The sequence below is a fragment of the Xanthomonas sp. NCPPB 1068 genome (assembly GCF_041479385.2).
Lineage (GTDB): Bacteria > Pseudomonadota > Gammaproteobacteria > Xanthomonadales > Xanthomonadaceae > Xanthomonas > Xanthomonas cannabis.
On sequence record NZ_CM192986.1, the window covers coordinates 3614103 to 3729445 of the forward strand.

A 115343-nucleotide genomic window follows, 5' to 3' on the forward strand; every position below is an offset into this window, starting at 1 on the left:
GCGCCGGGATGCTGGCTGCGGATCTCGCGAATGAAGACCGCAATCGCGCGCGCATCCACTTCCTGCTTCTTGCCGACCGTCATCGTCGGCATGTCGAGGATCGGGCCGGCCTCACCATCGACCAGCGCGGCCACGGCGCCGGACATGCCGGGATCGATGCCAAACGTCACGCGCAGGGTCATCGGGCACCCGTCTTCAGCGCGTACGCCTTCTGTGCGCGGGCGCGCGTGCTGGCAAAAGCCTTCTGCTTCCCGGCGGCGACGCGGCGCTCCACCTGGGCGATGGTTTCCGCGCCGTCGCGAATGGCCTCGATGCAGCGCGCATATGCCGGAAATGCGGTGGCGAACTCCGCCACGCTATCGAAAACCCTGCCTTCGAATCGGATCGGCGTGGTACTCATGCGGCCTGCTTCCGGCTTTCGTTCTCGGCATCCCAGCCCTCGCGCCATGCATCGCGCTGCAGCTGGCCATCTTTGCCCATGCCATACATCGGCGATTGATCGCGCTTCTTGCCGGCCTGGCGCGCGCGGCGGCCGGTGTCCACTGCCTGTTCGTATTGGTGCTGGTTCATGCCGCCCTCGTGATGTTGAGTAGTTGGTCCTGGTAGTCCTGCCAGGCTTCAGTGCCGCGTCCGCCCAGGACGTCGAACGTCCAGGCGCGGAACTCGCGGGCGTGGTGCTTGAAACTGGGTCCGAAGACCTCGCGCATGCGATCGCGGGTCATGCCGGGCATCTGGTCGCCGTCGTGGTGCCATGCGCCCAGCGCGACGACTGCGTGCTGGCCGATCTGCTTCTGGCCATGCAGGTCGCCGAGATTCCTGTGATGGACCTGCGTGTGACCGCACTGGATGGCGCGCTGCAGGCCGGCTGCGATGCGCCAGCGGCAGACGACGCAGCCGAGTGCGCGCGCGGCGTCCTGGTAGGCCTGCTCGGCGCGCGTTGCTGGCTTGATCGCGCGCTTCATGCCACGGCCTGCTGGCGCTTCGCGCGCGCCTCGGCAAGCACCTGCGCATATGCCTCCGGATGCTGCACATCGAAGGCCGGCATCTTGCCGCGGCCCCAGCGACCGCCGCCGAGCTGTTCCAACCAGCCATCGCTGGCGCAGAACCGGCGCGCATCCACTCCGCAGTCGCGGACCGACTTCGCCGTTACGAAGCCCTCTACCTCCAAATGCGCCAGCACGCGCAGCGCGCCGATCTTCCATGGCGTCAGCCGCAGCGGCGCCGGCACTCCGCACCGCACCGCTGGCACGATCTCTGGCAGCGTGCAGCGCCTCGCCGGGTTCCAGTCGTGCCAGGCCATGTCCCACTCGTTGAGCGGGCCGGCCTCAGTGTCGTAGGCACGCCGGTCATGGCGCGCGCCGCTGTAGCGGTCTAGGCAGCGTTCGAAATTCCACCCACGGCTGTAGCCCGGTTCCGGCGCCCACACCATCACGCCCAAGATGCCGAGCATCTTCGCGATCCCAGCCGACGCGTCGGTTATGGCCGGGACGACGACTGCACGGAAGTCCGGCCCTTCACACCCCTCGTTGCTATACCCCATGTAGTGATCCGGCAGGATCTGGTCGGCGACCTTCGCGTTCAGCGCCAGCTTTGCCTCGATGCCGAGCTGGTGGCCGGTGGCGTCGTACACCGCAAGGATGTCGAATCCGGCGGTCTCCGGGTACGCGGTCCAGCCGCCAACCTTGCGAAGGCTGGCCAGGAAGCAGTCGCACAGCGACGCCTCGGTCGGGAATGCTGCCTTGATCTCCGCGGCCTTCATGCAGCCCTCCGCGCCAGCGCCGGCTGCTCTCGTCCGTTGGCCATCAACCAGAACTCGGCCAGCACCTCGTCAAGCATCACGTGCGCGTAGTGCGCGCCGATGTGCCGGGTGATGCCTTCGAACAGCCGGCGGAACTCGTCCTCATCCATCGAATCGAATGCCAACGAACGCGCCACGGTGACTGGGATCGTTTCGATCTTCGGCAGCACCTCGCGCAGCAGCTTCGCCGCGCCTGGGCCGAAGGCTGCATCTGAGGCGGCAAGCACTGCGGCGACCACCGGCGTGGCGTCCATGTCGATCTGCTCGCAGCAGACGTTCGCCTCGCGCTGCAGCTGCTTGATCGCCTCGTGGCTGTCCAGTCCTTCCCACCCCTCAACGTTCTCGACCATCAGCTGGCCGATCTTGTGCAGCAGCCGGTGGCGCCAGGCGTCACGCGGCGCCTTGATCTCCAGCCGCACCTCCTGGCCGCGCCGATAGCCGCGCTGCTTCATCAGCTCGCGGTCGACCGGGTGCTCGGCGAGCATGGCCAGCCGCTCCTCACCGGTGTCCATCACCACCACGTGCTCGATCAGCGCATAGATCGGACGCGATGCCCTTTTGGCCCGGATTTTCTTTGCTGCGGCGGTCATGGTCATGCATCGACGTCCTGCCGCGGCGCGCGCGGCTTGAGTGTGCGGAAACCGCGCGGGCGCGGGACCGGCTTGCCGTCGTCACTTTCAATCGGCGCCGGCTCCCAGTACTCGGGCAGGTTCTGGAACTTGAAGCGCTCCGGCATGTAGAGCACGCGCACCTCGCCAGGCGGGCCACTGCGCTGCAGCGGCACCAGCAGCTCGGCGGTGCCCTTCCAGCGGCTGTCTCGGTGGTACACCTCGTCGCGGTAGATGAAGATCACCGCATCGGCGTCCTGCTCGATCGATCCGGAGTCACGCAGATCCGCAGGCTGCGGGCGCTTGTCGGGGCGGTCCTCCAGCTTGCGATTGAGCTGCGACAGCAGCAGGACCGGCACGCCGAGCTCACCGGCGAGCAGCTTCAGGCCGCGGCTGATATCGCCCACGCCGTTGGCGCGGTTGTCGCCCTGAATCTCCATCAGCTGCAGGTAGTCGATGACGATCAGGCCCAGCGGCTTACGGGCGTGCTGCCGACGTGCCTGCGAGCTGACGTGCTCGACGCGTGCGCGGCGCGGCCGGCTGACGAAGATGTCTGCGGCGCGCAGCTTGCGCATCGCGCTGGTGACGTTCGTCCAGTCCACGTCGTCCAGGTCGCCGGAGCGGATCCGGTTGCCATCGATGCCGCCGACCGATGCCAGCATGCGATCGCCCAGTTCCTCGGCCTGCATCTCGAAACTGAAGACCGCAACCGCTTTGCGCAGATGCAGTGCGACGTGCTCGGCGATGTTCTGCGCCAGGGTGGTTTTTCCCATCTTCGGGCGCGCCGCCAGGACGTACAGGCCGCCCGGCTTCAGGCCACCCAGCAGCGTGTCCAGGTCGTCGATGCTGGTGGTGATGCCGTGGATGCCGCCGCCGTCACGGGAGCGCTCGCCCAGGCGCTCGAACACGCGATCCATCACCGGTGCGACGGATTCCAACTCGCACGGCTGGCTGTCCATCAGCGCGCCGATGCGTGACTGCGCGGCGCCGATCAGCTCGATGCTGCTTTGCCCCTCTGGATTGAAGCCGGCGTTGGCGATGTCGGTGCCGACCTGGATCAGGCGGCGCAACCGCGCCTTGTCCGCGACGATCTCAGCGTATGCGCGGATGTTGGCCGCCGACGGCGTCGTGTTGGCGAGCTCGATCAGATACGCGCCCTCGCCGACCTGGTCGAGCAGCCCCTGGGCCTCGAACCAATCGCCCAGCGTCACAACGTCGAAGGGGCGGCGCGGGTTTGCGGTCGCCATCTCGCGGATAGCGCGGAAGATCAGCACATGGTCGCGGCGGTAGAAGTCGCCTTCCTCCACCAGGTCGGCAATGTCATCCCATGCGCGGTTGACCAGCATCAGGCCACCGAGGACAGCCTGCTCGGCTTCCACGCTGTGCGGAGGCAACCGCAACGCATCCGATGGCCGGCCGTGCCACATAGACGCGCTCTCGGCGCGCTCGGCGGCAAGCTGGTCGAGAAATTGCGACTCGTCTGCGTGGTGGTCGTAGTCGTGGACCGTGCTCATGCGGCTACCTGCCCTGCTTGCGCCTCAGCGTCGCGCACACGCCGGTACTGCTCGCCGATGGTGGTCAGCGTGTAGCCGGTCGCCGGGTGCAGGAACCAGATCTTCTGCCAGTTGCCGCGCACCGCGTTGCGGAAGACTGCGCGCCAATCGGCATATCGCTTTGCTGCACCGCTGTAGCGGTCGGCGAACGACAGCCAGGCCAGCTCGATGAACTCCTCCGGAATCGCTGCCTTCTCCGCCCAGGCGAACACCGGGTCATCAGCACGGATCGCATCTTCGTCACCGAGCGACGCGTTCCAGCTGTCGAAAGTCTGCATGCGGGTCTTCGGCGAAGCACTGGCGGTTGCTTCGCTGTTGTTGCTTTTAGGTTCTTTACGGTTAGACCGCAGCTGCTGCGGGGGTGACTGCGGCATTTGCGGTGGTTTGTGCAAATTTTGCGGGGGTTCCACCGCAGCAGCTGCGGGGGTGCAGCCACTGCGGGGGTGCAGCTGCTGCGGGGGTTGGTAGGCGTCCGGAGTGATGACGTACCGCGTGTGCCGGCCGTTCGCGCGGTCAGCGGTGACCAGGCCGACCGACTCCAGCCAGCGGATGGCGCCGTGCACTGTTCGCTCGCTCAGACAGGTGCGCTCGCAAATGGTCGGAATCGACGGCCAGCAGTGGCCCTGATCGTTCGCGTTGTCGGCAAGCGAGATGAGCACCGCCTTGGGCGACGGCGGCATGGTCATCGGCCAGCACTGGGACATGATCAGCGTGCTCATGCCAGGCGCCCTGCCCGCTCCATGCGCTTCACCTGGCCGGTGCTGCGGCTTTCGCATTCGCGCTTCATGTCCAGCCAGTACGCGCGCGCGACGGCCTTCTTGCCGGCCCCCTGCGCCTGCCGCAGCAGCTCCGCCAAGCGGCGGATGCGACGCTCGCGGCGCCAGTCTTCGAGCAGCTGCAGGATCATGCTGCGGCCCTCTGGTTCGCCGCCGACCAAGCCTGCTGTGCAATCTCGGCCACCATCGCCTGCAGGTCGCCGCAGAGCTCGGCGATGCCCTTCGCCTCGTTCGGGGTCATACGGCCGTCTTCCATGGCCTTGCAGATCAGCGCAGATAGCATGCCCTTCAGCGAGGACGCCTTCAGCAGCGCAGCGATGACGTCGCCGGCGGCCGGCGCGTCGGCACGCTGCACGATGAAGTCGTGCTCGGCGGCCAACGCGTGCAGGATCCGATAGTCGCCCGTCAGCCCCATGATCTCGCTGGCCTCGGCCAGGGTCAGGTGGTGCGTGCGAGTATTCGGGTTGACCTTGCTGCGAAGTACTGCAGCCGACATCGGTTTCTCTTCGCCGCGGTCATTGGTGGAGATGAGGCGGGTGGCCAGGGCCACGCTGCCACCGGGATAGTCCAGAACGGTTTTGTGTGCTGCGTCAGCGATGTTCACGGGCGGGATACCTGAACGTGGTTTGGGACACCTGCCCTGGCCAGGATGTGCGCCATGGACGCACTACAGAAACGGCTCAGAGCAGCGAGGAAACGGGCGCCGAATGTCACGACGATCATTCGGTGGAAGGGCAGCGTCTTTGCGCTGCGGTGGGTCAACGAACGGATGGACGTTCGACTGCTACGGAAGGGAACTTAGGTGGGCGTCCGCCACCGGTACGATGCGAGGTGCCAACCATCACATCGACCGGAGAGGGACCTATGAACTGGATTGCGACACTCGGCACCGCTTGCCTCGGAGTGGCGGGTCTCTTGCTCCCGCTCGCAATGAACAAACCTCGGGTGTGCATCCGTGTGGCCGAGTTTTTCCAACCCCTGTGTCTCGGGGCAGCGTTCGCCGGCGCTTCCGCGCTGCTGGGATTTGTTGCTGCACGGGCGATCGTCGCGGGGGCGATTGAGCAACACCGCGCCGCTTTGGCCGTAGGTGGTGAAAAGGCGGTTGAAGCCGTGCGCACCAGCCTCGACTCTGGGCTTCCGATATGGGGTGGCTACGCGTTCGCACCCATGGTGCTCTACGGGATCATGCTGGCCGCTTCTCGGCTGTCCGAAATGATCTTGAGCGATGCTGCCAACGGCGACGCCGCCAAAGAACGTGGTCATGGCCAGGAATAGCGCTACACCCTGGTCTGATCTGCGCTCAAGAACCATCTCAGGCGGCCTCCTGCCGGGAGGCAGCATCGGCCACCTCCCCTGCGGGGCTGGCGGGCGGCGGGCCGAAGACGTCCGGGCGCAGGTCGTGGCGAGAGACCCCGGTGGCTGCCTCGATTGGTCGACAAAACTCAGCGGGAACAGGCAGTGGACGATTAATCCATGCCCAGACGTGGCCCTGTCTAACGACGCGCTCGGCGGTCGAGAGGGTCCGAGCCAGGGCGCTCTGTCCGCCGGCTGCTGCTACTGCGCGCTCAAGGGGGGTCATGTCCATGCGAGCAGAATACAACTCTAGTTGTATTAGTCAACAACCAATGTTGTTTGCCGGCTACAACGCTCGTTGTCAGGCTCTGGGCATGGACCTTCATGCTCGAATCGCAGCCGCAATGCGCCACAGTGGCGACACGCAAGACTCTCTAGCTAAACGTGTTGGCATCAGTCAGCAAGCTGTCGCCAAGCTTCTGTCGGGCAAATCTCAGACTTCGCGACGCCTCACAGAAATTGCACTCGCGTGTGGAGTTCGGCCCGAATGGCTTGCTGCCGGTGATGGCCCAATGGTTGCGGGTGTGCAGTCAGGCGGTGAATCTCAGCCTGAGAGATCGATCCGCGACACGATCGCGGCAGCGGTCGCTATTGCCCGCCGAGTCCAGGACATGGCTATTGAGCCGATCGAGGGGGAGCGCTTTATCAAGCTTCTTACTGAAGCGGCCTTGATCTACCAGGAACACGGTTCGGAGCAACCCCTCAGTGCAGCGTCTCTAGATGACGCAGCGAGGGAGGTCGCCGCCAGACTTCGTTCCATAGGGTGATCGCAAAGGCATGACATTTAACAGGCAGCAGTTGGAAGCAATGGCGCGGCAGGTTGCCGCCAGCATGGGAATCGAGACAAGCGAGCCGCCGCGTAGGCTAACTATTGTGGGCAAGGCGCCGCTTCATAATTCTGCGAGTTTAAATTCTCTGCAGCGCGACTCGATGTACGCGCGAATTCGCGATTTGGGGTCTATGTATCAGCTGAACTGGCTCATCCGACAAGAGTGCCTGGAGTGCAACGGCATCATGGAGTGTCTGACTGACGAAGCCCTATGTGAACTCCTGCGGAAAATGGACCGGGCAGTAGAGGCCATCCATGACGGCGTTCCATTCGCAGAGGTGGGCATCGTCAAAGGCGCATCCCTAAACTGGATTGCATAGCCCACGGCCCTCGTAACCACAACGGAATCACCGATGAAGCGAGCACTCATTGCATTACCACTTTTTACCCTGATGGCCGCTTGCGCCAGTGCTCCCGAGTCTGCAGAAAAATCGGACTCTCAGGTGCTTGAATCGGACGTCGACTACAAGCAAGCCTACCGAATTATCAGCCGTCAGTTCACTGCGTGTAAGCGCGTGATAGGAGTCTTTGGCAACGGCTACGACGTGCAGTCTGATTTGGACACTGACGCGCAGGAAGGCCGAATCGACTACTACTCGCAGGGCCTGACAGGCGTGCATGAAAATGCGGCTGCAGCCACCCAAATGGTTGTCAAGCCGAGTAGTAACGGTGGATCGGTCATCCGCGTTACCGGAACCAGTGCGAGGCATGTGTACGCCGACTCCCAAAGCATAAAGAACTGGCTCAATGGTGATCTGAAGTGTGGCCGTTAACGAAAAGCTATCGATACGCGCACGGCAATTCATAAAATTGATTAGTGAACAACAACTTTGGTTGTTGCCATTCCACAACCTTAGTTGTATCGTCTCTCCATCGCATCGACCTACCCGGATCCCGCCGGGGACGTGCGACGGAGAACGTAGATGTCCAGCACCTGCCGCCACCCGTACCACCCGCAATGCGGCTGCGCGACCTGCAGCCGGCATGAGCTGTCGGACGAGCGCGCCGACGTCCTGGCCGGTGCCCTGCACCGCTCTGGCTTTGTCCTGAGCGAAGCGCTGGGCGAGCTAACGACCGAGCAGCTGGCCCTCATGGCCGGCCACATCGCCGACGGCAACGACGCCGCGGCTGCCGAAATCCTGCGCACCGCCATCGCCGACTACCTGTCGCAGCTGATCACCGGCCGCATGGATGACGTGGACTGCTCGCGCATCGAGGCGGTGCAGCACTACCTCACCGTGTACGAGGCCAAGCCGGCGCCGGTCGCCGTGATGCCGTGGCAGGTGGCCGCATGAGCGCCCTTGTCGATGTGCTGGCGGTTATTCGTCGGTTCGACGTCGCGCACCACACCACGTTGTGCGCATACCCCACAGCCGATGAGTGCCAAGCCGCCCACGCCGCCGTGGCCGAACTTGCCGACTTTGTTCGGGCTTTGCCCTGCTACTGCTCCGTCTCCACGCAGCTGAGCAATGGCGCGAGCTTGCCCGCTGTCACCTGCACACGCTGCGAGCTTCTCACCCGCGCCGGCTGTGCCGCATGAGCGCCGTCATCCCCTTCCCCACGGCTGCGCGCGGCGCCGACCTGGTGCGCGACATCGCGCTTGATCGTGGCTACGGCGCGATCACCGTGGCGCAGCTGGTGCGCACCTTCCAGCCCGACAGCGTGCGCCCTCTGCGCGTGCAGGCATCGCAGCACGTGCGCGATCCGGACGAGTCGGCAACGACTTACTTCGACGGCCCGGAGGCTGCGTGATGGACCAGATGGACGAGAAAGAATTTCAGCGCCACATGCTGCGCGAGGACGTGCCGTTCGCCCTGATCTGCATGGTCATCGGCGCGGTTCTGACGTTGCTGGCCCAGGTGGTGTTCTCGTGACCGGCCGCAGCTACGCCGGCTTTGCCTGGCTGTGTGCGTCAGTGCTGTTCCTGGCTGCGCTGGCGCTATTCGCCTACGTCCGGAGCGCGCACGGCATCTGCTCGGCGGTGCTGGTTGTCGGCTTCGTTCTGTCGCTGCACCTGCGCCAGAGCTGGAGCAATGCCCGAGCACGTGCGCACCGCGCTGAGCCGCCGCCGGCTGTCGATCCCTCCATTTCCTTTCCCGAACAGCCGCGCCGCGGCGTCCGTTGATCCCCGCCGGCGCGCCGGCACCACCCGACGAGGTTCCAATGTTCCAGCTACAAGATGCCACCGCGAAGGTGGTCAAGTTCAACCCGACTTCTGAGAAGCACGGACCGGAGATCGTGCCCGGTGGCTCTATCACCCTTGAAGTGGTCGCCAGCAGCGAAGTGCTCAACGACTTCCAGCCCGGTTTGCGTGAAGCACTGTACCGCGCGCCCACGTCCGGTGATCAGGGCTCTCTGCTACAGGCCAGCAAAAAGGATGACCTGACCGCCGTTCGCTTCTCCCACCTGGAGACATCGTGGTCAGGCGAGTATCCGGGTTACGAGGCACACATCAGCAATGGCCTCGGCTTGGAGGATCCGATCGTCTTGGTCGACGCGAAGCTCAAGAACATCGGCTTCAAGTTGCTGGATGGCGGCAGCGTGGGAATCAAGTTCACGCTTATCGCTCATCCGGACACCGATGAATCCGGGCTGCTGTGCCACATGCAGCGTCGCGAGGTGCAGATTTCCATCGTCCCGCCTACTCGCCAGGCCACGGATGAAGACCTCAGCGAAGGCAGCGACACGCTCGACGCGCAGGACTCGGCAGATGCCGCCGCCGAACTCGCACGCCTGGCCGAAGCCGGCCAGAAGGCTGCGGCATGAACGCGCCCGCCCGCATTCCGCTGATCGATGTCGAGAGCCGCCAGATCGCGGCGATCGGCCACGACGCAGACACCCAAACCCTCGCGGTGCGCTTCAAGAACTGGAAGGGCGAAGTCACCTCGCTCTACCACTACGACAACGTGACCGCCGAGGACTTCGCCGCGCTGCAGGCGGCCGAGTCGAAGGGTGGCCACTTCAACAAGGTGATCAAGGCCGACCCGGTGCGCTGGCCCTACCGCAAGGTCGAAGACCGCCCGCTCGCCGACGCGGCCTGATCCCGAACCCTGATCCATGGCAGGTGTCCACGGACGCGATCGCACCGCGCATTGACTCTCGAAGGTCAGACGTTAAAGGCAGGAAGGGAACCGCCCGCACCGCCGATACGTGCGCAAGAAGGAGCGGAAGGCGAAAGCCTATGCAGCCGGGAAAGACCGGCCCCAGCGAAAGCTCATGGGTGAACGAGTGGTGCGGATGCAACGCCGCTGACCGCCGGGAAAGACCGGCCTCTATCCATAGCGGAGCGGCTTGCGATCAACGAGCGTTCTTGTCTGTCGTATCGACGACCAGGCCGCTCCGCTATGGAGGGAATGCGCAGTGGTGATGCGCGAATGCCTAGGCAACTGGGAGCGCCCAAAGCGGGACACCGCCCATGGGAAAGAAGGTTCCGGCCTTCCGTCAAAAACCGGGAAACAGGCGACCTGCCGGCCGGAGACGTGCGCATCAACCTAGCCGGGCGCACGCGGTAATCGGAGCCACAGCATGCGGTAGCAAGCCGGGATTACACCGCCGGCCCCTCCACCCATCGACAACACGCCGGCGCTGCCGGCAGGAGATTGCAGTGAACGCAGTTGCACAGATCAAGCCCTCCGGCGGCCAGCTGGTTACCGCAGAACAGGCCGAGGCGATTCGTACCGCGTTGAAGACCAGCCTGTACCCGGGCGCCACCGACGAATCGGTCGACATGGTGCTGGCGTACTGCCGCGCCGGCGCGTTGGACCCGATGACAAAGCCCGTGCACATCGTCCCGATGTGGGTGCCGGAGAAGAAGCAAGGCAACCGCCTGATCAGTCCCGCGGGCATGCGCGATGTGATCATGCCCGGCATCGAGCTGTATCGCACCAAGGCGCACCGCACCGGCGAATACGCAGGCCAGGATGAAGCAACGTTCGGACCCACCATTGAAGAAACCCTAGGCGGCGTCCGCGTGCGTTACCCGGAGTGGTGCAGCGTCGCGGTCTACCGCCTCGTCGCCGGCAATCCGGTGCGCTACTCGGCCAAGGCTTACTGGCTCGAAAGCTACGCCACGCAGAAGCGCGATAGCGATGCCCCCAACGCGATGTGGAAGAAGCGCCCTTTCGGTCAGCTCGAAAAGTGCGCCGAGGCGCTGGCGCTACGCAAAGCGTTTCCGGAAGCCGTCGGCGCGCAGCCCACTGCCGAAGAAATGGAAGGCCGCGTCTTGGAAGGCGAAGCGACGGCAGTCCGCCAAGAGCAGGCGCCCAAGCAGATCGCCACCGAGCTGGCCGCTTACCCGGCCGACAAGTTCGCTGAGAACCTGCCTGCATGGGGTGAGCTGATCAAGGCCGGCAAGAAGACGGCCAGCCAGATCATCAACATGGTGAAGACCAAGGGCTCGCTCACCGAAGAGCAGATGATCGCGATCGAGGCGTTCGACCAGGCTGAAGACGTCGCCGACGAATCCACTGAAGTCGGCGCAGACGCCGATGCAGGTCCTATCGATTGGGATGCCCCAGGGCAAGGAGAGAAAGCATGAATACTGTCGACCTGATACAGGGTTCTGCCGAGTGGCACTCGCACCGCGCAACCCACCTCAACGCCAGTGAGGCGCCGGTGATGCTGGGCGAGTTTCCGTCCGTCACTCGCAGCGAGCTCCTCAAGGTCCGCGCGACCGGCGTTGAATCGGAGATCAGCTGGTTTCTGCAGCAGATCTTCGATGATGGCCATCGCTTCGAGGCGCTCGCGCGACCGCTGGCAGAGGCGATTGTGGGCGAAGACCTGTACCCGTGCGTCGGCGTGGATGGGAAGCTATCCGCGTCGTTTGACGGACTCACGCTGCTTGGCGACGTGCTCTTCGAGCACAAGATGTTGAACGCCACGCTGCGCGCGTGCATGACCGAAGGCTGCACCGGCACCGACCTGCCGATCTATCACCAGATCCAGATGGAGCAGCAGCTGATGGTATCCGGCGGCGAGCGGGTGCTGTTCATGGCATCGGAATGGGACGCCGATGGCAACCTGGTTGAAGAGCGCCACTGCTGGTACACGCCCAACCTGGAACATCGTGAGCGCGTCGTCGCTGGCTGGGATCAGTTCGAGCGGGACGTCTGCTCCTACGAAGACAAGCCGGCCATTGCGCCTGCCGTCGGCCGCGCTCCCCAACATCTCCCCGCGCTGCACATCGCGGTGACCGGCATGGTCACGGCCTCCAACCTGGCCGAGTTCCGTGGCTCGGCGATGTCTGTGCTTTCGCGCATCAACCGCGATCTGCAGACGGATGAGGACTTCGCCGACGCCGAGCAGACGGTGAAGTGGTGCAAGGGCGTCGAGGATCGGCTGGAGGCCACCAAGCAGCAGATCCTCGGCCAGACCGCCGACATCGACGCGGTGTTCCGCACGATGGACGACATCTCCTCCGAAACTCGCCGAGTCCGCCTGGAGCTGCACAACCTGGTCAAGGTCGAGAAGGACAACCGCCGCGGCCAGATCGTCGCGAATGGCGTGCAGTCGGTGCGGGATCACTATGCGTCGATCAATGCGGGACTCGATGCGCATGCGCTGGCGGTACCGGCAACGCTGGCGGCCGACATCGGCGCGGTGATCAAGGGCAAGAAGTCGATTAGCAGCATGCAGGACGCCGTGGGCACCGCTGCCGCCAACGCCAAGATCGCCGCCAGCCAGCAGGCCGAGCGCGTGCGCGCCAATGTGCGCGTGCTGGAAATGGAGATGGGCACCTTCGCCGGCCTGTTCCATGACCGCGTGCAGCTGTGCGCCACGAAGTCGCCGGAGGATCTGCGCAACCTGATCACCGCGCGCATCAACGAACAGCAGCGCGTCGATGAGCAGCGGCTGGAAGCGCAGCGCGAGAAGATCCGCCAGGAAGAAGCCGACAAGCTGGCGCGCGAGCAGGAGGAGCGCGAGGCAGCGCCGCGCCGCGCCGATGCCCAGGCCGAGGCAGCTCATGTCGCTGCCTCTGCACCTGCGTCCGCTGCTCGCGCGCCGTCGGCACCGGTGGCGGTTGCTCCTGCTGCCCTCTCCCCCGCTCTCTCACAGGCGGTGAAGTCTCTGGCCGCGCCAGCGCCAGCCCAGGTGGTGCGCATCAAGCTCGGCGACATCAACGCCAAGATTGCCCCGCTGACGATCACCGCCGACGGCCTGGCGCAGCTGGGCTTCCTGCCGGTGACCATCGAACGTGCCTCGAAGCTGTACGACGCCGCGCAGCTGCCGGCGATGTTCGCCGCCATGCAGCAGGTGTTCGCGCGCGCCGCCACCGACAGCTACCAGCAGGCCGCCTGATGTTGCGCACCTGCACAAGCTGCGCGCGCCGCCTGCGCGAAAGCCAGTTCCCAAGGCAGGGCGGTCGCGTCGTCAGCGTCTGCGCGCCCTGCCGGAACGACATCAAGCGGGCGCAGGCCAAGCTCGCACCGATCCGCCGTGATCCCGAGCAGATCCGGCTCAACAACGTCGCTGCGCTGTGGCACGGCCCGGTGCGGCGCACTCACCTGCTGAGGTATGCGGCATGAGCGAGCTTTCCCGATACACGAAAGCGATGATCTCGGGCGATATCGACGCCTGTATGCGCATCGAACAACTGCACGACCTCCACGGATATCCGCCTGAAATGGTGACGGTTGGGCTGCGCGCAGCAGACAACGGAGAAGATCCCGTTATTGCGGTCGAAACCTACATTGAGGACCAGGCCTGATGTCTCGCTTCCTCACCCGCCGCACGCCGAAGCGCAAACGCGGTCTGTGCTGGGGCCGCGCGCCCAACGACAACGGGACCGTCGTGACCTGGCAGCTGTTCCGCCGCGACCACCGCGGCGCGATCCATATGTCCTCGCTGCAGTTCACCAACGCCGAACCGCGCGCCTATATCGCGCAGCGCCTGCGCAACGCGTGCCGGAACCTGCGCGACCGCGTGGACGAGATCGACCTGGCCGCCATGGGAGTTACCGCATGACCATGCATCCGAACGACCGCCTCGCTGCTCTGGAATGGGCGCTGGCCCGTGCCCGCGAGGCCGGCAAGACCGACGAGCTGGTGCGGTTGACGCACGTGCCCGCCCTGCAGGAACTGCGCGACGAAGCGCAGCGGGAGGCTCGCGGTGGCTGACGGCTCGCACTCCTTCAACTTCCCCGCTCCGCAGGTCTCGTGCCTGCGCCCGGGCGAGATCGTGGTCGACTTGTTCGCCGGCGGCGGCGGCGCCAGCGAGGCGCTAAAGCAGGCGCTGGGTGTCGATCCCGCACTGGCCTACAACCACGACGAGTGGGCGATTGGCATGCATGCGGCGAACCACCCGCTGACGATCCACCACCGCGAAGACATCTGGCACGCCGACCCGCGCAAGGACGTGGCCGGCCGCCCGATCGGCTGGTTCCACGCCTCGCCGGACTGCACGCACTTCAGCCAGGCCAAGGGCGGCCAGCCGCGCAGCCACAAGACGCGGGCGCTCTCATGGGTCGCGCTGAAGTGGATCGGCCAGCTGCTACGCGCCGACTTGCGAGACGGCACGAACACCGCGCCGCGCATTCTTTCGTTGGAAAACGTGTGGCAGATCCTGACCTGGGGTCCGCTGGTGGCCAAGCGCTGCAAGGCGACCGGCCGCGTCCTGAAGATGGACGGCACGGTGGCAGCACGTGGCGAGCGCGTGCCGGTGGCGAATCAGCAGCTGGTGCCGGACAAGCGCCACAGCGGCCGCACCTGGCGTCAGTTCGTGGCGGCGCTGGAGTCGAAGGGTTACCGCGCGGAGTGGCGCAAGCTGAACGCCAGCGACTACGGCGCCGGCACCAGCCGCGAGCGACTGTTCTTGCTGGCGCGGCGCGACGGCGAGCCGATCGTATGGCCGGCGCCGACGCACGGCACCGCACCCGGCCAGCAGCCGCGCGTGCGCGCAGCCGATTGCCTGGACTTCTCCCTGCCCTGCCCATCCATCTTTACCCGCAAGCGGCCGCTCGCTGACGCCACGCTGCGCCGCATCGCCAAGGGCGTCATGCGCCACGTGCTGCAGTCGGCCGATCCTTTCATCGTGCCGGCCACGCACCAGGGCTCGGACCGGGTCAACGACGTGCAGGCGCCGCTGCCGACGATCACCGCCGCCCACCGCGGCGAGCTGATGCTGGTCGCGCCGGAGCTGGCGCCATTCATCACCGAGCACTCCAATGCCAGCAATCAGCGCACCATGCGCACCGACGAGCCGCTGCGCACAATCTGCGCCGGGGTGAAGGGCGGCCATTTCTCGGCAGCGGCGCCGGTGCTGGCGAAATTTCGCGGCGACAGCGACGGACGCCCGGTCACCGACCCGGTACCGACGATCACTGCCGGCGGCGGCGCCAAGCGCCCTGCAGGTGCCGCGCACGCATTAGGCCTGATCGCGCCGACCCTGGTGCAGACCGGCTATGGCGAGCGAGAGGGACAAGCACCGCGTGCACTGGACCTGCAGCAACCGCTCGGCACCGTCGTTGCCGGCGGCGTGAAGCACGCCGTTGCCGCACCGTGCCTCGTGCAGATGGGCCATGGCGAGGGGAAGACGCCCGGCAAGCGCTTCAGCCACGGCATCAACGATATCCAGGGTCCGATCGGCACCATCGTCGCCAGCGGCGGCGGGCAAGGCCTGATGACCGCATTTCTTGAGCAGGCGAACGGCGGCTTCTACGAAGGTGGGGGCCGCGATGCGCGCGAGCCCATGAGCACGATCACCGCGACCGGCAGCCAGCAGCAGCTCGCCACGGCGCACGTGGTGACGATGCGCAACAACACCCATGGGCGGGCAGCAGACGAGCCGCTGGGCACGGTGTGCGCCAGCACCGTGCACCACGGCATGATCGAGTGCACGCTGAGCGCCGAGCAGCAGGCCGGCGCGCTGCAGGTGGCCGCGTTCCTCGTGAAGTACTACGGGACAGGCGCCAACGTGCCGTCCCTGGCCGACCCGCTGGACACGGTCACTACCAAGGACCGGCTGGCGCTGGTCACCGTCGTGATCCAGGGCACGCCCTACGTCATCGTCGATATCGGCCTGCGCATGCTCAAGCCGCACGAGCTGTTCCGCGCGCAGGGCTTCCCCACCAGCTACCGGATCACGCACACCGCCGACGGCCGGGCGATCAGCACCAGTGCTGCGGTGCGCATGTGCGGCAACAGCGTCAGCCCGCCGCCGTTGGTCGCGCTGGCGCGGGCAAACCTCGACACGAAGCCGCTGCCGCTGCAGGTGGCCGCATGACTGACCCCTATCGCGAGTTCCTCAAGCGCAAGGTGCGCGTCGCGCCGTCGCTTGGGTTCGACGTCTCGCCCGATGATGTGCACCCGATTCTCAAGCCGCACCAGCGCGACAGCGTGGTTTGGGCATGCTCCGGCGGGCGTCGCGCCCTCTTCCAGCGCTTCGGCCTCGGCAAGAGCATGCAGCAACTGGAGATCATGCGGCTGGCGCGCGCACATGCCGGCGGCGCCGTTGGCATCGTGGTGCCGCTCGGCGTGCGCCAGGAGTTCCGCCGCGACGCCGGCAAGCTCGGGCTGGACACGCGTTTCGTGCGCACCAGCGCCGAGGTGGATCCGGACTTCGACGGCATTCACCTGACCAACTACGAGAGCGTGCGAGACGGCAAGCTCGATCCCAACCTCTTCACCGCCGCGAGCCTGGACGAGGCGTCGCTGCTGCGCAGCTTCGGGTCGAAGACCTACCAGCAGTTCCTCACCCTGTTCGATGAGGTCCGGTACCGCTTCGTCGCCACGGCAACGCCCAGCCCGAACCGCTACAAAGAGCTGATCCATTACGCCGGCTTCCTGGGCGTCATGGATACCGGCCAGGCGCTTACCCGCTGGTTCAAGCGCGACAGCACTCAGGCCAACAACCTGACGCTGTACCCGCACAAGGAACGTGAGTTCTGGCTATGGGTGGCCAGCTGGGCGCTGTTCCTGCAGAAACCGTCGGACCTGGGCTACAGCGACGAAGGCTATGACCTGCCTGAACTGTCTGTCCGATATTCAGAGGTAGCCGTCGATCACAAGAGTGCAGGCGCTGATCGGGACGGACAGGGCAACTTATTTCGGGATTCGGCCATTGGCCTTCAAAACGCTGCGCGCGAGAAGCGCGATACGCTGCCGGCGCGGCTCACCCAGCTCATGGAAATCGTCAATGCCACACAGCAAGCCAGCGGAACGGAAGGCATACTCGAAGGACTACTACTGTCGAAACCGAGCCGCGGCACTGGAGAGCCAGAAAGCCCGCGATGCGATGAGGGATCCGGAAGCTCAGAAGGCCTACCGTCGACAGTACTACGCAGCCAACCGGGAACGGTTGCTGGAGCAGCAGCGAGCGAGGAGCAGAGCAAATTACGAAGCGAACAAACAGCGCTACAACGAGCGGCAGCGAGTGAACGCGCTGAGGTCGAAGTTCGGTCTGACGCCGGTAGCTTATGCGGAGATGCTGGCGGCACAGGCCGGAGCGTGCGCGATATGTGGAACGCAGCCCAAACCGGGGGAGAAGCGATTCCCAGTGGACCATTGCCACAAGACGGATCAGGTGCGGGGGATCCTCTGCGGCCGCTGCAATCGGGCGCTGGGATTGTTTCAGGACGACCCGGAGATATTGGCTCGGGCGGCGTCGTATCTGACCAGATCATCATCTGGTGCGACCTAAACGAAGAGCAGGACGCAATCGAGGCTGCGCTGCAGAAAGCAGGCTTGACCTATTCCTCGATTCACGGCGGCAATGAGGTCGAGGAAAACGAAGGACGCATGGCCGAGTGGCGCGCGAAGCATACCTACGCGCTGATCGGCAAGCCGGTGATGCTGGGACAGGGAGTGAACCTGCAGCAGTGCAACAAAGCCGTCTTTATCGGCATCACCTACAAATTTAACGACCTAATCCAGGCAATGCATCGCATCCAGCGATATGGCCAGGAACGACCCTGCGTGGCCCACATCATCTACGCCGAGAGCGAGCGCGAGGTGCTGGCCAGCCTGCAGGCGAAGTGGACGCGCCACGAGGAGATGGTAGAGAAAATGAGCGAGATCATCAGGGAATACGGCTTGAGCAAGGCCGCCATGGCACAGGTGCTGCAGCGCTCGATCGGCGTGGAGCGGATCGAGGCCAGCGGTACCGGCTGGACCGTCGCGAACAACGACTGCGTGGTGGAGACGCGCGGCATGGCCGATGACAGCGTCGACCTGATCGTGACATCGATTCCGTTCGCGAACCACTACGAGTACAGCCCGAGCTACAACGACTTCGGACACACCGACGACAACGCGCACTTCTGGGCGCAGATGGACCACCTCAGCACGCAGCTGCTGCGGATCCTCAAGCCCGGCCGCATCGCCGCCATCCACGTGAAAGACCGGATCCAGTTCGGCGCGGTGACCGGCGCCGGCGTACCGACCGTCAGCCCGTTCCACGCCGAGGCGATCTTCCACTACCGCTCGCACGGCTTCGACTACATGGGCCTCATCACGGTCGTGACCGACGTAGTGCGCGAGAACAACCAGACCTACCGCCTGGGCTGGTCGGAGCAGTGCAAAGACGGCACGAAGATGGGCGTGGGCTCGCCGGAGTACATCGTGTTGCTGCACAAGCCGCAGACCGATCGCAGCCGCGGCTATGCCGACGAGCCGGTGCGCAAGCAGAAGGCGGATTACACGCGTGCACGCTGGCAGGTGGACGCGCATGCGTTCTGGCGCTCGAGCGGCCGCCGGCAGCTGACGGCCGACGAGCTGGCGCAGCTGGGCCCGCACAAGCTGGCCAAGCTGTTCACCGAGTACTCGCTACGCGAGGTCTACGACTACGAGACCCACGTGCGCATCGGCGAGGAGCTGGAGGCGCGCGGCGCGCTCCCGTCCACGTTCATGTCGCTGGCGCCGGGCAGCCATGACCCGGACGTGTGGCACGACGTCAACCGCATGCTGACGCTCAACGGCGAGCAGACACGGCGCGGCCTGGAAAACCACATCTGCCCGCTGCAGTTCGACATCGTCGACCGCCTGATCCAGCGCTTCAGCAATGCCGGCGAGCTCGTGTTCGATCCGTTCGGCGGCCTGTTCACCGTGCCGTATCGGGCACTGAAGCTGGGCCGCCAGGGCCGCGCCGCCGAGCTGTCCACGTCCTATTTCATGGACGGGGTGAAATACCTGCAGGCCGCCGAGCGAGAAATGGCGATGCCGGATCTGTTCGCGACGATGGAGCCGCAGGCGCAGGACCAGGCCGCATGAAGCCGCAGCTGTTCCCGCGTGAGCCGCGGCGGATGAAGCAGCCGGCCAAGGATCTGCTCCGGCAGCAGCTGGCCATGGCCGCCGACCACATCGAGCGGGTCACCGCCGAGAACCAGGCTTTGCGCGCCATCTGCGCGGATGCCATCAACACCTGCCAGGGCAGCGCCGATCAGATGCGCGCTGCCCTGGCGAAACAGGAGACCGAATAACCATGAACGCTGATGCCACGGAATCCATGCGCCTGCCCGAAATCATTGCCTCGATGCTCAACTACGCGGGAGTGGCGGACACGTGCGAGGTCACCCAGGGACACGCACCGGTCGCAATCCGCAATTGGGCGGAGATGCTCGAGCAGCTGACCGCGCCGGCTGCTGTGCCGGTGGATGGATTGCTGCGTGAGCTGACGGAAACTGCAAACTCTCTGCAGAAGATGGCCGCCAACGACCGCGAGACGGCCGACGAAATCGAACAGGGCATCGAAGATAGCGCCGGGTATACCGCCGACGAGCCTACCGACGTTGCCGCCGGCCTGCACCACGGAGCAGACATGGCTGACAGCCATGCCCTGCTGATGCTGAGGGCAGGCGCCGCCCTTGCCACCCTTGCAGCCCACCCCCAGCCGGCAGCGGCGAAGGAGCAGGACGATGCGTGAGCGCACGATCCTTTTCAACGGCGCCATGGTGCGCGCCATCCTGTCCGGCGCGAAGTCGCAGACGCGGCGCGCGGTGAAGCCCCGCTATCCGTGCGAGATCGAGGAGCGCGACGATGGATCGCTTTGGCCCTGGTTTCCCGACTACGTCACCGGCGGCGAATGGGATGGCTGGGTGCCCTGCCCATTCGGCCAGCCAGGCGACCGGTTGTGGGTGCGGGAGACGTGGGCCGACCTCACTGCCACACACGGCAGGCCATGGGAGAAAAAGAACCCGACCACCGGCCTTTACGAGAGAGGGCTGCGCCCTTTCCTGTGGTACGCAGCCGATGGCGATCAGCCGGATATGGGCGGCGGCGAGATCAATCGGGAGCCTTGGCGCTCCAGCACGAGCATGCCGCGCTCGGCGTGCCGCCTGGTGCTGGAGGTCACCGACGTGCGCGTCGAGCGGCTGCAGGCGATCAGCGAGGCTGACGCACAGCGCGAGGGCGCCGGCGACAACGTGGATTACACGCGCAACCGCACCTACCGCGACGACTTCCGCGACATCTGGACCAGCACCGGCGGCGACTGGGACGCCAACCCCTGGGTGTGGGTCATCGGTTTCAAGGTGATCGACCAGCAGGCCAAGCCGGAGGTGGGAAATGCCTGAGCTTTGCCTATCCCGCGACGAAGTGGCCGAGCTGTGCCGCACAACGCATCGAGCCAAGCAAGCCCGATTCCTGCAGCAGAACGGTGTGCGGCACTACCTCGATGCGCACGGCTGGCCGGTGGTGCTGCGCAGCGCGATCGACCCGTCCGAGAAGAAGGCCGGCACGGTCGCGGCCTGGTCGCCCAATAAGGCCGCATGATGGGTAGGAAGCCAAGTAGGCCGGGCGCGGTGCCGCGGTTGCGCGCCCGCAAGCAGAAGTCGGGCGTGGTGCATTACTACTACGACCACGGCGGCAAGCCGCGCAAGGAGACGCCGCTGGGTGCCGACTATGGCGCGGCTATCAAGCGCTGGGCGGAAATCGAGCATGCGCGCGTGATCCCCGCGCATGCGCAGCTGACCCTTCGACACGTCGCCGACCGCTACCGCGCCGAGGTGATCCCGACCAAGGCGCCGGGCACGCAGCGGCTGCACAACCTTTGTCTGACCTGGCTGCTGACGTTCTTCGACGATCCGCCCGCGCCATTCGAGGCGATCAAGCCCCTGCACATCCGGAAATATCTCGATTGGCGCGCCTCCAAGGTGATCGCGAATCGTGAAGTCGCCCTGTTCTCCCATCTGTGGAACTGGGCGCGCGGCAAGGGTCTGACCGACCTTCCCAACCCCTGCGAGGGCATCCGCCGGAACAAGGAAACCGGCCGGGACGTGTACGTGGACGATGCCACCTTCCGCGCCGTCTACGAACGCGGCGACCAGACCTTGCGCGATGCCTTGGACCTGGCCTACCTCACCGGGCAGCGCGTGGGCGACGTGTGGTCGATGGACGAGCGGCAGCTGAGCGCGGGCGAGCTGGTGGTGCGGCAGGCCAAGACCGGGACCAAGCTGACGATGGCCGTCACCGGCGAGCTGGCGGCGCTGCTGGATCGGATCGCTGCGCGCAAGCGAGGGCTGACCCTGCGCAGCACGCGCTTCATCGTAGATGCGGACGGGCTGGCGATCGGCCGGGCTGCGCTGCGCTACCGATTCGACCAGGCGCGCAAGGCCGCCGGCGTGGACAAGGGAGACTTTCAGTTTCGGGATCTGCGCGCCAAGGCGGGCACGGACAAGGCCGATTCGGCCGGCGATATCCGACAAGCTCAGGCCCAGCTGGGGCATGCGTCGGTTGCGATGACCGAGCACTATGTGCGGAAGCGCAAAGGCGCGAAGACGACGCCGACGAGGTGAATTGCGGAGCGCACCGGATATTGCGGAGCGGCCCGAATCGCTGAAAGCCTTACGGCACATGGAGCGGGCGATGGGAATCGAACCCACGTCAGTAGCTTGGGAAGCTACAGCTCTACCATTGAGCTACGCCCGCACGGCGTTGGGAGAGTTTAGGCGGGTGTAGGCATCGGGCGCAATGCGCAGACGTGACGAGGGCCGGTTGCCCGGCCCTCGTGTCTTGCAAGGTGCTGCCTGCAGCGGTTCGGCGTGGCTCAGAAATTGCCGCTGAAGTTCACGAACAGCGTCGCATCGCGGGCACTGCGCTGGGCGGTGGTGGTGCTCAGGCCGATGTTGCTCTGCAGGCCCCACAGGCCGGTGCGGGCGCCCAGCACCACGGTGGCGTAGTTGCGGTCGAAGTTCTGGCCCGGGACGGTGTACATGCCCACTTCCGGCATCGACTGCAGCCAGGCGCTGGCTTCGCCACCGTCCTTGAACTCGTGGTCGTAGGTCGCCTGCAGGTACGGCTTGATCGCGGCGCCGTCCAGGCGCACCTGGAAGCCGACGCGGCCGACCAGCGAGTCGATATCCTGGTCGGCATAGCCCAGCGCGGTGGCACTGGCGTCGCTTTCGGTGTAGCCGTCGAGCTTGATCTTCTGCCAGGTCAGGCCGGCCACCGGGCCGTACTTGACGTTGCCTTCGCCCAGCGAATAGCCGGCGTTGAGCGCGGCGGTGAGATTGCTGCCGTCCGGCGAGCCGCTGTGCACGCGGGTCGCTGGCCCCAGTTGCACTTCACGGTCCACGTCGTAGCTCAGCCAGCTGTAGCTGACCTGGGCGTTGACCCACACCGGGCCGGTGTACCAGCCGAAGAAGCCACCCAGGGTGGTGTCGTCCTGCTTGAAGCTGCCGTTGCGGTTGCCGAAGTCCGCGTCCATGCGGCCGAAGCCGGCAAAGCCGCCGAACACCAGGTCGCCGGCCGTCCAATCCACGCCGAACAGGCCGGCCGGGGCCATGCCGTCGTACAGGTCGGCGTGGTCGTAGCGCTGCATGTCACCGCGCACGCTGCCCCACCAGCGCAGCCCGTCGGCGTCCGGCTTGCCGTCCAGATGCCAGGCCACCTGATCGGCACGGGCGCGACCACCGGCCTGCGCCGAGTGCGTCAGCACCTGCTGCAGGCGCGGCGCTTCCAGCAGCGAAATCGCGTACTCGCCCAGGATCTGGTGCACCGCCGTGGTCGGATGGATGCCGTCGGCGAAGACGTAGGTGGTCGGTGCGTTGGCGGCGACCAGGCTGGTCGGGTTGCAGGCCGGCAGTGGCAGTGCAGGGTTGCAGGCGGTGTTGGTGACGTTGGTGAAGCCGAAGGTGCCCGGCGCGGCGACGATTTCCTGCAGCATGTGGAAGGTGTCGAGCGGGATCACGCGCAGGCCGGCCGATTGCAGGCCGTTGAACAGCGCGGTGTTGTAGGTGGTGGCCGCTGCGGTGCCCTGGGCCATGGCGGCTGCGCCGCCGGCGCGGAAGCGCGGGGTGATGCCGATATCGGGAATGGTCGGCACCATCACGTAGCGCGCGCCGGCAGTCTGCAGCGTGGCCACGGCGCCCACCTGGGCGGTGACCGCGCTGCCAATGATGGCCTGTGCCTGCGCCGGCACGGTGGCCGCGGCCAACAGGTCGTTGGCGCCACCCCACACGCTGTACAGCGCGTTCGGGTTGGCGCGGCCGCCATTGGCGGTGAGATAGGTGTTGATCTGGCTGGTCACCGACGGCGCGGCGCCGAGTGCGCTGACCGAGCTGGCCTGGATGCGCGCGCCGCCGGCAGCGTAGTTGTCGCCGGTCTGGCCATTGCCGTTGGGCGCAGCGTTGGTGCCGAAGTGGTCGCCGACATATTCGGCCCACACCCAACCCGGGTTGGTGGTGAACTTGCCGGTGACCGGGCGCGAAGCAGCCGGCAGCAACGGAGTGTAGTAGCCGCTGTCGGTGAGGCTGTCACCGAAGAACACGGTCTGGTCGAAGGCCTGCTCGGCCATGGCCGGGGTGGCCGCGATAGCGATGGCGACCGCCATCAGGGAGCGGATCGGGCGAAGTGTTGAAGCCATGGGAGTGCCTGCTTGAAAGTGGATGGGACCGGACCGGCCTGCATACGTACGCCGGCGAATGGCAATGGTTTCACCCTCGCCGCCCGCGCTCACGCTGCATCGCCGCATAACGCAAAAACGCGCGCCCTGACGGCGCGCGATGCGACAATGATGACATGAACATTCAACTCAACGGCGCCCCGCGCTCGCTCCCCGAGCACCTGCCGCTGGCCGCCCTGCTGGAACAGGAAGGCCTGACCCAGCGACGCGTGGCAGTGGAGGTCAATGGCGAAATCGTGTCGCGCGGGCGGCACGCCGAGCATGTGTTGCGCGAGGGCGATGTGGTGGAGATCGTGCACGCGTTGGGCGGCGGTTGATGCCCCGCGCGGCCGGCGCATCCGCGCCCGATCGGTGATAATTGCCGCATGACGAATCCCGCCCCCTCTGATGCGCTGGTCATCGCCGGCAAACGCTATCGCTCGCGCCTGCTGACCGGCACCGGCAAGTTCAAGGATCTGGACGAGACCCGCCTGGCCACCGAGGCCGCCGCGGCCGAGATCGTGACGGTGGCCATCCGCCGGGTGAACATCGGCCAGGACCCCAACGCGCCCAGCCTGCTCGACGTGCTGCCGCCGGAGCGCTACACCCTGCTGCCCAACACCGCCGGCTGCTACACCGCCGACGACGCGGTGCGCACCTGCCGGCTTGCGCGCGAGCTGCTGGACGGCCATAACCTCACCAAGCTGGAGGTGCTGGGCGACGAGCGCACGCTGTATCCAGATGTGGTGCAGACGCTCAAGGCCGCCGAGCAGCTGGTGGCCGATGGCTTCGAGGTGATGGTCTATACCTCCGACGATCCGATCCTGGCCAAGCGCTTGGAAGAGATCGGCTGCGTAGCGGTAATGCCGCTGGCCGCGCCGATCGGCTCCGGCCTGGGTATCCAGAACAAGTACAACCTGCTGGAAATCATCGAGAACGCCAAGGTGCCGATCATTGTCGACGCAGGCGTAGGCACCGCCTCGGACGCGGCGATCGCGATGGAGCTGGGCTGCGACGGCGTGTTGATGAACACCGCCATTGCCGGCGCGCGCGACCCGATCCTGATGGCCAGCGCGATGCGCAAGGCGATCGAGGCTGGGCGCGAAGCGTTTCTGGCCGGGCGGATTCCGCGCAAGCGCTATGCATCGGCATCGAGCCCGGTGGATGGTGTGATTGGATGAGTGGGTGGTCTGCGTTGACATTGCGGCCGAGGCGCAATGATTGGCAGTGCGGAGTGCCGGATATGACCGCTGCCAGATCGCGCGTTGCTGCGAGCGCACCCCTCACGCCGTACCCTCACCCCAAACCGCGCGCCCCGGCCCGCGCCTGCGTCGCGGGCGCTCCCAGGCACGCGCGCCCATGGCGCGCAAACTGTGCCTCCTCGCCCCGGTGGGAGAGGGGCTCTCGTTTCGCCGATGACTTAATTCATGACTGACCCTTTCACCAGCGACGGCGCCAAGATGCCGCCCAAACCTTTCACCATCGAAGAAGGCCGCCGACAGGTGCGCAGCTTCGTGCTGCGCCAGGGCCGCTTCACGCCTGCGCAGCAGCGTGCGTTCGATGAGTTGTGGCCGCGTTTCGGGCTGGACTACACCGGTGCCCCGCGCGATCTGGCTGCCACGTTCGGACGCGACGCGCCCAAGGTGCTGGAGATCGGCTTCGGCAATGGTGCGGCGTTACGCTTCGCCGCGCAGCAGGACCCCAGCCGCGATTACATCGGCATCGAGGTGCATGCGCCCGGCGTGGGCCGTCTGCTCAACGCGCTTGACGAGGATGGCAGCACGCATGTGCGCCTGTATCACCACGATGCGGTGGAAGTGCTCGAACACGAGATCGCCGATGGCGCGCTGGACGAGGTGCGCATCTATTTCCCCGACCCGTGGCACAAGAAGCGCCACAACAAGCGTCGCCTGATCCAGCCGGCGTTCGTGCAGCTGGTGGTGCGCAAGCTGCGCGAGGGTGGCCGCCTGCACGCGGCCACCGACTGGGCCGATTACGCCGAGCAGATGTGGGACGTGCTCGACGCCACACCGGGCCTGGTCAACCGCGCCGGCCCGCGCGGCCACGTCGAACGCCCCGCCTGGCGCCCGCAGACCCACTTCGAAACCCGCGGCCAGAAGCTTGGGCACGGCGTGTGGGATCTGGTTTATGACCGGGAATGGGGAATTGGGAATCGGGAATCGCAAGGGCAGATACCCGCGTCGCCCGGGTAACCCACAGCGTCAGCATTTTTCGCTCTGCCAATTCCCCATTCCCGACTCCCCATTCCCGGCCCCCAAATGGACACCGCGCTGACGCTGACCAACGATATGAAGCTCGTCCTCGGGCTGGTCGGTTTCACGATGGCGATGTTTCTGTTCGAGCGAATCCGCGCCGACGTGGTGGCCTTGATCGTGCTGGTGGTGCTCGGGGTCACCGGGTTGGTGGCGCCGGAAGAACTGTTCGGTGGTTTTTCCGGTAATGCGGTGATGAGCATCATCGCCACCACCATTCTTGGCGCGGGGCTGGAGCGCACCGGTGCATTGAACCGGTTGGCCACCTGGCTGCTGCGGCGTTCGCACGGCAGCGAGCAGCGCCTGATGATGATGACGCTGGCGATCTCCGGCTTGAATTCGTCGTTCATGCAGAACCCGTCGGTGATGGCCCTGTATCTGCCGGTCGCCTCGCGGCTGGCCGCGCGTACCGGGCTCACCCTGCAGCGCATGTTGTTGCCGATCGCCGCGGCGATCGTGATGGGCGGCGCGCTCACCATGGTGGGTAATTCGCCGCTGATCCTGCTCAACGACCTGCTGGTCTCGGCCAACAACAACCTGCCCTCGGGCATGGCCAGCATCGAACCGTTGACCATGTTTGCGCCATTGCCGATCGGTGTGGCGCTGCTGATCGCCGCACTGCTGTACTTCCGCTTCTACGGCGACCGCAAGCTGATCGAAGAAGAACGCCTGATCAACGAAGGCGTCACGCCCTCGCGCACCGAAAGCTATTTCGCCAAGACCTACGGCATCGACGGCGACGTGTTCGAACTCACCGTGACCGCCGAAAGCCCCTTGGTCGGCATGACTCTTGGCGAGGCCGAGGCCATCCATGACGCGCCGTTGCTGCTGGCCCTGAAGACCGGCAACGACACTCGCCTGGCCCCACCGGCGGACATGCGCATCTGGGTGGGCAGCGTGCTCGGCGCCATGGGGCCGCGCCAGGAGGTGAACGATTTTGCGCAGAACCACTTCCTGCGCATGTCCTCGCGGCTGCGCAACCTGGGCGACCTGTTCAACCCCAGTCTTGCAGGCATTTCCGAGGCGCTGATCCCGCCCAACTCGCGGTTGATCGGCAAGAGTGCTGGCGAGCTGCGGCTGCGCAAGCAGGCCGGCATCAGCCTGCTTGCGATCAACCGCGACAAGCAGGTCATCCGCGAGGACGTACGCAACGTGCCGCTGCGCGCCGGCGACATGCTGGTGTTCCACAGCATCTGGCAGGACCTGGCGCAGGCGGCGGAAAGCCGCGATTTCGTGCCGGTTACCGACTTCCCGAAAGGCGAGCAGCGCCCGCACAAGTTCAAGATCGCGATGGCGATCTTTGCCTTCACCATCTTGATCGCACTGACCTCGCGCCTGCCGGTGGCGCTAACGCTGATGACCGGCGTGGCCTGCATGCTGGTCAGCGGCGTGCTGCGCATGGACGAGGCCTACGCCTCGATCAACTGGAAGACCATCTTCATGATGGCCGGGCTGATCCCGCTCGGCTGGGCCATGGACAGCAGCGGCACTGCGGCCTGGGTCGCCGGCCACACCATCGACCGGCTGCCCGAAGGCATTCCGGTCTGGGCGCTGGAAATCAGCCTGGCCTTGCTGACCACCGCGTTCTCGCTGGTGATCAGCCATGTGGGTGCGACCATCGTGATGGTGCCGATTGCGGTGAATCTGGCGCTGGCCGCCAATGGCAACCCGACGGCGTTTGCGCTGATCGTGGCGTTGTCGGCCTCCAACAATCTGATGACCGCCTCCAACCCGGTGATCTCGATGGTGGCCGGCCCGGCCAACTATCAACCGCGCGAACTGTGGCGCGTGGGCGCGCCGTTGTCGCTGATCTACATCGTGGTGATGGTGTCGATGATCAACCTGATGTTCTGGTGGGCGGCGCGTTAGAGCCGGGGCCCAAGGCCATGATACTGGCGCTCGTCTTCGATCGCGCCGGGCATATCGCAGGCAAGCGCGCAGTAACGCCCCCTGCGCGGCACCGTCGCGTTGAACAGCATTGCAATGCAGCGCACATCCCTGCGTGCGCCAGTTGCCGGCGCTCACGCACCTGATGCGGCGCTACCCCAGTACCACCTGCTCGCCCTCGACACGCACCGGCACCGCTACCAGCGACTGCCCGCGACAGGGCCCGCTGATGCATTCGCCGGCATCAAGCTCGAACGCGGCGCCATGGGCTGCGCAGACCAGGTGGCCATCCTTGGTCGTGAGGAACTGCCCCGGTGCCCAGTCCAGCCGGCGGCCGGCGTGCGGGCAGATGTTCAACCACGCGCGCACCTGCAGGCCCTGGCGATACACCACCAGCGACTCGGTGCCCTCGCCCAACGCTGCTTCGACTTCCAGCACTCCAGCATCGGGAATCTGCGTCAACGCGATGCGTGTGGTCGAGGAAGACGAGGACATAGACCTTGAAAGAGTGAAGAGTGGCCGCCGATTGTGGCATGCGACTGCGCGCGCGTCGGCGCGCTGCGTGCCGGGCGTGAGTGACCGCAGGACTGGGCGATAACCCGTACACCTTGGCTACGGCAGACCTCGGTCGGCGCGCCGCATGTGATGCGTTTAACAAAACTGGCGTTGGATTAACGAAGTTTTCACTCAATGACATGAAACCGCAACGATACTTCGCGCTTGTTTCCTGCCCGGCAGCCCACCGCCATGCCTGCACGCTTGTTCCAATACGGCAACCTCCATTCCCTGTTTGCGCCCCGCAAGCCGCGTCACCCATTGGTGCGCGTTGCTGCCGGCCTGGCAGGCCTGGCGATTCTTGCGGTGCTGATCTTCTTCAGCGTGTTTGTCGGCGCGGCCATGATACTGGGCGGTATTGCCTGGAAGGTCCTGAGCAAGTCGCACCGTAGCCCCCCGCAGCAGGCGCGCGTGGTCGATGCCGAGTACCGCGTGGTACGCAAGCCCGCGTTGCCGATGTCGCACTGAGCGTCCACACGCCTGCGCTCTACATCCCGCAGCGTCTCGCCGCGGGAATGAAACCCCGCTACCTGCATCGGCATGTGCTCGCACATGCCGATCTGCATTGCGGGCCTGAACATGTTGGTCCTCGCCGTGCCGGCGGTCGTCCACGCGCGTTTCAGCAGTGAAGGTTCCGTCGTACACAGCCAAGCGGCTAGACTCACGCGTCCCCCGTTCGAGGATGCGCGCATGACCCACGATGTGATTCCCGCCGCCGATGTTCCGCGCATTCCGGTGGTGGGTGGCGGCAGTTTTCCGGTGCACCGCATCTATTGTGTGGGGCGTAACTTCGCCGACCACGCGCGCGAGATGGGCGCCAGTGCGCCGGCGTCCAAGGCCGAGCGCGGTCAGCCGACCTTTTTCATGAAGCCTGCCGATGCCATCGTGGTCGGTCACGGCGACCAGATCCCCTACCCGCCCGGCACCAGGGAGCTGCATCACGAGGTGGAGCTGGTGGTGGCACTCGGCAGCGATGCACCTGAGGGCGAATTGCCGGTGGAGCAGGCCGAGCGCCTGATCTACGGTTATGGCGTGGGCCTGGATCTGACCCGCCGCGATCTGCAGGCCGCTGCCAAGGCCAAGGGCCTGCCGTGGGATATCGCGAAAGGCTTCGACCATTCCGCACCGGTCAGCGAGTTGGTGCATGCCGGCGAAGTCGGCGCGCTGGAGGCGCTGAATCTGTCGCTGGAGGTCAACGGACAGGTGCGCCAGCAATCGTTGCTGGACCAGATGATCTGGAACGTGCCGGAGATTTTGCATGAGCTGTCCAAGCTGTATGCACTGCGTGCGGGCGATCTGATCTTCATGGGCACGCCGGCCGGCGTCGGCCCGCTGCTGCCGGGTGATCAGTTCAGTGCTCGCCTGGAAAACGTCGCCGAACGCCACGGCATCATCGCGGGCTGACATCGGCCGGGCTACGATCGGGCCGCGGCAGTTGGTCCGCGACCGCATCAGGAGTGCGATATGGGAATGGTCAGCGAATTCAAGCAATTCGCGATGCGCGGCAATGTCATCGACCTGGCTGTCGGTGTGGTCATCGGTGCGGCGTTCGGCAAGATCGTCACCGCGCTGGTGGAAAAGATCATCATGCCGCCGATCGGTTGGGCCATCGGAAATGTGGATTTCTCACGCCTGGCGTGGGTGCTCAAGCCTGCGGAAGTGGATGCCACCGGCAAGGAGATTCCGGCCGTGGTGGTCGGCTACGGTGATTTCATCAACACCGTGGTGCAGTTCGTGATCATCGCGTTTGCGATCTTCCTGGTGGTCAAGCTGATCAACCGCCTGAGCCATCGCAAGCCCGACGCGCCCAAGGGCCCGAGCGAAGAAGTGCTGCTGCTGCGCGAGATTCGCGACTCGCTCAAGACCGACACGCTCAAGACGCCGGGCGCGCTGTAAGCGGGCGCAACCAACGCGCGCTTCGCGCGCAGGGATGACTTTTCGCACGCCGACCGGGGACCTTGCGCTGATAAGCTCAGGGTCCCCTCGTCGTTGGAGCGTCCTGCATGCGTCGCCTCGCTGTTGCCATCTCTGCCCTACTCGCCTGCTCCTGCGCGCTCGCCGCACAGACCAGCATTCCCGACAGCGCATTGCGCACCGCGGCGCAGTTGCGCGAGCAGGCACTGGCCGATGACACCGGCTTTGCAGTGGTGCAATCGCTCACCACCGAAGTAGGCCCGCGTATTGCCGGCGGCGAAGCAGATCCGCGTGCGGTGGCCTGGGCCAAGGCCAAGTTCCAGTCGCTGGGCTTCGACGAGGTGTGGACCGAGCCGGTGAGCTTTCCCAAGTGGGAACGCCGCAGCGAACATGCGGCGGTCGTCGGCGCGCACGCGCAGCCACTGACCGTGACCGCGCTGGGCGGCAGCCCCGGCGGCACGGTCGAAGGCGAGGTGGTGCGGTTTGAAAACCTGGCCGCACTGCAGGCCGCGCCGGCCGGATCGCTGGCCGGCAAGATCGCATTCGTCGATTACCAGATGGTCAAGGCGCGCGACGGCAAGGATTACGGCAATGGCGGTGCCGTGCGCAGCAAAGGGCCGTCGGAAGCGATTCGCAAGGGCGCAATTGGATTTGTGATGCGCTCGGCCGGCACCGACTCGCACCGGGTGCCGCATACCGGCATCACCCGTTTCGATGAGGGTCTGACGCCGGTGCCGGCCGCGGCGCTGTCGGTACCCGATGCCAACCAACTGGCTCGCCTCGCTGCGCTGGGCACGACGCGCCTGCGGCTGGCGCTGGACTGCGGCTGGGACGGCACGGCCACCTCGTACAACGTCATCGGCGAGATCACCGGGCGCAGCAAGCCCAAGGAAGTGGTGGTGATCGGCGGGCATCTGGATTCGTGGGATCTGGGCACCGGTGCGATCGACGACGGCGCCGGCGTGGCGATCACCATGGCTGCCGGCCACCTGATCGGCCAGCTCAAGCAGGCACCCAAGCGCACGATTCGTGTCGTGGCCTTTGCCAACGAGGAGCAAGGCCTGTACGGCGGCAAGGCGTATGCCGCCGCGCACGGCAGGGATGCCAAGGACCTGGCGCTGCATCAGATTGGCGCAGAGAGCGACTTCGGCGCCGGGCGCATCTATGCGTTCAACACCGGCTCTGCCGCCCCGGACGACTCGCGTGCCGCGACCAAGCAGATTGCCGAGGTGCTGGCACCACTGGGCATCGCGTATGCGCCGGACAAGGGCGGTCCCGGTCCGGATGTGGGGCCGATCTCCGCCAAGGGCGGCGCCTGGGCGTGGCTGGCGCAGGACGGCACCGATTACTTCGACCTGCACCACACCGCCGACGACACGCTGGACAAGATCGACCCGAAGGCGCTCGCGCAGAACGTGGCCGCCTACACCGTGTTCGCCTATCTGGCAGCCGAGGCAGATGGCGATTTCGGCAGCCGCGCAAAGTCTGTGCAACCGCCGAACGAGTAATCTGGGAACGCAGCACGGCGTTGGCGTTTCTACTCCAGGACGAGCACACACGATGGTGGCCAAGCGGCAACGCAGTGCAAACAACGCGGCGACGTTGCTGGACGTCGCCAAACATGCAGGCGTGTCGCCGATGACCGCATCGCGCGTGATCAACCGGCATCCGCATGTCGGCCAGGACATGCGCACGCGCGTGGAAGCGTCGGTGCAGGCGCTGGGCTACCGCCCCAATCTTGCAGGCCGCTCGCTGCGTACCAGCGGCCTGTTGCGCATCGGCGTGCTGTACAGCAATCCCAGTGCGGCCTACCTCAATCAATTCATGCTCGGGCTGCTCGAACAGAGCAGCCTCAATGGCAGCCAGGTGCTGGTGGAAAAATGCGGCGCCATCCGCAGCCAGCGTGCAGCGACCGAGCGCCTGCTCGCCGCCGGCGTGGATGGGGTGATCCTGCCGCCGCCACTGTGCGATTCGCGGCAGACCATTGCCGAACTGGATGCGCGCGGCATCCCGGTGGTGGCCGTGGCCAGCGGCGCGCCAATGGCACAAATCAGCTCGGTGCGCATCGACGACTATCAGGCCGCACGCGCCATCGTCGCGCACCTGATCGAGCTCGGGCATCGCCGTATCGCGCTGATCAAGGGCGACCCGAAACACACCCCAAGCGCGCTGCGCGCCAACGGATACCTGGACAGCCTGCAGGCCGCCGGCCTGCCGATCACCGACGCGTTGATCGCCGACGGGCTGTTTACCTACCACTCCGGTCTGCTCGCAGCGCGTAGCCTGCTGGCGCAGCCGCACCCACCCACTGCGATCTTTTGCAGCAACGACGACATGGCTGCCGCAGCGGTGGCGGTGGCGCATGGTCTGGGCCTGCGCGTGCCCGAAGACGTGTCGGTGGCCGGCTTCGACGACACACCGGTCGCCACCACCATCTGGCCGGAACTCACCACCGTGCATCAACCGGTCACCGCGATGGGCCGTGCGGCGGTGTCGTTGCTTGCCGACGCCATTCGGCAACGGCGCAAGGGCGATGCCGCCCACGGGGTGCATCAGGTGATGAAATACACCCTGGTCAAACGCGGTTCGACGGCTGCGCCGCCAAAGGGATAGCCACTGCACTGGCAGTGCGCGCGCGCCGCAGCGACGCAATGTCATCAAAGAAGATACTGCTGCCCGGAATCATCGCACTGGCCTTCCTGGCGACACACGCCTATGAACTTGCGAGCTAGGCGTCATTGGTGCGATACGGGTGGCTCATAGAGACAGAATCGGTATGGTGTTGGATCCGTATCGCCTCTTGCTCGGTCTATGCGCAGACAGACCACCGATCGAGCGAAGCAATGGGCCAACCACATCTGCGGTATCCCCGGCAGCCGCGTGGCTGCCGGGGACATTTACACAACATCAGCGACACAGCGGTAGCACCCTTGCAGTGGACGCCATCGCAGACCTCACGATCGACGATGCGGGCGCCCTGCGTGCGCCTGCCGCATCACCTGTTCGGCTTGGCTCGCACGACAGCTGACGGTGTGCTCGCTCCTGCCGCGCTGTTTGCAGTCACCACATAGTCGTAGTCGGCGCCATTGCTGACCGACTGATCGACATACGATGCCGCTGCGACATTGGCACCCACCGTAGTGAATGCACCGGCTCCACCGGCACGCCGCTGCACCGTGTAGCTGGTCGCGCCGGCCACTGGCGACCAGCTCAGCCTGACCCGGCTGTCGCCGACGGCGGCGGTGAGGCCGCGCGTTGCGCTCGGCGCGGCGACCGGTGCCGCGGTGGCCACCGCGGTGCTGGCAGTTGCGATGACCGGGTACGCGTTGTTCACCAGTTCGATGAACTGGTTATGGAACCACGCACCGGAGATCGGCGCACCGGCAAGTGCGCCGGTCAACACGCCATCGGCCGTGGTGTACGTGGGGTCGCACATGCGGTCGAAGCCCTTGCCCTCGTTGTTCGGAATCAGGGTGCTGGACCCGTCGGACTCGCCCGGCGGCTTGACCCAGGCATACGCGTCCAGATGCGGGCCCGGCGCGGCGGTCGGAAGCGCGCCGATGCCCGCGCCACTTTGATTGCACCAGTTGCCGCGATGCAGGCGGCGATCGATGCGGCCGGTATTGACGTACGAATTGATGTCACTACCGAAGGCGCTGGTGGAGCGATTCGGACCCCCCCAGCCGTTACGGCCGGTATCGATGATGAAGCCGATCGTGCTGGGCCAACCCGCGCTGACAAATCCGTTGTACAGGGCCTGGGTGAAATCGGTCTCGTCGAAATACGGATTCCATTCGTAGAATTTCGCCGACTTGATCGGCTGACCATTCACGCTCAACTCGGGATTGGGCAGATTCGGCTCATTCAGCGGCGTGGTGTTGGCGGTATTGGTGACAAAGCCATCCACGCTTGCCAGACCCGCATTCGTCCCCTGCACCACCCGGGTATACAGCGAGATGGACGGACCGCGGTTGCTGTCCCAGCCCAGCCAGCCGGAGTGGCCGATATCCAGATAATTGTAGGTATTGGGTATCGCGTGCAGTTTATTGAGCGCGTACTTGATGCCTTCTTCGTAGATCCCGGTCGAATTGGCAAGCGCGCAGCGCATGTCATTCAAATTGGTGACCAGATTGGGCAGGCTGTCGGGCTCGATGACATTGACGATGCGGATATCTTTGTATTTGGGATCGGCAAAGATGGCCGCAATCACATCGATATATTCTTTCTTGTAACGCTCCAGCGCAGCGGGCGTGAGCGGCAATTCACCGTTGGACGCCAGTGCATGGCAATCGCGCCCGGGTAGATCGTAAATGACGAAGCTGGCAGTAATCGGCGTATTGGCCTTTTTCTGCGCCAGCGCCGCATCCAGATGCCCCCTCAGACCGAGCCGCCCGGCATTTTGCGAACCACCGGCGATTGCCGCAATACGATCCAGCCACACTGCGGTCGGCAGGGTTTTGACCACGCCCATCTTGGCCTTCAACGGAACGCCCTTTATCTTCGCGATCGATGCATCGACTTTCTTGGCGTAATCCGGATTGACATAACCGGTGGCACCAACGAATGGATTATCGACGTGGGCCTGCGCGCAGACCGTCGCCACGACCATCGGGTTCAATGCCAACAGCGATAACGCCATGGCGCGCTTGACGTGACGATGGATGCCCTTGCTGGAATTCATGATATTCACCTGGTTTTATTGGATGGTGTTTATGCCGATTCACTGCAGCACTGCCTGTCTTTGGCTTGCGTTCTTCCTTTGTCGGGGCACCCATCGGAGATAGCTGGAGCCACTCAAACACGCTCCGTCGGCGTCCCGCCGAAGAGCATTTGCATGGCATTACGTTGATGATGCCCAGGCAGAAACGCAGGCCAATGGCCTGTTTGTCTCTGAGGACAGCACCCAAGACCTCGGATTTGGCGGCTAGCGCGCTCGCAACGCGATCATCCTTGCGATGCTGGCCACCGTGATGTGCGGAGTATCTCCAGGGAGCGAATGAGCGATCAGCGTGGGACGCTGTGCCTGCGAACCGGGGGGTCGGGTTCGCCATGCGGAAACTACGCTGCATAACAAGCATAAGCAATCGTCAAACATTGCGGTTGCACACAGATCCAGCCACTGCCCGCGACCGAGTTTCAACAGCAGGCAGTACTACACAAATGGATGTGCCATTACGCACAAAAAAAACGGCCACATCGCTTCCCGACGATGCGGCCGAATGGGAGGGTACCCAACTTTGCCGTCGGGCGTACTGCAACACCGGTAAACCGGTGACGGGAAGAAAGCGCAATGACCGCTTGGAGAGGGAGAAACAGAAAACCATGTGCGACACGGCGCAGGGGTGAGCCGTGTCGCACATTGGTACATCGCATCAAACCGTCACATCAGAAGCGCAGACGCAGGCCGGCGTAGTAACGACGCTCGAAGATGTTCTGGTCGTAATAGTGGTTGGTCCACTGCGCGTAACGCCGCTCACTTTCGCCAGTGAGGTTGGTGGCTTGCGCGTACAGCGTCAGGTGATCGTTGACGTCGTAACTGAAGGAGGCGTCCAGGTAGCCGACGTCGTCGTTCCAGATGGCCAGCTCATCGCCCCACGCACCGCTGTTGACCTGACTGAAGCGCTTGCTGCGCCAGTTATAGGCCACACGCGCCTGCAACTTGTCCTTCTGGTACCACAACACCGCGTTGGCCTGATGCTTGGAGTTGTCGCCGATGGGCAACGTATTGCCTTCGATATCGGTGTTGTCGGTGTCGGCGTCGGAGAAGGTGTAGTTGATGTTGGTGCCGAACCCGCTCAACCAGCCCGGCAGGAAGTCGAACGCCTGCTGGTAGCCGATTTCGAAACCCTTGATCTTGCCGCCACCGCCGTTGACGATGCGCTCCACCGGGCCGCCCAGCCGCACCACGCCATCGGCGTCGGGCTGGGGCTCGATGTTGGTCACCGTGGTCGGGAACGACTTCACATCGATCAGGAAGGCACCCACGCTGATCAACGACGCGTCGGAGAAATACCATTCCCACGAGGCGTTGTAGTTGGTGGCGCGGTACGGATCCAGATCCGGGTTACCCGAGCGTCCGTTGAGGAACAGCACCGCATCGGAGGGCAGCGCCGGGTTGCGCGGCGGTGTGCCGTTGACAGCATAGAAGCTGACCAGGCCGCGACCCAGATCGGGCAGGTCCTGACGCGCGACAGCCTTGTTGTAGGCAAAGCGCAGCTTCTGCGCGTCGGTGATGTCCAGCGACAGGTTGGCGGTGGGCAGCACGTCGGTGTACTGACGGTTCAAACGATTGGTCCCGATCGCCGGGCTGACGCCATTCCATTCCACGTTGCCGATAAACACATTGCCGCTGCTCAGGTACTGGTCGATCGCCAGCTTGGTCTGCACGATGCGTGCGCCGATGTTGGCCGTCCACGGCACCGCACTGCCGGTTCCGCCTTCCAGGTTGGCCAGAAAATACGCCGCGGTGCTCTTCTCGGTGACCTTGTACGAGTCGGCGGCCTGCTGGTACGCCACATTGCCTGGGTACAGGCTGTTGAGATAGCCCACCGGGTCCTTCATGACCTGCGGATTGATTGCCGGCAAGCCCTGGCTGCCCAGGCCGGTGACCTTGAGCGGATCGAAGTCGTTGAAGTACGCCCAGTAGCCGGGAATCGAATTGAACGGCAGCAGGCGCGCTTCCGAGACACCGCTGCAGGTGTCCACGATCAGCGGGTCCTTGAAGTAATACAGCGAACGGTTGGGATCGGCGCAGCTGGTGGACACCGGCGACAGGTACCGATAGGTGTCCAGCTTGACCTCGCGCTCGCCATAGCGAATGCCGAACTGGAAGCCGCGCACCACGCCTTCATCGAACTCGAAGGTGCCGTCGGCGCGGAAGGCGTCCATCGTCGCTTCGATCTTGTTGCCCTGCGCCCAGGTGGACATCAGCTGCCAGTTGTCCGGGTTGGACACGTCGGTGCCGAGGTTGACCGCCGGGTAGGTGCCACGGAAATCCACCGACGCATCCACCGTGGGCAGGCCATTGGCATTGGCCCATTGGGTGACACCACCGGCACGCGTGATCTGGTCGCCACGCGTCACCACCGCATCGGCACGCGCTTCGTCGTAGGTGCGCTGCGCATCGCCGTGCACCCAGCGGAACGATGCACGGAACGGGCCGCCATCGTCGAAACGCAGTTCCAGATTGGTATTGAGCGAATCCGAATCGGCAACGCCGGCCATCGAGTGCGCCTGGAACCGGTTGTAGCGGAACTGGCCGTATTCGAGCACACCGTTGGAATCGACCACCGACCCCGGTTGCAACTGGTTGGTCGCCCAGCCGGTGTGCAGCTGCGCGGCCACCGAGGTGTCCTGGTCTTCGAGCTTGGTGTAGGCCGCATCGGCCAGTACCGTCCACGAGTCGTTGATGTTGAACTGGAACGAGCCGTTGACGCCGGTACGCTGGCGATCGGTGCTGCGGTTGTCCAGTTCCGTCGCCACCCAGTTGTAGAAGTAATCGCGCGGCAGGTTGGACGGATCGGTATTGCTGCCGATACGGCCATCGCCATTGAAGTCGAAGCCCACGTTCTGCTCGGTGGATTTCTGCGCGCCGTTGGAATACACGCTGGGGTGCTTGTTCTCCAGCGTGGCATCGGAATACGACACCGCCAGCAAGGCGCCCCAGCGCTCGGTGCGGAAGCTGGCCAGGCCCGAGTACAGTTCGTTGAGTTCCTGCACTCGATCGCCGTAGGAGCCCTCGGCCTGGCCGCTGAAGGTCCAGCCTTCGGGCAGATCGAACGGGCGACGCGTCTTCAGCGAGACGGTGCCGCTGATGCCGCCATCCAGGTCGGCGGCGGTGGGCGACTTGATCACATCCACGCCACTGAACAAGGTCGGCGGAATATCGACAAAGTCCGGCTGCGCGCGACCGATGTTGGGCTGGCCGAACTGGTCGCCGCCACCGGCGCTCAGATACAGCTCGCCGTTCATGGTGGTCTGCACCTGCGGCATGCCGCGGATGTTGAGCTGCGAGCCTTCGCCGGCCGAGCGCCGGATCTGGACGCCAGGCACGCGCTGCAGCGAGTCGGTGATGGTGACGTCGGGCAGCTTGCCGATGTCTTCGGCCGAGATCGAATCGATGATCTGCGCAGCGGTGCGCTTGTTCTCGATAGCCTCGGCCTGCGCGCCACGCACGCCCTTGACCATGACCTTGTCCAACTCGGTGACGCCCGGGGTGCTACCGGCGTCCTGCGCGGCGGCCTGTGCAGCCGCCAGGGTGAGTGCAACCGCGAGCGCGGCGGCCAGCGGGGTGTGGCGGGTACTGCGATGCAGCTTGTTCATGGTCCCCTCCCAGGGATGACGACAATCCACGACCGTTTCGAATGGCAATGCCGGGGGGCACTGCGGTGTTGGCTGGCACGCCGGTTGACGCGCCAGTGCAAACGCCGTGCAGCGCGCACGGCGTGGCAAGGTATCGGCGCGGCTACGGAAGCCCGCTCGCAGCGCCGGTTGAGGGTTCGACATTCCAGCCGCGCACCTGCAGCGTGGCGTTACGCAAGGTGGCGGCCGATGGCCCGCGGATCTCCACCTCGCGCTGCTCGCCCGGTACCAGGCTCAGGTAGTTGTCGCTGTAGTACGCCGGCAGGATGCGTTGGCCTTGCGCATCCACCAGGGTCAACTTGGTGTTGAGCGCCACCTGCTGCGAGGGGTTGCGCACGGTGGCACGCAACACCGGCTCTGCGCCGTCTTCCAGCCGCGTGGTGAGCTGCACCGGTACCGCGGCCAGCGCATCCAGGCCGCGCATGGCAGCCGCATCGCGCGCCACCCAATAGAAGTTGCGCGAACGCACCACCGCATCATGATCAAGCAACTGCAAGCGCACAAAGCCCAGCCCGTGGGTGTCCTTGAGCAACGGCGCCAGCTGCATCACCGGTGCCGAGACCGCAACAGCGGCGGCATCGACCGCTTGTTCGCGTTGCTGCAGCAGCGCACCGTTGGTGCCATAGATCTCCGCCCGTACCCGCAAGCCGCGCACCGGGTCGGTGGCGTTGTTGACCACCACCACCTCGTGACCCGGCAGGTTCATCTGCACATGCAGCATCTCAGCCGCGTTGCGCACACCGTAGTAGGCGGCATGGGTGTCGTAATCGTGGCTGTAGATCTGCCACATGTTGCTGGGCCAGGCGGGATGGCTCATCCACAGCAGGCGCCCGCTGTTCTTGGTCCACAGCTGCGCGTTGAAGCCTTCGAAGATGGCACGATGGGTGTCGTAGTTGAGCAGCTGCGCCTTGCGCTCGAAGTCCTCCAGGCTGGTGGGCGCACCAAGCTTTTCGGTGAGCGAGCGCATGAAGCTGGCGGTGTCGCCATTCCCGGACTGGTGCCAGTCGTGGTACGCCCAGGCATCGCTGATCGGCCACTGATCGCCCACTGCCGGGACCGAGGCCTTGAACGACTCCAGGGTGGAAAACGACGGCGTGCCCACCTCTACCGAAAAGCCCTGCGCCAAGGCGTTGAAGTAGCCCACCGGCTCGCGGTAGTTGTACGGACCGCTGCCCTGCAGATTGACCTGATTGGAACTGCCGGTATACCAGCGCGTGCCGTCAAGTTCGGCCACGAGCTTGTCCAGGCCTTCGTTGAGGATGGGGGCAGGCACGCCTTCGTTGCGGCCGAACCACAGCACGATGGAAGGGTGATTGCGGAAGCGCTTGATCACCTCGGCCGCGTTGTCCAGGAACAGCGCCGCGTCGGCCGGCTCCATGTTGTAGTTCTGGGTGGACTGCCAGAAGTCGTTGAGCACCAGCATGCCGTACTCGTCGGCCAGATCGAAGAAGCTGCTCTGGGTGTTCTGCCCCACCCAGTTGCGCACCACATTGAAATGCGCATCGCGCTGCAGCCGGAAGTACGGCTCCAGCCGCTCGCGCGATACGCGCTTGCGCCAATCGTCCATGCCCCAGTTGCCGCCCTTGACGGCGATGCGCACGCCATTGATGCGCAGGGCCAGGTACGGCGCCAGCGCATCGTCCTTCAGTGGTGTGACCGCCGGCGACACGGCGGCACCGGGATAGAACGATTGCGCATCGCCACCGGGCACGGGACGGATTGCACTGTGGCGCGCATCCACAATGCGCTCGCCACGCAGGCGCGCCTTGTTGAAATCCACCAGCACCCGCCGCAGCGCGCCATCCTCATCGAACAGCGACAACTCGTAGGTGACCTCGCGAATGCCGAAGCGCAACTGCTGCGTGTCCGAGTGCCCACCGGCAACCTCCACCCCCACCTGCAGGGTGTACAGCGCCGGCTCGCCATAGCCGTTGGGCCACCACAGGCGCGGGTTGGCGATGATCAATTGCGGGGTGTCGGCGGCGCTGAGCTTGAGCGTGGTGCCGCCTGCCGGCACGTTGACCTCGCGCTGGATGCGCACATCGCCAATGGCCAACTGCACGGTGCCCTGCACGGGCGCAGCACTGTCGTTGCGCAGCGGCACGCTGACTTCGAGCTCGGCGCGGCGGTGATCCGGCGCCAGGCGCGCGGTGACCACCTGGGTGTCGCCGATGGTGACCGGCCCGGTGGCATGCAGCTGCACGTCCTGCCACAGACCGGCATTACGGTCGCGCACGGCCGGAATCCAGTCCCAGCCCTCGCTTGCGATGAAGGTGGGCCCGTCCAGCGCCTGCACGCCGCCGTTTTCGCCGACGCCTGCGGTCATGGACTGCTCATGCGCAATGCCCGGATGCGGCGGTGGCGATACGCGCACTGCGACGACATTGCGGCCGGGCCTGAGCTGCTTGCTGACATCGAAGCGACCGCGTGCAAATGCACCGCGCGTGCGCCCGACCTGCGTGCCGTTGACCCAGATTTCGCCGGCATAGTTGATGCCGTTGAACAGCAGCTCCAGCCGCTTGCCTTGCGCGTCGGCGGGCAGATCGAAACTGCTGCGGTACCACCAGTCCTGCCGGCTCAGCGATTCGGGAATGGCCATGTTGTTGAGGCCGATATCCGGATCCGGATACACGCCGCGATCGACCAGCGTGGTGAGCACCGTGCCCGGTACCGTGGCCACACGCCAGGCGCCGCCAACGGCCGTGTCGCCACGCGACAACGTGGCGCCGGTGGCGGGCCCGAGATCGGGCGCGGCAGCCAGTTGCCACGCGCCCACACGCCACGCGGCGGCATCCAGCGGCTGCAATGCCGGAGCGTTCGGCACCGGCTTGGCCACCGGCGCAGAAAACGCCGCTGCACTGCGCGGCAATGTTGCGGGCGCCTGTGGCGCCACCTGCCCGGCCATCTGCTTGACCTGTACCTGCCACGCTGGCGATGCATCCTCGAAGCGCTGCAGCGCCGGGTCCGGCGTCTGTGCGGCCAGCTGCGCGACGGCGGCCGCTTCCAGTGCCTGCGCCTGCGCGGTGAAGCCGGCGATCTCGCCACCGAAATGCTGCGTGTAGGCGGCCGGTTGCTCGCGCGGGCCGAACATCAGCACCGGCGCCACTGCACGTTGCCGGGCGGCACCGCTGGCAACCTGGCGGCCGTTGGCGTACAGCGTCAGACGCCCGCCACGGGCGACGGCGGCCACCTGCGTCCACTCGCCTGCGCGTAGCGCCTGCTTGCTGCGCAGCACGCTATCGGCACCCTGCACGAAGCCGAGCTTGCCGGCATCGATCGCGAAGTAGCGGCCTGCATCCTTGGGATCGCCGACACCGGCAATCAGGGCCGGCCCGGTGCTCGCGCGCGATGGGCGTACCCACGCCGACAGGCTCCAGTCCGCGTTGGCGGCCAGCAGCGGTGCATCGGCGGCGAGCTTCTTTGCCAGTCCCATCCCGCCCGCGAGCACGCGGACATCGTAAGGCCCCGGCGGATTCGCATCGGCAGGCGCAGCCTCCACTGCAGTCCAGCTCATGCAACCACACAACAACCACAGCGCTCCACGGCGGAACGCCTTGCGAACCATCAGCATTAGAGGCCTCTCCCAAGCTCTACTGCCACGCAACGGTGCACACCACGTCCGTGCAACCGACCAGCGTCCATCCGGACAGTGCGTCGCTCGCGCTTGGTGATGCAGCCCGTGGCTGCCGCCCCTGTTTCAGCGGCCATGGTGCGAGGTAACGTTACCCCAAGGTGATATCGACGACAACCTTTCTGCGTTAGGGTTGGCGCTCCCAGGAGGAGGGACTCATGCGAAACCTGATCCAGTCCGCACTACCGGCGGCATGCGCATTGCTGTGGTTGATCGCAACGCCCGCAACCGCGCAGCGCCTGCGCGTGCAATCGCCCGACGCACGCACCGAAGTGGAATTCACCCTGCGCGAGGGCGGCGTGCCCAGCTATCGCGTGCTGTACCGCAACACGTTGGTGCTCGACGACGCACCGCTCGGGCTGGATCTGGGCAACGCCGGCAAACTCGGCAGCGACATGCGCGTGCAAGACAGCACCACCGAAACGCATGACAGCCGGTTTGCCTTGCAGGTCGGCAAGACACAGCAGGGCCGCGACCACTACCGTGCGCTGCGTGTGCACTTGTCCGATCGGCAGCAACGCCGGCTCACCATCGAACTACGCGCATACGACGACGGCGTGGCACTGCGTTACGTATTGCCGGAGGCTGGCGAGGTGCGCATTCGCGACGAACTCACCAGCTTTGCGTTTCCACGCGACTACCCCTGCTGGAGCTTGAATCTGGGCCGGTTCGGAACCAGCCACGAGGGCGAATACGACGCCATCGCTGCGTCCAGATTGCGCCCGCACAACCTGCTCGAGTTGCCGCTGGTCTGCCAGACCGATGCCAAAGGCACCACGCTGGCGATTGCCGAAGCGAACCTGCGCGATTACGCCGGGCTCTACCTCACTGGCCGCGCCGATGGCAGCCTGGGCGTCTCGGCCAGGTTGTCGCCACAGTTGGACAACCCCAGGCTGGCGGTCAGCATCGACGCCAAGGGACGCGATTTCGCAACGCCGTGGCGGGTGATCATGCTGGGCGACACGCCTGCCAGCCTGATCGAATCCAACCTGATTTCCGCATTGAATCCACCGCCGGCGTTCGATGCGCGCTGGGTGCGCGCGGGCAAGTCGGCATGGGACTGGTGGTCGGGCAATCTGGCCAGCGGGGTGGCCAACCCGGGCATGAACACCGCCACGATCCAGCGCTATATCGACCACGCACAGCAGTTGAAGCTGCAATATATGCTGATCGATGACGGCTGGTATTACGGCAGCACCGGCGATGGTCAATACAACGCAGACGCCGATATCCGCCGGCCGGTGGAGCAACTGGATCTGCCGGGTCTGGTCGGCTATGCGCGCAAGCGCGATGTCGGCCTGTGGCTGTGGGCACACTGGCGTGCGCTCGATGCACACATGGACGACGCACTGGCGTGGTACCAGCAACTCGGCATCAAGGGCATCAAGGTCGACTTCATGGACCGCGACGACCAGCAGATGGTGGACTTCTATCATCGCCTGCTGAGCAAGGCTGCCGAGCACAAGCTGCTGGTGGATCTGCACGGTGCGTATCACCCGACCGGCCTGACCCGCACCTATCCCAACTATCTGACCCAGGAAGGCGTGCTGGGCGCGGAATACAACAAGTGGACCACCCGCATCACCGCCACGCATAACCTCACGCTTCCGTTTACGCGCATGTTACTCGGGCCGATGGACTACACCCCGGGCGGCTTCCGCAATGTGCGCCCGGCCGAATTCAAGATGCAGCACATCGCACCGCAGGTCATGACCACGCGTGCGCAGCAGCTGGCGATGTATGTGGTGTACGAAAGCCCGTTCGCGGTGGTGGCCGACAGCCCGGAGCAGTACGAAAACGTGCCGGCCGCGCAATTCCTGCGCGATGTCCCGGCAAGCTGGGACGAAACCCGCGCCCTGGACGGTGCGATCGGCGAACACATCGCATTGGCGCGGCGCAGCGGCAAGGACTGGTACCTGGGCGCGATGACCAACGAACAGGCACGCACGCTGACCCTGCCGCTGTCGTTCCTGGGCAAAGGCAGCTGGACGGCGACGATCTATGCCGACGGCCAGGCCCCGACCGACGTGCGGATCGACACCCGCACACTCACCCGCAACGACACCTTGCAGTTGGCATTGGCAGCGAATGGCGGCGCGGCAATCAGACTGCAGAAAAAGTAAGTAGAGCCATGCCGAAGTGACGTGACCTCACGCACCTTTGCGCAGCGGCAACTGCCGTCTGCACTGACGGGCGTGACTTTCGACACGGCGTCCGAGCAATGCATTGCGCTCTGCGTGTGTGTGATATCACGCAATGCATATTTGCTTCTGCGTGCGCAGTGGCAGCCGCTAGCATGCGCACGCCCTCATCGCAGGTCTGGATGCCACCGTGCAGCGTCAGGCCTGCGCAATGACGGCACTGCACTGCACGTCCGCCGCGTGCAGGCAGTCTCGTTCCGGCGCAAGGGGAATTACGCATGACTTTCTATCCCACCCGGCCGATGCTGATCGGCCGCACCATCGCTGCGCTCGTCGTCTGTTCATTGGCGCCTGCCGGCGTCGCCAGCACGCTCGTCCCACCGTCGATCTCTCCCGCCCGCGACCGCAGTATCGATGCGCTGATGCCGCCGCTGTCGCACATACCTGCCACGGCATCGGTGACAGACGCCCACGCCGATGCCGTACACCACAGCAGTGCCGCCGCATCACGCGCGTTTCCGCAGATCACTGCCGAGTTCAAGCAGTTTCTGAACGCTCAGGCGCACATCACTTACGCCACGCATAGCGCTACCGCAAAGGTCGCCGACCCGGTTGCATTCGCCGAGATGCAGCGCTACCTATTCAACCGCTACAACGGGCTGACCGTGATCAGCAGCCTGCACGACGGCGCACAGGTGTTCGACTGCATTCCTCAGGCTCAGCAACCGGGTCTACGCAACGGCGACCACATCGCGCTGCCGCCCAGCATCGCCCCGGCCAAGACACCAGGCGACTCCGATCCAGCGGCGCTGCGCTGCGCTGCCGGAACGATTCCGTTGCAACGGGTTGGAATGGCCGAGTTAATCCGCCATGCAGACTTGAATGCCTTCCTGCATGCAAACGCACGCCCCGTCTCCGCTGCACCAACGGCGGCGGCCCCTGCGGCAGCGTCGGATGGGCATGCCTATTCCATAGTCTATCTGGACACCGCCGGATCGGCGGTCACCGGCGCAGGTGCCGATCTCAATCTATGGGCGCCAGCCTTACGCAGTGCCGATGAAACGCAGACCATCAGCCAGATATGGATCGCTGGAGAAAGCGCGAGCAAGCAGACGCAAACACTTGAAGTAGGCTGGGAGGCACAGCCAGCAGGCTGGGGTGACAAGCCGATCATCTTCATCTACTCCACGCAGGATGGGTACGTCAGAACCGGCTGCCACAATCTGGACTGCAGCGATTTCGTGCAGACCAGTACCAAACACGTGCTGGGCGCTCAGCCGGCAGCCGGATTCAGTACTGCGGGCGGCAAGCAGACCATGCTGAGCGTGGAATTCCAGCGCAACACGGACGGCAACTGGTGGCTGCGCCTGGATGGAGAATGGATCGGCTACTACAAGGCGGCCCTGTATTCGGGCGATTTTGCCAACGGACGTGTTGCGTATCTGAGTGCGGGCGGCGAAGTTTCGACCGACAGTGGCGCGGTCAGTCCGCGCATGGGCAGCGGCCAGTTCGCAACCGCAGGCTACCGCCAGGCCGCGTTTCAGGCCAATCACTTCTATCGCGACGCGGCGATGGCAACCCATCCCGTGCAGCGCCTGTCCTCGCTGCGCGTGGAGCACCCTTCCTGCTACACGCTGGCGCTTGCCGGCTACACCTATCCGTACGCACTGGGCAGTGGTGTGTCGCGCACCAGTTTGTCGCCAGAGATGCAGAATGGTGGCTTCTACTTCGGCGGACCGGGCTGCGCACCTTGAGTCGAGCCGAGCGCGCGCACTGTTACCGTGCGCGCGCTTTATTCGTGAAAACAACCACGCAGGCGACGCAACGCAGTGCCGCGTAGTGAGCAGCGGACAGCTTCAATCGTACGCTCGATACCGCTGCAGCACCTGCGGCCTGGCAGCCGCGCAAGGCGGCATTCAATCCATCGCGTGTACCGCCGGAATGCACAGACGGCTGCACCAGTACTTCGGATGTTTGACTGTCATGGCAAGCGCTGCGGCTTGCCGTGACTCAACGCGTGGTCGTCGCGGCGACGGCAGCCGGCATTACGGCAAATCCACCCCTGCACACACGGCCGGGCGCGCGTCCTTGATGGGCTGCACGCCACGTGCATCGAACTGCAGTGCCGCATGCTTGGGTGCAAACGCCGGCCAGGCAGGCAGGCCTTTGGCATTCGGGTTACCGCGCTGCACGAAGGCAGCCCAGTAGCGCTGCAGCGACACCGGCGGCTGGCCGACCGGCAGATTCTTGAACAGGAACGGCAACTCGGCGCTGTGCGTGACCTGCGCGCCGGGTGCAGCCGTGTCGAACACGTAATGCCACACCGGCACTCCGAGAGCGGCCTGGTGCTGGGCCACCGTCACTGCCGGGCAACGGAAGGTGAGATCGGTGGACAGCTGCATCGCCGCATTGCCCTGGCGCGCAGCACGCTGCGCCGCATGTGCGCGTTGCGCCTGCAGCACCGCATCGGCATGATCGGGATAGTCGCGGCGCAGACGCGCCTGCGCGCCCTGCTCGCCACCGTAGGTGAGCTCCTGCACCACATAGCCGATCAGCAGCGGCACCTTGGCCTGTGCGCCACTTGCCAGCAGCTCGGCCGGTGCACGCGGCAGCACGCGCCCATCGACCACAGCCTGCAGCCAGATGTAACCGTCGTCGTCCAGCGCCGGCACATCCACGCCCTGCCCGGCCTTGAGCAACTGTTCCACCGGCAGCGCGCGCAGTTGATCCAGGCGCGTTGCCGGATCCTCGATGCCTGCGCGTTTGGCGATGGCAACGCCCAGCGCGCGATTGTCCTCCAGGCTGCGCGCGGGCAAGCCGAACCCGGCGGTGCCGCTCTGTTCGATCGCCGCAGAAAATAGGCCGCGTGCCAGCGGGCTGAGCATCAGCAGGCCCACGTCCTGGCCACCGGCCGATTGCCCGGCGATGGTCACCCGCGCCGGATCGCCGCCAAACTGCGCGATGTTGTCGCGCACCCAGCGCAGCGCAGCGATCTGATCGAGCAGGGCGTAATTGCCGGCGGCCTCGTTGTCGCCATCGCGCAATTCCGGCAGCGACAGGAAGCCCAGCGCGCCCAGCCGGTATTGCAGCGTCACCACCAGCATGTCTTGCGCGACGAGGTTGGTGGGCAGATGCCCATCGGCCCCGCCAGCCACGTTGGCGCCGCCGTGGATCCACACGAACACCGGCAAGGGCTTGGCCGGATGCAACGCAGGGGTCTGCACTTCCACGTACAGGCAGTCTTCGCTGCCGCGCCTGGCCATCGCGTCGTTCCAGCCGAGCGCCGGCTGCACGCACGGCGTGGCCGCCTGGGTGGCGTCGCGTACCTGTGTCCAGGCGGCCGCCGGTTGCGGCGGCCGCCAGCGCAATGCGCCCAGCGGCGGTGCGGCGAACGGAATCTTGCGGAACACCGCGCTGCCGTCGTCCTGCCACTGGCCGCGCACCACACCGTGATCGGTGCGCACTTCCGGTGGTGCGGCAGGTGTAGGCGCCGTGGCAGCAGCGCTGCCGGTGATAACGCAGGTAGCAGCCAGTAGCCAGGCAGACACACGCATCAGAGATCTCCGGTGATCACACGGGCACGCCATGCGGCCTGGAAGACAGCGGTGGCTGAGGCCACGTTGAGACTTTCGACCTTGCCGCTGCCGCCGATGGACAGCTGCAGATCGCAGTCGCGCGCGAACTGGCGGTCCATGCCCTCGCTTTCCGCTCCCATCACGTACACCAGGCGCTGCGGCAGGCTGGCAGCGAACACGTCCTGGCCGCCATCAACAAGTGTGGCGGCCACCGCAAACCCGGCCTGCCGCAACTGGGTCAGCGCCTGCGCGGTGTCGGGCAACTGCACCAGCGGCACCGCTTCGGCACCGCCTTCGGCCACGCGTGCCGCAGCGCCGGACAGCCCCAGCGTGGAACCGGCCGGCAGCAGCAAGCCGCCGACACCGAAATGCGCGGACGAGCGCAGGATCGCGCCGAAGTTGTGCGGGTTGCCCACGCCATCCAGCCACAGCGCCAGCATCGGGCCCGGTGGCAACGCGGCCAGCCACTCCTGCAGCGGTTGCGGCGCCACGCGCAGCACCTCGGCCACCACGCCTTCATGGTGCGCACTGGCGGCCAGCTTGCTGAGATCGGCGTCTTCCACCACGCGATAGCCGATACGCTCGGCCACGCACCAGGCCAGCAAGGCCTTGAACTGCGGAATCCGCGCCTCGCTCAGATAGAGCTTGCGGATGGCCTGCGGGCGCGCCTTGAACACGGCCTGCACGGCGTTGATGCCGTATAGCCGCACCTCGCGCGCGCTGCCGCTTGCCGCAGCGGCAGGTGGCGCGGTGGCGGGCGTATGCTGGGCCGGCGCGCGGGGTGCGGGACTGCGCGGTGCAGATGTGCGCGGCGCGGCGCGGCCCCACGGGTTGTGCGAGGCGCCGGAGCCGCCATCGCGTGGCGGCCGTGGGCCGCGTCCATCGTGCTGTGTCATCGTCGTATCCAGATGTGGGTGTTGCTTGCAGTGCGGATCAGGTTTTTCGGCCCCTTCCGCAGTGTGGTGTTGGTCGTGCTGCAGCACCGGCAGGGCCGCAGCCGCAGGAAGAGTGACGACGATGGTAAGCCACCGACGCGATAGGGCGTATACGGCGGCCGGGCTGAGCCACTGCGGACGTCTTGCCGTCCCGTAGAGGAGCGCTGTCGAGGAGACGAAACGCACGCAGCTTCTGCGTGCCCCTGGTGGAGCGGCTAATACACCTGGCGAGCAGTCGTCAGGTGGTGTGGACGGCGCGCAGCAACCGCAATCTACGCAGTGCGACATGCCGCACCAGCACCAGCCGCGCCCGCCTGGTGGCGAGCGCGGTCGCTTTTGGCAGCTGTACCGTATCTGCCTGCTGCAGACCGCAATCACGCGCGTGCAACGATGCCCGGCAAGACAATACGAACAGGCATTCAGGCTAAAGCGGGCGGGTTCACCCGTGCGAACACACGTAAGTCGTGTAGCCCGTCCGGCTTCATCAGCGCACAGCGGCTGACACCCTCTTCGACGAAGCCGTTACGCAACAACACCGTAGCCGATGCGGGATTGGTGTCGAGAACGGTGGCCTGCACGCGGTAGAGCGGCAGGGTCTGCATCGCCCAGGCGACATAGGTGCCCACGATGCGTGTCATCCAGCCGCGGCCCCAGTGCGTGCGACCGATCCAATAGCCCAACTCGGCCGAGAAACGGCGCTCGCCCTGCCCTGGACATGCCCCAATCGTGCCGCAGGCCTGGCCGTCGATCTCGATGGCCAGCACCGGATGTTGCAGGTTGACTACCCGCCCAGCTAGAAAGGCTTCCCCATCGGCACGCGTATACGGGTGAGGGAATCGTTCGCTCAATCCGCGCGGTACCAGCGGGTCGTTGGCATGCCGCAGCAAGGCAGCCAGGTCGTCCTGACGCCAGCGGCGGAGCACGAAGCCTTCTCTCTGCAGCGTCAGCAATTCATGCATCGGGTGGGTCCTGGCGGGCGCAGTATCGACACCGCCGATACTGCGCACACCAGACCCGCGCCGCAACTCAGCGCTTGGCGGCCTGCGCCTGCTGGAGCGCGGCGCAGAGGCGGATGGTTTCGCCTGTCTGGGCCAGGCCGCGGTCGGCGCCGCTGAGGGTGGCCAGCCGCGGCTTGAAGAAGGCCTCCAGGCGGTCGGCTTCCTCGCTGCTGCAGCCGCCGCTGGCAGCCAGTGCCGGCAAGCCGCCGCCGTCGAACGAACCGCTGCGCTGCACGATACGGTCGAAGTTGGCGGTGAACCAGGGCCACATCGACGCATGCGAGGCCTGCTCGGCGTGGCCACGCCGCAGCAGGCTCTTCATCTCGCCGACCTTGATCGCATCGGTGAGCGCGAAATCCCGTACCTGCTTGAGCAGCGCCGGGTCCTGCACCGCGCCCAGCCCATCGATCATCGCGTTGCGCTGCGCCGGGTCGGCATGCGTGCGCAGCGCGGCGATCAAGGCATTCACCGCGGCCGCGCCACGTTCCTGCACGGTCACCGACAGCGCGCTGCCGAGCAGGTCGGGATTGGCTGCGGAGAACTCCAGCGCCCCGTTGCCGCCGGCCAGCACGGCGTCGCCCTGGGCGAGCAAGGCCTTGCGCACCTCCGGCGTCTGCAGGCGCAAACCGAACAGGCTGGTCAACGCGCTCCGCAACGCGACGTCGTCGACCGACTCGCCACTGCGGCGCGTGTAACCCAACTGACGCAGGCGCGGCAGGTAGGCCTGCTCGGCCACCTTGCGCAAGGCGCTGCGCTGCGCCTCGGTGCTGGCCTGGTACTGCCAGATCCACACCAAGCGATCCACCAGCGCGGTGGACACATCGGCCGATGCGGACGGCGCCAGCTGCTTGATCGCCGCCAGCACTGCATCGCTGTCGGCATCGCCATGGCGGTACGCCGCGTCGATCGCATCGGCATAGGCAAGCTGCTCGCTGTCGTCGAGCTGGCCGATCTGCTTGCCCAGTGCGGCCAGCTGCTTCTTCGGCAGACTGAAACGGTAATAGCCGGCGCCACGCGCGTTCGGGAAGACCCAGGTGTTCTTGCCGGCGCCTTCCAGCACGATGCTGCCGCTGGCGCTGTCCAGCAGCTGGCAGGCAGTGCCGACCTGGTTCTTCTCCTTGCCGTACTTCACGCACACCGGCACGCCCCACTGCTGCGCGGTGGAGCCGGCCGAGCCCAGCGGCAGGTAGCGCTGCTGCTGCAGCTTCACCACGGTCTTGCCGCCCTCGCGGGCCACCTGGGTCTGCAGGTACGGCACGCCCGGCTGATTGAGGAAGCTGCGGAAGGCGGCCTTGAAATCGGCGCCCTTGCCGGCCGCTTCGGCGATCGCATCGACCAGGTCGTCGGCGGTGGCATTGGCAAACTTGTGCTTGGCGATATAGGCGCGCATGCCCTCGCGGAACACATCCTCGCCGACGAAGGCTTCGAACATCGCCAGCACTGCCGCACCCTTCTGGTAGGTGATGCCGTCGAAGGCGGTTTCGATATCGCCATTGCCGGTGATCGGCTGGCGGATCTTGCGCGCACTGACCAGGCTGTCGTTGTTCATCGCATATTGCGCACCGCCGATCCGGTCCAGGTTGGCGTGGTATTCCGGATGCAGCTGCATGGTGATCTTCTGCTGCATCCAGGTGGCGAAGGCCTCGTTGAGCCACAGGTCGTCCCACCACGCCATGGTCACGGCATCGCCGGTCCATTGATGCGCCAGCTCATGCGCGTTGGTGTTGAAGGAACGCTGCACGTTCACCGCCGGCGAGTCCTTGTCCAACAGCAACAGCCAATCGCGGAAGGTGACAAACCCCGGGTTCTCCATCGCGCCGGCACTGAAATCCGGGGCGGCGACCAGATCGAGCTTGTCGAACGGATACCCGAACGCGTAGTAGTCCTCCAGCGCAGCGATGATGGCCGGGGTCTGGTCCAGTGCGGGCGTGATGCGCGGGCCCTGCCCCTTGGCGGCGATACCGCGCAACGGCGTGGCCGTGGGGCGCTGCGGGGTGGCCGGCATGGCCGGCACATCCACCACATCCCAGGGACCGGCCGCGTAGGCCACCAGATAGGTGGGCAGCGGCACGGTGGGCGCAAAGGTCACCGTCTTCCAGCCCTTGCCGGCCGGCTTGGTCGAGGTGGCGATGGTGTTGGCCAGCGCCTGGTCGTCGCTGGGCACGGTCAGGCTCAGGTCGAACGGCGTCTTGAACGCCGGCTCGTCGAAGCCGGGGAACGCGTAGCGCGCACTGATCGGCTCCATCTGCGTCATCGCATAGGCGTTGCCCTGGTACTTCACCTGATACAGGCCCTGCAGCTGCTGATTGAGCGGCGCGCTGTAGACGATGTCGACGGTGAGCGTTTGCGGCTGCAGCGTGCGGCCGAAGTCCAGGCGCACTACGCCGGTTTGTGCATCGGCCTGCACGTAGCGCGCGGTCAGCGGCTTGCCCTTGGCGGGCTTGACCGTGGCCTTGCTGACCACCAGTTCCTTGCCATGCAGCCACAGGTGATCGGACGCCTGCTTGAGCTGCACGCGAATGGTGGTGCGGCCACTGAACTGCGTCTGCTTCGGATCGATCTTGAACGACAGGCTGTAACGCTCGGGTACCGCCCAGGTCGGCAGGCGCCCATTGGGCACTGCCTCACTGGACGTTTGCGCCAGCGCACTACCGCAGCACAGCGCAAGAAGGGAAGGAGCGAGCAGACAGGCAAGACGACGCATGGGCAATTCCGGTCAGGGTAACCGCCGAAGTCGATCACAGCCGGGCATGCGTGTCATGTGACCTTAGTCATTGGATGGGCGGGACGGCTGCTGCGGGCGGGCAGGCGCCGGCTGCCTGCCCGCAGTGGCAACGATGGCGGTCGCATCGTGCCGTGGCGGCCGGCGGCATGTGCACCTGAAGATGCCGCTGCAACCGGTGCAGCAACCAACGTAGCTCCGCAAGAACGGCTCGTCTGCGCGGCATTGGCATCGTTGCGTGTCACGGCGTGATGCTGGCGCTGCGCACCAGCGCGCAGACCGGCATTCGCATGCAGGTGGCATGACCGCCCCGCACAGCCGAACCCAACGTGCGGCGGTGCAGCGTGACCAGGCACGCTACGCGTGCCCGCCCACCGATGGGGTGTCCGCTTCCAGGGTTTCCAGCTGGCGAGCCAGTGCTTCCGGCGACTTGGTGTACGGAGCGATCAGGCTGTAGAACGCCGGCACCACATACAGCGACAGCAGCGTGGACAGCGACACCCCGAAGATCACCACCACACCGATGGTGGCGCGGCTGGCCGAGCCGGGCCCGCCGGCCACCACCAGCGGGATGGCACCCACCACGGTGGCGATGGAGGTCATCAGGATCGGGCGCAGCCGCACCGAGGCGGATTCGACAATGGCCTGTTGCACGCTGCGGCCTTCGTCGCGCAACTGGTTGGCGAATTCCACGATCAGGATGCCGTTCTTCGCGGCCAGGCCGACCAGCATCACGATGCCGATCTGACTGAACAGATTGAGCGTGCCGCCGGTGACCCACAAGCCGACCAACGCACCCAGCACCGCCAGCGGCACGGTGAGCATGATCACCAGCGGGTGCGCAAAACTTTCGAACTGCGCAGCCAGCACCAGATACACCACCAGCAAGGCCATGCCAAAGGTCAGCAACACCGCACTGCCGGATTGCTGGTACTCGCGCGATTCGCCCTTCCAGTCCAGCTGCGCGTATTCGGGCAGTTCTTCCTGTGCGGCCTGTTGCGCCCAGGCGATGGCGTCGCCCAACGGGTAACCCGGCGCCAGACCGGCGGTGATGGTGATTGCACGCAGCCGGTTGAAGCGGTTCAAGGTGCCGGCCTCGGCCACTTCGCTGAGCGTGACCAGGTTGGACAACGGAATCAGTTCGCCACGGCTGGAGCGTACGCGGATGGCGGTGAGGTCTTCCGGTGACATGCGGCCTTCGCGCCCGGCCTGCAGCATGACATCGTATTCCTCGCCGTTGTCGACGAAGGTGGTGACGCGCCGCGAGCCCATCATCGCTTCCAGTGCGCCACCAATGGCCGTCACCGGCACGCCCAGATCTGCCGCACGCAGGCGGTCGATATTCACGCGCATCTGCGGGCGGGTTTCCTTGTAATCCGAATCCGGCCCGACCAAACCGGGATTGGCCTCCATGCGCTGCAGGATGCGATCGCGCCACTGCGCGATTTCCGCGTAATCCGGGCCACCGAGCACCATCTGGAACGGTTGGCCACGGCTACGCACCAGCCCACCGCTGACCTGCGTGCGCGCACGCACGCCGCTGAGCACGTTGAGCTTCTGCTGCAGCTCATCGGCCACCTCGGTGGTCGGGCGGGTGCGTTGCTCCCAGTCCTGCAGGAACACGCTGACGCGGCCGGTGTGCATTTCCTCGCTGCTGCCGAAGCCGCCGGGCACGCGCGGGTTGGCGCGCACGATGGGTTTGTCCGGTCCCACATACGGCCGCAGGATGTCTTCGACCTGATGCATCTGCCCCACCGTGTAATCGAAGCCGGCCCCCTCGGGGCCGTCGATCATGATCTGGAAGTTGCCGCGGTCTTCGGCCGGCGCCAGTTCGGAAGGAATGCGGCTCATCAGCCATGCGCTTGCGCCCAGCGCCAGCAGCATCAGCAGCGCAAAGATCCAGGTGCGCTGCACGTGCCGCTCCAGCGAGCGCCCGTATGCGCCGGACACCGCCTGCATGCGCCCGTCGAACCAGCGATGGAAGCGATTGGGCTTGGCCACACGATGCGAGCGCAGCAGCTTGGACGACATCATCGGCGTCAGCGTCAGCGCCACGAAGGCCGAGATCGCCACCGCCGCCGCCAGTGCCACCGCCAATTCACGGAACAGGCGCCCGGTGTTGCCTTCCAGAAAGCCGACCGGCAGGAACACCGCCACCAGCACCGCCGTGGTCGCAATCACCGCGAATGCCACCTGCCCGGTGCCGCGCTTGGCCGCCACCAGCGGCGGCTCGCCCAGGTCGATGCGGCGCTGGATGTTTTCCACCACCACGATGGCGTCGTCCACCACCAGCCCGATGCACAGCACCAGCGCCAGCAGGGTGAGCAGGTTGATCGAAAAATCGAACGCGTACAGCGCGATGAACGCGGCGATCAGGCACACCGGCACCGTCACCGCCGGAATCAATGCCGCGCGTGCGCTACCCAGAAAGACCCAGATCACCACCAGCACCAGCACCACCGCTTCGACCAGCGTGTGGTACACGCGCTCCACGGCGGCATCGATGAAGGTGGTGGTGTCGAAGGCGACAAAGATGTTGGTGCCCTGCGGCAGCGATTTCTGCACTTCCTCCGCTTGCGCGCGCGCCTCGCGGGCGACGTCCAGCGCGTTGGCGGTGGAGTTGCGCACGATGCCCAGGCCCACGTTGGGCACACCGTTGCTCTGGAAATACGCGCGGCGTTCGGCCGAGGTCAGCTCGACCCTGGCCACATCGCCCAGCCGCACCACATAGCCGCCCTCGCCCTTGCTGAGCGGCAGCTTGGCAAAGTCTTCCGGCTTGAGATAACTGCGCTCCACCCGCAGGGTGAAATCGCGCTGCGCCGATTCGATGCTGCCGGCCGGCAGCTCGACGTTTTCGTTTTCCAGCGCGGCCTCGACATCGGCGACAGTGAGCGCACGTGCGGCCAGCTGGTCGCGGTCGAGCCAGATGCGCATGGCATAGCGCTGGCGTCCGCCGATCCGCACCTGCGCCACGCCATCCAGGCTGGAGAAGCGGTCCACCACGTAGCGCTCGGCGTAGTCGGACAGCTGCAGCGTGTCCATCGTGCTGGAGCTCATGTTGAGCCACAGGATGGGGTCGGCGTCGGCTTCGACCTTGGAAATCTCCGGCGGGCGCGCCTGGTCGGGCATGCGGTCGGACACGCGGCTCACCGCATCGCGCACGTCGTTGGCGGCGGCTTCCACATCGCGCGATTGCACGAACTCGATGCTGATGTCGGAGGAGCCATTGCGGCTCCGCGCCTCGATGGTCTCGATGCCCTCGATGCCGGCCAGCGCGTCTTCCAGCACCTGGGTGATGCGGCTTTCCACCACCGCCGCCGAGGCGCCGGTGTATTCCACGTCCACCGACACGATGGGCGGGTCGATCGCCGGCAGCTCGCGCAAGGTGAGCCGAGTGAACGACATCACCCCCAGCACGATCAGCAGGAGGCTCATCACCACCGCCATCACCGGGCGGGTAATGGACAGGTCGGAGAGTTTCATTGTGCGGCGGCCTGCGGGCGCACCGAGGCGGGCGCGGCCTGGTCGACCACCTTCAGCCCGGGACGCAGCTTGCCGGTGCCATCCACCACGATGCGCTCGCCGGCCTTGACGCCCTCCAGGATCTCCACCTTGCCATCGCGGCGCTCGCCCAGGCGCACATCGGCGCGCTCCACGCTGCTGTCGGGCTTGACCCGGAACACGTACGACTCGCGCCCCACCTGCACCACCGCAATTTCCGGAATCACCACCGCCTGCCGCGCCGGCTGGAACAGCCGCACATCCAGCAGCATGCCCGGGCGCAGGCGCCGGTCGTCGTTGGGGAAATCCGCACGCACCGTCACCGAGCGGGTGGTTTCGTCGATACGCGAATCGATCGCCGCCACCTCACCGTCGAAGCGCGCGCCCGGGTAAGCGGCCGCCGTGCCGTTCACCACGTTGCCGAGCTGCACCAGACCGAACTGCGATTCCGGCACCTGGAAGTCCACGTACATGCGCGCCACATCGTCCAGCGTGGCGATCACCGTGCTGGAGGTGATCAACGACCCCGGACTGATCTGGCGGATGCCAAGCACGCCCGCGAACGGCGCGCGGACCTCGCGGTCGGTGATCTCCGCGCGCATCTGCTGCACCCGCGCCTGCGCCGCATCGCGCAGCGCGCGCTGCGTATCCACCGTGGATTTGGCCACCAGCTGCTGACCAACCAGGCTCAACTGACGGCGGTACAGCTGGTCGGTTTCTTCGAAGGTGGCCTGCGCGGCGGTCAACGCCGCCTGCTGCGAATTGCCACGCAGCCGCAGCAGCAACTGCCCGGCCTTGACCTCATCCCCGCTCTCGAAATACACCTGCTCCACCACATCGCTCACTGCAGCAGTGAGCGCCACCGATTCGCGCGCACGCACGGTGGCGATCGATTGCACGGTGGAATTCCACGGCTGCACCGCGACCGGCTGCACCACCACCGGAATCGGCTTGGCCACCGCCGGCGCACTCGCCTGACGGGCGCAACCGGACAGCCACACGGCCAACAAGAGCGCGACGCAGTGGCGCGCGCTGGGCAGAACAAGCATCAGAACATCCTGGCGGGGTACCTCGAAAGTTTACCGACCTGGCCGCCATGCGTTGACAGAAAGGGCGCGCTTTGCACCATGACCAACGACCCTTGCCGTCGCCGCCACGATGCGCTGGCCAGCGCCGTCATCGATGCCGCGTGCGACCCCCTGCGCGCCAGGCCGGCGCAGAACCGGGCGGCAACGTGCTGCCGGTTCCTGCCAATCCCATGACGCGCCGGGGGCCGCTTGCAGCGCCCTGATGCCCGCGCTCAGCGCTCCAGCCCCAGAAACTCGAGCACGTGGCGCGCCAGCGCCTCTACATTCTCACCATCGGCGTGAAGATGGATCTCCGGCGTTTCGGGCGCCTCGTAGGGCGAGTCGATCCCGGTGAAATTCGGGATCTGCCCGGCACGGGCCTTGCGGTACAGCCCCTTCACGTCGCGCGCCTCGGCAACGGCCAGCGGCACGTCAACGAACACCTCGACGAACTCGCCCGCATCGAAGCGCTCGCGCGCCAGTTGCCGCTCGGCGCGGAACGGCGAGATGAAACTCACCAGCACGATCAGCCCCGCGTCGGCCATCAGCCGCGCCACCTCGGCCACCCGGCGGATGTTTTCCACGCGGTCTTCGTCGGTGAAACCCAGATCGCGGTTGAGCCCGTGGCGCACGTTGTCGCCGTCCAGGATGAAGGTGTGATAGCCAAGGGCATGCAGGCGCTTGTCGACCAGATTGGCCACGGTGGATTTGCCCGCACCCGACAGGCCGGTGAACCACAGCACGCGCGGCGCCTGCCCCTTGATGCGCGCACGTGCGCTGCGATCCACATCCAGATGCTGCCAATGCACGTTGCCGGCGCGGCGCAACGCAAATTCCAGCGTGCCGGCCGCCACCGTGGCATTGCTTTGCCGGTCGATCAGGATGAAGCCACCGAGCACCCGGTTGCGTGCATACGGCGAGAACGCGATGGGTTCGTCCAGCGCCAGGTTGCAGTAGCCCACTTCGTTGAGCTCCAGCCGCTTGGCGGCCAGCCGCTCTTGCGTATTCACATCGACCTTGTGCTTGATCTCGCTGATGCTCACCGTGACAGTGCGGGTGCCGATCTTGAGCCAGTACGGGCGGCCCGGCAGCAGCGCGGCATCGTCCATCCACAGCAGATGCGCAGCGAACTGGTCGGCCACTTCGGGCGGGTCGTCGATGGCGGCGATGATGTCGCCGCGGCTGATGTCGATCTCGTCGCGTAAGGTCAACGTCACCGCCTGCCCGGCGCGTGCGCTGTCCACCTCCCCGTTGGCATCGAGCACGCTCGCCACCTGCGTGCGGCGCCCGGACGGCACCACCACCACCGCATCGCCCACACGCACCTGACCGGCAGCAATCGTGCCCGCATAGCCGCGGAACTGCGAGTTGGCGCGATTGACCCACTGCACCGGCAGCCGCAGGCCGCTGCCGGCTTCCGGCGGCTCCAGCTGCACGGTTTCAAGATGCTGCAACAGAGGCGGGCCCTGGTACCACGGCATCCGCGTCGAGGCGCTGGACAGATTTTCGCCAGCCAGCGCCGATAGCGGGATGCACTGCACATCGGCGATGCCCAGCTGCGCGGCCAGCGCGCGATAGCCTTCGGCAATGCCGGCAAACACCTGCGCGTCGTAGTCCAGCAGATCCATCTTGTTGACCGCCAGCACCACGTGCCGGATGCCCAGCAACGACACGATATAGCTGTGGCGGCGCGTCTGCGCCAGCAGGCCCTTGCGCGCATCCACCAGCACCACCGCCACATCGGCGGTGGATGCGCCGGTGGCCATATTGCGCGTGTACTGCTCATGGCCGGGGCAATCGGCCACGATGAACTTGCGCCGGTCGGTATCGAAATAGCGGTACGCCACATCGATGGTGATGCCCTGCTCGCGCTCGGCCGCCAGCCCGTCCATCAGCAGCGCGTAATCGATACCCTCGCCCTGCGTGCCATGCCGCCGGCTGTCGCTTTCCAGCGCCGCCAGCTGATCGTCGAACAAGCGCTTGCTGTCGTACAACAACCGCCCGATCAGCGTGCTCTTGCCATCGTCCACGCTGCCGCAGGTGATGAAGCGCAGCAGCGGTTTGGATTCGTGCTGCTGGAGGTAGGCCGCGATGCTGCCGGGAATCGGGAGTCGGGAATCGGGAATCGCAAAGGCGTCCTCTTCCATGGTGACGTTTGCCGGCAACCGCTGTTGCGATTCCCCATTCCCGATTCCCCATTCACTGCCCATCAAAAATACCCCTCAAGCTTCTTCTGTTCCATCGATGCGCCCGGTGCGTGGTCGATCATGCGGCCCTGGCGCTCGGAGCTGGTGCTGACCAGCATTTCGGCGATCACCGCCTCCAGGGTGCCGGCGCTGGACTCGATCGCGCCGGTGAGCGGGTAGCAGCCCAGTGTGCGAAAGCGCACCGAACGCAGCTGCGCGGTTTCGCCCGGGTGCAACGGCAGGCGCGCGTCGTCGACCAGGATCAGCGCGCCGTCGCGCTCCACCACCGGGCGCGGCGCGGCGAAATACAGCGGCACCACCGGGATCTTCTCGCGGTAGATGTAGAGCCAGATATCCAGCTCGGTCCAGTTGGACAGCGGAAACACGCGCACACTCTCACCGGGCCTGGTGCGCGCGTTGTACAGATTCCATAGCTCGGGGCGCTGGTTCTTCGGGTCCCAGCGATGGCGCGCATTGCGGAACGAGAACACCCGCTCCTTGGCCCGCGATTTCTCCTCATCGCGCCGCGCCCCGCCGATCGCCGCATCGAAGCCGCCCTGCTCCAGCGCCTGCTTCAGGCCCTGGGTCTTCATGATGTCGGTGTGTACCGCCGCGCCATGGCTGATCGGGCCGATGTCCTGGGCGATGCCGTCGGGGTTGATGTGCACGCGCAGGTCCACACCGGTTTCGGCGGCGCGGCGGTCGCGGAAGGCGATCATCTCGCGGAACTTCCAGCGCGTGTCCACGTGCAGCAGCGGGATCGGCGGCGGCGACGGCGCGAACGCCTTGAGCAGCAGATGCAGCAGCACCGAGCTGTCCTTGCCGACCGAATACAGCATCACCGGGACCCGGAATTCGGCGGCGACTTCGCGCAGGATGTGGATGCTTTCGGCTTCGAGCCGGTCGAGATGGGACAGCGGCAGCAGGGTCATCGGGGTGTCGTCGGGATCGGCAGGCTCGCCAATCGATGGTAGGCCAAGGCGCCGCAGTGTGTCCCGGCCTTATGCCAGCCCGAAATAAGCGGCTGGCATAACACGATAACGGCTGCTCCTTTCTGGTCGCCGCAACGCTTCTCTAACATCGTCGGTCTCATCAAAGCCCCCGGACCCGAATGACTGCCGCCAGCTCCGCGCTACCGCCCAGCCCCTTGCCCGACGAGCGCAAGGCGCTGCTGGACCGGTTGGTCGACGGCCTGGATGCCGCGGCACTGTGGTGGTTGTCCGGCTATGCCGCCGGGCTGGCGCAGGGCCACCCGCCGCGTTCGCTGGCGGTGCTGCCGGGTGGGCAGCCACAGGCCCTGGCCCAGGACGGCCAACGCCTGACCGTCATCTACGGCAGCCAGACCGGCAACGCCCGCCGCCAGGCCGAGCAACTGGCCGCCGACGCCGAGGCCGCCGGGCTCAGCGTGCGCCTGCTGCGCGCCGACGCCTACCCCACCCGCGAGCTGGCCAACGAGCGCCTGCTGTATGTGGTGATCAGCACCCAGGGCGAAGGCGACCCGCCGGACGATGCGATCGGCCTGGTGGAATTTGTGACCGGCCGCCGCGCGCCGAAGCTGCCCGAGCTGAAATACGCCGTGCTGGGCCTGGGCGATTCCAGCTATGCAGACTTCTGCGGCATTGCGCGGCGCATCGATGAGCGCCTGGCCGAGCTCGGCGCCAGCCGTGTGCAGCCGCGTGGCGAAGCGGATCTGGACATCGACAGCATCGCCGCCCCCTGGCGCGTGCAGGCGCTCAAGCATGCACGCGAGCAGCTCAAGAGCGCCCCGCACACGGCCACGATCACCCCGCTGCGCAGCAGCCCCGCTGCCCCGGCGTGGTCGCACCAGCATCCGTTTGCCGCCGAGGTACTGGCCAACCAGATCATCAGCGGGCGCGACTTCAAGGGCCCGGGCTTTCGCGTCTATGCGCAGCCCGGCAAGCGCGTGCGGCATCTGGAGTTCTCGCTGGACGGCAGCGGCCTGAGTTACGAGCCCGGCGATGCCCTGGGCATCGTCCACCGCAATCCGCCGGCGCTGGTGGATGCGCTACTGCACAGCCTGCAGCTGGACGGTGGTGCCGCCGTCACCGTCGGCGACGAGACGCTGGCCTTGCACGAGTGGCTGACCACCCGACGCGAACTGACCAAGCTGTCGCGGCCATTCCTCGCCGCCCACGCCGAGCGCGCCGCTGCAGCCGATCTGCACGCGCTGCTGGCCCCCACCCAGACTGCCGGCCTGGCGTCGTTGCTCTCCGATCATCAAGTGATCGACGTGCTGCGGCGCTGGCCGGCGGATTGGGACCACGCCGGCCTGCTGGCCGCGTTGCGTCCACTCGCCCCGCGCCTGTATTCCATCGCCTCCAGCCGCAAGCGCGTGGGCGATGAAGTGCATCTGGCCGTGGACGAACTCAACTACCAGGCCCATGGGCATGCGCATCTGGGGTCGGCCAGCGGCTTTCTCGCCGCGCTCGCCGAGGGTGAGACCGCGCCGGTCTATATCGAACCCAACGAACGCTTCCGCGTCCCGGCCGACACCGATCGCGACATCCTGATGATCGGCCCGGGCACCGGCGTGGCGCCCTTCCGCGCCTTTGTGCAGGAACGCGCCGAAACCGGCGCCCGGGGCCGTAACTGGTTGTTCTTCGGCGCCCAGCATTTCAATACCGATTTCCTGTATCAGGCCGAGTGGCAGCAGGCGCTGCAACGCGGTGAGCTGCACGCCCTGGACCTGGCGTTCTCGCGCGACCAAGCCGAAAAGGTCTATGTGCAGCACCGCCTGCGCGCGCGCGGCGCCGAGGTCTATGCCTGGCTGCAGGGCGGCGCACATCTGTATGTCTGCGGCGCCATCGGCATGGGCAAGGACGTCCACGCCACGTTGCTGGACATCGTCACCACCCACGGCGCACGCAGCGCCGAGGACGCCGCCGCGTACCTCACGCAACTACAGGTGGAGGGGCGCTATGCGCGCGATGTCTATTAATGCCGGGAATCGGGATTGGGGAATCGGGATTCGGCACTGCCCGCAACTGAGCTCTCCTGGCGGAACGACCCGCTTTCTACGAATCCCCATTCCCGACTCCCGATTCCCATGACTCACTCCGTCGAAGACATCAAATCCGAAAGCCGTCGCCTGCGTGGGTCGCTGGAGCAGAGCCTGGCCGATGCGGTGACCGGGGCGTTGCGTGAGGACGATCAGACCCTGATCAAGTATCACGGCAGCTACCAGCAGGACGACCGCGATATCCGTGACGAGCGGCGTCGGCAGAAGCTCGAGCCGGCGTATCAGTTCATGATCCGCACGCGCACGCCGGGCGGAGTGATTTCGCCCACGCAGTGGCTGGCACTGGACGGCATCGCCACCCGGTATGCCAATCATTCGCTGCGCATCACCACGCGCCAGGCGTTCCAGCTCCATGGCGTGATCAAGCGCGAGCTCAAGGCGACCATGCAGGCCATCAATGCCACCTTGATCGATACGCTGGCGGCTTGCGGCGACGTCAATCGCAATGTGCAGGTGGCGGCCAACCCGCTGCTCTCGAAGGCGCACGCCACGCTGTACGCCGATGCCGCGCGCGTGTCCGAGCATCTGTTGCCCAACACCCGCGCGTACTACGAAATCTGGCTGGACGAAGAGCGCGTGTCCGGCTCCGGCAGCGAAGACGAGCCGATCTATGGCGACCGTTACCTGCCGCGCAAATTCAAGATCGGCTTCGCCGCGCCGCCGCTCAACGATGTGGACGTGTTCGCCAACGATCTGGGCTTCATCGCCATCCTGCGCGATGGGCAGTTGCTGGGCTATAACGTGAGCATCGGCGGCGGCATGGGTGCCTCGCACGGCGACACCGAGACCTGGCCGCGCGTGGCTAACGTGATTGGCTTTGTGACCCGCGATCAATTGCTCGATATCGCCACCGCAGTGGTCACCACACAACGGGACCTCGGCAACCGCGCAGTGCGCAAGCGCGCACGCTTCAAGTACACCATCGACGATCATGGCCTGGACACCATCGTGGCCGAGATCGAACGCCGCGCCGGCTTTGCGCTGCAGCCGGCGCAGCCGTTCGCGTTCGACCACAACGGCGACCGCTATGGCTGGGTCGAGGGCGAAGACGGGCTGTGGCACCTGACCCTGTCGCTGCCGGCCGGCCGCATTGCCGATACCGAAACGGCAGCGCATCTGAGCGGGCTGCGTGCGATTGCGCAATTGAACGTTGGCGAGTTCCGCATGACGCCCAACCAGAACCTGGTGATCGCCGGCGTGCTGGCGAGCGAGCGCGCACGCGTCGACGCGCTGGTGGCGCAGTACGCGCTGGATGCCGGCAACCAGGCCGCCAGCGCCCTGGCGCGCGGCGCGATGGCCTGCGTGGCGCTGCCCACCTGTGGCCTGGCGATGGCCGAGGCCGAGCGCTATCTGCCCGATTTCAGCGCTGCATTGCTGCCGCTGCTGCAACAACACGGGCTGACCCAGACACCGATCGTGCTGCGTCTCTCCGGTTGCCCCAACGGCTGTTCGCGCCCGTATCTGGCCGAGATCGCGCTGGTGGGCAAGGCACCCGGCCGCTACAACCTGATGCTGGGTGGCGACCGCCGTGGCCAGCGCCTCAACACCTTGTACCGCGAAAACATCACCGAAGCAGACATCCTGGCCGCCTTGGACCCGTTGCTGGCGCGCTACGCCGCCGAACGCGACAAACCCAACGATGAAGGCTTCGGCGATTTCCTGCACCGCAGCGGCCTGATCGCGCTGCCGCCCTACCCCACGCACCGTCACCTCGACCTGGAATTGCTCGCATGACTGCGCTGCCTGCCGCATCGAACACGTCTTCCGCGTTGGACGACCTGGACACGCTCAACGTGCACCTGGAAGGCCTGCGTGCCGACGAGCGCGTGGCCTGGGCGTTGCAGCACGGCCCGCAGGAGGCGGCGCTGTCGTCGAGCTTTGGCGCGCAGTCGGCGGTCACGCTGCATCTGCTGACCCAGCAGCGCCCGGACATCCCGGTGATCCTGATCGATACCGGTTACCTGTTCCCGGAGACCTACCGTTTTGCCGACGCCCTGACCGACCGGCTCAAGCTCAACCTCAAGGTGTACCGCCCGCTGGTCAGCCGCGCCTGGATGGAAGCCCGTCATGGCCGGCTGTGGGAACAGGGCATGGTCGGCATCGACCAATACAACAATCTGCGCAAGGTCGAACCGATGCGCCGTGCCTTGGACGAACTCAACGTGGGCACCTGGTTCACCGGCCTGCGCCGCAGCCAGTCTGGCGGCCGCGCGCAGACGCCGATCGTGCAGAAGCGCGGCGAGCGCTACAAGGTCAGCCCGATCGCCGACTGGACCGACCGCGACGTTTGGCAATACCTGCAGGCGCACGACCTGCCGTATCACCCATTGTGGGAGCAGGGTTACGTGTCGATCGGCGACTTCCACACTACCCGGCGCTGGGAACCGGGCATGCGCGAGGAAGACACCCGCTTCTTCGGACTCAAGCGCGAGTGCGGCATCCACGAGGATATCTGAGCCACGCGCAATCACGTCTCGTTCTGCAGGGTGCAGGCGCTACGCCGCCTGCGCTCTTTCGGTGGACACGTCATGGAGTGCGTCTGCGTGTGAGCCAATACGCAGCACCATGACAGTGGCGCGGGACTCCTCAGGGCGCCGTAAACCGTGTGTGATCGCGCTGCATCCAATAACGGTCGAACAGCCACATCACCAGCAACGACAGCCCGACCAACGGGAAGATCAGCCCGCACACCACCAGCAGCACCATCAAGCCGCGCAGTGTGCGGGGATCGGCCGGCAACGGTGGCACGCCCAACCCGCCGCTCGGGCGACGCTTCCACCACATCACCGCCGCGCTGACGCATAACAACACGATCGCGATGCAGGCAGCCAACAGGATCAGCTGGTTGGCAGTGCCGTACTGTTGCCCCAGGTGCACATTGATTCCCCATTCCAGCAGCTTGGCCAGCGGCCCGTAGTCGCGATAGCGCATGTCCAGCAGTACCGCACCGCTGTACTGATCCAGATGGATCACTCGCTGCCGCTGCAGATCGGCCGGATACACCGAAGCGGTGTACACGCCGGTGGCACGCCGCGGAGGCGCCACGCTGTAACCCGGCGCGATGCCGCGCGCGTCGAAGCGCGCCATTGCCGCGTCCAACCCGATCGCCCTGTGCCCGGGCGCAGCCACACTGCCCGCGCCGCCGTGAGCTGCGTGCTCGCTGTCAGTCGAGTGCGCGTGTTGCACCCCCTTGTCCAGTCCGGCGGATCCTTGCTCGGGCAACTCCGATTCCGGCACACGCGCCTGCCGCAGCGACCACGCGGCGTCGCCACTGTCGGTGAGCCGCTGCTGCGACATCGGCTGCTGCACGCGCAGCCCGGCCGGATAGCCGAAATCATGCCCATTGGCCCAGCGATTGACCTGCGCGCCCCATAGCCACGACCACGGCATGCCGGTCAGCGCCAGAAACAACAGCACTGCGCCAACGCCCGCACCGGTCACCGCATGCAGGTCGCGCCAGAACAGCCGTTGCCTGGGCTTGCCCCGCACACTGATCACCCCACCGCGGCGCCCACGCGGCCACCACAGATACACACCGGTGAGCACCAGCACGATCGCCCAACCGGCGGCAATCTCGATCAACCCACGCGCAAACGGCCCGACCAACGCAAGGCTGTGCAACCGGCGGATCGTCCAACTCAGCGTGCCGTGCTCCGGCAAGGCGCCCAGCACGCGTGCACGATATGGATCGACATACACCACCTGCCGCACGCCGCGCGCATCCACCAAGCCGACCTCGGCACTGCCATCTGCCCGCCTGGGCGTGGTGTACACGAACAACCTGCCGCCGTAGCGGTCCTGTGCAGCAGCAACCAACTGCTGTGCAGGCATGCGCGCAGCGCCCACTGCAACCACCTTCAGATCATGGTGCACGCTGCGATCGATCGCGTCCTGATACAAAAACGCAGCGCCAGTCAGCGCCAGCCAACTAATGAAAGGCAGCACCAGCAATCCGGCATAGAAATGCCAGCGCCACACCGCGCGATAGAAGCGCCAGCGGCGGTCCTTGTGCGCCTCGATCACGTCGCCACCAGCCGTGGGTGCATGCATCAGAAGCTCCAGTCCCATGACAACGACAGCACACGACCATCGCCCGGCGAATAGCCGGAGCTGCCGCTGTCGTACCACGCATACACATACGCGCGATCGGTGGCATTGCGCAGCTGCAGGCTGAGCGCATTGCGGGCATCCACGGTCCAGCGCGCGCCCAGATTGAGCAAGGCGTAGCCACCGGTGCGTCCCAGGGTGTTGCTGCGCTCCAGGTAGTAGTCGCCCTGCGCGTTGCCCCAGGCGCTCAACTGCACAGCCGCACTGACCTGCCACTCCAGCCCGGCGGTGGCCAACCAGTGCGGCACGTTCTCGATCTCCTTGCCGCGCGTGGCAGGCGCGCTCGGATCGGGCGTGGCGATGCTGGCCTTCTGCCGCGAATACGACACCCACGCGCGCCAGTGTTCGACCGGCTGCAGGTTGAGCTGGGCATCCCAACCGCGCCGCAGCGTGCGACCGACATTGGCCACATCGCCGGCACCCGCCACGCCATTCACACCCAGGATGGTCGCAACCTCACCGGAGGCGCGCTGCTCCCAATAGGCCAGGCGCCCGTCCAGGATCGCCGACGGTGCGAACTTGAAGCCGGCCTCCCAGCCGTCGTTGATCGACGGTCCCAGATTGCCGGGCTGGCGACGGTAAGCGCCATCGCCGCTGCCGATCTGGAAGGTGCGCCCCCAGTTCGCATACACACTGCTCTGCTCGCCCACGCGGTAGCTGGCACTGAACTTGGGTTGCTTGATGGTGCCGTAGTCGTAGGTGGGCGCGACGACTCCGGCAAGCACGTCGTGCAACTGGCCATCGACGCGATCGATGCGATACCCCGGCACCAGCTGCAAGCGCGCCACCGGCGTCAGCACCGCCTGCACATACGCACCATGTGTGCGCAGGTCGTAATCCCAGTTGCGCAACTGCGCGCCGCGTACGCGGGCCACGGTGCGATACCGCTGCGACTGATTGTCCTGCCACTGCGCGTCCGCCCCGGCTTCCAGTGCCGCGTTCCACATGCCCCCCTCAGGCTGCCAGTTGCCCCGCAGCAGCAGGCCGCGATGGGTTTCATCGGTATCGCGCTCCTGTTGCAGGCCGGCAGCGGAAAACCGCACCCAGCGCTGGTTGCGGTAGTCGTTCCGGTAGGCCTTGGCGCTCCACTGCGCCTGCGCGCCGAGCTCACCGTCGGCGTGCAACGCGGTCTGACGAACGCGACGCTCGCTACGGTCGTCCTGCGCATAGCCCGGCGAACTGCGCGGCGCCGCACGTGCGGTGGCGGCGTCCAGGTAGCCGGCTTCCAGCGCCTGGTTGTCGTAGTAGCGCGTGGTGAGCCCGGCACGGAATGCGCCGTCCGGGTCGGTGTAGAACCACTTGCCGGCCACGCTGCGTTTGCGCGCATCGGCATGATCGCGATACCCGTCGGAGTCGCGCCAGGCCAGCACGTAGTTCTGGCTCCAGGCACCACGCTCGATGCCTTTGCCCAGCTGGACCTCGCGCGCACCGAAGCCGCCGCCGGTGATGCTCAGACGGCCATCGTTGCCACCGGTGCGGGTCAGCACGTCCACGCTGCCGGCAATCGCGTTCAACCCGTAGCGCGCGTCGTTGGTGCCGCGCACGATCTCGATGGCGCTGATGTCCTGCGGAAACACTGCATCCAGATACGGCATGCCACCGGCGTTGTCGTTGCTGGGAATGCCGTCGATCAGCAGCTTGACCGCATTGATCCGCCCTTCGCCATTGAAGCCCCGGAACGAAAACCGCCCCGCATCGGTGCCCATGCGGAACTGGGTGACCTGCACACCGGGCGCGCGCATCAGCAGCTCCCAGCTGTAATCCACGTGCTGATCGTGCAGCAGCTCACCGTCGATCACATCCACCGAACTCAGCACGCGCGCCGTACCCGGGGTGCGCTGGGCGTGTTCGCGCACCTGCACCTGGCCCAGCGTCAATGCCGCATCCTGCGCTTGCGCATCGCAGGCAGGCGCCCACACCAGCGCCAATGACGGCACATACCAGAACGTCTTCAACAATCGCAATTGCATGACCAACCCTTCGCCGTGACACCACGGCACTGCAGCCGCGCGCTGCCGCAAGGCGGCGGGAACCGGCTTCATTCAATGAGGACGCGTGCTCCGTTGGGTGCGCGTGGGCGCACAACGCTGCCTGCAAGACGCAGCACAACGAAGACCCGCAATGGGTGGGGAGCAACCCGACGACACGCCTGCGTTTGATGCTGGCTGGCGCGCGAACCGGACACGCCTCGAGTGGGCAACCCGGCATCGTTGACGCACTCGACGCCTAGACCTGACGGCGATCCGTTAGGCCGCGTCAGTTGCTCCCGGGCTCATGCGGACAGCGGCGGCCCGCGTGCCCCGAGCGCTGTCCAGCGCAATGCCGACCATGCCGACAGGCGGGTATGCCCCGGCGTGGGCGATGGCAGAACCCGCAGCAGGCAGAGCACCAGCAGCGCCAGCCAGGGCAGCAGGCGTGCCGCCAGCACGCAGTAATCGCAGGCTTCGCCATGCAGGCCGGCATCCTGGTCTCCCACCCGATGGCTGGCTGCAGAGCCGTGCTGCGAGTGGCCGGCGTGCTGGGCCGGCAGATGGCCGGCATGCTGCGCGGCGACAATATCGAGCGCCGGTCCGCTGGTGCACATCGGTTCGGAGGTGCGCACCTGGTTCCAGCGGCTGACCAGCGGGGCCACCAGCATCAGTGCCACCGCCACGCAGGCAAGCAGGTGCAACAGGCGATGGCGACGGACGGTATGCAGCATCGCCGCAGTGTAAGCCGCCCTCTCTCCGGGAGCGATGGTGGCGGCCGGTGCGCGACCGGATGTCGCACCCCTTGTCATGCCCGTGCCGCCAGGACATGCATCGCGCGATCCCGCCCCAGCCGCTGCACTGACCCGCAGGGGTCGGCACTTCGGGAACCAGCATGCGAGTGCCGGTCCAGCCGGCGCGGCCCTCACCCAATGCTCACATGCGCCGCCTTGTCCAGGCTGGCAGTCACAATTTTTCCGGTGCAACGCGCCGGCGATGCGTGTTGCGCACGGCCATGCCCTATGCTTGCGTGTCATCCCATTCATCCTGCGCGCGCATGAGTACCGTCCTGTCCGAACCAGCGGCTGAGCCACTGCCCTGCGCGCCCAAGCCGCCGAGCGAAGCGCTTCGGCTCCAGGCGCTACGCAGCTACGGCATTCTCGATACGCCACGCGAAGCGGCTTTCGAGGACATCACCCGGCTGGCGTCGATCATCTGCCAGACCCCGATCGCGCTGATCAGCCTGGTCGACGCCGACCGCCAGTGGTTCAAGAGCGAGCTTGGCATGGGCGAGCGCGAGACCCCCTTGTTCAAGTCGATGTGCGCGCATGCGCTGCTCGACAACGACGTGCTGGTGGTGCCCGACACGCGCCAGGACACGCGCTTTGCGCGCAACCCGCTGGTTACCGGCGACGCCCCGCTGTACTTCTATGCGGGCGCCTTGTTGAAGACGCCCGATGGCCTGCCGCTGGGCACGGTCTGCGTGCTCGACCGGCAACCGCGCGAGCTCACCGACGAACAGGTCGAAGCGCTGCGTGCGCTCGCGCGCCAGACCATGGCGCAGCTGGAACTGCGCCGTGCGCTGCTGATCGCCGAAGAATCCGACCGCTACCGCAGCCGGCTGATGGCCATTGCCGGGCACGATCTCAAAACCCCGCTGCGCACCGCCGCCTACGCCATCGACAAGATGCGCCGGCACGCCAACGTCGATTCCATCCCCACCCTGGTGACCGCGCGCGATGCGATCAGCCTGGTCGGGCGCAGCCTGGACGAACTGGCCACGCTGGCCGCCGCCAGCAAGGCGGCGATGCCGGACCTGCAAGCGTTGCAGCTGGAAGACGTGCTGCACTCGGTACTGGGCGTGTGGCGCCAGCAGGCCAGCGACAAGTGCCTGGCGCTGCGTCACGTGCCGACCTCGCTGCGCGTGCGCAGCCACCCGACCCTGCTGACCACCCTGATCGGCAACCTGGTCGGCAATGCCATCAAGTACACCGAACGCGGGCGTGTGCTGGTGGGCACCCGTCGCCGCCCCGGTTACGCGGTGGTGGAAATCATCGACAGCGGCATCGGCCTGAATCTGGAGCAGCCAGAGCAGGTGTTTCAGGCGTTCCGCCAGGCCGACCCGCGTAGCGACGGTCTGGGCATCGGGCTGTGGATCGTGCATCGCACCGCCGAGACGCTGGGCTGCGAGGTGACGGTGCGCCCGCGCTCGGAAGGCGGCACCTGTTTCTCGGTGCGCATTCCGCTGGCCTGACGCATTACGCGCCGAGCGATGCGCATTCCGCTGGCCTGGCAAAAAAAAGGCGGACCCGAGCTCCCGACCCGGATCCGCCGCCAAACACGCCAGGTCTCTCCCCAGGGACCCGGGTGCGCCAGCCGCTGTGTGCGCAGCCTCGCGCAACAGTGATGCGACAGCGCTAGCAACCCATCGACGACACCGCTGAGTCGGACCGGTGAGGCGATGTCTGCATCGCCGGTCCTGCGCCGTCCACCCCTAGACGTTCGGAGATGTCGTGACATGGTTGCTATCACTGTTTACGACAGCGCCACGCCCAACTTGATGGAGGCCGGCGACGCCGGCCAGACGGCCCTGACACGTGTAGGGAGAATCACCGACAGCGCGCGTGGCATCGCGTTGAGTCGTTCGCGTATCGCCCTGATTCGATTGAATAAATTGGTTCGGGCACACGCTGCAATGCAGCAGGCGTTCGCATGTGGCGAGCACAACAACAACTGGGCATAACGCGTCCGCAAACGGGCGGATGCGGCACGGGCTCCATCAGTCCGGACTGCCTGACTGCGCCTTCACACCCCGAACGGATCCACATCGTCCTGATCGGCAAACCACTGCGCCGAGTGCACTTCGTCTGCCGCCACTTCCAGCACCTGACGCAGCACCGTCAGCGGGATCTGCACGATCCTGCCGCCAACCTGCAGCGCCACCCACAGCGATTCGTCCTGCGGGTCGGCCAGCACCGTCAACGCCGCATGCTCGCGGCCGTCGATGTTGGCCGAGACCTGCAGCGACATGCCGCCGTCCGGGTCGGGCGACCACAGTCTGCTGAGCGGGGGACGCACGGGATCGCTCATCGCGCGCGGCTCAACTGGTGATGGTCTGGGTCAGCGATTCCCAGGTTGGCGGCAGCGGCCAGTTGGGCGCCTGGTTGCCGTCCAGCACGCGGCGCAAATCGCGCTTGTCGATCTGCGGCGCCAGCACGTGCACCAGGTCCAGCGCGTAGTCGCGCAGCACCCGGTCGCGCGGCAAGACCGCCCAGGCGATGCATTCGGCGATCGGCGCAGGCGCCGGCCAGGCGCGCAGATCCTCGTCGAAGGCGTTGACTGCCATTTCCGCCACCAGGCCCACACCCAGCCCGGCGCGCACATAGGTCTTGATCAGGTCGGCATCCAGCGCAGTCAGCGCGATGCTCGGTTCCAGCCCCACCTGCGCAAACGCCCGCTGCAGCGACGAGCCCGGCCGGGTGGAAGACTCATAACTGATCAACGGATGTTCGGACAGCGCCTGCATGTCCGGCGCAGTACGCGGGTTGTCCAGTGCATGCCCGCGCGGCACCACCACCAGCCGCCGCCAGCGGTACAGCGGCACCGCAATGCCGGCACTGGGCTCGCCGCCGGCGGTGCTGACCACCGCGATATCCGCATCGCCCTGGCTGAGCAAGTCCAGCGCCGCGCTCTCGGCGGCCTGCTGCAGATGCACGCTCACCTGCGGGTAGGCGTGCTTGATCTGCGCCACCGCCGGCGGCAGCACGAAGCGCGCCTGGGTGTGGGTGGTGGTCAAGGTCAGCTGGCCCTGGCTCTCCCGGCGCTGGTTGGCGGCATAGGTGCGGATGTTGTTGGCCTCCGACAGCACCGCGCGCGCGCGCTCGATCACTTCCACCCCGGCCGGCGTGACCGCATCCAGGCTGCGCCCCTTGCGCACGAACAACAAAAAACCGAGCTCGTCTTCCAGCTGCTTGAGTTGCTTGGACAGACCGGGCTGGGTCGCGTGCACCCGCGCAGCGGCCAGCGTGATGTTCAGCTCGGCATCGGCAATGGCGACCAGATAGCGAAGTTGGGTCAGCGTCATGGGCTTATATCCAAAAAAGCGCGAGGCGCTACAAGGACTTCGACTGTAGAGGAGTTCCGGGGGCCAGCTTATAACCGAACGCTATTTTCAGGGTGTATGAAGTCATTTCCGACGGCTATATGCCGGCGTTACGGTCTGGCCCTCCCCTTCGATACCCCGGCCGTGACCTCTGCGTTTCCGTTCCTTGCCGACCTGCATGGCCGTGCCGTCCTGGTGGTTGGCGGCGGCGTCGATGCCGAACGTACCACCGCCCAGCTGTTGCAGGCCGGCGCCTTGCCGCTGGTGGGCGCGCCGCAACTGACCCCGCAGTTGCAGCAGTGGACGCGCGCCGGCAGGATCCGCTGGCTGCCCGGCCCGTTCGACCCGGCGTGGCTGCTGCAGCCCGACACCGCCCCGCTGTGGCTCACCATTGCCGCCAGCGACCTGCCGGAGCTCAACGCGGCATTGTGCGCAGCGGCCAGCAGCCACCGCCTGCTGACCCATCGCGTGGTGCCCGCCGCGTCGGCGTCCCCTCCGGCACCGCCCCCGGTGCAGCCCACCCGCCCTGCCACGCCGTCCCCCGGCAGCGTGACGCTGGTAGGTGCCGGCCCTGGCGACCCCGGCCTGCTCACCCGCAATGCCCTGCGCGCGCTCCGGCAGGCCGAGGTGGTGCTGTACGACCGTCTGGTCAGCCCGCAGATCCTGCGCCTGGCCCGTCGGGATGCGCTGCGCGTGGAAGTCGGCAAGGCCGCGCAAGGCCATAGCACCCGGCAGGAGCAGATCCACGCGCTGATGCTGGAGCACGCCCGTGCGGGGCGGCGGGTGGTCCGCCTGAAGGGCGGCGACCCGTTCGTGTTCGGCCGCGGCGGCGAAGAGCTGGAGTTCCTGCGCGACCACGGCATCGGCTTCCAGGTGGTGCCCGGCATCACCGCCGCGCTCGCCTGCGCCGCCTACGCGGGCATTCCGCTCACCCACCGCGACCATGCGCAGTCGCTGCGCCTGATCACCGCCCACTGCAAGGATTCGCTGGACACCCTGGACTGGCAGGCGCTGGGCCAGGAGCGCCAGACCCTGGCCTTCTACATGGGCGTGGCCGGCCTGGAAGGCATCCAGCAGCGCCTGCTGCAGGCCGGCCGCGCACCGGACACGCCATTTGCCCTGGTCGAGAACGGCTCGCGCCCGCAGCAGCGGGTGATCACCGGGTCGCTCGCCACCCTGGCCGCCACCGCACGGCAGTACACCGTGCAGGCTCCGGCCCTGCTGATCCTGGGCGAGGTCACCGCGCTGGCGCGGTCCCTGCACTGGTACGGCGCCGCCCCGTTGCACGCCGCGCCGTCGCACTCACCCATCGCAACGCCCGACACGCCCACACTGGCCCACGCAGCCTGATTCCGACGGAGACCCCATGGCCCTGTACGACAACATCCTCGACACCATCGGCCGCACCCCGGTGGTCAAACTCAACCGCCTCGCTCCGGACAACGTCACCCTCTACGTCAAGGTGGAATCGTTCAATCCGGGCGGCTCGGTCAAGGACCGGCTGGCGCTGGCCATCATCCTGGACGCCGAGCAGCGCGGCCTGCTCAAGCCCGGCGACACGATCGTCGAAGCCACCTCCGGCAACACCGGCGTGGCATTGGCCATGGTCGCCGCCGCACGCGGCTACAAGTTCGTGGCCACCATGGTGGAAACCTTCTCCATCGAACGCCGCAAACTGATGCGCGCCTATGGCGCCAAGGTGATCCTGACCCCCGCCGCCGAGCGCGGCAGCGGCATGGTGCGTAAAGCGAAGGAACTGGCCGAACAGCACGGCTGGTTCCTCGCCAGCCAGTTCGCCAATCCGGCCAACCCGGCCTACCACCGCAACACCACCGCCGCCGAAATCCTGCGCGACTTCGCCGGCCACCGGCTCGACCATTTCGTCACCGGCTGGGGCACCGGCGGCACCCTCACCGGCGTGGGCGAAGTGCTGCGCGTGGCCCGCCCGGAAGTGCGCATCACCGCCACCGAGCCGGCCGGCGCGGCGCTGCTGCAGGGCCAGGACTGGAAGCCGCACAAGATCCAGGGCTGGACGCCCGACTTCGTGCCCGAGGTGCTCAACCGCGAGGTCGCCCACGAGGTGCTCAGCGTGGAAGACACCGACGCCATCACCGTGGCGCGCCGCCTGGCCGCCGAAGAAGGCATCTTCACCGGCATCTCCGGCGGCGCCACCGTCGCCACTGCACTGCGCGTGGCAGAAGGCGCGGTACCCGGCGCGGTGATCCTGGCCATGCTGCCCGACACCGGCGAGCGCTATTTCTCCACGCCGCTGTTCGCCGACATCAACGAAGGCTCCGACGACGACTGGCTGGCTGGCCTGCCCTGATCGGTCATGAGAGGGTCGCGATGTGGAGGCCGCGCGGATGCGCGGCCTTCTTTTTTTCGGGACTCGGGCTTTTTTCGGGACCCGGGACCCGGGACCCGGGAACCAAGAACCAAGAACCGGGAACCGGGACCGGGGAACCGGGAAAGCGTGAAGGCGTCGTGGTGTGCGATCTGTCCGTTGGATCGACTGCCTGGCTTGCGTTGGGAGCGAGGTTGCCGCGCGGATGCTGAGGGTAGTATCGATTGCAGCGCGCACACTGGCGGGCGGACGGGATGCTCTGTAGCGCTACACACGGTGCGCTCGCATTTTCCAGTTCACGGCAGGCACTCGCTGCTCGCCATCTGCGTGCCAGCTTTCCGGGTCACAGCCTGGCTTTCTGGGTCACAGCTTCGACTGCCCGCACTCCCGCCCATGTCAAGGAAACGTTAGGATGACGGCCGTGATGTAGGGAGAGATGCGTGAGCAACCAGCCGTATGGACACAGCGACACCCGCGCCTCGCGGGCGCCATGGCTGGTGAAGATGACCTCGCCGGTGCACTTCGCGCTCGCCCTGGGTCTGGGCGCGTGGCTGCAGGACGCGCTGGAGCTCCCCCTGCCCGCTCCCACGCCACTGGCATGGATCGAACTGGCCGGCGGCGTCATCGCCTGCCTCGGCCTGGCGCTGGCGGTGAGCTGCTTCATCCTGTTCGCACGTCGGCGCACCACCATCATGCCGAGCGGCCATCCATCGCGCCTGGTGCTGGACGGCCCATATCGCTTCACCCGCAACCCGATGTACATGGCGCTGGTGCTGAGCTACGTCGGCCTGTGCCTGCAGCTTGGGCTGCTGTGGGCGGTCGCGCTGGTGCCACTGCCGTGGCTCGCGCTGCGGCTGTATGTCATTCCCTTCGAAGAGGCGCGTCTGCGCGCAGAATTCGGCCGCCATTACACCGACTACTGCGCGCGCGTCCGCCGCTGGCTCTGAACGGCGGCACGCAGGCTGGCGTGGAGCCGCGCCATCCCTCGCCGGGCAACCGTGCAGATCCCGGACCGTCGCGCATCGGCGATAAATTGTTCCAATCGGCGGTAGCGCAAAGCCGCCTGGATCGCCCGATTTCGCGTGCGCCTGCCGCAGGGTTCGCGAGGTCCGGCGTGGTCGCAGCCGATGAGATGAATGGCCGCTAGCGTGGGGCTTCGCAACGCCTGATCCCCATCACGTGTTCATCATTCAAATCCCATAACTATCTCGCCATGAAAATCGAAGTCTGGCAAGGCGACATCACCGAACTCGACGTTGACGTCATCGTCAACGCCGCCAACGAATCACTGCTGGGCGGTGGTGGCGTGGATGGCGCCATCCATCGCGCTGCCGGCCCGGGTTTGCTGCAGGCCTGCGAAGCCCTGCCGCAGGTACGCCCGGGCGTGCGCTGCCCTACCGGCGAAATCCGCGTCACCGACGGTTTCAACCTGAAGGCGCGTCACGTGTTTCATACCGTGGGCCCGGTGTGGCGCGACGGCAAGCACAACGAACCGGAACAGCTGGCCAACTGCTATTGGCAGTCGCTCAAGCTTGCCGAGCAGATGCTGCTGCACTCGATCGCATTCCCGGCGATCAGCTGCGGCATCTACGGCTATCCGCTGCATCAGGCCGCACGCATCGCGGTCACTGAGACACGCGACTGGCAGCGCTCGCACAAGGTGCCAAAGCACATCGTGCTGGTGGCCTATAACGACGCCACCTACAAGGCCTATCAGCAGGCATTGGCAACGCAGGAGACCGCAGCGGCCTGACGCCACGAGACGCGCATTGCACTGACGGGCGCCGCAAGGCGCCCGTTGCGTTTGAGCCCATGCATCAGGCTGCAAGCCCGGCCGGCGGCGGATGATCGGCACGCCAATGCTTTGCGCCGGTCACGCCGCCGCATTTGAAGCGCCGCCCACCGCCGCTGCGCGGCCTGCTCACCCGACCAGCCGATGCATTGCCATCGGCTCATGCATTGCCATCGACACCCAATAAAAAACGCCGGCATCGCTGCCGGCGTCTTCATGCCTGGGTTTGGCCCGGCCTTGCAGCCGCGATCAGCCGATCAGCCCTTCCACTTGCCCAGTGCAGCCAGGCCGTTTTCCTTGGCGCGCTCGTAAATGATCTGCTGCGCCTTGGCGAAGTTGCCGGTCATGTCCTTGGCCCACAGCTTCAGTGCCGCCTGCTGCATGGCGCGACCGTAGGAGAAGCTCAGCGGCCACGGCAGGTTGCCGAGTTGGTGCATCTCGTTGAGGTGCGCGGTGGACTGCTCGTCGGTCTGGCCGCCGGACAGGAACACGATGCCCGGCAGGATCGCCGGCACGGTCGACTTCAGGCACATCACGGTGGACTCGGCCACTTCCTCGACACTGGCCTGCTCTTCGCAGCCCTTGCCGGAGATGACCATCGAGGCCTTCAGGATGGTGCCTTCGAGCACGACGTTCTGCTCATACAGCGCGCCAAACAGCGAGCGCAGCGTGGCTTCGGTCACTTCGTAGCAGGTCTCGATGTCGTGGTCGCCGTCCATGATCACTTCCGGCTCGACCATCGGCACCAGGCCCTGTTCCTGACACAGCGCCGCATAACGCGCCAACGCATGCGAGTTGGCCTCGATGCAGGTGCCGGAGGGGATGTCTTCGCCGATGTTGATGACCGCACGCCACTTGGCGAACCGTGCACCCAGCGTGTAGTACTCCTCAAGACGTGCGCGCAGGCCATCCAGACCTTCGGTGACCAGCTCGCCCGGCATGCCGGCCAGCGGCTGCGCGCCCTTGTCGACCTTGATGCCCGGGATGATGCCGTGCTCGGCCATGTACTTGGCGAACGGCACGCCGTCCTTGGTCTTCTGACGGATGGTCTCGTCGAACAGGATGGCGCCGGAAATGTAATCGCTCAGCTTGGGCGTGGTCAGCAGCAGTTCGCGGTAGGCGCGACGGTTTTCTTCGATGTTCTCGATGCCGACGCTGGCAAAACGCTTTGCGATCGTGCTGGTCGACTCGTCGATGGCGATGATGCCCTTGCCCGGGGCGACCATGGCCTGGGCGGTTTCGGCAAGCTGTTCGATGCTCATGTAGTTCCTGTGGCAGCTGCGGGGGAGAACGAAAGTATAGCGACGAAAGTCGTACACATTCCTTCACGGAATGCCTGCAACCGATTACACCGTGCGCGCATGACGGGATGTGTGGCGCCGCTCGCATGCGGGAATCGGGAATCGGGAATCGGGAATCGGGAATCGTTGAAGCTGAGCATGTCGTGCAGCTTGTTGCTTGCTTGCTGTGATGCGTGGCACCAACAACGTGCGGCGGCGCGGCGAACCTGCACCACGCATGCGTTGATTGCGTCATGGGTGTTGGCCTGTTGCATGGAGCTGCCTGCGGCATGGGCTACTCACGTCACGACGAAGCTCACCCTCTTCGTCACCTATCCGGTCACACCGCGCGTCGTTCGCCTTCGCTCCGTTGCGTCGACGAGCGGGAAAGCGGAATCGCCTTCGTGGGCTGCATCGCCTTGTGGAACTTATGGCGCGCCGTATCAACACCGTGACGCAACGCGGCGGCGATCGTGTGCTGGCCGTGCAGTCGCCGGATCCGGCCGTTGAGCAACCCGCCGACCCAGGCCAAGCACTTACCCGCGCCCGGCATCTCCACACAGCACAACGGCGGCCCTGGGGCCGCCGTCGTGTGTCGCGTCTTCCGGCTCAGGTCATGCGCCGGATGGCATCAGCAGGCGTTACAGCTCGCCCAGGCCGGTGGCGCGGCCGTCTTCGCCCACTTCCAGCAGGCGCAGCGTGTTGGTGGCGCCGTGCATTTCCATGTGCTCGCCGCTGGTGAACACCACGCGGTCGCCAGGACCCATGCGCTCATTTTCCACCAGCAGGCGGATGGCCGCACGCGCGGCTTCGCGCGGGGTCAGGCCGCGGCTGTCGAAGCTGATCGGGAACACGCCGCGCATCATCGCCATCTGGCGACGCGCGCCGTCGTGACGGGTGAAGGCGTAGATCGGCATGTTGGAACGGAAGCGCGACAAGAAGCGCGGGGTGCCGCCGGATTCGGTCAACGCCACCACGCCGCCCAGGCCGATGTGCTCGGACAGGAACATGGTCGCCATGGCGATGGCCTGGTCGGCACGCTGCAGGTTGCGTTGCGCTGCTTCGAAATCGGTATCGAACTCGAACTGATGCTCTGCACCCAGACAGATGCGCGCCATCGCTTCCACCGCGCGCACCGGATAGGCACCGGCGGCGGTTTCGGCCGAGAGCATTACCGCATCGGTGCCGTCGATGACCGCGTTGGCCACGTCCAGCACTTCGGCGCGGGTCGGGATCGGGCTTTCGACCATCGACTGCAGCATCTGGGTGGCCGTGATCACCACCTTGTTCTGCGCCAGCGACTCGCGAATGATCTTCTTCTGCAGGCCCGGCAATTCCGCATCGCCGATTTCCACGCCCAGATCGCCGCGCGCCACCATCACCACGTCGGAGGCTTCGACGATTTCGACCAGGTTCTCGATCGCTTCGGTGCGCTCGATCTTGGAGACCAGCTGCGCATCGCAGCCGTGCTGCTGGGCGATCTGCCGCGCGTCGTGCATGTCCTGCGCATTACGGCAGAACGACACCGCGATGAAGTCCACGCCGATCTTGGCGACGATGCCGATCAGCTCCTTGTCGCGCTCGGTCAACGCGCCCAGCGACAAGCCGCCGCCCTGCTTGTTCAGGCCCTTGCGATCGGACAGCACGCCGTCGTTGAGCACGGTGGTGACGATGCGCGTGCCCTGCACGTCGGTGACCTGCAACTGCACCAGGCCATCGTCCAGCAGCAGCACGTCGCCTGCGGTCACGTCCTGCGGCAGGCCCAGGTAGCTGACGCCCACCTGCTGCTGATCACCGGCCGGTGCATTGGCGTCGGCCACCAGGTCGAAGCGATCGCCCATGGCCAGCTTGATCTTGCCTTCGGCAAAGCGCTCGATGCGGATCTTCGGGCCCGGCAGGTCAGCCAGGATGCCGACCTCGGCACCGACGCGTGCCGCGGCGGCACGCACTTCGGCAGCACGCTTGGCCTGGCCGGACGGATCACCATGACTGAAGTTGAGGCGCACCACGTTGACGCCCGCCTTGAACAGCTTATCCAGCACCCCGGGCGCATCCGTTGCCGGTCCGAGGGTGGCGAGGATCTTGGTGCGGCGTTGACGTTCTTTCATGATGGCCTCCCTGTAAAAGCCGCGAAACTTAACACACACGTCACGCACCAAGGATGGCATTGCGGCATAGCCACCCTCCTATTCCGGCATGTCTTACAGACAGTGCGGGACAGTACGTACGTCTACGCACACGTTGCGCCTGGCAACGTGTGCGGTCGCCACCCTAACCCGATGGCGGTGAAGAGCTGCGTGCCGGGTCGCGCCGTGCAAGGCGCCGGCAACGACCAAGCGAACGCGACGGCCGATGCACACGGATCACGCGTTAATCAACTGCCGCAGTTGCGCCGGCGTCTGCGCGATCGCGCCGGCACCTGCAGTACGCAGTTCGGCCTCGTCACCGAAGCCCCACAACACGCCGATGCTGTGAATGCCGTGGTGGTTGGCGCCCTCGATATCCATCCGGCGGTCGCCGATCATCACGCAGCCGGTCTTGTCGATCTGCAGGCGGCGCAGCGCTTCGGCGATGAGGTCGGGCTTGAAGCGGCGCTCGCCATCCTCGCTGGCGCCGATCACGTTGTCGAAGCACGCACCGAACGGCAGATGCTCGACGATGCGCCGCGCGTAGCGTTCGTTCTTGGAGGTCACCACGGCCAGCCGATGACCGGCGCGATGCAGGCCGGTGACCACATCGCCGATGTCGTGGAACACGCTGAGTTCGGTCCAGCCCACCGCGTCGTAGCGCGCGCGGTAGAGGCCAAGCGCGCGCTGCACCAGCGCCGGGTCATCCGGAAAGCACTCGGTGAAACTGTCGCGCAACGGTGGGCCGATCCAGGCGCGCAAGGTCTGCGCAGAGGGACGCGGCTGCCCGATCTCATCGAAGGCATGCACGATGCTGGCGACGATGCCCGGCTCCGAATCGACCAGGGTGCCGTCCAGATCGAAGAACAGCGTGGCTGCGCTCACTTGCCGCGGGCCTCGAGCGCGGCCACGGCCGGCAGGGTCTTGCCTTCGAGGAACTCCAGGAACGCGCCGCCACCGGTGGAGATGTAGGTGACGTCCCGGGCGATGTCGTATTTGTCCACTGCCGCCAGGGTGTCGCCGCCGCCGGCGATCGAGAACGCCTTGGAGCCGGCGATCGCACGTGCCAGCGTTTCGGTGCCGTGGCTGAAGGGCTCGAATTCGAACACGCCTACCGGCCCGTTCCACACCACCGTGCCGGCATTGGCGATCAACTCGGCGTAGCGCTGCGCGGTCTGCGGGCCGATGTCCAGGATCAGATCGTCCGCATCCACCGCATCGAGCGACTTCACGCTGGCCTCGGCATCGGGCAGGAACTGCTTGGCAACGACTACATCGGTGGGCAGCGGAATCTCCGCGCCACGCGTTTTGGCATCGGCCACGATCTGGTTGGCGGTCGGGATCAGGTCCGGTTCGTTCAAGGACTTGCCCACGTCGTGCCCGGCGGCGGCGATGAAGGTGTTGGCGATGCCGCCGCCGACGATCAACTGGTCGACCTTGTTGACCAGGTTGGACAACAACTCCAGCTTGGTGGAGACCTTGCTGCCGGCCACGATCGCCAGCAGTGGCTTGGCCGGGTTGTCCAGCGCCTTGGCCAGCGCGTCCAGTTCGGCCATCAGCAACGGGCCACCGGCGGCGACCGGCGCGAAGCGGATCACGCCATGCGTGGAGGCCTGCGCGCGGTGCGCGGTGCCGAAGGCATCCATCACGAATACATCGCACAGCGCGGCGTACTTGCGCGCTAGGGTCTCGTCGTCCTTGCCTTCGCCGACGTTCATGCGGCAGTTTTCCAGCAACACCACCTGGCCCGGCGCCACCTCCACCCCGTCGACCCAGTCGCGCACCAGCGGCACGTCCACGCCGAGCAGCGCGGTCAGGCGCGCGGCCACCGGCGCCAGCGAATCGTCTTCGGTCCAGCTGCCTTCCTTGGGCCGGCCCAGATGCGAGGTGACCATGACCGCGGCGCCCTTTTCCAGCGCCAGCTTGATGGTGGGCACCGAGGCGGTGATGCGCTGTTCGGAGGTGATCTGGCCGTTGTCGATCGGCACGTTGAGATCCTGGCGGATCAGCACGCGCTTGCCGGAGAGATCGAGGTCGGTCATACGGACGATGGACATGGGCTTGGCTCGCTGAGTCTGGGGATTAGGGGATCGGGATTGGGGATTGGTACACGGCGCCGCGCGTGGGTACATGCCTTGCGCGCGGAGGAATGGCGCTACTGCGCCAGCTTGGCGTGGCGCCGTCGTTCACAACGCTGCCGCCATTGCACCTGCGGCAGACGCCGACGGCAGTGGCTCGGAGACCACGGTCAAGGCGACTGCCTTGGCGGCGGGGATCGGGCAATCAACGCTCGGAATCGGCCCGCCGCACCGCAACCCGGCGGTGCGCTGGGCGGGCGCCACCGCAACTGAGGAGGGCGCAAACTCTGGTCGGTCGAACACGACGGGCAATGCGGCTGCCTTGGCGACGGGGGATGCCCATTGTCCGGCCTTCGCCTCGATGCGGCAAACCCGCATCCCCGGACGCGGCCGGCAACCGCATCTGGCCAAAGGATCAGGCCCGCCGATCGGTGCCGGATGTGCGCAGCAGGCTCAACGCCAGGCCGCCCACCAGCAACGCGCCGCCGATCAACAGCACCCACAGCAGCCAGCGCTTCCAGTCGCGCGGGGTGGTGGCGGGCTGCAGCGCTGCGTCGCCTGCCAATGGCTGCGCCTCTGCAGCCAGGCGCACCGTGGCCGGCTGCCACTGTGCGCCGCGTTCACGTCGTAGCGCCTGCAACATGGACGCCAAGGGTGCGTCGCCGCGTCGCACGCGTGCGCTGCCGGACACCAGCGCATACGGGGGCTGGCCCTGGGCGAGAAACATCAGCCGCTCCGGCTGATAGCCCACCCGCAAGCTCGGAACCGCCGGGCTGCGCCCCTGTGCCGCCGCCAGGCGCCATTGACGATCGCGCACCGGCGCGGACAACCGCTGCGGCGGCGAAGCACCGGTGCCAAGCCGATACGCCAGCCACGGCCCTGCCCGCCGCAGCCAGGCGGCGTCGTCGGCATCGCGGCTGTCCGCCGTCCATTCCACGGCCTCGGCCTGACCCGCGCCGACATCCAGCTGCGTGACGGGAAAGCGGCCGGGCAGGCGGTAGGTCACGCCCGTGTCCTGTGCGGTGCCCGGCAGCTCCAGCCACGACAGCGGGGTGGGTGCGGTACGCCCGTCCAGTTCTGCCTCGACATTGCGAAGTGTCGGCAATGCGCCGGACACGGGCACCAGACGCAGGTAGCGTGCACCCTCCTCCAGCGCGATGCGGCGTTGCTGCAGCCGCTGCGCCTGGTTGTCCAGCGCCATGACGGTGGCATCGGAGGCCAGCACGCGCCAAGTGCGCAGATCGTCGCTGCCCTCCACGCGCAGACGGGCCTGCACCGGTGTCTCGCCCGCCCAGTCCAGCCAGAGCGCGCGTGGCTGGTCGCGCAGTGCGCTGGCATCGAGCAACCAACTGCCGCCACTGCCGGGTGCCGCGGGCGCACCGGTGGCGAAGCGGCCTTCCAGCCGCCGCACCGCACCGCTGGCATCGCGCTCGGCGATGAGCTGCAGGTCGCCGTTGGCCGCCGCTGCACCTTCGGGCAACGCGAACAACGGCAACCCCTGCCGACGTGGCGCTGCGGCCGGCGCAGCGTCGGCGGCCAGCGGCGCGGTGGGCATTTCTTCGCCACGTGCATCGATCACCGCGACATCGCGCAGCCCGGCGTCGACGGCACTGCGATACACCGCCTCGTTCAACCTCACCTGGTACAGCCCGGCGTCGGAGCCGGCCACCTGCAACGGCCATTGCTGCCGATAGTCCTGCCGCACATCGGCCGCCTGCGCCACCAGCGGCACCAGCGGCACCAGCAACACCCATCCCCACCGTTTGTTACTCATGCCTGATCCCTTGCCGCGTCAGCGTTGTCGACGGCGCGTTCCTCGACCACCGGACGAGGTGGCGCCGGCGCCAGATACCCCACCACCGTGCACAACAGGCCATAGGCCATGAACGAGCCGATGCCGAGCAGATTGCCCAGATGCTGGCGATCGACCAGCACCAGCTTGGCCAGCACCAGCCCCATCAACAACGCACCGCCCAGCCACAACCCGCGCTGCCCGCGACGCGAGCCGATCACCCAGCCCAGCACACCCAGTACGCTCCACACGATGGTGAGGCTGGTCTGCGACACCGTCGCACCCAGCAGCGTGGCATCCCACGGTACCGCGCCCCAGTGATGCACGCTGTGCAGCGTGCTGCCGGTGATCAACACCCAGCCCAATACACCGAGCGCAGTGACGCGCCGTGCCTGCAGCATCGGCGGCGCAGCGGCCGACCATGCCCAGCGCGCAACCAGCGCGAGCACCGCCAGCTGTGCAAGTTCGGCCGGGTTGAGCAACGGCACCCATGGCAGCGGCGCAGCGCTCACCGGATCGACCAATGCGAGCAACCAGCCGACCCCCAGCACCGCAAGGACGCAGCCCAGCAAGGCAGTGCGGGCCGCATCGAAGCGCACACCTTGTGGCCATGCCAGCCAGCGCCAGCGCAGCAGAGCGGTCGCCGCCACCGCCAGCCATGGTGCTGCCAGCAACGCACACCGCCAGCCATTGGTGAGCGCGAAGGCATCGGCCAGCCAGGCAATCCCCAACGACGCCACCATCGGCCACAGCAACCACCAGATGAACTGCGCGAGCATCGCGCCGGCGCCCGGCTGCATGCGCAGGCACCACAACGCGCGCGTGCCGGCCAGGGCAAACCCCAACCAGGCCAGTGCACCCCAGTGCGCAAACGGCTGCGTGTGTGCATGCTCCTGCCACAGCGCCAACGGCGCGGCCAACGCCAGGCCGGCCATGACCGTCCACACCAGCGCCGCTGCCGGACGACGGCGGTGCACCTCGGCCGCCAGCCACACGCTGAGCGCGACAAAGCCGAGCAGCAGGTCCGGCTCGCTGCGCAGGTCGCCGGCAAAGCGCAGGATCTCGTGCACGCCGCACAGCACCCACCATCCCAGGCCCCACAGATACGCCACCAGCGCACGCCGCGGATGTCCTGCATCGCGCAGGAACCAGGCACTGGCCCAGCCGGCAACCGCCAGCAGCATGGTGCTCATGCAGGTGGCGTTGGCCACCGCCATGGCGTCGTTACGCCACGCGTCCACGCCGAAGGCCACGCCAACGGCGGCCAGCAGTTGCAACGCCACGCCACTGACCTGCGAGATGCGCCGCCGCTGACGCACGCCCAGCCACAACAGCCCGGCGCCTTCCAGCGCAAACACGCTGGCGGTGACGCGCGTAGACAACGCCAACGGCACGGCCAATGTCGCAAAACCGACCGCCAGCATCGCGTGCGCCTCGCCAAGCAGGCGCGTGGATGCACGACGCAGCAGCCACGTTGCCAGACCGGCGTACATGCCGGCCACCGCCACCGCGCACAACGCCAGTGTCAGGCGCTCGCCGTCCAGCAGGCGTGCCTGCAACGCAAAGGCAACCAACGGCGTTCCGAACAACAGGCTGCCATCGATGAGCCTGCCCGCACTGCCATCGCCACGCCGCGCATGCAGCACCGGAATGGCCACATAGATGGCAAAGAACAGCAGCAGGAACGGCTCGGTGCTGGCGAACTTTGCCGGGGTGTACTGCAGCGCGCCCCACAACGTCGCGATGCCGAAGGTGAAGGCGAATCCGAGCAGGTTGAGCACCCGCCACGGCCGCGCCCATGCAATCGCCACGATGCCGGCGTTGAGCACGGCGTAATACGAAAACAGCGCGACATGGTTGCCGCTGCCGGTGGACAACCAGATCGGCGCAAGGAAGCCGGCCAGCACACCCAACACGGCCAGCGTGCGCGACTCCTGCAGCACCGCCAGCACGCACATGCCGGCAATCAGCACCACGCTGATGCCCATCGCCAGGCCTGCGCCGAGCAATCCATACAGCTTGAACGCGGCGAACACGGTCAACAACAAACCGCCGATCGACCCGCCCTGCAATGCCAGTGCAAAACCCGGCCGCTGCCCGCGCTGCTTCCAGCCGAAGACCAGCCCGGCCAAGGTAAGCACGCTGATGCCGGCCAAGCGCAGTTCGATCGGCATGCGCATCCAGCCCTGATCGCTGGCGTACTTCAGCAGCGACGCCACCCCGGCCAGCAACACCAGCATGCCGACCTTGACCGGCACATTGCCCTCGGTGAACCAGCGCTTCAACGCACTGGCCGCGCGCGCGACGGCACCCGGCTCGGCCGGGATGGGGGGTGACTGCGGCGATTGCGGTTGCGCAGGTTGAGACCGGGTTGCCTGAGCGTGCTGGTCTGGCAACGCCGACGCCGCGTGCGCACCGCGTGCCGTCGCATCTGCAGGGGCCTGCGCAGGCAACGGGGGCGGCACCGCCCAGGAAGCCGCATCAATCACGCCCAGATCCGCAGGCGGATGTGCAACGGCAGGCGCGCTCCCGCCGTCGCCCTGTCGAACAGCGCCAGACCTACCGAACCCAGGTGCATCCGTGTAGGCACCAGCAATCAAAGTGGGATCGAGATCGGGCGCTGTGCCGGGCCGCTCCCACGCCCTGCCCTGCGCGTCCACGGACGCATCCGTTCGCGCATCCGCGCCCTCGTCAGTTCCGGCTTGCCACTGCGCCAGCCGCTGCTCCAGCGTCTCCACCCGGCGCCGCAGCCCGGCAATCCACACCAGCGCGACCACCACACCCACCGGCACGGCAAGCAGCACCAGGGCCACCAACACGATCATCGTTTCCAACGCAGCAATCCCCGAGCCGGCGTCCAGCCGAATGCGCGAACCATACAGCCTCGGGCCGCGGCTGGGCAGCAATCTGCAGATCATGCCGCTGGTTGGAGAGTGGACAAGCAGCGGCGTTACGCGTGGCTGCAGTGGCACCTTGCATAAGAAAACGCCCGGAGAACCGGGCGCTTTGAACACTTATTCGCGGTAGCCGCTGTCGTTCTTGTTATGGATGATCCAGATCAGGTTGCCGCCGGTATCCATCGACTTGCCAGCGAAGACCAGACGCCCCTGACCCTTGTAGGCCATCTCATGGCGATAGCGGTCGCCACCATAGAAAAACGGGATAAAGGCCTTGCCGGTGACATACGAACCCTGGTCGGTTGGCTGCCCGATCAGATCGGTCACCTGCTTCATCGGCATCCCGATCTTCAACTGGGTGAACTTGCTGTCCGGTGCAGGCTTGCCGGTGATCTCGCCTTCGTAATCGTTGACGCCCTTGACCGTCTCGCCGTAGCCGGCTTCGACATCGGACGATTTGATCACCTCACCATCGGCATTCATCCAGGCCGGCGTACCGGTCTGCTTCTTGGCCGCCCAGCTGTCCAGCGGAGCTGAAACCGCAATGACCACACCGAACGCCAGTGCGCCCGCAAGAAATTTATTCATCGTCATTCTCTCGATCCATGGAGTTCCCCGATCCTTCGTACACGACACGGGAACGGCCGCCGTGCGGGTGAATTAGCGCACGTGAGTCGGTCAAAGTCCACTTCTGAGCAGCCAGGCAAGGGGCAACAATGCAGGACACACGAAAATTCGTGGCCAAATAAAAAAGCCCCGGCATGCCGGGGCCCTTTTATTTTCAAGCCAAAAACTTACTTGGCAACCACCCGCACCATTTCCAGGCACTTGTTGGAATAGCCCCACTCGTTGTCGTACCAGGACACCAGCTTGACGAAGGTGGAGTCCAGCGCGATGCCGGCGTCAGCGTCGAATACCGAGGTGCAGGTTTCGCCGCGGAAATCGGTCGCCACGACCTTGTCTTCGGTATACCCCAGCACGCCCTTCAGCGCGCCTTCGCTCTGTGCCTTCACTTCGGCGCAGATCTCGGCGTAGGTGGCCGGCTTTTCCAGTTCGACGGTGAGGTCGACCACCGAAACGTCGGAGGTCGGCACGCGGAAGCTCATGCCGGTGAGCTTCTTGTTGAGCTCGGGAATCACCACGCCCACGGCCTTGGCCGCGCCGGTGGAAGACGGAATGATGTTTTCCAGGATGCCGCGGCCGCCGCGCCAATCCTTGTTGGACGGGCCGTCCACGGTCTTCTGGGTTGCGGTCGCCGCATGCACGGTGGTCATCAGGCCGCGCTTGATGCCCCACTTGTCGTTGATGACCTTGGCCAACGGCGCCAGGCAGTTGGTGGTGCACGAGGCGTTGGAGACGATGGCTTCGCCGTTGTAGGTCTTGTCGTTGACGCCGTAGACGAACATCGGGGTGTCGTCCTTGGACGGCGCCGACAGGATCACCTTCTTGGCGCCGGCATCGATGTGCTTCTGCGCGGTGTCCTTGGTCAGGAACAGGCCGGTGGATTCGATCACCACGTCGGCGCCGACAGCGTCCCACTTGAGGTTGGCCGGGTCGCGTTCCTGGGTCAGGCGGATCTTCTTGCCGTTGACGATGAGCGTGTTGCCATCGACCGAGACCTCGGCCTTGAAGCGGCCGTGCACCGAGTCGTACTGCAGCATGTAGGCCAGGTAGTCGGGCTCGAGCAGGTCATTGATGGCCACGATCTCGATGTCATTGGCGAAGTTCTGCACCGCAGAGCGCAGCACGTTGCGTCCGATGCGACCGAATCCGTTGATGCCAACCTTGATTGCCATGTTCACAAGCTCCTGCGGCCGCGACAGCGCGGCGGATGGAAAGGGGCTGCCATTCTAGCAGCGTCCTTCTGGTACGGCCGTGCAGCCGCGTCAGCGCTGGCAGTGCGAAGGGGGAAACGGAAGGAGAGCCGCAGAAGAGGTGGCAACGCCTGTTCTGGTTCGGTAGAGATCGGCACGTTCCGGCGCGCGATGCGGTTGGTGACGGGCCACCTGCCTGCCAAGCAGGCCGGACGATGCCCGCTTGCATGACCAACGCAGGCGCGGGCGCACCACGCCATGCACCGGTCTACTTTGTTTTCCAATAACTTACCTTTCAACCAACTATGCCGAGAAGCGTATTCAGGCATATGCCGACCAGCAGCATTTCGGCACTCCGTGGATTTCGATACTGGCCCTGCCTGCTGAGGCACCCACTCACTCACACGGAGATTCCCCATGCGTCGCACCCTGTTCTCTGTCGCTTTGGCATTGGCCGCCACCCCGGCGCTGGCCGCTGGCGTGATGCATTACACCGAAAAGGCTTCGCTGCCCGCCGACGGTGAAGCGCGCGAAGTCGCTGCGCTGTTCGACACCTGGAACGCGGCCCTGGCCTCGGGCAACCCGCACAAGGTGGCCGACCTGTATGCCCCCGATGGCGTATTGCTGCCGACGGTCTCCAACGAAGTCCGCGCGTCACGCTCGCAGATCGAAAAGTACTTCGAGATGTTCCTGGCCAAAAAGCCCAAGGGCGTGGTCAATTACCGCACCGTGCGCGTGCTCGATGACGACAGCGCCGTGGACGCCGGTGTCTACACCTTCACGCTCACCGACAAGGACGGCAAGAAGAGCGACGTGCAGGCGCGCTACACCTTCGTGTACGAAAAGCGCGACGGCAAGTGGCTGATCATCAACCACCACAGCTCGGCGATGCCGGAAGTGGATACACCGAAGGTCGCCAGGGCCAAGTGAGTGCGGGCGCATCGCGACACGCCACCCGCTGACTGCGCCCTGGCGCGCGTCACCGTCAGCACACCTCCCATGCCGACGGTGGCGCGACCCGCGGCGCACGCCGCACCCGATGCGCCGCGCGCACTTGATCTGCTCCACGGCGAGCGCTGCTGCCACACCTGCGACGCAGCGCAGCAGCCGGTGCCCGACCGCCGGCAGCGCGCGCATCCATCGCACGCAACCGGCCCTGATTTGATCAGGATCAAGGCGTCGCCGGGCCAAACCGACAAGACTTCGTCCATCCCCTGCATACAACGAGAGTTTCCATGCGCATGCGCTCTACCCTCCTGCTCGCCGGTCTGGCCGCCACGTCCGCCAGCGTCCCCGCACTGGCTCAATCCAAAGGCGACTGGACCGTTGCCGTCGGCGCCCACCAGGTCGCTCCCAAATCCGATAATGGCCGCCTGGTTGGCGGCACGCTGGAAGCAGACGTAGGCAAGGACATCAAGCCGACCTTCACCGCCGAATACTTCATCGCCGACAACCTCGGCATCGAGGTCCTGGCCGCGCTGCCGTTCGAGCACGACATCGCGCTGCGTGGACTGGGCCGCGTCGGCAGCACCAAGCACCTGCCGCCGGTGGTGTCGCTGCAGTACCACTTCAACAGCCAGGGCAAGGTGTCGCCCTTCCTCGGCGCGGGCATCAACTACACCCGTTTCTTCAGCACCGACACCCGCGGCGCGCTGGCCGGCAGCGAGTTGGAGCTGGACGATTCGTGGGGCCTGGCCCTGCACGCGGGCCTGGACGTCAAACTCAGCGAACGCGGGTCCCTGCGCGTGAATGTGCGCTGGATCGACATCGACAGCGAGGCCCGCCTCAATGGCACCCGGATCGGCACGGTCAACATCGATCCGCTGGTCTATGGCGCGGCGTACGTGCACCGCTTCTGAGTCACAGCGGCAAGCGCGGTGCATCTCTGGCACACTGGCGATCCAGGGACGTGCATCCACCGCCGGAGTTGCGGACAGGTCGGTCACGTCGAACGCCTGTCCGACCTACCGGGGATTCCATGAGCACGTTCATCCGCACCGCCCTCGCCATCGCACTGGCCGCTTCGGCCGCTCCCGCTCTTGCACAATCGGCCGGCCATTGGACGACCGGCTACGGCGCCGGCTATGTCTCGCCGAAGTCAGACAGCGGCACCTTCGGTGGTGCACGCGGGGAGATCAAGGGCGCGCCTGCGCTGTCGTTCACCTACGAATACTTCCTGCGCAACAATCTGGGAATCGAAGTGCATGCGGCGGTGGCAGGCAAGCACGACATCGAGCTGGAAGGTGCCGGCAAGGTGGGCAGCTACTGGTCGGTGCCGCCCAGCGTGCTGTTGCAGTACCACATCAACGGCTATGGCACGGTGTCCCCGTTTGTGGGCGTCGGCATCAACTACACCGCCTTCGTGGGCGAAGACACCGCGCAAGGCATCGGCAACGGCGAGTTGCGCTTCGGTGATTCGGTGGGCGCGACCGCGCACGTCGGTGTGGACTTCATCTTCGATGAGCGCAGCGGCCTGCGCATCGACGCACGCTGGACCGACTCGCGCAGCAACGTCGATTTCAACGGCGCACGGCTGGGCAAGGCCCGGGTCGATCCACTGACCTATGGCATCTCCTACCTGCTCTATTACTGATCGTGCAGGCCGTCGCCATTGCGCGGCGGCGACATGACTGCAACCGCCATCAAACCGTCCCGGGCGGGCGCGTACAATCGGGGGATGAAGACCTTCTCCCCCGCTTTCGTTGTCCTTGCCGTGGCGCTGACCACGGCGATCCAGCCCATCACCGCGTTCGCCTGGGGCCCGCAGGGGCACCGCCTGGTGGCACGCGTGGCCGAGACCGAACTGAGCCCGCAGGCACGCGCGCAGGTGGCGCAGTTGCTTGCCGGCGAGCCCGACGCGACCTTGCATGGCGTCGCGACCTGGGCCGATGAATTGCGCGAGCACGACCCGGACCTGGGCAAGCGTTCCGGGCCGTGGCATTACGTCAACCTGGGCGAACACGACTGCAGCTATGCGCCGCCGCGCGACTGCCCGGATGGCAACTGCGTGATCGCCGCACTCGATCGGCAGACCGCCCTGCTGGCCGACCGCAGCCAGCCGCTGGAGGTGCGTCGTCAGGCATTGAAGTTCGTGGTGCATTTTGTCGGCGATATCCATCAGCCCATGCACGCCGGCTACGCGCACGACAAGGGCGGCAACGACTTCCAGCTGCAGGTCGATGGCAAGGGCAGCAACCTGCACGCGCTGTGGGACAGCGGCATGCTCAACGACCGTCACCTCGGCGACGCGGACTACCTGCAACGGCTGCTGGCCCTGCCGGCGGCCTCCGCCGTGTCGCCGGTCCTGCCGCCGCCCGCCGCCGCGTGGGCGCAGGCCTCGTGCAGGATCGCCGTGACCCCTGGCGTCTATCCGGCCACGCACGTCCTGCCGGCCAGCTACATCGCCACCTATCGACCGATGGCCGAGACACAGCTGCGCCTGGCCGGCGACCGATTGGCCGCCGTGCTCAACGCCGCACTGGCCACCCCCTGACCTGGAGACACCGATGCAGCCCGAGGTGCTTGCGTTCTTCCATGCCGAGAGCAACACCTTCACCTACGTGGTCGCCGATCCGGCGTCCGGCGCGGCCGCGGTGATCGATCCGGCACTGGACTATGCAGCCGACAGCGGCGTCATCGAAACCCGTGCCGCGCAGGCCATCGCCGATGCCATCCGGCAGCGCGGCTGGCACCTGCACTGGCTGCTGGAAACCCATGCGCATGCCGATCACCTGTCGGCAGCGCAGTGGCTGAAGCAGCACTGGCCGCAGGCGCGCATCGCGATCGGCGAAGGCATCCGCCAGGTGCAGCAGACGCTTGCACCACGCTATGCGCTGCCGCAGCACTTCCGTGCCGATGGCTCGCAGTTCGATCATCTGTTTGCCGATGACGAGCGTTTCATGCTCGGCGGCATCGCCGCACGCGTCATTGCCGTGCCCGGGCACACCAGCGACAGCATCGCGTACCTGATCGGCGATGCGTTGTTCCCTGGCGACTCGCTGTTCATGCCCGACGCGGGAACCGCACGCTGCGACTTCCCCGGCGGCGATGCACGGCAACTGTATGCATCGATCCAGCGGCTGTACGCGCTGGCGGACGACACGCGGGTGTTCGTCTGCCACGACTATGGCCCCGGTGGTCGGGCCGTGGCGCATGAAACCAGCATTGGCGTGCAGCGGCGCAGCAACATCCATGTGCGCGACGGCGTGGATATCGAGAGTTTCGTGGCCCAGCGCCAGGCCCGCGATGCCACCCTGCCGGAGCCCAGGCTGATCCGCCCGGCCTTGCAGGCCAACCTGCAGGCCGGCCGCTGCGACGACCTGGCTCGGTAGCATTCGCTGGCGTTCGCCACGCCGGTCACGGCGCAGCCGCTATGATCGGTGTCTGCCCCTGCTGGAGTTGCCCATGCGCACGATCGGTTTCTGGCAGCGCGCGTTGTGCGTGCTGATGCTTGCCCTGCCCGTCCTGGCCGTTGCGCAAGCTGCGCCGGTGACGGTATTTGCGGCGGCCAGTCTGAAGGAATCGATGGACGAGGCCGCGGCCGCGTTCGAGAAGGCCACCGGCACGCCGGTGCGCGTGTCGTACGCGGCGAGCTCGGCGTTGGCACGCCAGATCGAACAGGGCGCGCCGGCGGATGTGTTTTTTTCGGCCGATCTGGAATGGATGGACTATCTGCAACAGCGCGGCCTGGTCGCGCCGGCGCAACGCCACGATCTGCTCGGCAACACGCTGGTACTGATCGCACCGGCCGCCAGCAAGCTGCAGCTGGATCTGGGTACGCCAGGCAGCATTGCCAAGGCGTTGGGCAAGGACGGGCGCATGGCGGTCGGCCAGACCACCAGCGTGCCGGCCGGCAAATACGCGGCTGCCGCGCTGCGCACGCTCGGCCAGTGGGACGCGCTGCGCGCGCACCTGGCCGAGTCGGAGAGTGTGCGGGCAGCACTGATGCTGGTCTCGCGCGGCGAGGCGCCGCTGGGCATCGTCTATGGCTCGGACGCGCGCGCCGACCCCAAGGTGCGCGTGGTGGCCACCTTTCCCGCTGCCAGCCATGCGCCGATCGTGTATCCGGTGGCCGCGCTGAAGAACAGCCGCAACCCGCAGACGGCAGCGTTCGTGCAGTGGCTGCGCAGCGCACCTGCCCGGGCGATCTTCACCCGTCGCGGCTTCTTGCCGAAGGATTGAGGCGCACCGTTTGTCGATATTCACCCCGGAAGAGCTGACCGCCATCGCCCTGAGTCTGAAGGTGGCCGGCGTGGCCGCGCTGGCCAGCCTGCCGGCAGGGATTGCCTGTGGCTGGCTGCTGGCCCGGCGGCGTTTCCCGGGCAAGGCAGTGCTGGACGCGGTGTTGCATCTGCCGTTGGTGATGCCACCGGTGGTGACCGGGTATGCGCTGCTGGTCCTGCTGGGCACGCAGGGTCCGGTCGGCAGCTGGTTGCTGGAACACTTCGGCGTGCAGTTCGCGTTCCGCTGGACCGGTGCGGCGCTGGCCTGCGCGGTGATGGGATTTCCGCTGATGGTGCGCGCGATCCGGCTGTCGATCGAAGCCACCGATCGCCGCCTGGAAGCGGCCGCCGCCACGCTGGGTGCCGGCCCGTGGCGGGTGTTCTTCAGCATCACCTTGCCGCTGGCCTGGCCCGGCCTGGTGGCCGGCATGGTGCTGGCCTTTGCCAAGGCGCTGGGTGAGTTCGGTGCCACCATCACCTTCGTTTCCAATATTCCGGGCCAGACGCAGACGCTGTCGTCGGCCATCTACGGCTTGATGCAGGTGCCGGGCATGGAATCGGGCGTGTGGCGTCTTGCCGGCGTGGCGCTGGCGATTTCGCTGGCGGCCTTACTGCTGTCCGAATGGCTGGTGCGGCGGCCGCACCCGCGTGAGGAGGACTGATGCTGGAGATCGATCTGCAGCTGCAGCGTGGCCAGTTCCGGCGGCACATCCTCATCCAGGATGCGGCGCGGGTGGTGGCGCTGGTGGGGCCGTCCGGCGCCGGCAAGACCACCGTGCTCAATGCGATCGCAGGCTTGGTGCGCCCGCATGCCGGGCATATCCGCATCGATGGGCGCTGCCTGTTCGACGACCGGCACGGCGTGGACCTGCCCACGCACAAGCGCCGGATCGGCTACGTGTTCCAGGATGCGCGGCTATTCCCGCACCTGGATGTGCGGCGCAACCTGCGCTATGGCCGGCATGCACGGGGGGCGGCGCCATTCGGGTTCGACGATGTGGTGGCCCTGCTCGGCATCGCGCCGCTGCTGCAGCGCCGGCCGCGCAACCTGTCCGGCGGCGAGGCGCAACGGGTGGCGATCGGGCGTGCGTTGCTATCGCAACCGGCCATCCTGTTGTTCGACGAACCGTTGTCGGCGCTGGACCAGGCACGTCGCGAAGAGCTGATCCCTTACCTGCAGCGCGTGCGCGATGAAATCCGCCTGCCGATGCTCTACGTCAGCCACAACCCGGACGAAGTGCAGCGCATTGCCGACAGCGTGCACGTGCTGGCGTGAGCGCCCCCGGCAGGAGCCCCGTTGCAGGACGGCGTAATGCATCCGCGTACCGAAGACCGACGCAACACCGGCTGACGCAGGCCTGCGAGAGGTTGCCGTCACCGTGCAACCTTGCCGGTACGCACGCTCACCTTGCCCTGCCGCACCTCGAAGGTGAATGCAAACGACAGCGTGACCGGCACCGGTTCCTGCCGAGTCGCCCCGGTGCAGTCATCCAGGGCGGACGGTTGCGCCGCGCCGGGCGCGTACGTACACAGGGCCGCCGGGACGAACTGCCAGTGCTGCACCGTGCTGCCTACGGCCTGCATCAGATCCGCATTGCTCGGCAACAGCCCGGCGGCGCACTCGTCGCGATCAGACATCGGGGCCACGCGTTGCACGGCGCCGTCGGCGGACAGGATCACATGCGCACACACGGTGGTTGGCGGCAGGGTCTGGCGTGGCGAGTCCGGCGGCAGCGCCGGCGTTTCGCTGCGCAGCGCGCGTGGCATGCGGAAGCGCTGCGTCTGCAACAGCGTGTAGGAGGCGGTGGAAGCGCTCCCCGCACCCGACTGCGACGGCAGCATGCGCTGATCCACCGAATCCTCGCGCTGGTGGCGCTGCGGCTCGGCCACGCGCTGGCTGGCGCATCCGCTGATCAACAGCACACCCACAATCCACTACCCGCGCCGGTCGTTCATTGCAGCATCCCCTGCGGTACGCACCCGGTTGTCGCGCAGGCGGCAAGGCGCCCGGACGCTGGAGCATGCCGACCATCACCGCCGGCACCGGCGTCAGTGGCCGGCGATTCCGGCGGGTCCGGATCGAACCGCACCGGCACGCGTATCTGCGCGGCCACTGGCTGCCCATCCACCAGCGCGGGCTGGAAGCGCCAGTGACGCGCGGCCTCCAGCACCACCTGATCGAATACGCCGGCGGGCCGGCTGTGCACGATGGCGATGTGGTCGGGCGCGCCACGCGGGCTCACCGCAATCTGCAGTTCGACAACGCCACCGAGATTGGCGGCGATCGCGTTCGCCGGGTACCGCGGCGCCTGCATCGTCCTGTAGTCGAAGGCAGCCGCCGAGCCGTGTGTGGCCTGCACGGGCGCAGGCTGGAGCAACCAGCCGCCGGCGCTGACCAGAAGCGTCAGCGCCACCACGCTGCGCAGGTTCCGGCGTGCTCGCCGCGCATCCGGCGCTGGCGCATGCACGGACGCCAGCCGCTGCAACAACGCAGGCCTCGCCGCCCAGTGGCAGGCCAGCGGCGAGGTGCTGCCGGCGAGCTGACATTTGAGCATCGCACCGGCATAGCGGCGGCGCTGGCCTGGATGGCGTGCCAGAACCGCTGCATCGCAGGCCAGCTCCTGATCCAGGCGAAACGCGCGCCATGCCAGATGCACTAACGGGTGGAACCAGCCAAGGCACAGCAGCACGCTGGCCAGCAGATTGGCATGCAGATCGCCGCGGCGCAGATGCAGGCGCTCGTGCGCCAGGATCAACGCACGCTCCCCGGCGCTGTAACGCGTGGTGAAATCCCCCGGCAGCACGATCCGCGGGCGCCAGATGCCCAGAGACGCCGGAAGGCCGCCGTCGTGCGTGGCCACCCACACGGTACTGTCCAGCGCACGCAATGGCCCGAGGCTGCGCACGAAACGCCGCTGTCCACGCCAGAGGGAAAGGCCCGTCAGCAGCACACCGGCCAGCCACACGTTGAGCAACATGCGCTGCCAGCCGGCGCCCTGCCCGTCCGGATGCGCCGCAACCGGCACGGGCGCCAGCGCCGGCATCTTCAACAGCGCCATCTCCATCGAGGGACCTGGCAGCAACGCCACCACCAGGGCCAGCGGCACCGCGCCCCAGAGTGCATAGGCGGCCCCTGCCCCGAGCCGGCCACGCAGCGGCCAGCGCAGCAGCAGGCAGGCCAGCAGCGCTGCAGTGGTGTAGAGCGCGGCGCGTAGCCACAGCACGGGATCAAGACTCATCGTCCAACTCCTTGAGCAGCCGCCTCAATTCGGCAATGTCGGACGCGCTGAGCTTTCCACGCTCGCTGAAGTGCGCCACCAGCGGCGCCACTCGTCCACCGAACAACCGCTGCAGCAATCCTTCGCTTTGCTGCTGCACCCAGTGCTCGCGCTGCAACACCGGGGTGTAACGGTATCTGCGTCCGTCCTTCTGCGCCGCGATGGCGCCCTTGGTGAGCAGGCGGTTGAGCAGGGTCTTGATGGTCGGCTCGGCCCAGTCGGTGCTTGCCAGTGCCGCCACCACCTCCTCCGCGGTCCGAGGTGCCCGGTCCCACAGCACCTGCATCACAACTGCCTCTGCCTCGCTGATCGCCATGCAATGACGCCCGTCATTTTTTTCGATTACGCGCGTAAACGAAACCCATGTCAAGCGCTGACCCAGGCCCATCGCGTGCGGCTGTCGCGCGCCGGTTCTGCAACACGCGCTCTCCCATCGGCTCGGCTACCCTGCACCGATGACCGAACACCTCACCAGCCTGTCCGCCGCCGTGGAGCGGATCCTGCAACGCATCGATGGCCCGCTCCGGGTGGGCGCGCCACTGGGCATCGGCAAACCGCACCGGTTGTTGAACGCGCTGTACGCGCAACTCAAGGACACCCCGTCACGGCCACTGGCGCTGTACACCGCGCTCTCGCTCAACCCGCCCAGGCCGGGCGCGGGGCTGGAAGGGCGTTTTGCCGCACCGTTCATTGCGCGTCACTTCGGCGAGGAGTTCCCGCGTCTGGCGTATGTGGACGCGATGCTGCGCGACGCCTTGCCCGCGCATGTGCAGGTGGAAGAGTTCTACATGCAGTCCGGCGGGTTGCTGCATTCCAGCCAGGCCCAGGCCGACTACACCAGCCTCAATTACACCCACGCCGCCGCGGCAGTGGCACAGCGTGCGCCGAACCTGATCGTGCAGAAGGTCGCACGCGAACCCGGCGGCGCGCGGCTGTCGTTGTCGTGCAACAACGACATCACCCAGGACACCTTGGACGCGGTGCAGGCGCTGGGCCTGCCGCGTCCATTGCTGGTGGCCGAAGTGGACCCGCAGCTGCCGTGGATCGGCGGCACGGCGGCGGTGGATGCGGCGTTCTTCGACCTGGTCATCGACCTGCCCGGCCCATCGCCGCGGCTGTTCGGACTGCCGCGGCAGCCGGTCACCAGCGTCGATTACGCCATCGGCCTGTATGCGAGCACGCTGGTACGCGATGGCGGCACGCTGCAGATCGGCATCGGCACCCTGGCCGACGCGCTGAGCCATGCGCTGGTCCTGCGGCATACCGACAACGCCACCTATCGGCGTGTGCTGCAGGCGTTGGATCCGGATCTGGAACAGCACCCTGCCGTACGCGCCAGCGGTGGCCTGGCGCCGTTTGAGGTCGGCCTGTACGGCTGCAGCGAAATGCTCAACGAAGGCTTCAAGCAACTGGTGGACAGTGGCGTGATCCGCCGCAAGGTGCACGACGATCTACCGCTGATGCAGCGCATGGCCGACGGCCGCGCCGACGCTGCCGACCACGCGCGGCTGGCGCAGGAGGGCGAGTTCCTGCATGGCGCGTTCTATCTTGGCTCGCCGGACTTCTATCAATGGCTGCGCGACCTTCTGCCCGCCACGCGCGCTGCCATCGGCATGCGCCGCATCAGCCAGATCAACCAGCTCTACGGCGGCAATGAAGCGCTGGAGCGCTTGCAGCGCCACGATGCGCGCTTCTTCAATTCCTGCATGATGGCAACCGCGCTGGGCGCGGCGGTGTCCGACGGCCTGGACGATGGCCGCGTGGTCTCCGGCGTGGGCGGGCAGTACAACTTCGTGGCGATGGCGCATGCCTTGCCGCAGGCACGCAGCACGTTGATGCTTCGTGCCACCCGCGAGACCGGCGCACATGCGGCCAGCAATGTGCGCTGGAATTACGGCCACACCACCATCCCGCGCCACCTGCGCGACCTCTATATCACTGAGTACGGCATCGCCGATCTGCGCCACAAGACCGACCAGGACTGCGTGGTGGAAATGGCCGCCATCTGCGATGCGCGCTTCCAGGACGAGCTGCTTGCCCAGGCGAAACAGTCGCGCAAGCTGCGCACCGACCCGGTGCTGCCGGCACGTGCGCAACGCAACACGCCACAGGCACTGGAACAGGCGCTGGCGCCGTTTCGACGCGACGGCAGCCTGCCCGATTACCCGCTTGGCAGCGACTTCACTGAGATCGAGCAACGTCTGCTGCGTGCATTGAGCTGGCTCAAATGCGCAACAGCTGGCACCGGCGGAAAAATCGCCACGGTGTGCCGCGCACTGCTCGCACGCAAAGCGTCGGATGCGAATGATGTTGCCTGCCTGCAACGCATGGCGCTGCGTGCGCCACGCAGCCTGGGCGACCGCGTGCAGGCGCGGTTGCTGACCTATGCGCTGCAACAGACCGCCCCGTCATGAAAAACAGTGTCACGATGTTGCAAACGACACGAACCGATTGCAGCAAGACCTGACGCATCACGGACACACTGCGGAAAGATATGCGTCAAGCTGGGCCGCGATGATGGCGACCTCGTCGCTTTCCGGCTGTGCTGCATGCATCTTTTTGGCGCTTTTACTGCTGTCACGTCAGGCATCACCCGCAAACCGAAGCTGGTGCGCGCGAAGCGAAGAACCACCACGCGTATCGTCTTCTTCACCGCGTTGGTGCTGAGCAATGTTGCCGCGCAAGCTGCGCCGCGTCTCACCGATCTGCAGTACATCGGCAGCCACAACAGCTACCACGCCGGCTTTGCACCCAGCGAAGCGGCTGTGTTGAAGCAACTGGACCCGGCACTGTTTGCTGCACTGGATTACCGCCATCCCGCATTGACGCAACAACTCGACGCTGGCGTGCGCCAACTCGAGCTGGACGTCTTCGCCGATGCACAGGGCGGGCGCTATGCGCACCCGTCCATCGTCGCGCAGATCGCCAAAGCCGGACTATCGGCCGCACCGGCAAGCGCGCCGGCCGGGGTGATGGAGACGCCGGGCTTCAAGGTCATGCATGTGCAGGATCTTGACCAGCGCAGCAATTGCCAACCGTTGATTGCCTGCCTGCAGGACATCCGCACCTGGTCGAAGCAGCACCCGGGTCATGTGCCGATCTTCATCCTGCTGGAAACCAAGCAGACGCCGATAGCGCTGGCATTCCCCACCACGCAACCCGAACCGTTCGACACAAAAGCGATGGATGCGCTGGATGCCGAACTACGCTCGGTGTTCCAGCCCGGTGAGTACATCAGCCCCGATCAGGTGCGGGGCAGCGCGCGCACCCTCAATGCAGGCGTGCTCGCGCATGGCTGGCCGTCGTTGGATCAAGCGCGCGGCAAAGTGGTGTTTCTGCTCGACCAACGCGCTGCAGGCGCCAGCTACCTGCCCGGCCATCCATCGCTGCGCGGCCGCGTGTGTTTCACCAACGCGGTACCGGGCGAGGACGATGCGGCATTTGTCGAGCGCAACGACGGCCCCGTCGATGACATCGCGCAGTTGGTCAAGGCCGGTTATCTGGTGCGTACGCGTACCGATGCCGACCTGAAAGAAGCGCAGCGCAACGACACCTCCCGGCGCGATGCCATGCTGGCCAGCGGCGCGCAATTGCTCAGTACCGATTTCCCGATCAATGAGCCGGCCGATAACGGCTACGTGGTGCGCTTCGATCACGCTGCGGTGGCGCGCTGCAATCCGCAGCGACCGCGCGTGCACTGCAGCGGCCTCGACCTGCGCCACTGAGCGCCGCGCCGCGCATACACGCGCCAGCTGCCCCACGCATCAGACCTGTCGCAATGGAAGGCGTCGGCGATCTAAGCCCGCGCCCGTTCACCAGATGCGGGCACTCCTCCCCACTTCCGCGAGCCCTCAGCATGCAGTCTTTCCGTCCCTTCCATCGCCTGAGCTGTGCCATTGCCGTGGTGCTTTCCGCACCAGCGTTTGCACACGCTGCAGAGCTGACCACCACGTTGGATTCGGTCAACGTGCAAGCCACCCACGCCGCGGCGCCGGGATCGCTGAACGAGCAGCGCGTGGCCAACAGCGTCAACAGCGTGATGAGCAAGCAGCAGATCGACGCGATTCCTTCCGGTGGCATTGCCGATGTGGTCTCGCACATGCCGGGCCTGTCGGCCTACAGCGACATGCATCTGGGCCAGGCCACCACCGGCGAAAATGCCTACGTCAGCATCCGCGGCATGGACGCAAGCTATAACGCTTACACGCTCAATGGCTTCGCCATGCCTGAAACCGACTCGTCCACGCGCGCGATCTCGTTGAACATGCTCGCGCCGTTCGGCATCCAGTCGGTGCAGGTGTCCAAATCGCCCACGCCCGATATGCCGGGCGATTCCATCGGCGGCGCCATCGACATGCGCACGCCGAACGCCTTCGATTTCGCGCAGGATGTCTATGCCAGGACCACCGCGCGCGGCCAGCTCAATGCATTGGCCTCGCATCTGGGCGGTTCCGATGGCGGCGGCACCGTGCAGCAGGAGCTGGCCTGGATGTTCGGCGACGGGCACGCGTTCGGGTTGTATGCCTCGGCGTATTACGGCAGGAACAACAACATGGCGCAGGCCCCGGCGCCCAACAGCAAATACGTTCCGGCCGACCCGGCGCTTGCCGACGCCAGCGACCTGCGCAACGTCGGCCCGTTGATCAGCACCCGCTACAAATACAGCCTCTATACCAGCCAGATCGAGCGTTACGGCGGCAGCCTCTCGCTGGACTGGCAAGGCGACACCAGCGCGCTGTATGCGCGTGCCATCTATGGCAGCTACGGCGTCACCGGCCAGCAGGATCAGTCCAGTGCGCGCCTGGAGACCATTCGCACCCAGCCCACCGCCGTGCGCGGCGGCTACTTCAACACCCACGACATCGACGAAACCCTGGCGACGCTGCAGCTGGGCGGGCAGACCACCTTGGATCGTCTGCGCCTGGACTACGGCAGCTCGTTCGGTCGCGGCACCCGCAATCGACCGGACTATGTGTCGGCCAGCCTGTATGGCTTTACTCCCGGCAGCTTCGCCTTCGACCTCAGCGACCCCGCCTACCCGAGCATCGGCCCGAGCACGCCGGCCTTGAAGGACTTCTTCTACGACCTGGATTCTTCATTGCTGTGGAAGGTGCAGGGCCACGATGCCGGCAGCCACGATAACCGCGCCAATGCGCACACCGACATCACCTATCGCACCGACGGTGCGGTGCTGGACAGCGTCAAGCTGGGCCTGTCGGCCGATCGTTCGGCACGGGAGGCGTACGATCATCCGTTCTTCCACAAGGACGGCAACTTCGTCACCAACGGCCCCTATTTCGGCGGGCCCAATTACGCATTCCCCACCGCCGGCGGCCCGCCGCTGAGCGCGATCCCCGGGCGGCTGACCTACAACGCATTCGACGGCCACTATGCCGGCCCGTTCAAGCTGCTGGATCGCCGCTGGATGCGCGCCCAGGCGGTGCCGTACAAATACATCGACGATCCGAACGGCGCCGGCCGCTACACCGCCAACGACTACAACGCCAACACCACCTCCAGTACCGAGGCGATCTACGCCGGTTATGCGATGGCCGCCTTGCACCTTGGTTCGGTGAGCATCCTGCCCGGCGTGCGTTACGAACTGACCCGCTACTCGGCCGATGCGTGGCAGTCCAGCGGCGATGGCGTCACCGGCCGCTTTGTCGGGACCGGCAGCACCTATGGGCAATGGCTGCCGGGTGTGAGCATCAACTATCGCCCAGACGATCTCACCGTGTATCGCGCCTCGTTCCGGCGCAGTTTCAGCCGCCCGGCGTTCGGCCTGATTTCCGGGCAAACCGTGTATTCCATCGACGACACGCAACAGGTGGTCGGCATCTCCAAGCCCAATCCGGATCTGCAGCCAAGCAAGGCCGACAACGCCGATCTGTCTGCCGAGTTCTACGACCACAGCGGCGGTGTGCTCAGCGCCTCCACCTACTACAAGCGCATCTCCGGCTTCATCTATACCTCGCAATCGGCCACCAGCAACGACAACACGCTGGGCGGCCTGGTGCCGACCGGTACCACCTTCGAAAACGGTGTCCCGGTGACCATGCCGCAGAACGGCGGCACCGCAACGCTCTACGGCCTGGAGTTGGCAGCGAGCAAACGGCTGCAGCAATTGCCGGGAATCTTGAGCAACCTGGGCGTCACCGCCAACCTCACACTGCAACATAGCCAGGCAGACAGCAGACGCAGCGACCAGCCGGAAAAGACCTGGCTCCCACGTGCGCCCGAACGCCTTTACAACCTGGACCTGTTCTACGACGACACGCACCTGCGCACCGACCTGAGCTACAACTACACCGGCCTGCAATTGCTGGGGCTGACCACCGACCGGCTCAACTACTACCTGCAGCCGGTGAAGTCGCTGGACTTCAATGCCACCTATCACCTGCCGCACCATGTGGAGGTGGGCGTGTCGGCCAAGAACCTGCTCAACGCCGCCACCTTCTACGAGACCCAGGGCAAATCCAGGCGCTACATGGCCTACGATCCCGGCGCCGACGGTGCCTATGTGCAGACCGGGCGCGTCTACATGCTCACGCTGGGCTACACCTACTGACACCCGCCGGCGTGCCTGATTCCCGGCAATGCATCCGCCGGCGCAATCCCCGGCTCTCCCCATTCCCCATTCCCCATTCCCCATTCCCGATTCCCGCCAGCCATGCCCTGTCGAAGCCAAACCGCCTGCCCAACCGCTCAGTTCCGGTGCAGCCATTTCACGCAGAAAACGCAGCCGGCTGCGGCAAGGTGCGCGCATGTCTCCCTTGGATCTGCACATGCCATCACGCTCCTACGCTCGTGTCTGCTTGCTTGCCCTGGCGCTGAGCGCGTCGCTGCCTGCGCTGGCGCAGGCACAGCAACCTGCGGCGGCCGCTGCGCCGGCACCGGCAGCGGCCCCCGCCGCCAAGCCGGTGGACACCGGGCCGCGATCGGATCTGCATGCGCAGGTGCTGCTGGACCGCGCGCATTTTTCGCCGGGCGAGATCGATGGCGAACGTGGCTCCAACCAGAAGCGGGCGGTGTCCGGCTTTCAGGCTGCACACAAGATCAAGGTGACCGGCGAGCTGGATGACGCCACCTGGCAGGCGCTGCAGGCCGACAGCACGCCGGCGCTGGTGCAGTACACGCTGACCGACGCCGACGTTGCCGGCCCCTTCCAGCCGATTCCCAAAGGCCCGGCCGAGCAGGCCACGTTGTCTGCGCTGGGCTACGCATCGGTGGACGAGGCGCTGGGCGAACGTTTCCATGCCGCGCCGGAACTGCTGCGCCAGCTCAACCCCGGCGTGGATCTGGGCAAGGCCGGCAGCGTCATTCAGGTGCCGAACATCGACGGCGTCGCGCCCCTGGCCAAGCCGGCCAAGCTGGTGGTGGACAAGTCCGAATCGACGCTGCGCCTGTTCGATGCCGACGGCAAGGTGTATGCACAATTCCCGGTGTCTTCCGGCAGCAAGCACGATCCGCTGCCGATCGGCCGCTGGAAGGTGCTGGGCGTCGCGCGCGACCCGGTGTTCAAGTACAACCCCAAGTTGTTCTGGGACGCGAAGAAAGACGACAAAAAAGCCACGTTGCCGGCAGGCCCGAACAACCCGGTCGGGCGCGTGTGGATCGATCTGTCCAAGCCGCACTACGGCCTGCACGGCACGCCGGAACCGGGCCACGTGGGCAAGACCGAATCGCATGGTTGCGTGCGCCTGACCAACTGGGACGTGGTCAACCTGGCCAGCGTGGTCGGTCCCTCCATGCCGGTGGTGATGCAGGAGTAAGCATGAAACTGCTGATGATCTTGATCGCAGGCGTGGCGATCGGCGCAGGCGGCTATTGGTGGCTGGAGCGCAGCGCGCCCGAAGCGCAGGTGCCGTCGCCAGCGACCGCTGCACCGGCCGTTGCAGCGCCGTCCACGGCGACCGCGGCCGTGTCGGCAGCTGCGCCCGCACCCGCACCCACCGTCCCGGCCGCGGCAGAGCCCGTGAGCGCTGCCCCGGCGCCTGCCGCCTCAGCCCCGGCGGCCGATGAGTCGGCCACCGGCGCCGGCCTGCTGATTCCGGTGCAAGGCATCGGCCGCGAGCAGTTGCAGGACACCTTCACCGATGCGCGCAGCGAAGGCCGGGTGCATGACGCCATCGATATCCTGGCACCGACCGGCACACCTGTACTTGCGGTCGCCGACGGGACAGTGGAAAAGCTGTTCAACAGCGAACGCGGCGGCCTGACCGTGTATCAGTTCGCGCCGGGTGGCACGTACTGCTATTACTACGCCCATCTGGAACGCTATGCCGATGGGCTGGCAGAGACGCAATCCATCAAGCGAGGCCAGGTCATCGGCTATGTAGGCAGCACCGGCAACGCAAATCCGGCCGCGCCGCATCTGCATTTCGAAATTCACCGCCTGGGACCGGAAAAGCAGTGGTGGAAAGGCGATGTGCTCAATCCCTATCCCATCCTGCATGGCGACCAGCCACTGCAGTGATTCCCCTGACGCTGCGCCCTCATACCGGAGTGCAGCGTCATCGCAGCTGGACCTGCCGCACGCGGCGATGGCGTTCTGACCGACGACATCGCCGCACTGCGGAGACGCCTCAGATCAGCATCCCGCCGGAGACTTCGATGCGCTGCGCGTTGATCCAGCCCGTGCCCGGCGCCAGCAAGGCCGCCACCACCGGCCCGATATCGTCCGGCAGGCCCGTCCGGCCCAACGCGGTGACAGAAGCCACCATCGCGTTGACCTGCGCGTTGTCGCGCACCGTGCCGCCGTTGAAATCGGTCTCGATCGCTCCCGGCGCCAACGTGTTGGCACGGATGCCGCGTGCACCCAGCTCCTTGGCGAGATAGCGGGTAAACACTTCCACCCCGCCCTTCATCATCGCGTAGGCGGAGGAACCCGGCAGCGCGAAACGCGCCAGCCCGCTGGAGACGTTGAGGATGCGCCCACCGTCGGCGATCAGTGGCAACAACGCCTGGGTCAGGAAGTACGGCCCCTTGAGATGGGTGTCGACCAGCGCGTCGAACTGCGCCGGCGTGGTGTCGGCGATGGCGGCATGCAGGCCGGTGCCCGCGTTGTTGACCAGCGCATCGAACTGGATGCGCTCCCACCCGGCCAGCACCGCCTTCAGCTGCGCGGCGAATCCGGCAAAGTCATCGGCCTTGGCGACATCCAGCTGCAACGCGTGCGCGCGCCGGCCCAACGCTTGAATCTGCGCCACCACCGCTGCGGCTTCGTCGGCCTGGCTGCGGTAGGTCAGCACGATGTCGTTGCCATCGGCAGCGAGCGCAAGCGCGGCATTGCGCCCCAGCCCGCGGCTGCCGCCGGTGATCACGGTGATGGGTGTGGTGGTGGTCGACATGGGCAAACTCCTGGGGTGATGACGGCGATAGGTGGCGTGGCGACGATCAGATGAGACGATCGCGCAATGCGTTACGAACGCGCTCAGGCTAGTGCGCTTGCCGTGCCGCATAAATCAGCTCAATCTGACTTCACCGTTCAAGATCGCCGACCAATCGATGGACACCATGGAGTCGCTGCGCGCCTTCCTGCGCGTTGCCGAGCTGGGCAGTTTCACCCGTGCCGCCGACACCCTGGGCCTGCCCAAGGCCAGCGTCTCGACCGCCGTGCAACGACTGGAAGCCTCGCTCGGTACCCAGCTCCTGCATCGCACAACGCGACGCGTGCAGCTCACCGGCGATGGCACCGCGTTCTCCCAACGCGCCCGCGACATCCTCGACGACATGGAGGAGTTGCACGGCATGTTTCAGCGCGAACGCGGCCAGCTGCGCGGTCGCCTGCGGGTGGATATGTCGTCCGGCATCGCACGCAACTTCGTGATCCCGGCGCTGCCGTCGTTTCTGGCCCGGCATCCGCAGCTGGACGTGGAGATCAGCAGCACCGACCGTCGCGTCGATGTGGTGCGCGAAGGCTTCGATTGCGTGCTGCGCGTGGGCACGCTTGAAGACACCAGCCTGGTCGCCCGCCCGCTGGGTGCGGTCCGCATCGTCAGCTGCGCCAGCGCCGACTATCTTGCCCGCCGCGGCACGCCAAGCTGCCTGGACGATCTCGCCCAGCACGACCTGGTGCATTACGTGCCAACACTGGGGCAGCGCTCGCCCGGCTTCGAATATCACGACGGGCAGCGCTATCGGCTGCTGCCGATGCAGGGCCCGGTGACGGTCAACAACGGCGATGCCTATCTTGCCGCCGCGCTCGCAGGGCTGGGCATCATCCAGGCGCCGGCCAGCCCGCTGCGCCCGTATCTGGACAGCGGCGCGCTGCGTGTCGTGCTTGCCGACCACCCCGCCGAACCAATGCCGGTGACGTTGTTGTATGCGCAGCGCCGCCATCTGCCGCAACGCGTCAGCGCCTTCATGGAATGGGTGGCGCAGGTGCTGGCACCGCAACTGGAACCGGTGGTGCGTTGAGCGATGGTCACCGCAGCGATGCGGCGCAGTGTCGTTGGAGTGCTGCAGGCATGGCGCGCCGCAGGCATGCCAACCGGATCGTGCGCGTTCCCGGCCGCACCACGCCGTTCCAGCGCGACAGCAGGCTGCCACTGACAAAGCGCGCCGCTCCACGGCAGACCCGTCATTCCCGTCACTGCGTGGACGGGTATAAAAAAACACAGGCACCGTTCCGGCTGCCTGTGTTTTTGCTCGACAAGACCGGGCAGCAGGGCGCCCGGCGTGGCCGTGGATCAGAACGTGTAGTTGAAGGTCAGCATGCCGTTGCGCGATGCACCCCATGCGCCATAGCCGCCGTTGAACTGCGCGTAGTAACGCTTGTCGAGCAGGTTGTCGACGTTGAGTTGCACGGAGAACTGCGGCGACAGACGGTAGCGTGCGAATGCGCTCACCAAGGCATAGGCGCTCTGCTGGAAGGTGCCGTAGACCGGGTCCACGTAGTACGCACGGTTCTGCCAGTTGACGCCACCACCGACGGTGAGATCGTTCCACGCACCCTGCGGAGTGTAGCTGCTGAACAGCTTGATGGTGGTGCGTGGCAGGTGGGTGTTGATCGAGGTGCCGCTGTCGTCGCGTGCGGTGTAGTGCGAGGCGCCGAAGGTGGCGTTCCAGCCCTGGGTCAGGCGGCCGGAGAGCTCGAAGTCGAAGCCTTCGCTGACCACGCCGCTGGCAGCCACGAATGCGGACTCGCTGCTGCCCGGCACGAAACCGCCGGTGGCCACACCCAGGTTGTCCTGCTCGATGCGGAACAGGGCCAACGAAGCATTGAGCTGATCATCGAACCAGGCCGCCTTGACGCCTGCTTCGTAGCCCTTGCCACTCAGCGGATCCAGGTAGCCGCCATTGGCGTCACGCAGCGTCTGCGGATTGAAGATTTCGGTGTAGCTGACGTAGGTCGACCACACATCATCGATGTCGTACACCAGACCGGCGTACGGGGTGACTTCGGTCTGCGTGTCGGAGAACGGTACAAGCCCCTGCACCGCATCGAAGTTGCGGCCATCGATCTGCCAGTCGGTGTAGCGCGCGCCCACCAGCAGCGTCAGCGGGTCGGCCAGCGAGAAACGTGCGGCCACGTAGGCGGCCTTCTGCGTGATGGTGCCGTCGCTCTGCACCGAGCGCGGGCTCCAGTTGGGCTCCGGATAGGCTCCGGTCCAACCGAAGTAGCTGTCCAGCGGCGCCGGGAAATCGAAGGTGCCGTTGTTGACGTACTCGCGGCGGTTGTAGCTGGCGCCGGCCACCAGGTGATGCTCACGGCCAAACAGCTGGAACGGACCTTCCGCGTACACATCGGCGCCATCGGCCTTGCGCTCGGTCTGGTAGTTGCCCGAATACGGCACCACGCCGCCGCCGGTGGCGCGGTCGAAGCCGAAGATCGTGTAGAACGGATAGAACAGGTGATTGGCCGCTTCGGTCTTCTCGTGGCTCACGTTGGCCTTCAGCAACCAGCCGCTGTCGAAGCTCTGCTGCAGGCTGGCGAAGGTGCGCTGCAGGCGCGTGTCCCAGAAGGTCCAATCGGCGGCCGGGTTGAACGAGCGGTCGTAGTTGGTGCGCGTGCCATCGCTGTAGAACAGCGGGAAGCCGCCCCAGGTGACATCGTCTGATTCCTTCTTCTGGTACTCATAACCCACGCTCAGCAGCGTGCTGTCGGTGAGGTCGGCATCGATGATGACCGAACCGATCTTCTTGCGCAGGTTGTAGCGGTCCATGTCGGACTCGCCGTCCTGATACACGCCCACCACGCGCGCACGCACGGTGCCCTCGGGGCTCAGCGGCACGGTGACATCGGCCACGCTGCGGGTCTTGTTGAAGTCGCCGCCGCCCACCGACACGGTGCCGGTGAAGTCGCGGCTCACCGCATGCTTGCGCACCAGGTTGATCGATGCCGACGGGTTGCCCGAACCGGTGAGCAGGCCGGTGGCGCCACGCACTACTTCGACGCGGTCGTACAGCGCGACGTCCAGCGCCGAGTCACCGTAGCTCCAGGCCTGCTCCATGTAGGCCGGGATGCCGTCGAACTGGTAGTTGTCGATGTAGAAGCCGCGTGCGTAGAACTCCAGCCGCTCGCTGTCGCTCTGCGCCACCGAGATGCCGGTGACGTTGTTGAGCACGTCGGTGATGCTCTGCAGGTTCTGGTCGTCCATGCGGTCGCGCGTGATCACGGTGACCGACTGCGGAATCTCGCGCAGCGCCAGGTTCATGCGCGTACCGGCAGTGGTCTTTTCCACCGTGTAGCCCTTGGCCTGCTCGCCCTGCACGTTGAGCCGGTCCAGGGTGGTGACCTCGGCTTCGCCGGCCGGCGTTTCGGCAAGTGCCTGGCCGGCGGCCAGTGTGCACAGCGCGGCAAACACCGCATGCGACAGCGCGCGCGGGCGCCCCGCGATGGGAAGAAGACGCATTACGGTAGGACGGTTCATCACAGCTCCGGCGCAGACAATCGAGGGCGGCCACCGCAGGATGTGCGGCGGCAGACAAAAGGGGGAAGGACACCACGGACCCGTGGCAGCGCCGCATTTTAATGGGAATGATTCACATTTTAAACAGGCAATGCACACATCGCCTTGTGCGGCTGCGCGTCGAAGCGAACGCTTCAGCAGGATTCGGGCCGCGCAGGCCTTGCCGGGCCGTGTTTACCCCCCGGTGAGAACGCCGTCTGGCGCCGCGACCGGACCCATCAGGTCCACCCGTGCCAACGTCTCCGGCGCAGAGGCGACCGAGACAGCAACCCTGCGTCCCGGTTTGCCGAGGGGGAGATTTCACCCGGGTCCGCGACCGGCGGCACCAGCCTGTCGATGCCCGGATCTTCGATCTATGTTGCTGGCGGCTAGTGCGCCGGCAGCTCGGGCATGCGCGGCCAGTGACCGGGTGTACTCCATGCACGCTGTAACACGCTGGGTGAAGGATCACCTCCACCTGCCTGACTGCCTGAGTGCGACGTAGCAGTGGTTGTCGCTTCAGCGTCCCTGCAAGCCCACGTTACGCCCGCACCGACACCCCCCCGCGCGCGCGCGCGCACGCAGCGTGCATTCAAGCGCCCCGGCATGCACACGCTCGGCGTCATCGGCCCATGGCAATGCCCGCACAGGACACGCGACGCGCTGAGGTAATCAACAAAAAACGCCGGCAAACGCCGGCGTTTTTTGTTGCGACACTGCGCGGATTTACAGCGCCTTCGCTGCCTGTACCACGTGCTCGGCAGTGATCTTGAAGTACGCATACAACTGATCGGCCGGCGCCGAGGCGCCGAAGGTATCGATGCCGATCACATCGCCGTCCAGGCCCACGTACTTGCGCCAGAAGCCGGTCACACCGGCTTCCACCGCCACGCGCTTGCGCACTGCCTTCGGCAGCACGGATTCGCGGTACGCCGCATCCTGGCGGTCGAACACATCGGTGGACGGCATCGACACCACACGCGTCTTCAGACCCGCGGCGTCCAGGGTCTTCTTGGCTTCCACCGCCAGACCCACTTCCGACCCGGTACCGATCAGGATCACGTCCGGCGTGCCGCCTTCGGCATCGGCCAGCACGTAGCCACCGCGTTCGATCAGCTTGATCTGTTCGGCGCTACGCGGCTGGTGCTGCAGGTTCTGGCGGCTGAAGATCAGGCAGCTCGGGCCGTCCTTGCGGGTGATGGCGGCCTTCCAGCTCACCGCCGACTCCACCGCATCGCCCGGGCGCCATACATCGTTGTTGGGGATGTAGCGCAGCGAGGCCAGGTGTTCCACCGGCTGATGGGTCGGGCCGTCTTCGCCCAGGCCGATCGAGTCGTGCGTGTATACGTGGATGGCATGCGCCGGGTTCAACGCGCTCATGCGCACGCCGTTGCGCGCGTAATCGCTGAACACCAGGAAGGTGGCATCGAACGGGATGAAGCCACCATGCAGCGCCAGGCCGTTGGCAATGGCGGTCATGCCGAACTCGCGCACGCCGTAATACACGTAGTTGGCGTCCGGGTCGTCGGTGGCGACCGACTTGCTGGCCTTCCACAAGGTCAGATTGGAATGCGCCAGATCGGCCGAGCCGCCGATCAACTCGGGGAGCAACGGCGCAAACGCTTCGATCGCCAGCTGCGAGGCCTTGCGCGAGGCGATGGTCTGGCCGTCTTCCTGCGCCTTGGCGATGTAGGCATCGGCCTTGGCGATGAAGTCGGCCGGCAGTTCGCCGTGCGAGCGACGGGTGAGCTCGTCGGCTTCGCTGCCGTACTGCTTGCTGTACTTGTCGAACAGCTGCTCCCACTCGGCCTGACGCAGGGTGCCGGTGCCGCCGGCGCGCCAGCCGGCGTAGATCTCTTCGGGAATTTCGAACGGGCCGTATGGCCAGTCGAGCGCCTTGCGGGCGCCTTCCAGTTCTTCCTTGCCCAGCGGCGCGCCGTGCGAGGATTCCTTGCCGGCCTTGCTGGGCGCACCGAAACCGATCTTGGTGCGGCAGCAGATCAGCGTGGGCTTGTCGCTGTTTTCCAGCGCGGCCTCGATGGCGGCCTTGATCTTGTCGGCGTCATGCCCGTCCACGTCGCGGATGACGTGCCAGCCGTAAGCCTCGAAGCGTGCCGGGGTGTTGTCGCTGAACCAGCCGGCGGTGTTGCCGTCGATGGAGATCTGGTTGTTGTCCCAGAACGCGACCAGCTTGCCCAGGCCCCAGGTACCGGCCAGCGAGGCGGCTTCGTGCGAAATGCCTTCCATCAGGCAGCCATCGCCCATGAACACCCAGGTACGGTGATCGACGATCTCCAGTTCCGGGCGGTTGTAGCGCTGCGCCAGCAACTTTTCGGCCAGCGCAAACCCGACCGCATTGGCAAAGCCCTGCCCAAGCGGACCGGTGGTGGTCTCCACGCCGGGGGTTTCGCTGCGCTCGGGGTGGCCGGCGGTCTTGCTGTGCAACTGACGGAACTGCTTGAGCTGCTCGATCGGCAGGTCGTAACCGGACAGGTGCAGCAAGGCGTACTGCAGCATCGAGCCATGCCCGTTGGACAGCACGAAACGGTCACGGTTGAACCACTGCGGGTTGTTCGGGTTGTGCCGGAAATAATCGTTCCACAGCACTTCGGCGATATCGGCCATGCCCATCGGCATGCCGGGATGACCGGACTTGGCGGCTTCGACCGCATCTGCGGCAAGAAAACGGATGGCGTTGGCCAGCTGGCGGCGGGTGGGCTGGGTCATGGGCGTCTATGGAAGCGGAGGGGAACACCGCTGGAAGCGGAGACACCTATTCTCCCATACACGGCGTTATGGGAATCGGGAGTCGGGAATGGGGAATCGGATGCAGCGTTGCGGGTTGGTCGATGGACTCCCCTCCGCACCGGGCCGGGCCGCTTCGGCGACGCGGCAAGACCACGCATCACTCCTTATCCTCGCAACAGCCCGCTTTAACGATTCCCGATTCCCGACTCCCTATTCCTCGCTCTTGGCCACCAACGTCGTCAGCGCCAGATCCCCGGTCACGTTCAATGCCGTGCGGCACATGTCCAGGAAGTGATTGACGCCCAGGATCATGCCGATGCCGACCGGGTTGACCCCGACCATGGCGCAGATCAGCGCCACCACCGGCAGCGAGCCCGACGGCACGCCTGCAGTGCCGATGCCGCCCAGGATGCAGACCAGCATCACCATGAACTGCTGGCCCAGGCTCAGGTCCACGTTGAAGAACTGCGCCAGGAAGATCACCGTCACGCCTTCGAACAGCGCGGTGCCGTTCTGGTTGGCGGTGGCACCCACGGTCAACACGAAGCGCGATACGCGCGGCGGCAAGCCCATCTCGTCGGCCACGCGCAGCGCAGTCGGCAGGGTGGCGTTACTCGACGCGGTGGAGAACGCCATCATCGTGGCCGCCTGGGTCTGCTTGAAGAAGCCCAGCGGCGAGCGCCCGGCAAACTTCACCGCCAGCCCGTAGCTCACCACCATGTGCAGGCCCAGCGCCAGCACCACCACGCCCACGTAGGCGCCCAGGCGGATCAACAGATCGAAGCCAAACAACGCCGCCAGGTTGAACATGAAGCAGGCCACCGCATACGGCGCCAGGCGGATCACCAGCCCGATCAAGGTCATGGAAATTTCGAAGATGCCCTCGATGCCGCGCTTGAGCGTGGCGACCTTTTCATCGGCGGTCAGCACCATGCCCACGCCGAACATCACCGCGAAGAACATCAGCGACAGGATCGCGCCATTGCTCGACGCGGCGGCAATCACGTTGTTGGGCACGATCGACAGCAGCATGTCCATGCCCTGCGGCTGGGTGCCGGAGCTGGAGATGATTTCGCGGGTGCGGTCGGCGTTTTCCTGGATCAGCTGGTTGGCCAGCTGCGGGTCCACGCCGGCGCCGGGCTTGAGCACGTTGACCAGCACCAGGCCCAGCAACACCGCCACGCCGGACAGCACAACGGTATAGCCCAGGGTGCGCCAGCCCACCCGTCCAAGGGCGCGGATGTCGCCCATCTCGGAAATGCCCATGACCAACGCCGAAAACAGCAGCGGCACGATCAGCATGAAGATCAGATTGAGGAACACCTGCGAGAACGGCGTGGTGACGTACTTGGTCACCAAACGCACCCACTCGGCGTCGCTGCCGGCCAGGTAATAGACCGCAAGACCCAACAACAGGCCGACGGCGAAGCCGATCCCCATCTTCCAATGCAGGGGCAGGCCCGGGCGGCGCGCGGCTGGGGATGCAGTCATCTGGTCGGCCTTGTTCTGGACACAAAGGCCGGAGCTTAACAAACGCCAAGGATGCGGCCACCTACCCGGGTGCTCCTGCGCGCCTGCTGCGGGTAGGTGCGCCTCCCAATCTTGGTTGATGCAAGCGTTGAAACTCGCTTTGCACCTGACTGTTCCCACCTGCGCGACAACGGAAATCTCAAGTCGTAGCGGCGCCTCCTATGTCGTCAGATGCCTCAGGTCGAAAGCCTGGTGTATCGAGTGCGCGGTGCCCTCACCGCTCGCGGGACACGCCGTCAACCCGTCCATGGGGGCTCGGTGGCGGCATCCATGCCGCCAACGGTCCCGCAATCGGCGAGGACACCGCACCAGACAGTTGGCTGGTGGTTTATTGAAGAACAGAGGCGCCGCGCCAGACCACTACTGGCAGCTTGTTGAAAACGTTGCGCACCGACCAACTCCCCTGGTCCTTGCCCGCTCACCGTCGCGGGACCTTGAGCGGCATGGATGCCGCGCCAGAGCTTACGAGGACGTACTTGCAGCGTGTCCTGCGATGGTGGGCGGGCAAGGGCGCTGCAGCAAACTCGCAGAGTCGAGGGCACGGCTTCGCGTTTGGGTGCTGCAAGCTGGCCGCGCCCAGTGATATAGCCAGCGAACGTCGCCTTTCGCCTGCACTGACATACCGACCATCTCCACCGGTCCTTGCCCGCTCACCATCGCGGGACCCTTGCCGGCATGGATGCCGCCACGGAGCTACATGGACGTACTTGCAGCGTGTCCCGCGATGGTGGGCGGGCAAGGGCCCTGCAGCAAAGGCGCAGTAGTCACGCTTTGCTCTCGGCGACACGGCTTGCGAACCAGACGCATGGAACTCAAAAAACTAGAGCGACGTAGAAGTGATGAAAAATCGTCGCCGTC

Annotated in this window: 103 protein-coding genes and 1 tRNA gene (1 of these 104 only partly in view); 58 read left to right on the forward strand and 46 right to left on the reverse strand. The window is 66.1% G+C overall.

The window, feature by feature from the left end; genetic code table 11:
- The 10 genes in view from ACCQ12_RS15315 to ACCQ12_RS15360 are tightly spaced (at most 44 nt apart) and all read right to left on the reverse strand, a layout consistent with a single transcriptional unit that may run on beyond the window.
- Positions 1–134, reverse strand: partial view of a RuvC family protein gene (locus tag ACCQ12_RS15315; protein WP_372382148.1) — the 5' portion only. It extends 340 nt beyond the left edge of the window; only the first 134 of its 474 coding nucleotides appear in the window; it begins with the start codon at positions 132–134; its stop codon lies off the left edge, out of view.
- Between the two features lie 44 nt (positions 135–178).
- Entirely contained in the window at positions 179–400 is a 222-nt protein-coding gene (locus tag ACCQ12_RS15320) for a hypothetical protein (RefSeq protein ID WP_372382149.1), read from the reverse strand.
- A complete protein-coding gene (locus ACCQ12_RS15325; RefSeq protein WP_016850896.1) occupies positions 397–570 on the reverse strand; it encodes a hypothetical protein in 174 nt (57 codons plus the stop codon). Before ACCQ12_RS15325 ends, ACCQ12_RS15320 begins: the two co-directional genes overlap by 4 nt.
- Complete coding sequence (locus tag ACCQ12_RS15330; protein ID WP_372382150.1) at positions 567–962, reverse strand: hypothetical protein; 396 nt, start codon at positions 960–962, stop codon at positions 567–569. The genes ACCQ12_RS15325 and ACCQ12_RS15330 overlap by 4 nt, the downstream gene beginning before the upstream one ends.
- A complete protein-coding gene (locus ACCQ12_RS15335; RefSeq protein ID WP_372382151.1) occupies positions 959–1759 on the reverse strand; it encodes a hypothetical protein in 801 nt (266 codons plus the stop codon). Before ACCQ12_RS15335 ends, ACCQ12_RS15330 begins: the two co-directional genes overlap by 4 nt.
- Positions 1756–2394 (reverse strand): hypothetical protein, encoded by a 639-nt coding sequence (locus tag ACCQ12_RS15340; protein WP_372382152.1) that lies wholly within the window; start codon positions 2392–2394, stop codon positions 1756–1758. The genes ACCQ12_RS15335 and ACCQ12_RS15340 overlap by 4 nt, the downstream gene beginning before the upstream one ends.
- A complete protein-coding gene (gene dnaB, locus ACCQ12_RS15345) occupies positions 2391–3920 on the reverse strand; it encodes a replicative DNA helicase (protein WP_372382153.1) in 1530 nt (509 codons plus the stop codon). Before dnaB ends, ACCQ12_RS15340 begins: the two co-directional genes overlap by 4 nt.
- Positions 3917–4678: a helix-turn-helix domain-containing protein gene (locus tag ACCQ12_RS15350; RefSeq protein ID WP_199859866.1), complete on the reverse strand. Its 762-nt coding sequence runs from the start codon at positions 4676–4678 to the stop codon at positions 3917–3919. The genes dnaB and ACCQ12_RS15350 overlap by 4 nt, the downstream gene beginning before the upstream one ends.
- Positions 4675–4866 (reverse strand): hypothetical protein, encoded by a 192-nt coding sequence (locus ACCQ12_RS15355; RefSeq protein ID WP_104580802.1) that lies wholly within the window; start codon positions 4864–4866, stop codon positions 4675–4677. The genes ACCQ12_RS15350 and ACCQ12_RS15355 overlap by 4 nt, the downstream gene beginning before the upstream one ends.
- A complete protein-coding gene (locus ACCQ12_RS15360) occupies positions 4863–5339 on the reverse strand; it encodes a phage regulatory CII family protein (RefSeq protein WP_372382154.1) in 477 nt (158 codons plus the stop codon). The genes ACCQ12_RS15355 and ACCQ12_RS15360 overlap by 4 nt, the downstream gene beginning before the upstream one ends.
- A gap of 260 nt (positions 5340–5599) precedes the next feature.
- Between ACCQ12_RS15360 and ACCQ12_RS15365 the strand changes: the two genes are divergently transcribed.
- Complete coding sequence (locus ACCQ12_RS15365; RefSeq protein ID WP_104580800.1) at positions 5600–6010, forward strand: hypothetical protein; 411 nt, start codon at positions 5600–5602, stop codon at positions 6008–6010.
- A 37-nt stretch (positions 6011–6047) separates the two neighbouring features.
- On the opposite strand, the gene ACCQ12_RS15370 is transcribed toward ACCQ12_RS15365, so the two are convergent.
- On the reverse strand, positions 6048–6320 hold the full coding sequence (locus ACCQ12_RS15370; RefSeq protein WP_372382155.1) for a YdaS family helix-turn-helix protein: 273 nt from the start codon (positions 6318–6320) through the stop codon (positions 6048–6050).
- On the opposite strand from ACCQ12_RS15370, the gene ACCQ12_RS15375 reads away from it, so the two are divergent.
- The 23 genes from ACCQ12_RS15375 to ACCQ12_RS15485 all read left to right on the forward strand — a co-directional run bounded on the left by ACCQ12_RS15375 (position 6313) and on the right by ACCQ12_RS15485 (position 21642).
- Positions 6313–6855 (forward strand): helix-turn-helix domain-containing protein, encoded by a 543-nt coding sequence (locus tag ACCQ12_RS15375; RefSeq protein ID WP_372382156.1) that lies wholly within the window; start codon positions 6313–6315, stop codon positions 6853–6855. The two genes, ACCQ12_RS15370 and ACCQ12_RS15375, sit on opposite strands and share 8 nt — an antisense overlap.
- A gap of 415 nt (positions 6856–7270) precedes the next feature.
- On the forward strand, positions 7271–7690 hold the full coding sequence (locus ACCQ12_RS15380; protein ID WP_372382157.1) for a putative periplasmic lipoprotein: 420 nt from the start codon (positions 7271–7273) through the stop codon (positions 7688–7690).
- A 150-nt stretch (positions 7691–7840) separates the two neighbouring features.
- Complete coding sequence (locus tag ACCQ12_RS15385) at positions 7841–8212, forward strand: hypothetical protein (protein WP_372382158.1); 372 nt, start codon at positions 7841–7843, stop codon at positions 8210–8212.
- Positions 8209–8457: a hypothetical protein gene (locus ACCQ12_RS15390; protein WP_104580796.1), complete on the forward strand. Its 249-nt coding sequence runs from the start codon at positions 8209–8211 to the stop codon at positions 8455–8457. Before ACCQ12_RS15385 ends, ACCQ12_RS15390 begins: the two co-directional genes overlap by 4 nt.
- Positions 8454–8669, forward strand: a complete 216-nt coding sequence (locus tag ACCQ12_RS15395) for a hypothetical protein (RefSeq protein ID WP_016850882.1) — start codon at positions 8454–8456, stop codon at positions 8667–8669. Before ACCQ12_RS15390 ends, ACCQ12_RS15395 begins: the two co-directional genes overlap by 4 nt.
- A complete protein-coding gene (locus ACCQ12_RS15400) occupies positions 8669–8791 on the forward strand; it encodes a hypothetical protein (protein ID WP_372382159.1) in 123 nt (40 codons plus the stop codon). Before ACCQ12_RS15395 ends, ACCQ12_RS15400 begins: the two co-directional genes overlap by 1 nt.
- Entirely contained in the window at positions 8788–9042 is a 255-nt protein-coding gene (locus ACCQ12_RS15405; RefSeq protein WP_372382160.1) for a hypothetical protein, read from the forward strand. Before ACCQ12_RS15400 ends, ACCQ12_RS15405 begins: the two co-directional genes overlap by 4 nt.
- Positions 9043–9080: 38 nt before the next feature.
- Positions 9081–9683, forward strand: coding sequence for a hypothetical protein (locus ACCQ12_RS15410; protein WP_372382161.1), 603 nt, complete (start codon positions 9081–9083; stop codon positions 9681–9683).
- The gene (locus ACCQ12_RS15415) at positions 9680–9958 is read left to right on the forward strand and encodes a KTSC domain-containing protein (RefSeq protein ID WP_372382162.1); all 279 of its coding nucleotides are present in this window, start codon (positions 9680–9682) and stop codon (positions 9956–9958) included. The genes ACCQ12_RS15410 and ACCQ12_RS15415 overlap by 4 nt, the downstream gene beginning before the upstream one ends.
- 641 nt (positions 9959–10599) lie before the next feature.
- A complete protein-coding gene (gene bet, locus ACCQ12_RS15420) occupies positions 10600–11454 on the forward strand; it encodes a phage recombination protein Bet (protein WP_372382163.1) in 855 nt (284 codons plus the stop codon).
- 80 nt (positions 11455–11534) lie between these two features.
- Entirely contained in the window at positions 11535–13214 is a 1680-nt protein-coding gene (locus ACCQ12_RS15425) for a hypothetical protein (RefSeq protein ID WP_372383632.1), read from the forward strand.
- Positions 13214–13441 (forward strand): hypothetical protein, encoded by a 228-nt coding sequence (locus ACCQ12_RS15430; RefSeq protein ID WP_372382164.1) that lies wholly within the window; start codon positions 13214–13216, stop codon positions 13439–13441. The genes ACCQ12_RS15425 and ACCQ12_RS15430 overlap by 1 nt, the downstream gene beginning before the upstream one ends.
- Positions 13438–13623 (forward strand): hypothetical protein, encoded by a 186-nt coding sequence (locus tag ACCQ12_RS15435; protein ID WP_372382165.1) that lies wholly within the window; start codon positions 13438–13440, stop codon positions 13621–13623. The genes ACCQ12_RS15430 and ACCQ12_RS15435 overlap by 4 nt, the downstream gene beginning before the upstream one ends.
- Positions 13623–13880, forward strand: coding sequence for a hypothetical protein (locus ACCQ12_RS15440; RefSeq protein WP_372382166.1), 258 nt, complete (start codon positions 13623–13625; stop codon positions 13878–13880). Before ACCQ12_RS15435 ends, ACCQ12_RS15440 begins: the two co-directional genes overlap by 1 nt.
- Positions 13877–14032: a hypothetical protein gene (locus ACCQ12_RS15445; RefSeq protein WP_016850478.1), complete on the forward strand. Its 156-nt coding sequence runs from the start codon at positions 13877–13879 to the stop codon at positions 14030–14032. The genes ACCQ12_RS15440 and ACCQ12_RS15445 overlap by 4 nt, the downstream gene beginning before the upstream one ends.
- Positions 14025–16136, forward strand: coding sequence for a DNA cytosine methyltransferase (locus tag ACCQ12_RS15450; protein WP_372382167.1), 2112 nt, complete (start codon positions 14025–14027; stop codon positions 16134–16136). The genes ACCQ12_RS15445 and ACCQ12_RS15450 overlap by 8 nt, the downstream gene beginning before the upstream one ends.
- A gap of 1200 nt (positions 16137–17336) precedes the next feature.
- Complete coding sequence (locus ACCQ12_RS15455) at positions 17337–17552, forward strand: endonuclease VII domain-containing protein (protein ID WP_372383633.1); 216 nt, start codon at positions 17337–17339, stop codon at positions 17550–17552.
- A 29-nt stretch (positions 17553–17581) separates the two neighbouring features.
- A complete protein-coding gene (locus ACCQ12_RS15460; RefSeq protein WP_372383634.1) occupies positions 17582–19120 on the forward strand; it encodes a DNA methyltransferase in 1539 nt (512 codons plus the stop codon).
- On the forward strand, positions 19117–19329 hold the full coding sequence (locus ACCQ12_RS15465; RefSeq protein ID WP_372382168.1) for a hypothetical protein: 213 nt from the start codon (positions 19117–19119) through the stop codon (positions 19327–19329). The genes ACCQ12_RS15460 and ACCQ12_RS15465 overlap by 4 nt, the downstream gene beginning before the upstream one ends.
- Positions 19330–19331: 2 nt before the next feature.
- Complete coding sequence (locus tag ACCQ12_RS15470) at positions 19332–19772, forward strand: hypothetical protein (protein ID WP_372382169.1); 441 nt, start codon at positions 19332–19334, stop codon at positions 19770–19772.
- Entirely contained in the window at positions 19765–20421 is a 657-nt protein-coding gene (locus ACCQ12_RS15475; protein WP_372382170.1) for an ASCH domain-containing protein, read from the forward strand. Before ACCQ12_RS15470 ends, ACCQ12_RS15475 begins: the two co-directional genes overlap by 8 nt.
- On the forward strand, positions 20414–20620 hold the full coding sequence (locus ACCQ12_RS15480) for a DUF4224 domain-containing protein (RefSeq protein ID WP_372382171.1): 207 nt from the start codon (positions 20414–20416) through the stop codon (positions 20618–20620). The genes ACCQ12_RS15475 and ACCQ12_RS15480 overlap by 8 nt, the downstream gene beginning before the upstream one ends.
- Entirely contained in the window at positions 20620–21642 is a 1023-nt protein-coding gene (locus tag ACCQ12_RS15485) for a tyrosine-type recombinase/integrase (RefSeq protein ID WP_372383635.1), read from the forward strand. The genes ACCQ12_RS15480 and ACCQ12_RS15485 overlap by 1 nt, the downstream gene beginning before the upstream one ends.
- A 59-nt stretch (positions 21643–21701) precedes the next feature.
- On the opposite strand, the gene ACCQ12_RS15490 is transcribed toward ACCQ12_RS15485, so the two are convergent.
- Positions 21702–21775: transfer RNA gene (locus ACCQ12_RS15490), tRNA-Gly, on the reverse strand.
- A gap of 118 nt (positions 21776–21893) precedes the next feature.
- Positions 21894–23711, reverse strand: a complete 1818-nt coding sequence (locus ACCQ12_RS15495) for an autotransporter outer membrane beta-barrel domain-containing protein (protein ID WP_506191666.1) — start codon at positions 23709–23711, stop codon at positions 21894–21896.
- A gap of 155 nt (positions 23712–23866) precedes the next feature.
- Here ACCQ12_RS15495 and thiS point away from each other — a divergent pair, with 155 nt between their 5' ends.
- The 4 genes from thiS (at position 23867) to ACCQ12_RS15515 (ending at position 27871) form a co-directional block, all read left to right on the forward strand.
- The gene (thiS, locus tag ACCQ12_RS15500; protein WP_184388957.1) at positions 23867–24067 is read left to right on the forward strand and encodes a sulfur carrier protein ThiS; all 201 of its coding nucleotides are present in this window, start codon (positions 23867–23869) and stop codon (positions 24065–24067) included.
- Positions 24068–24115: 48 nt separating this feature from the next.
- Positions 24116–24910, forward strand: a complete 795-nt coding sequence (locus ACCQ12_RS15505; RefSeq protein ID WP_039405407.1) for a thiazole synthase — start codon at positions 24116–24118, stop codon at positions 24908–24910.
- A 246-nt stretch (positions 24911–25156) separates the two neighbouring features.
- The gene (trmB, locus tag ACCQ12_RS15510; protein WP_184438550.1) at positions 25157–25942 is read left to right on the forward strand and encodes a tRNA (guanosine(46)-N7)-methyltransferase TrmB; all 786 of its coding nucleotides are present in this window, start codon (positions 25157–25159) and stop codon (positions 25940–25942) included.
- A gap of 66 nt (positions 25943–26008) precedes the next feature.
- The gene (locus tag ACCQ12_RS15515; RefSeq protein WP_047693072.1) at positions 26009–27871 is read left to right on the forward strand and encodes an SLC13 family permease; all 1863 of its coding nucleotides are present in this window, start codon (positions 26009–26011) and stop codon (positions 27869–27871) included.
- A 171-nt stretch (positions 27872–28042) separates the two neighbouring features.
- Here ACCQ12_RS15515 and ACCQ12_RS15520 read toward each other — a convergent pair whose 3' ends face one another.
- Positions 28043–28384, reverse strand: a complete 342-nt coding sequence (locus tag ACCQ12_RS15520; protein WP_166744823.1) for a Rieske (2Fe-2S) protein — start codon at positions 28382–28384, stop codon at positions 28043–28045.
- Positions 28385–28636: 252 nt separating this feature from the next.
- Between ACCQ12_RS15520 and ACCQ12_RS15525 the strand changes: the two genes are divergently transcribed.
- The 5 genes from ACCQ12_RS15525 to ACCQ12_RS15545 all read left to right on the forward strand — a co-directional run bounded on the left by ACCQ12_RS15525 (position 28637) and on the right by ACCQ12_RS15545 (position 32971).
- Complete coding sequence (locus ACCQ12_RS15525; RefSeq protein WP_047693074.1) at positions 28637–28912, forward strand: membrane protein; 276 nt, start codon at positions 28637–28639, stop codon at positions 28910–28912.
- Positions 28913–29134: 222 nt separating this feature from the next.
- The gene (locus ACCQ12_RS15530) at positions 29135–29848 is read left to right on the forward strand and encodes a fumarylacetoacetate hydrolase family protein (protein WP_047693075.1); all 714 of its coding nucleotides are present in this window, start codon (positions 29135–29137) and stop codon (positions 29846–29848) included.
- Between the two features lie 60 nt (positions 29849–29908).
- A complete protein-coding gene (gene mscL / locus ACCQ12_RS15535; RefSeq protein ID WP_039415313.1) occupies positions 29909–30340 on the forward strand; it encodes a large-conductance mechanosensitive channel protein MscL in 432 nt (143 codons plus the stop codon).
- A gap of 107 nt (positions 30341–30447) precedes the next feature.
- Complete coding sequence (locus ACCQ12_RS15540) at positions 30448–31866, forward strand: M28 family peptidase (protein ID WP_372382172.1); 1419 nt, start codon at positions 30448–30450, stop codon at positions 31864–31866.
- Positions 31867–31918: 52 nt separating this feature from the next.
- A complete protein-coding gene (locus ACCQ12_RS15545; protein WP_166749174.1) occupies positions 31919–32971 on the forward strand; it encodes a LacI family DNA-binding transcriptional regulator in 1053 nt (350 codons plus the stop codon).
- Between the two features lie 382 nt (positions 32972–33353).
- Here the strand turns inward: ACCQ12_RS15545 and ACCQ12_RS15550 are convergent, their stop codons facing one another.
- The 3 genes from ACCQ12_RS15550 to ACCQ12_RS15560 all read right to left on the reverse strand — a co-directional run bounded on the left by ACCQ12_RS15550 (position 33354) and on the right by ACCQ12_RS15560 (position 42290).
- Positions 33354–34985 carry a glycoside hydrolase family 6 protein gene (locus tag ACCQ12_RS15550; protein WP_506191677.1) on the reverse strand — a complete coding sequence of 544 codons (1632 nt, stop codon included), beginning with the start codon at positions 34983–34985 and terminating at the stop codon, positions 33354–33356.
- A 758-nt stretch (positions 34986–35743) separates the two neighbouring features.
- Positions 35744–38680 (reverse strand): TonB-dependent receptor, encoded by a 2937-nt coding sequence (locus ACCQ12_RS15555; protein ID WP_039414212.1) that lies wholly within the window; start codon positions 38678–38680, stop codon positions 35744–35746.
- A 142-nt stretch (positions 38681–38822) separates the two neighbouring features.
- Positions 38823–42290, reverse strand: coding sequence for a glycosyl hydrolase 2 galactose-binding domain-containing protein (locus tag ACCQ12_RS15560; protein ID WP_372382173.1), 3468 nt, complete (start codon positions 42288–42290; stop codon positions 38823–38825).
- A 218-nt stretch (positions 42291–42508) separates the two neighbouring features.
- Between ACCQ12_RS15560 and ACCQ12_RS15565 the strand changes: the two genes are divergently transcribed.
- Both ACCQ12_RS15565 and ACCQ12_RS15570 read left to right on the forward strand, forming a co-directional pair.
- Positions 42509–44473, forward strand: a complete 1965-nt coding sequence (locus ACCQ12_RS15565; RefSeq protein WP_184367407.1) for a glycoside hydrolase family 97 protein — start codon at positions 42509–42511, stop codon at positions 44471–44473.
- A gap of 320 nt (positions 44474–44793) precedes the next feature.
- Entirely contained in the window at positions 44794–46245 is a 1452-nt protein-coding gene (locus ACCQ12_RS15570) for a neprosin family prolyl endopeptidase (RefSeq protein WP_372382174.1), read from the forward strand.
- A 291-nt stretch (positions 46246–46536) separates the two neighbouring features.
- On the opposite strand, the gene ACCQ12_RS15575 is transcribed toward ACCQ12_RS15570, so the two are convergent.
- The 8 genes from ACCQ12_RS15575 to cysD all read right to left on the reverse strand — a co-directional run bounded on the left by ACCQ12_RS15575 (position 46537) and on the right by cysD (position 60407).
- Positions 46537–48045, reverse strand: a complete 1509-nt coding sequence (locus ACCQ12_RS15575; RefSeq protein WP_372382175.1) for a carboxylesterase/lipase family protein — start codon at positions 48043–48045, stop codon at positions 46537–46539.
- Positions 48045–48962: a TrmH family RNA methyltransferase gene (locus tag ACCQ12_RS15580; protein WP_372382176.1), complete on the reverse strand. Its 918-nt coding sequence runs from the start codon at positions 48960–48962 to the stop codon at positions 48045–48047. Before ACCQ12_RS15580 ends, ACCQ12_RS15575 begins: the two co-directional genes overlap by 1 nt.
- Before the next feature lie 458 nt (positions 48963–49420).
- Positions 49421–49960, reverse strand: coding sequence for a GNAT family N-acetyltransferase (locus ACCQ12_RS15585; RefSeq protein ID WP_372382177.1), 540 nt, complete (start codon positions 49958–49960; stop codon positions 49421–49423).
- A 67-nt stretch (positions 49961–50027) separates the two neighbouring features.
- Positions 50028–52703 (reverse strand): M1 family metallopeptidase, encoded by a 2676-nt coding sequence (locus tag ACCQ12_RS15590; protein ID WP_372382178.1) that lies wholly within the window; start codon positions 52701–52703, stop codon positions 50028–50030.
- Positions 52704–53078: 375 nt separating this feature from the next.
- The gene (locus ACCQ12_RS15595; RefSeq protein ID WP_372382179.1) at positions 53079–56204 is read right to left on the reverse strand and encodes an efflux RND transporter permease subunit; all 3126 of its coding nucleotides are present in this window, start codon (positions 56202–56204) and stop codon (positions 53079–53081) included.
- Positions 56201–57271 (reverse strand): efflux RND transporter periplasmic adaptor subunit, encoded by a 1071-nt coding sequence (locus tag ACCQ12_RS15600; protein WP_047693086.1) that lies wholly within the window; start codon positions 57269–57271, stop codon positions 56201–56203. Before ACCQ12_RS15600 ends, ACCQ12_RS15595 begins: the two co-directional genes overlap by 4 nt.
- A gap of 251 nt (positions 57272–57522) precedes the next feature.
- Positions 57523–59436, reverse strand: coding sequence for a sulfate adenylyltransferase subunit CysN (cysN, locus tag ACCQ12_RS15605; RefSeq protein WP_372382180.1), 1914 nt, complete (start codon positions 59434–59436; stop codon positions 57523–57525).
- Positions 59437–59498: 62 nt separating this feature from the next.
- A complete protein-coding gene (gene cysD, locus ACCQ12_RS15610; protein ID WP_372382181.1) occupies positions 59499–60407 on the reverse strand; it encodes a sulfate adenylyltransferase subunit CysD in 909 nt (302 codons plus the stop codon).
- Between the two features lie 179 nt (positions 60408–60586).
- Between cysD and ACCQ12_RS15615 the strand changes: the two genes are divergently transcribed.
- The 3 genes from ACCQ12_RS15615 to ACCQ12_RS15625 all read left to right on the forward strand — a co-directional run bounded on the left by ACCQ12_RS15615 (position 60587) and on the right by ACCQ12_RS15625 (position 64971).
- A complete protein-coding gene (locus ACCQ12_RS15615) occupies positions 60587–62434 on the forward strand; it encodes an assimilatory sulfite reductase (NADPH) flavoprotein subunit (protein ID WP_372382182.1) in 1848 nt (615 codons plus the stop codon).
- Between the two features lie 108 nt (positions 62435–62542).
- Positions 62543–64249: an assimilatory sulfite reductase (NADPH) hemoprotein subunit gene (gene cysI / locus ACCQ12_RS15620; RefSeq protein ID WP_372382183.1), complete on the forward strand. Its 1707-nt coding sequence runs from the start codon at positions 62543–62545 to the stop codon at positions 64247–64249.
- Positions 64246–64971: a phosphoadenylyl-sulfate reductase gene (locus tag ACCQ12_RS15625; RefSeq protein ID WP_372382184.1), complete on the forward strand. Its 726-nt coding sequence runs from the start codon at positions 64246–64248 to the stop codon at positions 64969–64971. The genes cysI and ACCQ12_RS15625 overlap by 4 nt, the downstream gene beginning before the upstream one ends.
- A gap of 130 nt (positions 64972–65101) precedes the next feature.
- Here the strand turns inward: ACCQ12_RS15625 and ACCQ12_RS15630 are convergent, their stop codons facing one another.
- The 3 genes from ACCQ12_RS15630 to ACCQ12_RS15640 form a co-directional block, all read right to left on the reverse strand.
- On the reverse strand, positions 65102–66565 hold the full coding sequence (locus tag ACCQ12_RS15630; protein ID WP_372382185.1) for a PepSY-associated TM helix domain-containing protein: 1464 nt from the start codon (positions 66563–66565) through the stop codon (positions 65102–65104).
- Positions 66565–68592: a TonB-dependent receptor gene (locus ACCQ12_RS15635; RefSeq protein ID WP_372382186.1), complete on the reverse strand. Its 2028-nt coding sequence runs from the start codon at positions 68590–68592 to the stop codon at positions 66565–66567. Before ACCQ12_RS15635 ends, ACCQ12_RS15630 begins: the two co-directional genes overlap by 1 nt.
- 302 nt (positions 68593–68894) lie before the next feature.
- Positions 68895–69323: a DUF2946 family protein gene (locus ACCQ12_RS15640; RefSeq protein ID WP_372382187.1), complete on the reverse strand. Its 429-nt coding sequence runs from the start codon at positions 69321–69323 to the stop codon at positions 68895–68897.
- A 323-nt stretch (positions 69324–69646) separates the two neighbouring features.
- Here ACCQ12_RS15640 and ACCQ12_RS15645 point away from each other — a divergent pair, with 323 nt between their 5' ends.
- Complete coding sequence (locus ACCQ12_RS15645) at positions 69647–70843, forward strand: sensor histidine kinase (RefSeq protein ID WP_047693094.1); 1197 nt, start codon at positions 69647–69649, stop codon at positions 70841–70843.
- A gap of 264 nt (positions 70844–71107) precedes the next feature.
- Positions 71108–71332 (forward strand): hypothetical protein, encoded by a 225-nt coding sequence (locus ACCQ12_RS15650; RefSeq protein WP_372382188.1) that lies wholly within the window; start codon positions 71108–71110, stop codon positions 71330–71332.
- Between the two features lie 62 nt (positions 71333–71394).
- On the opposite strand, the gene ACCQ12_RS15655 is transcribed toward ACCQ12_RS15650, so the two are convergent.
- Together ACCQ12_RS15655 and ACCQ12_RS15660 are read right to left on the reverse strand one after the other, a co-directional pair.
- Positions 71395–71679 (reverse strand): hypothetical protein, encoded by a 285-nt coding sequence (locus ACCQ12_RS15655; RefSeq protein ID WP_179455585.1) that lies wholly within the window; start codon positions 71677–71679, stop codon positions 71395–71397.
- A gap of 10 nt (positions 71680–71689) precedes the next feature.
- Entirely contained in the window at positions 71690–72673 is a 984-nt protein-coding gene (locus ACCQ12_RS15660) for a LysR family transcriptional regulator (RefSeq protein ID WP_047693097.1), read from the reverse strand.
- A 162-nt stretch (positions 72674–72835) separates the two neighbouring features.
- On the opposite strand from ACCQ12_RS15660, the gene cobA reads away from it, so the two are divergent.
- The 4 genes from cobA to ACCQ12_RS15680 all read left to right on the forward strand — a co-directional run bounded on the left by cobA (position 72836) and on the right by ACCQ12_RS15680 (position 76788).
- Complete coding sequence (gene cobA / locus ACCQ12_RS15665; protein ID WP_372382189.1) at positions 72836–74041, forward strand: uroporphyrinogen-III C-methyltransferase; 1206 nt, start codon at positions 72836–72838, stop codon at positions 74039–74041.
- Between the two features lie 16 nt (positions 74042–74057).
- Positions 74058–75017, forward strand: a complete 960-nt coding sequence (cysK, locus tag ACCQ12_RS15670) for a cysteine synthase A (protein ID WP_039415648.1) — start codon at positions 74058–74060, stop codon at positions 75015–75017.
- Positions 75018–75475: 458 nt separating this feature from the next.
- Positions 75476–75982 (forward strand): methyltransferase, encoded by a 507-nt coding sequence (locus tag ACCQ12_RS15675; protein WP_166749188.1) that lies wholly within the window; start codon positions 75476–75478, stop codon positions 75980–75982.
- A 266-nt stretch (positions 75983–76248) separates the two neighbouring features.
- Complete coding sequence (locus tag ACCQ12_RS15680; RefSeq protein WP_039411044.1) at positions 76249–76788, forward strand: O-acetyl-ADP-ribose deacetylase; 540 nt, start codon at positions 76249–76251, stop codon at positions 76786–76788.
- Between the two features lie 296 nt (positions 76789–77084).
- On the opposite strand, the gene ACCQ12_RS15685 is transcribed toward ACCQ12_RS15680, so the two are convergent.
- From ACCQ12_RS15685 to gap, 9 genes are all read right to left on the reverse strand, one after another.
- The gene (locus ACCQ12_RS15685) at positions 77085–78089 is read right to left on the reverse strand and encodes a class I fructose-bisphosphate aldolase (protein WP_039411046.1); all 1005 of its coding nucleotides are present in this window, start codon (positions 78087–78089) and stop codon (positions 77085–77087) included.
- Between the two features lie 358 nt (positions 78090–78447).
- Positions 78448–78639 (reverse strand): hypothetical protein, encoded by a 192-nt coding sequence (locus tag ACCQ12_RS15690; protein ID WP_372382190.1) that lies wholly within the window; start codon positions 78637–78639, stop codon positions 78448–78450.
- Between the two features lie 109 nt (positions 78640–78748).
- On the reverse strand, positions 78749–80215 hold the full coding sequence (gene pyk / locus ACCQ12_RS15695; RefSeq protein ID WP_184438510.1) for a pyruvate kinase: 1467 nt from the start codon (positions 80213–80215) through the stop codon (positions 78749–78751).
- A 255-nt stretch (positions 80216–80470) separates the two neighbouring features.
- The gene (locus ACCQ12_RS15700; protein WP_372382191.1) at positions 80471–81118 is read right to left on the reverse strand and encodes an HAD family hydrolase; all 648 of its coding nucleotides are present in this window, start codon (positions 81116–81118) and stop codon (positions 80471–80473) included.
- Complete coding sequence (locus tag ACCQ12_RS15705; RefSeq protein WP_039411055.1) at positions 81115–82290, reverse strand: phosphoglycerate kinase; 1176 nt, start codon at positions 82288–82290, stop codon at positions 81115–81117. Before ACCQ12_RS15705 ends, ACCQ12_RS15700 begins: the two co-directional genes overlap by 4 nt.
- Before the next feature lie 436 nt (positions 82291–82726).
- Complete coding sequence (locus ACCQ12_RS15710; RefSeq protein WP_372382192.1) at positions 82727–84085, reverse strand: DUF3999 domain-containing protein; 1359 nt, start codon at positions 84083–84085, stop codon at positions 82727–82729.
- Positions 84082–86937, reverse strand: a complete 2856-nt coding sequence (locus tag ACCQ12_RS15715; RefSeq protein WP_372382193.1) for a DUF2339 domain-containing protein — start codon at positions 86935–86937, stop codon at positions 84082–84084. Before ACCQ12_RS15715 ends, ACCQ12_RS15710 begins: the two co-directional genes overlap by 4 nt.
- Positions 86938–87117: 180 nt before the next feature.
- Complete coding sequence (locus ACCQ12_RS15720; protein ID WP_372383637.1) at positions 87118–87552, reverse strand: hypothetical protein; 435 nt, start codon at positions 87550–87552, stop codon at positions 87118–87120.
- Positions 87553–87794: 242 nt separating this feature from the next.
- Positions 87795–88796, reverse strand: a complete 1002-nt coding sequence (gene gap / locus ACCQ12_RS15725) for a type I glyceraldehyde-3-phosphate dehydrogenase (protein WP_039411059.1) — start codon at positions 88794–88796, stop codon at positions 87795–87797.
- A 435-nt stretch (positions 88797–89231) separates the two neighbouring features.
- Here gap and ACCQ12_RS15730 point away from each other — a divergent pair, with 435 nt between their 5' ends.
- From ACCQ12_RS15730 to modC, 8 genes are all read left to right on the forward strand, one after another.
- On the forward strand, positions 89232–89744 hold the full coding sequence (locus ACCQ12_RS15730; RefSeq protein WP_104580748.1) for an SgcJ/EcaC family oxidoreductase: 513 nt from the start codon (positions 89232–89234) through the stop codon (positions 89742–89744).
- Between the two features lie 305 nt (positions 89745–90049).
- On the forward strand, positions 90050–90673 hold the full coding sequence (locus tag ACCQ12_RS15735) for an OmpW/AlkL family protein (RefSeq protein WP_372382194.1): 624 nt from the start codon (positions 90050–90052) through the stop codon (positions 90671–90673).
- Between the two features lie 119 nt (positions 90674–90792).
- Positions 90793–91407, forward strand: a complete 615-nt coding sequence (locus ACCQ12_RS15740; protein ID WP_184438500.1) for an OmpW/AlkL family protein — start codon at positions 90793–90795, stop codon at positions 91405–91407.
- An 84-nt stretch (positions 91408–91491) separates the two neighbouring features.
- Positions 91492–92307, forward strand: coding sequence for a S1/P1 nuclease (locus ACCQ12_RS15745; protein ID WP_372382195.1), 816 nt, complete (start codon positions 91492–91494; stop codon positions 92305–92307).
- A gap of 13 nt (positions 92308–92320) precedes the next feature.
- The gene (locus ACCQ12_RS15750; RefSeq protein WP_372382196.1) at positions 92321–93145 is read left to right on the forward strand and encodes an MBL fold metallo-hydrolase; all 825 of its coding nucleotides are present in this window, start codon (positions 92321–92323) and stop codon (positions 93143–93145) included.
- 73 nt (positions 93146–93218) lie between these two features.
- Positions 93219–93995 carry a molybdate ABC transporter substrate-binding protein gene (gene modA / locus ACCQ12_RS15755; RefSeq protein WP_179455570.1) on the forward strand — a complete coding sequence of 259 codons (777 nt, stop codon included), beginning with the start codon at positions 93219–93221 and terminating at the stop codon, positions 93993–93995.
- Between the two features lie 16 nt (positions 93996–94011).
- Positions 94012–94698: a molybdate ABC transporter permease subunit gene (modB, locus tag ACCQ12_RS15760; RefSeq protein ID WP_184368191.1), complete on the forward strand. Its 687-nt coding sequence runs from the start codon at positions 94012–94014 to the stop codon at positions 94696–94698.
- Positions 94698–95312, forward strand: coding sequence for a molybdenum ABC transporter ATP-binding protein (gene modC / locus ACCQ12_RS15765; RefSeq protein ID WP_039564329.1), 615 nt, complete (start codon positions 94698–94700; stop codon positions 95310–95312). Before modB ends, modC begins: the two co-directional genes overlap by 1 nt.
- 98 nt (positions 95313–95410) lie before the next feature.
- On the opposite strand, the gene ACCQ12_RS15770 is transcribed toward modC, so the two are convergent.
- Genes ACCQ12_RS15770 through ACCQ12_RS15780 form a run of 3 tightly spaced genes read right to left on the reverse strand, consistent with a single transcriptional unit; the run spans position 95411 to position 97630 of the window.
- Entirely contained in the window at positions 95411–95959 is a 549-nt protein-coding gene (locus ACCQ12_RS15770) for a hypothetical protein (RefSeq protein WP_372382197.1), read from the reverse strand.
- 29 nt (positions 95960–95988) lie between these two features.
- Positions 95989–97275 (reverse strand): TonB family protein, encoded by a 1287-nt coding sequence (locus ACCQ12_RS15775; RefSeq protein WP_372382198.1) that lies wholly within the window; start codon positions 97273–97275, stop codon positions 95989–95991.
- Positions 97265–97630: a BlaI/MecI/CopY family transcriptional regulator gene (locus ACCQ12_RS15780; RefSeq protein WP_372361276.1), complete on the reverse strand. Its 366-nt coding sequence runs from the start codon at positions 97628–97630 to the stop codon at positions 97265–97267. Before ACCQ12_RS15780 ends, ACCQ12_RS15775 begins: the two co-directional genes overlap by 11 nt.
- 139 nt (positions 97631–97769) lie before the next feature.
- Here ACCQ12_RS15780 and ACCQ12_RS15785 point away from each other — a divergent pair, with 139 nt between their 5' ends.
- From ACCQ12_RS15785 to ACCQ12_RS15805, 5 genes are all read left to right on the forward strand, one after another.
- Positions 97770–99728 (forward strand): acetyl-CoA hydrolase/transferase C-terminal domain-containing protein, encoded by a 1959-nt coding sequence (locus ACCQ12_RS15785; protein WP_372382199.1) that lies wholly within the window; start codon positions 97770–97772, stop codon positions 99726–99728.
- Between the two features lie 135 nt (positions 99729–99863).
- Positions 99864–101039: a phosphatidylinositol-specific phospholipase C1-like protein gene (locus tag ACCQ12_RS15790; protein WP_372382200.1), complete on the forward strand. Its 1176-nt coding sequence runs from the start codon at positions 99864–99866 to the stop codon at positions 101037–101039.
- A 131-nt stretch (positions 101040–101170) separates the two neighbouring features.
- On the forward strand, positions 101171–103882 hold the full coding sequence (locus ACCQ12_RS15795; protein ID WP_372382201.1) for a TonB-dependent receptor: 2712 nt from the start codon (positions 101171–101173) through the stop codon (positions 103880–103882).
- A 274-nt stretch (positions 103883–104156) separates the two neighbouring features.
- A complete protein-coding gene (locus ACCQ12_RS15800) occupies positions 104157–105086 on the forward strand; it encodes a L,D-transpeptidase family protein (protein WP_372383638.1) in 930 nt (309 codons plus the stop codon).
- A gap of 2 nt (positions 105087–105088) precedes the next feature.
- On the forward strand, positions 105089–105790 hold the full coding sequence (locus ACCQ12_RS15805) for a M23 family metallopeptidase (RefSeq protein ID WP_372382202.1): 702 nt from the start codon (positions 105089–105091) through the stop codon (positions 105788–105790).
- Between the two features lie 109 nt (positions 105791–105899).
- Here ACCQ12_RS15805 and ACCQ12_RS15810 read toward each other — a convergent pair whose 3' ends face one another.
- On the reverse strand, positions 105900–106664 hold the full coding sequence (locus ACCQ12_RS15810; RefSeq protein WP_372382203.1) for an SDR family NAD(P)-dependent oxidoreductase: 765 nt from the start codon (positions 106662–106664) through the stop codon (positions 105900–105902).
- Between the two features lie 91 nt (positions 106665–106755).
- Here ACCQ12_RS15810 and ACCQ12_RS15815 point away from each other — a divergent pair, with 91 nt between their 5' ends.
- Positions 106756–107733, forward strand: coding sequence for a LysR family transcriptional regulator (locus ACCQ12_RS15815; RefSeq protein ID WP_166749203.1), 978 nt, complete (start codon positions 106756–106758; stop codon positions 107731–107733).
- A 272-nt stretch (positions 107734–108005) separates the two neighbouring features.
- Here the strand turns inward: ACCQ12_RS15815 and fhuE are convergent, their stop codons facing one another.
- The 3 genes from fhuE to ACCQ12_RS15830 all read right to left on the reverse strand — a co-directional run bounded on the left by fhuE (position 108006) and on the right by ACCQ12_RS15830 (position 114446).
- A complete protein-coding gene (gene fhuE, locus ACCQ12_RS15820) occupies positions 108006–110189 on the reverse strand; it encodes a ferric-rhodotorulic acid/ferric-coprogen receptor FhuE (protein WP_372382204.1) in 2184 nt (727 codons plus the stop codon).
- 744 nt (positions 110190–110933) lie between these two features.
- Positions 110934–112934: a transketolase gene (gene tkt / locus ACCQ12_RS15825; RefSeq protein ID WP_047695627.1), complete on the reverse strand. Its 2001-nt coding sequence runs from the start codon at positions 112932–112934 to the stop codon at positions 110934–110936.
- Positions 112935–113165: 231 nt separating this feature from the next.
- A complete protein-coding gene (locus ACCQ12_RS15830; protein WP_372382205.1) occupies positions 113166–114446 on the reverse strand; it encodes a dicarboxylate/amino acid:cation symporter in 1281 nt (426 codons plus the stop codon).
- Positions 114447–115343 lie beyond the last annotated feature (897 nt).

Coding starts and splice junctions, on each gene's coding strand:
- ACCQ12_RS15320 (WP_372382149.1), bottom strand. CDS start 400: ATGAGTACCACGCCGATCCGATTCGAAGGCAGGGTTTTCGATAGCGTG.
- ACCQ12_RS15325 (WP_016850896.1), bottom strand. CDS start 570: ATGAACCAGCACCAATACGAACAGGCAGTGGACACCGGCCGCCGCGCG.
- ACCQ12_RS15330 (WP_372382150.1), bottom strand. CDS start 962: ATGAAGCGCGCGATCAAGCCAGCAACGCGCGCCGAGCAGGCCTACCAG.
- ACCQ12_RS15335 (WP_372382151.1), bottom strand. CDS start 1,759: ATGAAGGCCGCGGAGATCAAGGCAGCATTCCCGACCGAGGCGTCGCTG.
- ACCQ12_RS15340 (WP_372382152.1), bottom strand. CDS start 2,394: ATGACCATGACCGCCGCAGCAAAGAAAATCCGGGCCAAAAGGGCATCG.
- dnaB (WP_372382153.1), bottom strand. CDS start 3,920: ATGAGCACGGTCCACGACTACGACCACCACGCAGACGAGTCGCAATTT.
- ACCQ12_RS15350 (WP_199859866.1), bottom strand. CDS start 4,678: ATGAGCACGCTGATCATGTCCCAGTGCTGGCCGATGACCATGCCGCCG.
- ACCQ12_RS15355 (WP_104580802.1), bottom strand. CDS start 4,866: ATGATCCTGCAGCTGCTCGAAGACTGGCGCCGCGAGCGTCGCATCCGC.
- ACCQ12_RS15365 (WP_104580800.1), top strand. CDS start 5,600: ATGAACTGGATTGCGACACTCGGCACCGCTTGCCTCGGAGTGGCGGGT.
- ACCQ12_RS15375 (WP_372382156.1), top strand. CDS start 6,313: ATGTCCATGCGAGCAGAATACAACTCTAGTTGTATTAGTCAACAACCA.
- ACCQ12_RS15370 (WP_372382155.1), bottom strand. CDS start 6,320: ATGGACATGACCCCCCTTGAGCGCGCAGTAGCAGCAGCCGGCGGACAG.
- ACCQ12_RS15380 (WP_372382157.1), top strand. CDS start 7,271: ATGAAGCGAGCACTCATTGCATTACCACTTTTTACCCTGATGGCCGCT.
- ACCQ12_RS15385 (WP_372382158.1), top strand. CDS start 7,841: ATGTCCAGCACCTGCCGCCACCCGTACCACCCGCAATGCGGCTGCGCG.
- ACCQ12_RS15390 (WP_104580796.1), top strand. CDS start 8,209: ATGAGCGCCCTTGTCGATGTGCTGGCGGTTATTCGTCGGTTCGACGTC.
- ACCQ12_RS15395 (WP_016850882.1), top strand. CDS start 8,454: ATGAGCGCCGTCATCCCCTTCCCCACGGCTGCGCGCGGCGCCGACCTG.
- ACCQ12_RS15400 (WP_372382159.1), top strand. CDS start 8,669: ATGGACCAGATGGACGAGAAAGAATTTCAGCGCCACATGCTGCGCGAG.
- ACCQ12_RS15410 (WP_372382161.1), top strand. CDS start 9,081: ATGTTCCAGCTACAAGATGCCACCGCGAAGGTGGTCAAGTTCAACCCG.
- ACCQ12_RS15415 (WP_372382162.1), top strand. CDS start 9,680: ATGAACGCGCCCGCCCGCATTCCGCTGATCGATGTCGAGAGCCGCCAG.
- ACCQ12_RS15425 (WP_372383632.1), top strand. CDS start 11,535: ATGCTGGGCGAGTTTCCGTCCGTCACTCGCAGCGAGCTCCTCAAGGTC.
- ACCQ12_RS15430 (WP_372382164.1), top strand. CDS start 13,214: ATGTTGCGCACCTGCACAAGCTGCGCGCGCCGCCTGCGCGAAAGCCAG.
- ACCQ12_RS15435 (WP_372382165.1), top strand. CDS start 13,438: ATGAGCGAGCTTTCCCGATACACGAAAGCGATGATCTCGGGCGATATC.
- ACCQ12_RS15440 (WP_372382166.1), top strand. CDS start 13,623: ATGTCTCGCTTCCTCACCCGCCGCACGCCGAAGCGCAAACGCGGTCTG.
- ACCQ12_RS15445 (WP_016850478.1), top strand. CDS start 13,877: ATGACCATGCATCCGAACGACCGCCTCGCTGCTCTGGAATGGGCGCTG.
- ACCQ12_RS15455 (WP_372383633.1), top strand. CDS start 17,337: ATGCTGGCGGCACAGGCCGGAGCGTGCGCGATATGTGGAACGCAGCCC.
- ACCQ12_RS15465 (WP_372382168.1), top strand. CDS start 19,117: ATGAAGCCGCAGCTGTTCCCGCGTGAGCCGCGGCGGATGAAGCAGCCG.
- ACCQ12_RS15470 (WP_372382169.1), top strand. CDS start 19,332: ATGAACGCTGATGCCACGGAATCCATGCGCCTGCCCGAAATCATTGCC.
- ACCQ12_RS15475 (WP_372382170.1), top strand. CDS start 19,765: ATGCGTGAGCGCACGATCCTTTTCAACGGCGCCATGGTGCGCGCCATC.
- ACCQ12_RS15480 (WP_372382171.1), top strand. CDS start 20,414: ATGCCTGAGCTTTGCCTATCCCGCGACGAAGTGGCCGAGCTGTGCCGC.
- ACCQ12_RS15485 (WP_372383635.1), top strand. CDS start 20,620: ATGGGTAGGAAGCCAAGTAGGCCGGGCGCGGTGCCGCGGTTGCGCGCC.
- ACCQ12_RS15495 (WP_506191666.1), bottom strand. CDS start 23,711: ATGGCTTCAACACTTCGCCCGATCCGCTCCCTGATGGCGGTCGCCATC.
- thiS (WP_184388957.1), top strand. CDS start 23,867: ATGAACATTCAACTCAACGGCGCCCCGCGCTCGCTCCCCGAGCACCTG.
- ACCQ12_RS15505 (WP_039405407.1), top strand. CDS start 24,116: ATGACGAATCCCGCCCCCTCTGATGCGCTGGTCATCGCCGGCAAACGC.
- trmB (WP_184438550.1), top strand. CDS start 25,157: ATGACTGACCCTTTCACCAGCGACGGCGCCAAGATGCCGCCCAAACCT.
- ACCQ12_RS15515 (WP_047693072.1), top strand. CDS start 26,009: ATGGACACCGCGCTGACGCTGACCAACGATATGAAGCTCGTCCTCGGG.
- ACCQ12_RS15520 (WP_166744823.1), bottom strand. CDS start 28,384: ATGTCCTCGTCTTCCTCGACCACACGCATCGCGTTGACGCAGATTCCC.
- ACCQ12_RS15525 (WP_047693074.1), top strand. CDS start 28,637: ATGCCTGCACGCTTGTTCCAATACGGCAACCTCCATTCCCTGTTTGCG.
- ACCQ12_RS15530 (WP_047693075.1), top strand. CDS start 29,135: ATGACCCACGATGTGATTCCCGCCGCCGATGTTCCGCGCATTCCGGTG.
- mscL (WP_039415313.1), top strand. CDS start 29,909: ATGGGAATGGTCAGCGAATTCAAGCAATTCGCGATGCGCGGCAATGTC.
- ACCQ12_RS15540 (WP_372382172.1), top strand. CDS start 30,448: ATGCGTCGCCTCGCTGTTGCCATCTCTGCCCTACTCGCCTGCTCCTGC.
- ACCQ12_RS15545 (WP_166749174.1), top strand. CDS start 31,919: ATGGTGGCCAAGCGGCAACGCAGTGCAAACAACGCGGCGACGTTGCTG.
- ACCQ12_RS15555 (WP_039414212.1), bottom strand. CDS start 38,680: ATGAACAAGCTGCATCGCAGTACCCGCCACACCCCGCTGGCCGCCGCG.
- ACCQ12_RS15560 (WP_372382173.1), bottom strand. CDS start 42,290: ATGCTGATGGTTCGCAAGGCGTTCCGCCGTGGAGCGCTGTGGTTGTTG.
- ACCQ12_RS15565 (WP_184367407.1), top strand. CDS start 42,509: ATGCGAAACCTGATCCAGTCCGCACTACCGGCGGCATGCGCATTGCTG.
- ACCQ12_RS15570 (WP_372382174.1), top strand. CDS start 44,794: ATGCTGATCGGCCGCACCATCGCTGCGCTCGTCGTCTGTTCATTGGCG.
- ACCQ12_RS15575 (WP_372382175.1), bottom strand. CDS start 48,045: ATGCGTGTGTCTGCCTGGCTACTGGCTGCTACCTGCGTTATCACCGGC.
- ACCQ12_RS15580 (WP_372382176.1), bottom strand. CDS start 48,962: ATGACACAGCACGATGGACGCGGCCCACGGCCGCCACGCGATGGCGGC.
- ACCQ12_RS15585 (WP_372382177.1), bottom strand. CDS start 49,960: ATGCATGAATTGCTGACGCTGCAGAGAGAAGGCTTCGTGCTCCGCCGC.
- ACCQ12_RS15590 (WP_372382178.1), bottom strand. CDS start 52,703: ATGCGTCGTCTTGCCTGTCTGCTCGCTCCTTCCCTTCTTGCGCTGTGC.
- ACCQ12_RS15595 (WP_372382179.1), bottom strand. CDS start 56,204: ATGAAACTCTCCGACCTGTCCATTACCCGCCCGGTGATGGCGGTGGTG.
- ACCQ12_RS15600 (WP_047693086.1), bottom strand. CDS start 57,271: ATGCTTGTTCTGCCCAGCGCGCGCCACTGCGTCGCGCTCTTGTTGGCC.
- cysN (WP_372382180.1), bottom strand. CDS start 59,436: ATGGAAGAGGACGCCTTTGCGATTCCCGATTCCCGACTCCCGATTCCC.
- cysD (WP_372382181.1), bottom strand. CDS start 60,407: ATGACCCTGCTGCCGCTGTCCCATCTCGACCGGCTCGAAGCCGAAAGC.
- ACCQ12_RS15615 (WP_372382182.1), top strand. CDS start 60,587: ATGACTGCCGCCAGCTCCGCGCTACCGCCCAGCCCCTTGCCCGACGAG.
- cysI (WP_372382183.1), top strand. CDS start 62,543: ATGACTCACTCCGTCGAAGACATCAAATCCGAAAGCCGTCGCCTGCGT.
- ACCQ12_RS15625 (WP_372382184.1), top strand. CDS start 64,246: ATGACTGCGCTGCCTGCCGCATCGAACACGTCTTCCGCGTTGGACGAC.
- ACCQ12_RS15630 (WP_372382185.1), bottom strand. CDS start 66,565: ATGCATGCACCCACGGCTGGTGGCGACGTGATCGAGGCGCACAAGGAC.
- ACCQ12_RS15635 (WP_372382186.1), bottom strand. CDS start 68,592: ATGCAATTGCGATTGTTGAAGACGTTCTGGTATGTGCCGTCATTGGCG.
- ACCQ12_RS15640 (WP_372382187.1), bottom strand. CDS start 69,323: ATGCTGCATACCGTCCGTCGCCATCGCCTGTTGCACCTGCTTGCCTGC.
- ACCQ12_RS15645 (WP_047693094.1), top strand. CDS start 69,647: ATGAGTACCGTCCTGTCCGAACCAGCGGCTGAGCCACTGCCCTGCGCG.
- ACCQ12_RS15650 (WP_372382188.1), top strand. CDS start 71,108: ATGGTTGCTATCACTGTTTACGACAGCGCCACGCCCAACTTGATGGAG.
- ACCQ12_RS15655 (WP_179455585.1), bottom strand. CDS start 71,679: ATGAGCGATCCCGTGCGTCCCCCGCTCAGCAGACTGTGGTCGCCCGAC.
- ACCQ12_RS15660 (WP_047693097.1), bottom strand. CDS start 72,673: ATGACGCTGACCCAACTTCGCTATCTGGTCGCCATTGCCGATGCCGAG.
- cysK (WP_039415648.1), top strand. CDS start 74,058: ATGGCCCTGTACGACAACATCCTCGACACCATCGGCCGCACCCCGGTG.
- ACCQ12_RS15680 (WP_039411044.1), top strand. CDS start 76,249: ATGAAAATCGAAGTCTGGCAAGGCGACATCACCGAACTCGACGTTGAC.
- ACCQ12_RS15685 (WP_039411046.1), bottom strand. CDS start 78,089: ATGAGCATCGAACAGCTTGCCGAAACCGCCCAGGCCATGGTCGCCCCG.
- pyk (WP_184438510.1), bottom strand. CDS start 80,215: ATGAAAGAACGTCAACGCCGCACCAAGATCCTCGCCACCCTCGGACCG.
- ACCQ12_RS15705 (WP_039411055.1), bottom strand. CDS start 82,290: ATGTCCATCGTCCGTATGACCGACCTCGATCTCTCCGGCAAGCGCGTG.
- ACCQ12_RS15710 (WP_372382192.1), bottom strand. CDS start 84,085: ATGAGTAACAAACGGTGGGGATGGGTGTTGCTGGTGCCGCTGGTGCCG.
- gap (WP_039411059.1), bottom strand. CDS start 88,796: ATGGCAATCAAGGTTGGCATCAACGGATTCGGTCGCATCGGACGCAAC.
- ACCQ12_RS15730 (WP_104580748.1), top strand. CDS start 89,232: ATGCGTCGCACCCTGTTCTCTGTCGCTTTGGCATTGGCCGCCACCCCG.
- ACCQ12_RS15735 (WP_372382194.1), top strand. CDS start 90,050: ATGCGCATGCGCTCTACCCTCCTGCTCGCCGGTCTGGCCGCCACGTCC.
- ACCQ12_RS15740 (WP_184438500.1), top strand. CDS start 90,793: ATGAGCACGTTCATCCGCACCGCCCTCGCCATCGCACTGGCCGCTTCG.
- ACCQ12_RS15745 (WP_372382195.1), top strand. CDS start 91,492: ATGAAGACCTTCTCCCCCGCTTTCGTTGTCCTTGCCGTGGCGCTGACC.
- ACCQ12_RS15750 (WP_372382196.1), top strand. CDS start 92,321: ATGCAGCCCGAGGTGCTTGCGTTCTTCCATGCCGAGAGCAACACCTTC.
- modA (WP_179455570.1), top strand. CDS start 93,219: ATGCGCACGATCGGTTTCTGGCAGCGCGCGTTGTGCGTGCTGATGCTT.
- modC (WP_039564329.1), top strand. CDS start 94,698: ATGCTGGAGATCGATCTGCAGCTGCAGCGTGGCCAGTTCCGGCGGCAC.
- ACCQ12_RS15775 (WP_372382198.1), bottom strand. CDS start 97,275: ATGAGTCTTGATCCCGTGCTGTGGCTACGCGCCGCGCTCTACACCACT.
- ACCQ12_RS15780 (WP_372361276.1), bottom strand. CDS start 97,630: ATGGCGATCAGCGAGGCAGAGGCAGTTGTGATGCAGGTGCTGTGGGAC.
- ACCQ12_RS15785 (WP_372382199.1), top strand. CDS start 97,770: ATGACCGAACACCTCACCAGCCTGTCCGCCGCCGTGGAGCGGATCCTG.
- ACCQ12_RS15790 (WP_372382200.1), top strand. CDS start 99,864: ATGCATCTTTTTGGCGCTTTTACTGCTGTCACGTCAGGCATCACCCGC.
- ACCQ12_RS15795 (WP_372382201.1), top strand. CDS start 101,171: ATGCAGTCTTTCCGTCCCTTCCATCGCCTGAGCTGTGCCATTGCCGTG.
- ACCQ12_RS15805 (WP_372382202.1), top strand. CDS start 105,089: ATGAAACTGCTGATGATCTTGATCGCAGGCGTGGCGATCGGCGCAGGC.
- ACCQ12_RS15810 (WP_372382203.1), bottom strand. CDS start 106,664: ATGTCGACCACCACCACACCCATCACCGTGATCACCGGCGGCAGCCGC.
- fhuE (WP_372382204.1), bottom strand. CDS start 110,189: ATGAACCGTCCTACCGTAATGCGTCTTCTTCCCATCGCGGGGCGCCCG.
- tkt (WP_047695627.1), bottom strand. CDS start 112,934: ATGACCCAGCCCACCCGCCGCCAGCTGGCCAACGCCATCCGTTTTCTT.
- ACCQ12_RS15830 (WP_372382205.1), bottom strand. CDS start 114,446: ATGACTGCATCCCCAGCCGCGCGCCGCCCGGGCCTGCCCCTGCATTGG.